General features: G+C 55.0%; 104 protein-coding genes, 5 tRNA genes, 1 other RNA gene and 1 pseudogene (2 of these 111 running past the window's edge). 60 read left to right on the top strand and 51 right to left on the bottom strand.

The window, feature by feature from the left end:
- The 4 genes in view from CAMM_RS01145 to CAMM_RS01160 are tightly spaced (at most 25 nt apart) and all read right to left on the bottom strand, a layout consistent with a single transcriptional unit that may run on beyond the window.
- Positions 1–1,101, bottom strand: the 5' portion of a protein-coding gene (locus CAMM_RS01145) for a ThiF family adenylyltransferase (protein WP_003849749.1). 12 nt of this gene lie to the left of the window's left edge; only the first 1,101 of its 1,113 coding nucleotides appear in the window; the start codon lies at positions 1,099–1,101; its stop codon lies off the left edge, out of view.
- The gene (locus CAMM_RS01150; protein ID WP_003849747.1) at positions 1,098–1,577 is read right to left on the bottom strand and encodes a molybdenum cofactor biosynthesis protein MoaE; all 480 of its coding nucleotides are present in this window, start codon (positions 1,575–1,577) and stop codon (positions 1,098–1,100) included. The genes CAMM_RS01145 and CAMM_RS01150 overlap by 4 nt, the downstream gene beginning before the upstream one ends.
- On the bottom strand, positions 1,567–2,046 hold the full coding sequence (locus tag CAMM_RS01155) for a MogA/MoaB family molybdenum cofactor biosynthesis protein (protein ID WP_040356391.1): 480 nt from the start codon (positions 2,044–2,046) through the stop codon (positions 1,567–1,569). Before CAMM_RS01155 ends, CAMM_RS01150 begins: the two co-directional genes overlap by 11 nt.
- A gap of 25 nt (positions 2,047–2,071) precedes the next feature.
- On the bottom strand, positions 2,072–3,259 hold the full coding sequence (locus tag CAMM_RS01160; RefSeq protein ID WP_003849743.1) for a molybdopterin molybdotransferase MoeA: 1,188 nt from the start codon (positions 3,257–3,259) through the stop codon (positions 2,072–2,074).
- Between the two features lie 23 nt (positions 3,260–3,282).
- Between CAMM_RS01160 and CAMM_RS01165 the strand changes: the two genes are divergently transcribed.
- A complete protein-coding gene (locus tag CAMM_RS01165; RefSeq protein ID WP_003849742.1) occupies positions 3,283–3,549 on the top strand; it encodes a MoaD/ThiS family protein in 267 nt (88 codons plus the stop codon).
- Between the two features lie 3 nt (positions 3,550–3,552).
- On the opposite strand, the gene CAMM_RS01170 is transcribed toward CAMM_RS01165, so the two are convergent.
- A complete protein-coding gene (locus tag CAMM_RS01170) occupies positions 3,553–3,954 on the bottom strand; it encodes a phage holin family protein (RefSeq protein ID WP_003849741.1) in 402 nt (133 codons plus the stop codon).
- A gap of 158 nt (positions 3,955–4,112) precedes the next feature.
- On the opposite strand from CAMM_RS01170, the gene CAMM_RS01175 reads away from it, so the two are divergent.
- Positions 4,113–4,201 (top strand) — tRNA-Ser (locus tag CAMM_RS01175).
- A 1,044-nt stretch (positions 4,202–5,245) separates the two neighbouring features.
- Here CAMM_RS01175 and CAMM_RS01180 read toward each other — a convergent pair.
- Positions 5,246–6,424, bottom strand: coding sequence for an IS256-like element ISCoam1 family transposase (locus CAMM_RS01180; protein ID WP_040355768.1), 1,179 nt, complete (start codon positions 6,422–6,424; stop codon positions 5,246–5,248).
- A 429-nt stretch (positions 6,425–6,853) separates the two neighbouring features.
- On the opposite strand from CAMM_RS01180, the gene CAMM_RS12820 reads away from it, so the two are divergent.
- Positions 6,854–7,003: a hypothetical protein gene (locus tag CAMM_RS12820; protein ID WP_003846008.1), complete on the top strand. Its 150-nt coding sequence runs from the start codon at positions 6,854–6,856 to the stop codon at positions 7,001–7,003.
- A 476-nt stretch (positions 7,004–7,479) separates the two neighbouring features.
- Here CAMM_RS12820 and CAMM_RS01185 read toward each other — a convergent pair whose 3' ends face one another.
- Positions 7,480–8,118, bottom strand: a complete 639-nt coding sequence (locus CAMM_RS01185; RefSeq protein ID WP_003846010.1) for an LppP/LprE family lipoprotein — start codon at positions 8,116–8,118, stop codon at positions 7,480–7,482.
- A gap of 287 nt (positions 8,119–8,405) precedes the next feature.
- Here CAMM_RS01185 and mgtE point away from each other — a divergent pair, with 287 nt between their 5' ends.
- The 4 genes from mgtE (at position 8,406) to CAMM_RS01205 (ending at position 13,197) form a co-directional block, all read left to right on the top strand.
- Complete coding sequence (mgtE, locus tag CAMM_RS01190) at positions 8,406–9,770, top strand: magnesium transporter (RefSeq protein WP_040354797.1); 1,365 nt, start codon at positions 8,406–8,408, stop codon at positions 9,768–9,770.
- A gap of 289 nt (positions 9,771–10,059) precedes the next feature.
- The gene (locus CAMM_RS01195; protein WP_003846012.1) at positions 10,060–11,643 is read left to right on the top strand and encodes an SLC13 family permease; all 1,584 of its coding nucleotides are present in this window, start codon (positions 10,060–10,062) and stop codon (positions 11,641–11,643) included.
- Positions 11,644–11,854: 211 nt separating this feature from the next.
- Positions 11,855–11,927, top strand: a tRNA-Arg gene (locus tag CAMM_RS01200).
- Positions 11,928–12,072: 145 nt separating this feature from the next.
- The gene (locus tag CAMM_RS01205) at positions 12,073–13,197 is read left to right on the top strand and encodes a YdcF family protein (protein WP_232051019.1); all 1,125 of its coding nucleotides are present in this window, start codon (positions 12,073–12,075) and stop codon (positions 13,195–13,197) included.
- A 2-nt stretch (positions 13,198–13,199) separates the two neighbouring features.
- Here the strand turns inward: CAMM_RS01205 and CAMM_RS01210 are convergent, their stop codons facing one another.
- The 3 genes from CAMM_RS01210 to pdxR all read right to left on the bottom strand — a co-directional run bounded on the left by CAMM_RS01210 (position 13,200) and on the right by pdxR (position 17,040).
- Complete coding sequence (locus CAMM_RS01210) at positions 13,200–14,471, bottom strand: DUF418 domain-containing protein (protein ID WP_003846016.1); 1,272 nt, start codon at positions 14,469–14,471, stop codon at positions 13,200–13,202.
- Positions 14,472–14,612: 141 nt separating this feature from the next.
- A complete protein-coding gene (locus CAMM_RS01215; RefSeq protein ID WP_003846017.1) occupies positions 14,613–15,533 on the bottom strand; it encodes a hypothetical protein in 921 nt (306 codons plus the stop codon).
- Between the two features lie 124 nt (positions 15,534–15,657).
- Positions 15,658–17,040, bottom strand: a complete 1,383-nt coding sequence (gene pdxR, locus CAMM_RS01220) for a MocR-like pyridoxine biosynthesis transcription factor PdxR (RefSeq protein ID WP_075761508.1) — start codon at positions 17,038–17,040, stop codon at positions 15,658–15,660.
- Between the two features lie 88 nt (positions 17,041–17,128).
- On the opposite strand from pdxR, the gene pdxS reads away from it, so the two are divergent.
- Positions 17,129–18,052, top strand: coding sequence for a pyridoxal 5'-phosphate synthase lyase subunit PdxS (pdxS, locus tag CAMM_RS01225; RefSeq protein WP_040354724.1), 924 nt, complete (start codon positions 17,129–17,131; stop codon positions 18,050–18,052).
- A 132-nt stretch (positions 18,053–18,184) separates the two neighbouring features.
- Here the strand turns inward: pdxS and CAMM_RS01230 are convergent, their stop codons facing one another.
- Entirely contained in the window at positions 18,185–19,201 is a 1,017-nt protein-coding gene (locus CAMM_RS01230) for a prephenate dehydrogenase (protein WP_040354730.1), read from the bottom strand.
- A gap of 38 nt (positions 19,202–19,239) precedes the next feature.
- Between CAMM_RS01230 and CAMM_RS01235 the strand changes: the two genes are divergently transcribed.
- The 4 genes from CAMM_RS01235 (at position 19,240) to CAMM_RS01250 (ending at position 20,732) form a co-directional block, all read left to right on the top strand.
- Complete coding sequence (locus CAMM_RS01235; RefSeq protein ID WP_003846026.1) at positions 19,240–19,734, top strand: tRNA adenosine deaminase-associated protein; 495 nt, start codon at positions 19,240–19,242, stop codon at positions 19,732–19,734.
- Between the two features lie 67 nt (positions 19,735–19,801).
- A complete protein-coding gene (locus tag CAMM_RS01240; protein WP_040354801.1) occupies positions 19,802–20,248 on the top strand; it encodes a nucleoside deaminase in 447 nt (148 codons plus the stop codon).
- Positions 20,249–20,300: 52 nt separating this feature from the next.
- A complete protein-coding gene (locus CAMM_RS01245) occupies positions 20,301–20,513 on the top strand; it encodes a CsbD family protein (RefSeq protein WP_003846029.1) in 213 nt (70 codons plus the stop codon).
- Positions 20,514–20,641: 128 nt separating this feature from the next.
- A tRNA-Ser gene (locus CAMM_RS01250) sits at positions 20,642–20,732 on the top strand.
- 118 nt (positions 20,733–20,850) lie between these two features.
- Here the strand turns inward: CAMM_RS01250 and CAMM_RS13210 are convergent.
- A pseudogene (locus CAMM_RS13210) lies at positions 20,851–20,937 on the bottom strand (IclR family transcriptional regulator); the annotation flags it as partial.
- A 242-nt stretch (positions 20,938–21,179) separates the two neighbouring features.
- On the opposite strand from CAMM_RS13210, the gene CAMM_RS01255 reads away from it, so the two are divergent.
- Together CAMM_RS01255 and tgt are read left to right on the top strand one after the other, a co-directional pair.
- The gene (locus tag CAMM_RS01255) at positions 21,180–23,714 is read left to right on the top strand and encodes an MMPL family transporter (protein WP_003846032.1); all 2,535 of its coding nucleotides are present in this window, start codon (positions 21,180–21,182) and stop codon (positions 23,712–23,714) included.
- A 22-nt stretch (positions 23,715–23,736) separates the two neighbouring features.
- Complete coding sequence (tgt, locus tag CAMM_RS01260) at positions 23,737–25,005, top strand: tRNA guanosine(34) transglycosylase Tgt (protein ID WP_003846034.1); 1,269 nt, start codon at positions 23,737–23,739, stop codon at positions 25,003–25,005.
- Positions 25,006–25,052: 47 nt separating this feature from the next.
- Here the strand turns inward: tgt and CAMM_RS01265 are convergent, their stop codons facing one another.
- Both CAMM_RS01265 and CAMM_RS01270 read right to left on the bottom strand, forming a co-directional pair.
- Positions 25,053–26,417 (bottom strand): dihydrolipoyl dehydrogenase family protein, encoded by a 1,365-nt coding sequence (locus CAMM_RS01265; RefSeq protein ID WP_050759808.1) that lies wholly within the window; start codon positions 26,415–26,417, stop codon positions 25,053–25,055.
- Between the two features lie 109 nt (positions 26,418–26,526).
- The gene (locus CAMM_RS01270) at positions 26,527–27,225 is read right to left on the bottom strand and encodes a queuosine precursor transporter (RefSeq protein WP_050759818.1); all 699 of its coding nucleotides are present in this window, start codon (positions 27,223–27,225) and stop codon (positions 26,527–26,529) included.
- A 39-nt stretch (positions 27,226–27,264) separates the two neighbouring features.
- Between CAMM_RS01270 and gluQRS the strand changes: the two genes are divergently transcribed.
- The 3 genes from gluQRS to CAMM_RS01285 are packed head-to-tail and all read left to right on the top strand — an operon-like array spanning position 27,265 to position 30,273.
- Positions 27,265–28,320 (top strand): tRNA glutamyl-Q(34) synthetase GluQRS, encoded by a 1,056-nt coding sequence (gluQRS, locus tag CAMM_RS01275; protein WP_077715784.1) that lies wholly within the window; start codon positions 27,265–27,267, stop codon positions 28,318–28,320.
- Positions 28,321–28,334: 14 nt separating this feature from the next.
- Positions 28,335–29,897 carry a cation:proton antiporter gene (locus CAMM_RS01280; RefSeq protein ID WP_003846041.1) on the top strand — a complete coding sequence of 521 codons (1,563 nt, stop codon included), beginning with the start codon at positions 28,335–28,337 and terminating at the stop codon, positions 29,895–29,897.
- Between the two features lie 28 nt (positions 29,898–29,925).
- Complete coding sequence (locus CAMM_RS01285; protein ID WP_003846043.1) at positions 29,926–30,273, top strand: hypothetical protein; 348 nt, start codon at positions 29,926–29,928, stop codon at positions 30,271–30,273.
- Between the two features lie 63 nt (positions 30,274–30,336).
- Here CAMM_RS01285 and ffs read toward each other — a convergent pair.
- An RNA gene (gene ffs / locus CAMM_RS01290) (signal recognition particle sRNA small type) lies at positions 30,337–30,432 on the bottom strand.
- A 217-nt stretch (positions 30,433–30,649) separates the two neighbouring features.
- Here ffs and CAMM_RS01295 point away from each other — a divergent pair.
- From CAMM_RS01295 to recR, 6 genes are all read left to right on the top strand, one after another.
- Positions 30,650–30,738: transfer RNA gene (locus tag CAMM_RS01295), tRNA-Ser, on the top strand.
- 219 nt (positions 30,739–30,957) lie between these two features.
- Entirely contained in the window at positions 30,958–32,229 is a 1,272-nt protein-coding gene (locus CAMM_RS01300; RefSeq protein WP_003846045.1) for an aspartate aminotransferase type Ic, read from the top strand.
- A 120-nt stretch (positions 32,230–32,349) separates the two neighbouring features.
- Positions 32,350–32,787, top strand: a complete 438-nt coding sequence (locus CAMM_RS01305) for a suppressor of fused domain protein (RefSeq protein WP_003846047.1) — start codon at positions 32,350–32,352, stop codon at positions 32,785–32,787.
- A gap of 30 nt (positions 32,788–32,817) precedes the next feature.
- Positions 32,818–35,781 carry a DNA polymerase III subunit gamma and tau gene (locus tag CAMM_RS01310; protein WP_040354736.1) on the top strand — a complete coding sequence of 988 codons (2,964 nt, stop codon included), beginning with the start codon at positions 32,818–32,820 and terminating at the stop codon, positions 35,779–35,781.
- 124 nt (positions 35,782–35,905) lie between these two features.
- Positions 35,906–36,250, top strand: a complete 345-nt coding sequence (locus tag CAMM_RS01315) for a YbaB/EbfC family nucleoid-associated protein (protein WP_040354740.1) — start codon at positions 35,906–35,908, stop codon at positions 36,248–36,250.
- Between the two features lie 134 nt (positions 36,251–36,384).
- The gene (gene recR, locus CAMM_RS01320) at positions 36,385–37,041 is read left to right on the top strand and encodes a recombination mediator RecR (RefSeq protein ID WP_003846050.1); all 657 of its coding nucleotides are present in this window, start codon (positions 36,385–36,387) and stop codon (positions 37,039–37,041) included.
- A gap of 3 nt (positions 37,042–37,044) precedes the next feature.
- On the opposite strand, the gene CAMM_RS01325 is transcribed toward recR, so the two are convergent.
- From CAMM_RS01325 to leuA, 5 genes are all read right to left on the bottom strand, one after another.
- The gene (locus CAMM_RS01325; RefSeq protein WP_003846052.1) at positions 37,045–38,928 is read right to left on the bottom strand and encodes an ABC transporter ATP-binding protein; all 1,884 of its coding nucleotides are present in this window, start codon (positions 38,926–38,928) and stop codon (positions 37,045–37,047) included.
- 48 nt (positions 38,929–38,976) lie between these two features.
- A complete protein-coding gene (locus tag CAMM_RS01330) occupies positions 38,977–39,735 on the bottom strand; it encodes a type 1 glutamine amidotransferase (RefSeq protein ID WP_003846053.1) in 759 nt (252 codons plus the stop codon).
- A complete protein-coding gene (locus CAMM_RS01335; RefSeq protein ID WP_003846055.1) occupies positions 39,736–41,013 on the bottom strand; it encodes a Mur ligase family protein in 1,278 nt (425 codons plus the stop codon).
- Between the two features lie 92 nt (positions 41,014–41,105).
- Positions 41,106–42,899, bottom strand: coding sequence for a DNA polymerase III subunit epsilon (locus CAMM_RS01340; protein ID WP_040354746.1), 1,794 nt, complete (start codon positions 42,897–42,899; stop codon positions 41,106–41,108).
- Positions 42,900–43,049: 150 nt separating this feature from the next.
- Positions 43,050–44,867 carry a 2-isopropylmalate synthase gene (gene leuA, locus CAMM_RS01345; protein ID WP_040354747.1) on the bottom strand — a complete coding sequence of 606 codons (1,818 nt, stop codon included), beginning with the start codon at positions 44,865–44,867 and terminating at the stop codon, positions 43,050–43,052.
- A 386-nt stretch (positions 44,868–45,253) separates the two neighbouring features.
- Between leuA and CAMM_RS01350 the strand changes: the two genes are divergently transcribed.
- The gene (locus tag CAMM_RS01350; protein WP_232051020.1) at positions 45,254–46,522 is read left to right on the top strand and encodes a glycosyltransferase family 87 protein; all 1,269 of its coding nucleotides are present in this window, start codon (positions 45,254–45,256) and stop codon (positions 46,520–46,522) included.
- Here CAMM_RS01350 and CAMM_RS01355 read toward each other — a convergent pair.
- Positions 46,519–47,415 (bottom strand): DMT family transporter, encoded by an 897-nt coding sequence (locus CAMM_RS01355; protein WP_003846062.1) that lies wholly within the window; start codon positions 47,413–47,415, stop codon positions 46,519–46,521. The two genes, CAMM_RS01350 and CAMM_RS01355, sit on opposite strands and share 4 nt — an antisense overlap.
- Positions 47,416–47,766: 351 nt before the next feature.
- Between CAMM_RS01355 and CAMM_RS01360 the strand changes: the two genes are divergently transcribed.
- Both CAMM_RS01360 and CAMM_RS01365 read left to right on the top strand, forming a co-directional pair.
- Complete coding sequence (locus CAMM_RS01360) at positions 47,767–49,032, top strand: aspartate kinase (protein WP_003846064.1); 1,266 nt, start codon at positions 47,767–47,769, stop codon at positions 49,030–49,032.
- 75 nt (positions 49,033–49,107) lie between these two features.
- Positions 49,108–50,139: an aspartate-semialdehyde dehydrogenase gene (locus CAMM_RS01365; protein ID WP_003846065.1), complete on the top strand. Its 1,032-nt coding sequence runs from the start codon at positions 49,108–49,110 to the stop codon at positions 50,137–50,139.
- Positions 50,140–50,229: 90 nt separating this feature from the next.
- On the opposite strand, the gene CAMM_RS01370 is transcribed toward CAMM_RS01365, so the two are convergent.
- Both CAMM_RS01370 and CAMM_RS01375 read right to left on the bottom strand, forming a co-directional pair.
- Positions 50,230–51,756: a YkvI family membrane protein gene (locus tag CAMM_RS01370; RefSeq protein ID WP_003846066.1), complete on the bottom strand. Its 1,527-nt coding sequence runs from the start codon at positions 51,754–51,756 to the stop codon at positions 50,230–50,232.
- A gap of 302 nt (positions 51,757–52,058) precedes the next feature.
- A complete protein-coding gene (locus CAMM_RS01375; RefSeq protein WP_040354749.1) occupies positions 52,059–52,604 on the bottom strand; it encodes an RNA polymerase sigma factor in 546 nt (181 codons plus the stop codon).
- Positions 52,605–52,841: 237 nt separating this feature from the next.
- Between CAMM_RS01375 and CAMM_RS01380 the strand changes: the two genes are divergently transcribed.
- Both CAMM_RS01380 and CAMM_RS01385 read left to right on the top strand, forming a co-directional pair.
- Complete coding sequence (locus tag CAMM_RS01380; protein WP_003846068.1) at positions 52,842–54,377, top strand: catalase; 1,536 nt, start codon at positions 52,842–52,844, stop codon at positions 54,375–54,377.
- 56 nt (positions 54,378–54,433) lie between these two features.
- Entirely contained in the window at positions 54,434–55,954 is a 1,521-nt protein-coding gene (locus CAMM_RS01385) for an MFS transporter (RefSeq protein ID WP_003846069.1), read from the top strand.
- Between the two features lie 30 nt (positions 55,955–55,984).
- Here CAMM_RS01385 and CAMM_RS01390 read toward each other — a convergent pair whose 3' ends face one another.
- Positions 55,985–56,263 (bottom strand): hypothetical protein, encoded by a 279-nt coding sequence (locus CAMM_RS01390; RefSeq protein ID WP_003846070.1) that lies wholly within the window; start codon positions 56,261–56,263, stop codon positions 55,985–55,987.
- A gap of 564 nt (positions 56,264–56,827) precedes the next feature.
- Between CAMM_RS01390 and CAMM_RS01395 the strand changes: the two genes are divergently transcribed.
- The gene (locus CAMM_RS01395) at positions 56,828–58,192 is read left to right on the top strand and encodes a CitMHS family transporter (protein WP_003846071.1); all 1,365 of its coding nucleotides are present in this window, start codon (positions 56,828–56,830) and stop codon (positions 58,190–58,192) included.
- Between the two features lie 5 nt (positions 58,193–58,197).
- Here the strand turns inward: CAMM_RS01395 and CAMM_RS01400 are convergent, their stop codons facing one another.
- The 5 genes from CAMM_RS01400 to CAMM_RS01420 are packed head-to-tail and all read right to left on the bottom strand — an operon-like array spanning position 58,198 to position 62,483.
- Positions 58,198–58,692 (bottom strand): flavin reductase family protein, encoded by a 495-nt coding sequence (locus tag CAMM_RS01400; RefSeq protein ID WP_040354752.1) that lies wholly within the window; start codon positions 58,690–58,692, stop codon positions 58,198–58,200.
- 27 nt (positions 58,693–58,719) lie between these two features.
- The gene (locus tag CAMM_RS01405; protein ID WP_003846073.1) at positions 58,720–59,661 is read right to left on the bottom strand and encodes an ABC transporter substrate-binding protein; all 942 of its coding nucleotides are present in this window, start codon (positions 59,659–59,661) and stop codon (positions 58,720–58,722) included.
- Positions 59,658–60,422, bottom strand: a complete 765-nt coding sequence (locus tag CAMM_RS01410) for an ABC transporter ATP-binding protein (protein WP_003846074.1) — start codon at positions 60,420–60,422, stop codon at positions 59,658–59,660. Before CAMM_RS01410 ends, CAMM_RS01405 begins: the two co-directional genes overlap by 4 nt.
- Before the next feature lie 15 nt (positions 60,423–60,437).
- Positions 60,438–61,259 carry an ABC transporter permease gene (locus CAMM_RS01415; RefSeq protein WP_003846075.1) on the bottom strand — a complete coding sequence of 274 codons (822 nt, stop codon included), beginning with the start codon at positions 61,257–61,259 and terminating at the stop codon, positions 60,438–60,440.
- A 39-nt stretch (positions 61,260–61,298) separates the two neighbouring features.
- Positions 61,299–62,483, bottom strand: coding sequence for an LLM class flavin-dependent oxidoreductase (locus tag CAMM_RS01420; RefSeq protein ID WP_003846076.1), 1,185 nt, complete (start codon positions 62,481–62,483; stop codon positions 61,299–61,301).
- Positions 62,484–62,697: 214 nt separating this feature from the next.
- Here CAMM_RS01420 and CAMM_RS01425 point away from each other — a divergent pair, with 214 nt between their 5' ends.
- Positions 62,698–63,873, top strand: a complete 1,176-nt coding sequence (locus CAMM_RS01425; protein ID WP_168939461.1) for an ROK family transcriptional regulator — start codon at positions 62,698–62,700, stop codon at positions 63,871–63,873.
- A 21-nt stretch (positions 63,874–63,894) separates the two neighbouring features.
- Here CAMM_RS01425 and CAMM_RS01430 read toward each other — a convergent pair.
- Together CAMM_RS01430 and CAMM_RS01435 are read right to left on the bottom strand one after the other, a co-directional pair.
- Positions 63,895–63,971, bottom strand: a tRNA-Pro gene (locus tag CAMM_RS01430).
- A 96-nt stretch (positions 63,972–64,067) separates the two neighbouring features.
- Positions 64,068–64,952: a metallophosphoesterase gene (locus CAMM_RS01435; protein WP_040354755.1), complete on the bottom strand. Its 885-nt coding sequence runs from the start codon at positions 64,950–64,952 to the stop codon at positions 64,068–64,070.
- Between the two features lie 44 nt (positions 64,953–64,996).
- On the opposite strand from CAMM_RS01435, the gene CAMM_RS01440 reads away from it, so the two are divergent.
- Complete coding sequence (locus CAMM_RS01440; protein WP_003846081.1) at positions 64,997–65,449, top strand: GatB/YqeY domain-containing protein; 453 nt, start codon at positions 64,997–64,999, stop codon at positions 65,447–65,449.
- A gap of 92 nt (positions 65,450–65,541) precedes the next feature.
- Here the strand turns inward: CAMM_RS01440 and CAMM_RS01445 are convergent, their stop codons facing one another.
- Entirely contained in the window at positions 65,542–67,011 is a 1,470-nt protein-coding gene (locus CAMM_RS01445; RefSeq protein WP_003846082.1) for a PAS domain-containing sensor histidine kinase, read from the bottom strand.
- A 167-nt stretch (positions 67,012–67,178) separates the two neighbouring features.
- On the opposite strand from CAMM_RS01445, the gene CAMM_RS01450 reads away from it, so the two are divergent.
- From CAMM_RS01450 to CAMM_RS01475, 6 genes are all read left to right on the top strand, one after another.
- On the top strand, positions 67,179–68,366 hold the full coding sequence (locus CAMM_RS01450; protein WP_050759814.1) for an acyl-CoA dehydrogenase family protein: 1,188 nt from the start codon (positions 67,179–67,181) through the stop codon (positions 68,364–68,366).
- Positions 68,367–68,400: 34 nt separating this feature from the next.
- A complete protein-coding gene (locus CAMM_RS01455) occupies positions 68,401–68,763 on the top strand; it encodes a hypothetical protein (RefSeq protein WP_003846084.1) in 363 nt (120 codons plus the stop codon).
- Positions 68,764–68,805: 42 nt separating this feature from the next.
- Positions 68,806–70,083: an aromatic ring-hydroxylating oxygenase subunit alpha gene (locus tag CAMM_RS01460; RefSeq protein ID WP_003846085.1), complete on the top strand. Its 1,278-nt coding sequence runs from the start codon at positions 68,806–68,808 to the stop codon at positions 70,081–70,083.
- Positions 70,076–70,573, top strand: a complete 498-nt coding sequence (locus CAMM_RS01465; RefSeq protein WP_003846086.1) for an aromatic-ring-hydroxylating dioxygenase subunit beta — start codon at positions 70,076–70,078, stop codon at positions 70,571–70,573. The genes CAMM_RS01460 and CAMM_RS01465 overlap by 8 nt, the downstream gene beginning before the upstream one ends.
- A 51-nt stretch (positions 70,574–70,624) precedes the next feature.
- Complete coding sequence (locus CAMM_RS01470) at positions 70,625–71,389, top strand: SDR family NAD(P)-dependent oxidoreductase (RefSeq protein ID WP_003846087.1); 765 nt, start codon at positions 70,625–70,627, stop codon at positions 71,387–71,389.
- Positions 71,390–71,456: 67 nt separating this feature from the next.
- Entirely contained in the window at positions 71,457–72,407 is a 951-nt protein-coding gene (locus CAMM_RS01475) for a PDR/VanB family oxidoreductase (RefSeq protein WP_003846088.1), read from the top strand.
- Between the two features lie 80 nt (positions 72,408–72,487).
- Here the strand turns inward: CAMM_RS01475 and CAMM_RS01480 are convergent, their stop codons facing one another.
- Complete coding sequence (locus CAMM_RS01480; protein ID WP_003846089.1) at positions 72,488–72,700, bottom strand: hypothetical protein; 213 nt, start codon at positions 72,698–72,700, stop codon at positions 72,488–72,490.
- Between the two features lie 515 nt (positions 72,701–73,215).
- Here CAMM_RS01480 and CAMM_RS01485 point away from each other — a divergent pair.
- Positions 73,216–73,890, top strand: coding sequence for a hypothetical protein (locus tag CAMM_RS01485; protein WP_003846091.1), 675 nt, complete (start codon positions 73,216–73,218; stop codon positions 73,888–73,890).
- A 618-nt stretch (positions 73,891–74,508) separates the two neighbouring features.
- On the opposite strand, the gene CAMM_RS01495 is transcribed toward CAMM_RS01485, so the two are convergent.
- Genes CAMM_RS01495 through CAMM_RS01505 form a run of 3 tightly spaced genes read right to left on the bottom strand, consistent with a single transcriptional unit; the run spans position 74,509 to position 76,774 of the window.
- Entirely contained in the window at positions 74,509–75,141 is a 633-nt protein-coding gene (locus CAMM_RS01495) for a response regulator transcription factor (RefSeq protein WP_003846092.1), read from the bottom strand.
- Between the two features lie 44 nt (positions 75,142–75,185).
- Complete coding sequence (locus CAMM_RS01500) at positions 75,186–75,464, bottom strand: hypothetical protein (RefSeq protein WP_040354765.1); 279 nt, start codon at positions 75,462–75,464, stop codon at positions 75,186–75,188.
- Positions 75,458–76,774, bottom strand: a complete 1,317-nt coding sequence (locus CAMM_RS01505; protein WP_040354827.1) for an amidase — start codon at positions 76,772–76,774, stop codon at positions 75,458–75,460. Before CAMM_RS01505 ends, CAMM_RS01500 begins: the two co-directional genes overlap by 7 nt.
- 201 nt (positions 76,775–76,975) lie before the next feature.
- On the opposite strand from CAMM_RS01505, the gene CAMM_RS01510 reads away from it, so the two are divergent.
- Genes CAMM_RS01510 through CAMM_RS01520 form a run of 3 tightly spaced genes read left to right on the top strand, consistent with a single transcriptional unit; the run spans position 76,976 to position 80,248 of the window.
- Positions 76,976–78,448, top strand: coding sequence for an MFS transporter (locus CAMM_RS01510; protein ID WP_040354768.1), 1,473 nt, complete (start codon positions 76,976–76,978; stop codon positions 78,446–78,448).
- 36 nt (positions 78,449–78,484) lie between these two features.
- Positions 78,485–79,675, top strand: a complete 1,191-nt coding sequence (locus CAMM_RS01515) for a flavin reductase family protein (RefSeq protein ID WP_040354772.1) — start codon at positions 78,485–78,487, stop codon at positions 79,673–79,675.
- A gap of 21 nt (positions 79,676–79,696) precedes the next feature.
- Positions 79,697–80,248 carry a nuclear transport factor 2 family protein gene (locus CAMM_RS01520; protein ID WP_003846097.1) on the top strand — a complete coding sequence of 184 codons (552 nt, stop codon included), beginning with the start codon at positions 79,697–79,699 and terminating at the stop codon, positions 80,246–80,248.
- Positions 80,249–80,336: 88 nt separating this feature from the next.
- Here the strand turns inward: CAMM_RS01520 and CAMM_RS01525 are convergent, their stop codons facing one another.
- The gene (locus tag CAMM_RS01525) at positions 80,337–82,769 is read right to left on the bottom strand and encodes a transglycosylase domain-containing protein (RefSeq protein ID WP_147581023.1); all 2,433 of its coding nucleotides are present in this window, start codon (positions 82,767–82,769) and stop codon (positions 80,337–80,339) included.
- 164 nt (positions 82,770–82,933) lie between these two features.
- Between CAMM_RS01525 and CAMM_RS01530 the strand changes: the two genes are divergently transcribed.
- The 4 genes from CAMM_RS01530 to CAMM_RS01545 all read left to right on the top strand — a co-directional run bounded on the left by CAMM_RS01530 (position 82,934) and on the right by CAMM_RS01545 (position 84,887).
- The gene (locus CAMM_RS01530; protein ID WP_040354775.1) at positions 82,934–83,260 is read left to right on the top strand and encodes a WhiB family transcriptional regulator; all 327 of its coding nucleotides are present in this window, start codon (positions 82,934–82,936) and stop codon (positions 83,258–83,260) included.
- Between the two features lie 163 nt (positions 83,261–83,423).
- Positions 83,424–83,579, top strand: coding sequence for a Sp36 family protein (locus tag CAMM_RS12830; RefSeq protein ID WP_003846100.1), 156 nt, complete (start codon positions 83,424–83,426; stop codon positions 83,577–83,579).
- 3 nt (positions 83,580–83,582) lie between these two features.
- Positions 83,583–84,041: a RidA family protein gene (locus CAMM_RS01540; protein ID WP_003846101.1), complete on the top strand. Its 459-nt coding sequence runs from the start codon at positions 83,583–83,585 to the stop codon at positions 84,039–84,041.
- A gap of 18 nt (positions 84,042–84,059) precedes the next feature.
- Entirely contained in the window at positions 84,060–84,887 is an 828-nt protein-coding gene (locus tag CAMM_RS01545; RefSeq protein ID WP_003846104.1) for an MBL fold metallo-hydrolase, read from the top strand.
- Positions 84,888–85,014: 127 nt separating this feature from the next.
- On the opposite strand, the gene glxR is transcribed toward CAMM_RS01545, so the two are convergent.
- Positions 85,015–85,698, bottom strand: a complete 684-nt coding sequence (gene glxR / locus CAMM_RS01550; RefSeq protein WP_040354777.1) for a CRP-like cAMP-activated global transcriptional regulator GlxR — start codon at positions 85,696–85,698, stop codon at positions 85,015–85,017.
- 315 nt (positions 85,699–86,013) lie between these two features.
- Between glxR and nth the strand changes: the two genes are divergently transcribed.
- From nth to CAMM_RS01570, 4 genes are read left to right on the top strand one after another with little or no spacing between them, the layout of a single operon-like run.
- Positions 86,014–86,670, top strand: a complete 657-nt coding sequence (gene nth, locus CAMM_RS01555; RefSeq protein WP_003846108.1) for an endonuclease III — start codon at positions 86,014–86,016, stop codon at positions 86,668–86,670.
- A gap of 43 nt (positions 86,671–86,713) precedes the next feature.
- Positions 86,714–87,346, top strand: a complete 633-nt coding sequence (locus tag CAMM_RS01560) for a TlpA family protein disulfide reductase (RefSeq protein WP_040354779.1) — start codon at positions 86,714–86,716, stop codon at positions 87,344–87,346.
- A 17-nt stretch (positions 87,347–87,363) separates the two neighbouring features.
- Positions 87,364–88,086, top strand: coding sequence for an NUDIX hydrolase (locus tag CAMM_RS01565; RefSeq protein WP_003846113.1), 723 nt, complete (start codon positions 87,364–87,366; stop codon positions 88,084–88,086).
- Between the two features lie 43 nt (positions 88,087–88,129).
- A complete protein-coding gene (locus CAMM_RS01570) occupies positions 88,130–89,323 on the top strand; it encodes a MarP family serine protease (RefSeq protein WP_003846115.1) in 1,194 nt (397 codons plus the stop codon).
- Between the two features lie 104 nt (positions 89,324–89,427).
- Here the strand turns inward: CAMM_RS01570 and CAMM_RS01575 are convergent, their stop codons facing one another.
- From CAMM_RS01575 to CAMM_RS01615, 8 genes are all read right to left on the bottom strand, one after another.
- Positions 89,428–91,134 (bottom strand): dipeptide ABC transporter ATP-binding protein, encoded by a 1,707-nt coding sequence (locus CAMM_RS01575; protein WP_003846116.1) that lies wholly within the window; start codon positions 91,132–91,134, stop codon positions 89,428–89,430.
- Positions 91,135–91,136: 2 nt separating this feature from the next.
- The gene (locus tag CAMM_RS01580; protein ID WP_003846118.1) at positions 91,137–92,135 is read right to left on the bottom strand and encodes an ABC transporter permease; all 999 of its coding nucleotides are present in this window, start codon (positions 92,133–92,135) and stop codon (positions 91,137–91,139) included.
- Positions 92,128–93,054, bottom strand: a complete 927-nt coding sequence (locus CAMM_RS01585; protein ID WP_003846119.1) for an ABC transporter permease — start codon at positions 93,052–93,054, stop codon at positions 92,128–92,130. Before CAMM_RS01585 ends, CAMM_RS01580 begins: the two co-directional genes overlap by 8 nt.
- Positions 93,055–93,486: 432 nt before the next feature.
- A complete protein-coding gene (locus CAMM_RS01590) occupies positions 93,487–95,097 on the bottom strand; it encodes a peptide ABC transporter substrate-binding protein (RefSeq protein ID WP_003846121.1) in 1,611 nt (536 codons plus the stop codon).
- A gap of 205 nt (positions 95,098–95,302) precedes the next feature.
- The gene (locus CAMM_RS01595) at positions 95,303–96,208 is read right to left on the bottom strand and encodes an alpha/beta fold hydrolase (protein ID WP_040354783.1); all 906 of its coding nucleotides are present in this window, start codon (positions 96,206–96,208) and stop codon (positions 95,303–95,305) included.
- A 119-nt stretch (positions 96,209–96,327) separates the two neighbouring features.
- Positions 96,328–96,834: a phage holin family protein gene (locus CAMM_RS01600; RefSeq protein ID WP_003846124.1), complete on the bottom strand. Its 507-nt coding sequence runs from the start codon at positions 96,832–96,834 to the stop codon at positions 96,328–96,330.
- A 262-nt stretch (positions 96,835–97,096) separates the two neighbouring features.
- Positions 97,097–98,302, bottom strand: coding sequence for an MFS transporter (locus CAMM_RS01605; RefSeq protein ID WP_003846125.1), 1,206 nt, complete (start codon positions 98,300–98,302; stop codon positions 97,097–97,099).
- Between the two features lie 840 nt (positions 98,303–99,142).
- On the bottom strand, positions 99,143–100,018 hold the full coding sequence (locus tag CAMM_RS01615) for an HAD family hydrolase (RefSeq protein WP_040354785.1): 876 nt from the start codon (positions 100,016–100,018) through the stop codon (positions 99,143–99,145).
- 267 nt (positions 100,019–100,285) lie between these two features.
- Here CAMM_RS01615 and ssd point away from each other — a divergent pair, with 267 nt between their 5' ends.
- Genes ssd through CAMM_RS01650 form a run of 7 tightly spaced genes read left to right on the top strand, consistent with a single transcriptional unit; the run spans position 100,286 to position 105,013 of the window.
- A complete protein-coding gene (gene ssd / locus CAMM_RS01620) occupies positions 100,286–101,329 on the top strand; it encodes a septum site-determining protein Ssd (RefSeq protein WP_003846130.1) in 1,044 nt (347 codons plus the stop codon).
- Positions 101,330–101,334: 5 nt separating this feature from the next.
- On the top strand, positions 101,335–102,612 hold the full coding sequence (locus CAMM_RS01625) for a TadA family conjugal transfer-associated ATPase (RefSeq protein ID WP_003846132.1): 1,278 nt from the start codon (positions 101,335–101,337) through the stop codon (positions 102,610–102,612).
- A complete protein-coding gene (locus CAMM_RS01630) occupies positions 102,609–103,403 on the top strand; it encodes a type II secretion system F family protein (protein ID WP_003846133.1) in 795 nt (264 codons plus the stop codon). Before CAMM_RS01625 ends, CAMM_RS01630 begins: the two co-directional genes overlap by 4 nt.
- Before the next feature lie 13 nt (positions 103,404–103,416).
- A complete protein-coding gene (locus tag CAMM_RS01635; RefSeq protein ID WP_003846135.1) occupies positions 103,417–104,043 on the top strand; it encodes a type II secretion system F family protein in 627 nt (208 codons plus the stop codon).
- 51 nt (positions 104,044–104,094) lie between these two features.
- Entirely contained in the window at positions 104,095–104,316 is a 222-nt protein-coding gene (locus CAMM_RS01640) for a DUF4244 domain-containing protein (RefSeq protein WP_003846137.1), read from the top strand.
- Positions 104,317–104,351: 35 nt separating this feature from the next.
- Positions 104,352–104,666, top strand: a complete 315-nt coding sequence (locus tag CAMM_RS01645) for a hypothetical protein (protein WP_003846138.1) — start codon at positions 104,352–104,354, stop codon at positions 104,664–104,666.
- Entirely contained in the window at positions 104,666–105,013 is a 348-nt protein-coding gene (locus CAMM_RS01650) for an Rv3654c family TadE-like protein (RefSeq protein WP_003846140.1), read from the top strand. Before CAMM_RS01645 ends, CAMM_RS01650 begins: the two co-directional genes overlap by 1 nt.
- A 321-nt stretch (positions 105,014–105,334) precedes the next feature.
- On the opposite strand, the gene CAMM_RS01655 is transcribed toward CAMM_RS01650, so the two are convergent.
- Positions 105,335–107,686: a DEAD/DEAH box helicase gene (locus CAMM_RS01655; protein ID WP_050759816.1), complete on the bottom strand. Its 2,352-nt coding sequence runs from the start codon at positions 107,684–107,686 to the stop codon at positions 105,335–105,337.
- A gap of 253 nt (positions 107,687–107,939) precedes the next feature.
- Between CAMM_RS01655 and cspE the strand changes: the two genes are divergently transcribed.
- Positions 107,940–108,143 carry a transcription antiterminator/RNA stability regulator CspE gene (cspE, locus tag CAMM_RS01660; RefSeq protein WP_003846145.1) on the top strand — a complete coding sequence of 68 codons (204 nt, stop codon included), beginning with the start codon at positions 107,940–107,942 and terminating at the stop codon, positions 108,141–108,143.
- Positions 108,144–108,262: 119 nt separating this feature from the next.
- Here cspE and CAMM_RS01665 read toward each other — a convergent pair whose 3' ends face one another.
- Together CAMM_RS01665 and CAMM_RS01670 are read right to left on the bottom strand one after the other, a co-directional pair.
- Positions 108,263–108,772, bottom strand: a complete 510-nt coding sequence (locus tag CAMM_RS01665; RefSeq protein WP_003846148.1) for an RES family NAD+ phosphorylase — start codon at positions 108,770–108,772, stop codon at positions 108,263–108,265.
- Positions 108,773–108,868: 96 nt separating this feature from the next.
- Positions 108,869–109,303, bottom strand: coding sequence for a PACE efflux transporter (locus CAMM_RS01670; protein WP_003846149.1), 435 nt, complete (start codon positions 109,301–109,303; stop codon positions 108,869–108,871).
- Positions 109,304–109,510: 207 nt separating this feature from the next.
- Here CAMM_RS01670 and CAMM_RS01675 point away from each other — a divergent pair, with 207 nt between their 5' ends.
- Entirely contained in the window at positions 109,511–109,942 is a 432-nt protein-coding gene (locus CAMM_RS01675; RefSeq protein WP_003846151.1) for a MepB family protein, read from the top strand.
- Positions 109,943–109,987: 45 nt separating this feature from the next.
- Here CAMM_RS01675 and CAMM_RS01680 read toward each other — a convergent pair whose 3' ends face one another.
- Positions 109,988–110,620 (bottom strand): DedA family protein, encoded by a 633-nt coding sequence (locus tag CAMM_RS01680; protein ID WP_040354790.1) that lies wholly within the window; start codon positions 110,618–110,620, stop codon positions 109,988–109,990.
- A 400-nt stretch (positions 110,621–111,020) separates the two neighbouring features.
- Here CAMM_RS01680 and topA point away from each other — a divergent pair, with 400 nt between their 5' ends.
- Positions 111,021–114,017, top strand: coding sequence for a type I DNA topoisomerase (topA, locus tag CAMM_RS01685; RefSeq protein WP_003846154.1), 2,997 nt, complete (start codon positions 111,021–111,023; stop codon positions 114,015–114,017).
- 49 nt (positions 114,018–114,066) lie between these two features.
- On the top strand, positions 114,067–115,029 hold the full coding sequence (locus tag CAMM_RS01690) for a hypothetical protein (RefSeq protein WP_003846156.1): 963 nt from the start codon (positions 114,067–114,069) through the stop codon (positions 115,027–115,029).
- Between the two features lie 34 nt (positions 115,030–115,063).
- Here the strand turns inward: CAMM_RS01690 and CAMM_RS01695 are convergent, their stop codons facing one another.
- A protein-coding gene (locus CAMM_RS01695; protein WP_147581024.1) for a DUF418 domain-containing protein crosses the window boundary here: on the bottom strand, positions 115,064–115,343 show its 3' end. 1,007 nt of this gene lie beyond the right edge of the window; the window shows 280 of its 1,287 coding nt (coding positions 1,008–1,287); the start codon falls outside the window, past its right edge — the gene reads right to left on this strand; its stop codon occupies positions 115,064–115,066.

Below are 115,343 nucleotides of genomic sequence, written 5' to 3' on the forward strand. Positions count from 1 at the left end.
CAGCCACGCATCAATGCCGCCACGCAGCGAGTAGATTCCTTCGGTGAACCCGCGCTGGTTTAATGCTTCGACCGCACGCGCCGAACGAATACCACCGGCGCAGTGCAGAACTACCGGGCGTGAGTGCTCTTGGGCCGGGGAAATCTCTTCGGGGGTTTCCCCGGCCATGATGCGTGAGAGCGGGAATTTTACAGTGCCGGGGATGGCGAACATTTCTACTTCATCCGGATTACGCACATCAATAACAAGAGCGTTTTCTGGTATCTCATCGACTTCGGCAACGGTGGGGACAGAGTCATCGGCAGCTGGCGGCTCTTCGAAAGCCTCGGCGCCCTGCGTTGGCCCGTGTTCGCGAACCTGTTGTACAACCTCGGGATTGCCAACGAGTGGAATGTACTCCCATATGCCTTCCAAGGCTGTGAAATACCCAATCTTGCCAATTAACGGGGTGCCTACGCCGGTGACGAGTTTCATGGCTTCGAGCGCCATAGCTGAACCGACCACACCCACGGTGGGGCCGAGCACGCCTGCTTGAGAGCACGACGGAACCGAACCAGGTGCCGGTGGGACAGGGAAGAGGTCTTCATAGATTGGGCCGTGATCGGCATAGAAAACAGTTAGCTGTGCATCGAATCCCAAAATGGATGCCCATACGTGCGGGATGCCCAGGACTGCGCAGGCCCATGACGCGTTATAGCGCGTGGCGAAGTTATCTGTGCCGTCTAAAACCACATTCGCGCCGCGTAAGTATTCAACGATGTTGTGTTCATCTAGGCGCTCTTCGACGACATCAATGGTGCTTTCCGGGTTCAGCGCCTGTAGCGTTTGACGTGCAGACTCTGCCTTATTCACGCCAATTTTCTCGGTGGAGTGAATGACTTGGCGGTGCAGGTTAGAGATATCGACGGTATCGGAATCGAAGATCGTGATTTTTCCAACGCCGGCGCCTGCCAAATACAACAGGGCAGGTGAACCGAGACCGCCGGCGCCGATGACGGCGACGTGGGCATCGCGAAGCTTATCTTGCGCTTCCCGCCCGAACCCGGCGAGCGATAACTGCCGGCGGTAGCGGGAGATTTCCTGCGGTGAAAACTCGGTCATTCTAATCCCACCCACTGGGTACCACCCGAGGACAATTCTTGTTCTTTCCAAATTGGAACTTCGGCCTTGACAGCATCGGCAAGCTGCGACGCCGCCTCAAATGCTTCGCGTCGGTGCGCGGCGGCGGCGATGACGGTAAAGGCTAAGTCACCGATATCCAGTGCTCCGGTGCGGTGTGCACACCACAGGCGAACGTGCGGGTGCTGCTTACTTATGCGTTCGGTGACCGCTTCAATTTCTTGCTGCGCCAACGGGTGAGAAGAATAGATTAATTTGCTCACGCCCTGGCCACCGTCATGATCACGGACCACGCCATCGAAGGTGACTACCGCGCCCATGGCATCGGTGATGACTTCCGCACGTGCTTTCTCCACGATATCTTCAATCGGTTCGGTCATCATCAGCGCTTGGATGACCTTGCCTGTTTGCGCATGGACATAATCCGGATCATGAGCTGGATCGTGATTAGTGGACATTATTTCCTTCCATCGTGTCGATGATGTGCCCCAAAATTCCTTCAAGCACCGCGCAACCATCTTTGACTCCACCAGTGGACCCAGGCAGCGTCATTACAAAAGTCTTATCTGTGACACCCGCGATACACCGCGACAGTGCTGCCGTGGGAACATTTTCTAAACCCTTATTCCAAAAGGCGACGGCGATTCCGGGCATTTCTGCACGAAGATGGCCTTTGACTGCTTCAACAGTGCGATCATCGGGAGTAATCCCCGTTCCACCTGAAGTTAATAAAACATCTGGAACATCACTTCCGGACAGTGCTTTATCCACCGCGGACTGGATATCAGCATCCGCGACAACTAGTGGCTCCGGGGTATCGAACCCCTGGCTGCGCAAAAACTCCACGGCAATGGGACCGGAGCGATCTTCGTATTCGCCCGTCGCAGCACGCGTTGATGCGACAATCACCATTCCGGTGCGTGACATAGGCTGTTACCTCTCAGTAGCAGGATTAGAGACGATAGATTTGTACAACACTGCCGGCTTCCAGCGCAGCACCTGCCGGGATGCGGATGAGATGCGTTGCTTCCACGGCTTGAGTGATCAAATGAGAGCCAGCTCCGCCGAGGATATGCGTCACCGTTGTGCCATCTGCTTGATATTCCACGCGGCCTCGGCGAAATTGTTCGCGACCAGCAATCCCCGTAACAGCAGCGCCCAACCTTGCCCAGGCATCTGGTGCAACATTCCCTAGTGCCGGCGCAACAAACAGCCGGAAGCTGACCAAGGTGGAGACCGGATTACCCGGCAAACAAATAACCGGCACGCCAGCAAATAACGCCATACCCTGCGGTCCACCTGGCTGCTGGTCAACATGGCCAAACCAAGCATGGGGATCCGCAGCTTCTAAAACCTGGCGCACGACTTCAAATTTGCCGGCACTAATACCACCAGAAGTCACCACAGCATCAGGTTCAAATTCCGCAACGGCAGCCGACAACGCCGACGCTAAAGCTTCCGGGTCATCATCAGTACGAATATGACCCACCACCTCAATGCCGGCGGCAGCTGCCAGCGCGCGCAACATCGGAGCGTTAGCATCCGGAATAGTGGCAGAGCTGGGATTAGTCTCAGTATTACTCGACTGGATTTCTGCACCACCGGTGCAGAGGAGGACGCGCGCCGGGCTGCGAACCTCTACCTCGGTGATAGATTGCCCCGCTAACGTAGCCACGGCTGCGGCACTAATGATTGTTCCGTCAGAAACAATGACACTGCCAGCGGCAACATCGGCTCCTTGTAAACGAATGAACTGATTCGGCTCGGTTGTGGGTACCTCAATGCGCTCACCAGGATTGAGAAACTCCGCCGGGGAAGTGTTCTCGATCGGAATGATGGCGGCGGCATCAGCGGGTACGGCAGCGCCCGTCATAATGGGTGCAGCCCGTCCATCTAATAAAGCTGGGGAATCTCCTGCGGCGATGGTGGCTGCGACAGTAAAGACACCACCATCTGCGTTCGGCACGGCGTAGCCGTCCATCTGGGAGTTATTAAACCGCGGGGAATCAAAGCGGGCGACGATATCCGATACCGTTACGTGCCCTAGGGATTGGTCAATCGGAATCTGCTGTGTTGTGCGTTGAACGTGATTGCCGATGAGCTGGCGAATCCGTTCCAGGTGAGATTCCGGGGAAGTCATAAATCCATTGTAGGATAAGAATCATGGTTGACGTGCACTTCTTCGCCGCGGCCCGGGACGCCGCAGGTTGTACCCACACCAACCTGGCAGGTACAGACGTCCCGGCAACGTTGGGCGATCTTTTACAGTTCCTATCCACCACTTTCACCGGCTCTACCGGCGCCGGAACCTCCATGGCGGATGTCCTTCAGCGCTGCTCTTTCCTCTTAGACGGCAAAACAGGAACGGCAGAGACACCACTTGCGGGTATCTCCCGCGTGGATGTACTCCCGCCTTTCGCCGGCGGATAAACCCTAAGCGCGGGCGCGCAGTGGGCTGGTGAAGAAATTAACGATTCCGGAGATGATCGCCAGCACAATCGCGCCCAGGATGGCGGGCCACAGCCCATCGATGTGAAAGCTCGAGTCCTGGAATCCCAGGAGGTTAAACAGCCATTCGGCAAGCATCAGCACAATTCCGTTGATGACAAGCGCAAACAATCCAAGCGTGATGCAGGTCAGCGGCAAGCCAACTACCCGTAGTACTGGTGCAACGACTGCGTTGACGATGACGAAGACGGCGGCCAGTACCAAGAAGGCCGTGAGTTCTTGGCCTGGTGCGGCGGTGAGATCAATGCCGGGGATAAATTCCACGACCACCCACAAACCGGCAGCAATGGCGATGACGTTGAGGACAAAATTCCACAGGGTGCTCATATAAGAAAAGTATAAGTGAGTTTTTACCTGAGAGCCGAAAGCCCCAAAACCCCAGTTGAGAAACCTGCTCCAAGAACAGTTCACGCTTTGTGCCACCTTATTTGGCCGATAAGGGAAGCGGAAGGTAAGCTAAAATTCGCCTGTTTATAGGCAATCTAGGAGACGTGCCAGAGCGGCCGAATGGGGCTCACTGCTAATGAGTTGCCCTTCCAACGGAGGGCCGGAGGTTCAAATCCTCTCGTCTCCGCATAGTTTGAAACCCCCTGTTAACGCAGGGGGTTTCACTTTTTCCACAGCTAGCTTGAATTCTTCGCGCCTAGCTTATTTGGGGTTGTTAGCTGTTATGCCTTTAGATGGCGCATCGCGAGCTAATGATTAAGTTAGTAGTTCTTCTTGGGCCTAGTAATGTGCTTAAACTAACCTGCGCTTTTACTAGGTCTTCAATCCGTGGCTATTACTATTCACCAAGAATTTAAGATTGGTCCTGAGAGGCGCTGTAGGGAGTGAAATGGCTCTATCGAAATGTCGCGAACATTGTTAGTTATATCTGTGGTTTTGCCGAGTAATTCACAAAACTGAATTTTCCGTAACGAACAAAGCTTGCATATCGATTGCGAGAACTCTAGTATGTGTTTATACGAAAAGTCACGTTGAATACTGATGGGCAGCTTGGGTTCAGATCTCGAAATTGCCTGTATAGTATTCACCGCCTTATTTGGGCTCAATTTTTGAAAACGTAGCCTTGCATGGGGTTTGCCCGAGAGGGCTCGTTGGTTAGCCCCATATTGGGGTGATTCGGCGTTTGGTGGAACGTCGGTCTTTTTTTCGAGCTCAGCATGTAGTTCCTAGTGAGACCAGATTTCTCGAGATTTTGCATAGATTTCATTCTGTGAATATTGCGCGATGATTCAGCCCGATCTTGCAACTGGGGCACAAGTTAGTGAATACTTCTAGGAAAGAGTTCGTAACGGGCGAGCTCACACTGACTGAAAGGAACAATTATGTTCTCTGATATCATCACCGCTCTGGGCACCGCTTTCTCCCAGGTTGTAAACCTCGTTTCCGGCGTCTTCGGTGGCGGCTTCGACGCAATCTCCGAGCTGTCCTCCGGCCTGTTCTAATAAGGCTGAATCTTAGCCCCGTCTTCCTGCTTTAAGGTTGGCTTAAAGGGGCGGATTTATAGGCAGTGTCCCCACACCCAAGGTGTGGGGACACTGCCTTTTTGCTTGGCTTAGACAAAGGCAGGGCCTAAGGGCTAAGGGAACAAAAACGTGTCTATCGGCGTGTCGGGTTAGGTGCCGATCCAGCCTTTTTGGATGCCGAGGTTGTGGCTGTATTCGGTTGAGATAGCGTTGTCGTAGAGGGCTGGTCTTCCTGTTTCTTGGTTGGCTTGGTTCTCGTTGTGGGTCGTGGCGTTTACCTTGGACAGTGCGTCACGGCCCCAATTGCATTCTTTGGCTATTTCTTGTGGGTCTTTCGGGCGATGTGTGCGCAGGTATAGCCACCAGTCGATGGTTTTGCGTTGTCGTTCACCGCTTCTTCCTCGGTGGAGTCTGGCGTGTTGTTTGAGTGGGGAGTTAAATCCGCCTTCCAGGCTGTTGGTGGTGCAGGCCCACTTAATATCGGGGTCAGCCGGATTCTGTGGTGGGTTGAGGTAGGTAAATAGCCATTGTTTACGGTCGAGGTTTTCGAGACTGTAATAGGCTTTACGCACTCGAAGGTGGGTAAATTCTCTTTTCCCGGTGATGATCGACAAGGTCTTTTCGTTGAGGTAGTCCTTGTATGTCACATAGAAGTTGTGCAGTTGTGCCGACCATTGAGCTGCTTGGTCCAGGTCGGTAATTCGGCTGAGTGTGCGTGCCAGGCGGTAGATGTCTTGTCCGGCGTTGGTGCGTGGTTGTGAGGTGACATAGCGGCGTACGACGCGTTGGGCGTGGACGAGGCAGCGTTGGATGCGTGTGCTGGGCCAGTCTTTTTTGATGGCGCTGTAGGCACCGCGTCCACCGTCTAAGCAAACCATCAGGGGTGCGGGGATCGGTTGGAGCAGCCTGAGGTAGTCATGGGTGTTTTCTTCTTTCGCCCAAACCCAGTTGACGATGTGGTTTTTCGTGGAGGCAATTAGTAGACAACCGGCAGAGAGGTGGGTTCCGTCGATAAATAGTTGGTCGAAGATGCGGTGGGGATCGACTGGGTCTGGGGTGGGGATGTACCAGAAGGTGCGAAACCGGGTGCTGAGGTAGCGGCGTGATATTCCCATGTCACAGGCGATGGTGTCCATGGATTGTTGGCCTGTGACATGGGTGATGAAGCGTTTAAAGTCCGCAGCGAGTCGCTTATCGCGGCGTTGTTTCGTGGTGCTAGCGCCGCAGGTTGTGGATTTACAGCGCCAGCGTTGTGTGCCTTTGGAGGTAAATCCATTGCGTTTCATCAGCTCATGGCAGACCGGGCATAGTGGATGGTTTTTCGTCATTCCACCAGCAGATAACGGCAGGTAACACAGGTTTGGTACTGATCCCGGTATTGACCGAGATTGAGCTGTTTATAACACTGAAAAGATTACATACCTACGCTTTATTAGAGACAACCTGGGGATATATCAGGATCCTGGACACACTTCTGTTCCCTTAGCCCGGGCCTAAGGGGGGAAGTAAGGGCAACGTAAATGAGGTGTGGTTTGCGCTTCACGGCGTAGCCGCTGGAAGTGCCAGGGATTTATTAAGTTTTGTCACCATAATTGATCTCGTTTTTGAAAAATAATCACGATAAATCTAGTGCAAGTGCAGTCAGGTGATGATGAAGTCGAATTTCTGCATTTTTGCTGACGACAGTAAGTGCTATAGTATGATGAATAGCTGAGCTCGCCGACTGGCTAGCTTAAATCACACGAAAGGATCTCATCATGATCGAGACACTTATTGACTCTCTTGCAACCGCATTCGGCCAGGTTGTTGACCTCGTTAGCAGCTTCTTCGTTGGTCCTGACGCAGAAGGCGGCGTTTTCGGTGCTTTCAGCGACCTGTCCTCCAAGCTCTTCACCGAGGGTGAGTAATAGTCCTGCTCTCCTGATCTAAGGGCAGCCCCACGGGGCTAGAGTTTTAAGCGACGCTGCCGCCATCTAGAAAGATGGCGGCAGCGTCGCTTTCTGCATATCCATAGTCGGGGAATTATAGCGGCTGTGGAAGCACTTTCTAAGACACCGGGAATGGAACGTAGAAAACCATGTGACGCTTGTGTTCGGACGTTGAAATTGCAGATTGGTTAGGCCACTGAAGTGCTTGCGTTTTAGAATCTTTGATGGGTGAATTAAAAAGTTAAATGTTCCATGCGTGGTTCGGTAGCATCATCCATGCCGAGTTATATCGATACAGGGGTTTCAAGGGCTCACGACGAAGCTATCGGCTAGATCTAATTTCGTGAGAAGAAACGGAACTCAAGTTGCCTGGGGAGCGGTGTAGGTTACGAATCTTACGGGTTCTCGAATGGAACTAGCTAACACCGGGCTAACTACTGCGACGGGCTGGGAAACTAAGATCCTTGGTTCGGGAATGTTCCCTCGGTGCCGAGTTGGTTGGTGGCTTCGTCCCAGAAGAAGGTGACGGTGGCGGTGTAGTTGGGGGATTCGGCGTTGGAGCCGCCGGCATCGTCAAGCGCTTCCCAGTCTTTGTAGGTGACTACGAGGGCGTTGCCTTTGTCTTCGATGTTCATCGCTTGTTGCGGGTAGGTGGAATCAATGCCGATGTACTCGCCGTGGTGGAAGAACAGGATCTGGGTGCCGAACTGAGAGTTACCTTGGGGCCGTTGGACTAACAGTGCGTAGCTTAAATCAGCGCAGGGGTCGTAATTGCTGTCGCCTTCGTAGACCCAGGCGGTGTTGGGAGCACTTGGTGGTTCCAACGTGGAGATGGGCGCGGTGATGGCGTCGCTGGAGGGGGAGATGCCGCAATCCGCGGGAGGTGGCGTGGTTGCAGGGGGTTCTGTGGTTGCTTCGCCGTCATTGCCGGGGGCGGGGGACTCGGTGGTCTGAGGGGGTTCGTCGGCCGGGGCGGTGACGGTAGAGGTGACGGTGGTTGGGTTGGCCTCTTGGGCGGAGTCCTCAGTGCCTGAGCATGATGTCAGGGCGAGTGAGGTTAAAGCTGCGGCTATGACGGGAAGTGCGCGGCGCATTGTGGGCGCTCCTTAGTGCGTGGGCAGTAGTAATTGATCGTACTGCGTCTTATCCCGTGTGTGAATAGGCGATTTTAGGATTGTTTCGGGCCAGCGTGCGATTTTAGTTTCGGATTGCTAGTTAAATTGCCCGTTATAGTGCGTATATGACTTTCGGCAATTAATTATCAGGCAGTCTAAGCTAGGTAGGGCTGAAGAAAAGTTTTCCACATCTCGTAAAAGTTGCGGGCGGCAATTGATGGCTGCCTGACGATGACGCAGGAATGATGTGGTCCATGGAGGTGCACATGAGCGATACGACTGAACAGTCTATGGATGTCTTAGATGATTGGCTGAAGACTGAAAAGGGCATCGACCCGAAAGATGCGCCTCGATTGCAAAAGCTGCTGGCGGAGACGCCGCTCCAAGAGGTCATCGCGCTCGTGGAGCGCCACAACGCGGTGCGCGCAGCCTTAGCATTGCGGCTTTTGCCGCGGCAGCGCTCCATTGAGGTCTTTGACGCGTTGGACTCCGCGCACCAGGCAGACCTCATTGACGAGCTGGGTAATGCGGAAGTCTTTGAATTCTTCGATGAACTAGACCCTGATGACCGAGTGTCACTGCTTGATGAGTTGCCCGCGGAAATTGCTGACCGATTGCTGCGTTCTTTGGATAAGGATGAGCGCGACGTCACGGGCGTGGTCCTGGGGTACCCGAAGGGAAGCATCGGTAGGCGAATGAGCCCGCAGGTGCCGCAGATTTACCCCGAGATGACTGTCGTCGAAGCCTTGGCGCGGGTCCGCGAGACTGCGGATGAGCTAGAAACCATCTACACCTTGCCGGTTACGCGCAAAGACCGCCGGTTAGTGGGAGTTATTTCTTTCCGCACCTTGTTCACTGCGCGCGGAAACCGATTGGTTGAAGACTTAATGAGCGACCCAGTCTTTGCCTATGCACACGATGACGCAGAAGAGACCGCCCGCTGGTTCATGCCGTTGGACTTTCTTGCTATGCCGATCGTGGATGAATCCCGTCGGCTCGTGGGAATTTTGATGTGGGATGACGCAGCGGACATCCTAGAGGAAGAAGACACTGAGGACTCGGCGCGCTCTGGCGGTACGGAAGCACTGCAGCAGCCTTATATGTCCACGCCGCTGTTGAAGTTAGTGCGCTCGCGCATCGTTTGGCTTCTAGTTCTTGCTGTCTCGGCACTGCTGACAGTAAAAGTATTGGATAGCTTTGAAGATACACTCGCCGCAGCCGTGGTGCTTTCGCTGTTTATCCCCTTGCTAACGGGTACTGGCGGCAACACTGGCAACCAGGCTGCAACTACCGTCACGCGTGCTTTAGCGCTCGGTGACGTTCGCTCCAAAGACTTCATTCAAGTGCTCTGGCGCGAGCTGCGCGTGGGCCTAGTTCTGGGCAGTATGCTCGGTGCCTTGGGCTTTATTCTGGCCACCTTTGTCTACGGCCTAGACATTGGCATCGTAATCGGACTGACCCTACTGTTGATCTGTACGATGTCAGCAACGGTTGGCGGACTGATGCCGATTTTGGCTAAGACTATCGGCGCCGACCCAGCAGTATTCTCTAATCCCTTTATCTCGACCTTCTGTGACGCAACGGGACTCATCATCTACTTCCTCATTGCAACCTCGGTGCTAGGTTTGTAAAGGTCTGTATTAGCAAAAACACTCAAATTCCCTAAATTACGTCGATGTAATTTACCTATACGATCGGGGGTGATTTGGGTGTATTTTTGATATCAAAATAGGCGAGAATTCCTTTCTTGTTAAGAAGTTTTGTAGGTTGTCCGTAGCACCCTTTCTGTGAATAGAGTCTCTTTCAGCCTTCAAGTTGGTGAGAATTTCGTTTATGCTCTGCACGATTTTCACCACATTGGCGCTTGGGGTCTTGGTTTATGGAAAGTAGCACCGAGATGAATTAGGAGCACACAATCTTATGTCGACCCCAGTAACGCACGAATCGACGCACGAAGCGGCAGGTGAAGAAGACAAGGGGCCCAAAGCGCAAGAATGGCGCCGTCAATTAACCGGGCTTTTCGTAGGCCTAATCCTGGCCGCATTGGTTTACCTATTCTTTCCTTCCAACTCAGTTGAAACTGTTATGGAATCAACTGGTGCTGATCCAGAAGGAGAGTACACTCACCAGTCCCTCCGCATCGTCGCCGCCACCACCGTGCTTATGGGCGCGTGGTGGATGACAGAGGCAATTCCGCTCGCAGCCACTGCCTTGCTGCCTATCGTCATCTTCCCGATCACTGGCGTCGCAGAATTTTCTTCCGTCGGCGGGCCTTATGCTTCATCCACGATTTTCCTATTCATGGGCGGTTTCTTACTGGCCCTTGGCCTACAGCGCTGGAACCTGCACCGTAGGTTGGCGCTGTATGTGGTGAAGGTTGTCGGTACTTCGCCAAAACGCCTCATTCTCGGCTTTATGATTGCCACTGGCTTTATGTCCATGTGGGTATCCAACACCGCAACCGCCGTGGTTATGTTGCCAATTGGCATTTCCGTGTTGCAGCTCACCGCTGAAACAGTCGGTGGAATGAAAAACCAAAAGAAGTTTGCTACGGCGCTCATGCTGGCTATTGCTTACTCCGCATCGATCGGCTCTCTAGGAACCTTGATTGGTACCCCGCCAAATGCCTTGCTTGCCGGGTACATGAAAGAATCCCACGGAATCACCATTGGCTTCGGCCAATGGATGCTGGTGGGGTTGCCCGTCGCCATTGTCTTTACCGTTATTGCATGGTTGGTTCTTATCACCGTGTTCAAACCAGAAATGGATCACATCCCCGGTGGCAAGGAACTCATCAACGATGAGGTTGAAAAGCTGGGCAAGTGGACCGGTCCGCAGATTCAAGTAGGCATCATCTTCCTGTTGGCGGCATTTACCTGGGTTGCAGTGCCATTGCTTATGGACACTATGGGTTGGGACTTCCCTTATGACGATGCCATCGTGGGTATGACTGCAGGCTTGTTAATGTTCATTCTTCCTGCGGACCGCAAGACTGGTGTGCGCCTGCTGGACTGGAAGACTGCAAATGAACTGCCGTGGGACGTCCTGCTGCTTTTCGGTGGTGGCTTATCACTATCCGCAATGTTTACCGCGTCAGGCTTGTCCCTATGGATCGGTGAGGTAGCTAAGGGGCTGGGAAGCCTCCCAATCTTCTTGCTCATGGGCGCGGTTGCAGCCTTGGTACTTGTCCTGACGGAGTTCACATCCAACACGGCAACCGCAGCGACCTTCCTGCCGATTATGGGAGGCGTTTCCGTTGGTATTGGTCTGACAGCAACCGGCGAAATTAACGTTCTGCTCCTGACTATCCCAGTGGCGCTGGCCGCAACGTGTGCCTTTATGATGCCGGTGGCCACCCCGCCAAACGCGATTGCCTTCGGCTCGGGTTATGTCACCATCGGCGAAATGATCAAGGGCGGCGTCTGGCTCAACCTTATTTCTCTGGTTCTGATTACCCTGGCCGCGTATTTTATCGCTGTGCCGGTATTCGGGTTGGTGTTCTAGCCGCGCTTCTTACTTAGTCCAGCTTTTCCACCTTCGATGGGCCAGTGCTTCAATTGATGCCCACCGAAAGGGAGAAAGCTGGACTTTTGTCATAGCGTATAAAACCGTCGATAAATGCTCGGTAACCAGCGGTTTTGTTAGTTTGAGAAAGTGTGAGTATAGTTAAGCAACGTTGCAGGGAACACCGCATAGGGGTTCACGGCAATGGAACGCGCCCGTAGCTCAACGGATAGAGCATCTGACTACGGATCAGAAGGTTGGAGGTTCGAATCCTTTCGGGCGCACAGTGGAAAATCCCGCTACCAGCAAGAATGAACTTGCATGGTAGCGGGATTTGTCGTTTCCTCCCTCGCAATCCGGGGCGGTACGGGAAAGCGGTAGCGTTTAGAAGTCAGCACACGGTCCGCGATCAGGAAGGCACTCACATAGATGGCTGCACAATCATCAACACTGGAATCTTTTCCTACCAGCGATATGCCCACCGATATCGCACCTGCGATTGTCATTGGCGTTAGTGCTGTCGGCGCGATCCTGCTTGTCGCCGGCATCTATATCCTCATTCGCGATGGCAGGCGTATTGCCACACCGATTTACATAACCATGGGCATCGGTCTGCTCGCTATTGGCATCGGAATGCTCTTTAGCAACTTCGGTGACCCGTTTCCGCTGCTAGTCATTCTCGTTGTTGCCGTGAGCATTTTCCTTTTGGGCAACGTATTAGGCTATCCAGCTTTAGTAATTTTCTTGCTCTATGCCGGGCTGACCATCCTGCGCAGAGAAAGCCGCTCTTTAGGTAATGCCTTAGCTCTACTCGCGGGCATCGGGCTATTGCTTCTGCCATCGATCTTGCAGCGGTTGGCACCGTCCGACACGATGCGCCTGGATGCGGCCTATATGGCCAAGTTTGCCCTTCACCTGTCGGTGGTTTTGATTGTTTTATACTTTGGCTTCATCTTCGCGGCGTTTATTGCTGCGTTCGTGCTGTATCGGTGGCGCCGCTACCGCACCGAGCCCGAGGCCGTTATTGTTTTGGGCTCCGGTCTAATCAATGGCGAAGTTCCACCACTTCTGGCTGCGCGCTTAGATAAAAGCTTGGAGGTTCAAAAGAAATTCTCCAATCACCCCGTCATCATCACCAGTGGTGGTCAGGGATCCGATGAGCCGCGGCCGGAAGGTGAAGCGATGCGGGATTATCTACTGTCCAAGGGAGTCGAGCCCGCACGCGTAGTTGCAGAAACCGAATCCCGGAACACGGAAGAAAACCTGCACTTTTCACGCAAGCTACTAACAGACCCATCTGACCAGGTCGTTGTTGCTACCAGTAGCTACCACGTATTTCGCGCGGCGTTGCTGACGAGGACATTAGGAATGCGTGCACACGTCGTTGGCGCACGCACCGCCTGGTACTACTTCCCGAGTGCATTACTGCGCGAATTTGTCGGCATCATCCGCGATAGGTTGTGGTTTACGGTCTTAAGCGTCGCGGTACTTATCGTCTTCGCGATTAGTTGCACCGCGGTTATCGTGCCCGCTGTGGTCTACGCTGCAGGGTAAACCTAGGCTTTCGCTGGAACTTTGTCCTCTTGGCGGGCAGGCCGTGGTCCCGAGGCCCGACGTGCAGCCGAGTACATGACAGCTTCCAAAGGTCCGCGACGGAAGAAGCGGAACCACACGGCAGCAAAGATCATGGGGATGACGATGAAGACGACAAGAAAGATCCACAGGGAATACTCGCCGCCGCCGATGAGTACCACGGCGAGGAATCCCACGATATGCGCGACGTAGTAAGTCAAAGCCATGCGTCCCAGATTGTTCACGGGAGCGAGCACAGGGGCAGCAACGCGCTCGAGAAGCGACAGCCCGGCCAGAAGAAGCAGTGCAAAGCCGATTCCGCCAATAATTTCCGTGATGGATCCGGAGTGGTGAGAAGCAAATAACAAGCTTTTCGGGTCATTGGTATTGGTGACACCAAAGTCGGCGTAGACGATAGCACCGTAGATATCCAGAAGCTTGTCATCGGAAGCATGAGCAAGCGCTGGATCGAACTCGCGGTAAGGAGCAACACGTCCGGAGATGACATCGGTGACGTTGGTCAGTACCCAACTGGTGCCATAGCCGACGATGGCCAGAATAAGACCTGCAGTAGCCGATAGTCGCGCGGTAAAAGTGCCGCTGATAATCAAACGGCCAATGACAATGCCGGCGAGCAAGAAGGGGATCCAGGTTAGGACGGGGTACATGCCATCGACAAGCAACTGGCGAATGGCCTGCCCCGTGCCCTCTAGGCTGGTGAAGCTAGCGATGCTGGGAACACCGCCGATAACTATTTCATCGCCGGTATTTGGCCACGTAGAGCGAATCCAAAACGATAGTACGGGGGCGACAAACGCCGTGACGGCGGTCAATCCCGCGACATAACGGGTGCGCAGGCGCAGCACCGGAATGGCCAGCAAGTAAAGCACGGAGTAGGTGGCCAAGATGATGATGGGGCCGACGCTGATAAGTGGCAACGTGATACCAAGTACGAAAAGGATGATTCCGCGCACGAAGAGATTACGGGAGGAATAGGCATTGGTATAGCCCAAGCGCTCGTGCTCTGTCACCGCGCCGCTGCGGGCAATCAAGGTAGTGGAAACGCCAGCGAGGACGGCAAAGACGATGGCGGAGCGACCGGAGACAAGGTTTAAGACGAAGTCTGGGAGCGGGATAAACGCCGCGATATGCGCCAGCAGCATGCCGATGATGGCCAAAGCACGCGCGGCATCGAGATAATCAATGCGAGGGCGGGGAGTGCGCACTGGGTGCGCCCCGGAGGTTGTAGTAGTCATATCAAGTATTTCACTCGACTACGCGCCGAATTGAAACAGCGTGGACGATACTCTTCCACGTAGAGCTGAGACTACCCACGTTCTATGCTCCAGGGCTTAAACCCAATAATTCGCCGCCCCAAAATGTCCGTTTTAGTCCTGCTAGCCCAGCATCTGCGCGCTGCAGTTTTCAGTCCAACCAGAGGTTCCGTCTGTGAAAAAGGTTGTTCCGGTCTGATGTTTGGATGGATCGCCACAATGCGAAATAGTTTTGTCTAACTCCGTGATTTCAGAAACGCTTGGTGCGCCAGTAAGGCCACGCACGGGTGGGGTAGCGGGTGTTTGTTCAACGGGTACCGCTTGTACAGGAGATTCCTGCACGAGTGTCTCCTGCGCTGGCGCCGCAGGCATTGCCGGTTGCTCCACAGCAGCATTTTGGGTTGGCTCCGGCGCAGATGGCGCACCGTTGGAGGTGGAAGTCTTATCGAGTTCCGTGGCTAGGTCGAATTCCCAGCGTGTATCAGAGCTAGTTTCTGTAAGGCGCAATGCTGTCGCATCCTCAGGCACGTCCATATAGTGTGTGCGTATTTCCGTGTCTCCAGTCTTCATCGGATTTCCCCATGGTTGCGCGTCTGTGTCGTAGCAAGAGGCAGAGGAACGAAGCGCAGTGTTCACTCCATCGCTGGTAAGCGCCGACCAATCTGCAGTTGCGGGGAAGTTGCCCGGGTTGAAGTATTCCTGGGTCGACTCTTTCGTTATGACCCGTACGGTTGCCTTGACCAAATACGTTTCCTCGGGTTGCTCCTCCATTAGAAACGCATCACACTCGTCGAGTTGCGTTAGTTCCTCGACCTCAAAATGAACTGAGCAGTCATCCTCATTTTCGCAGTCCATTCCATGCTGGACTCCGACCTTGCCTTCGATAGTTTCGCGCGTGTTTTGGGACGAGCTGGTGGATGTTGTTTCTTTCGTAGTGGCTTCAGCGGCGGGCGTCTCCGCTAGGGTGTCCGTTTGCGGTTGGGAACAACCGGCAAGAACCATCGTCAGCGCGATGACAACACCGGCGAAATATTTGGCTTTCATGTCAATCTTTCAGGGTAGGGAGGAAATAGGGGAAGTCATCGTCAAGCAATGACTGCCTTGATTAAAGCATCGGCGACCGACATATTTCCTGGTTATCGTTCTAATGCGTTCGAGCCATGTGGATCTATACCTGAATTGCGTCTGAGATTTCGGCCAAAGCCCAATCCAGGGTGTCATCGTCATGCGAGCCGAATCCGAAGACAATGCCGTTTTCTGCGCCGCTGCTGCCACCCCAGTACTGCGAGAGCGCGGTGACGGAGATGCCGCGCTCATTAAGTTCAGCAACGACGTCATCGGCGGGGCGTTGACAGATGACAACGGCGTGAAGGCCACCTTTGATGGGGCGTAGTTCGGCATCGTCAATATCGTCAAAAACGCGTTGCACGGTGGCGCGGCGGCGACGGTAAACCCGGCGTAAGCGTTGAGTGCGGCGTCGTAACGCACCGCTGTCTAGGAAGTTAGCGACAGCGGATTGGGTAATGGCGCTGACCGGTTGTCCCAGTACGCCGCGCAGTTCGGTCATCTCAGCCGCGAAGGCAGAAGGGGCGACCAAGTAGCCACAAGAAATATGGGGGCTAATGACAGAGGAGAAGGTGCCGAGCAAGATGGTGCGCTCCGCAGCAAGAGCGGTTAGCGGAGGCAGCGGCATACCGACGTAGCGCAGCTCGGAATCGAAGTCATCTTCAATCAACAAGGTATCGGTGTGTTCGGCCCAGTTCACCAGCTCGGTTCGACGAGCCGCAGGCAAAGAACCACCGTAGGGGTATTGATGGCTGGGAGTAATCAACACCGCATCAAGGTCAGTTGGGAGGTCGTCTACCACCAAGCCTTCGGCATCGGTCGGGAGATCGACAATATGATGGCCAAGCACTTGGGGAACCCGGCGCAAACTGGGATAGCCCGGAGATTCCACACCAATGCGCGCCGGGCCATCAAAGGTACGCAGCAGCAAAGTTAGCCCTTCACGCGCACCGGCAGTGACGATGATGCGTGAAGGATCGGTGATCAACCCGCGCATACGGCGTAGGTGCTCGGCGATTTCCACGCGCAAAGCAGGTAGTCCTTGCGCTGGACGATGCGCTGGGGGATTCGACGATGCCTCGCGCCACGATGCGCGCCACTCCGAGTTGATCAGCGTGGAAGTATCCGGAACACCGGGATCAAGGTTGAGGTGGAAAGGGTTAGCCGGCGCGTCTTCCCGTGGAATATCGGCAGTGTCCAACTCCTTGGGCTTGAGCAAATGCAAGCTCGGGTTGATCGTGGTGCCGGAGCCATGCGCGGTGACAATATAGCCTTCCGCCGCGAGCTGGTCATAGGCAGTGACCACGCTTCCGCGCGAGATTCCGAGCTGTTTAGCTAAGCCGCGGGTGCTGGGAATGTGATCGCCGGGGCTTAATATTCGCGTGGCGACGAGCTCTCGAATCTGTGTGGTTAGCTGCGTGGGAATCGGCAACGACTGCTCCGGGTCGAGGACCAGCGGCAATGTAGAAACAAGATCGGAGCGCATGAATTAATCTTGGCCTGAAAAGTGGTCTAATGCAATTGCCCTAATGTGGCTCTATTCATAAACCACTTTCCGGGGTTGGATGGTGTCCATGACCCAAACATTTGTTGAAGAAAACCAAGGCAATACTCCACCGAATGTGGCTGCAACTCGCGTCAACCGCGGCATTGCAGATTCTTTCAAAGGCGGCGTGATCATGGATGTGGTGACCCCAGAGCAGGCGCGCATTGCCGAAGCTTCTGGCGCTACCGCAGTGATGGCTTTGGAGCGTGTACCAGCTGATATTCGTGCCCAAGGTGGTGTGGCGCGTATGAGCGACCCAGACCTCATCGAGGGCATCGTCAATGCTGTTTCCATCCCCGTGATGGCCAAGGCTCGTATCGGACACTTCGTGGAAGCCCAGGTGCTCGAAGCACTCGGCGTGGACTTCATCGATGAATCTGAGGTGTTAAGCCCTGCGGATTACACCCACCACATCAACAAGTGGAAGTTCAAAGTGCCCTTTGTCTGTGGCGCCACCAACCTGGGTGAGGCATTGCGCCGTATCACCGAAGGTGCTGCCATGATTCGCTCCAAGGGCGAAGCCGGAACCGGTGACGTTTCGGAAGCCGTACGTCACCTGCGCACCATCCGCGGTGATATCAACCGTCTACGTTCTTTGGACGAAGATGAACTTTTCGTCGCCGCTAAAGAATTCCAGGCACCGTATGACTTGGTGCGCGAAGTGGCATCGACAGGCAAACTGCCCGTGACTACTTTCGTAGCAGGCGGAGTCTCCACGCCTGCCGATGCCGCACTCGTTCGCCAGATGGGCGCCGAAGGCGTCTTCGTCGGCTCCGGCATCTTCAAATCCGGCAACCCGGAAGCTCGCGCTGTTGCAATCGTTAAGGCAGCCACCAACTACGATGACCCATCGGTCATCGCTGAGGTGTCTCGCGGCCTGGGCGAAGCCATGGTCGGTATCAATGTTTCTGACGTGCCTGCGCCGCACCGCCTTGCGGAGCGCGGCTGGTAACCAATAGCCTTAAGACACACACCACGCCCTCTCGCGATGCAAATCGTGATGGTGTGGTTTTCTTTTTTCCAAGGCTACGCATCGGAAAGGCCAGCTTGAAGCCCTAGGTGCTGCAGCTAGTCAATGAGCTTTTTAAAAGACCTCGATGCGCCCACCTAGAGACTCGGCTTGTTTCAGGGTGGAGACCCAGCCGTAGGAGCCGGGCTGTAGGCGCAGGACGGGCCGGGAAGAAATCTTGACGGGGGAGACGGAGTTCTTGTGCGCGTTGGAGCGGGCATCCAGTCGGGTGCGGGCGCGGTAGCCGGCATCGGCGAGATAGGACATATCGGCGGGGTCGGCGGCGAGATTGTCGCGGGCATCGGCAAGCAGGATCAGTGCTTCATCCAAGGCTTCGACAAGGGCTGCGGAGTTGGTTTCACACATCTGGCGCACCAGGGTAGGAGAGGTGCCCGCGACGCGGGTGCCGTCTTTAAACGAGCTGGCAGCCAAGGACTGTGCCAAAATTCCGCCGTTATCGCCGACGACGGCAAGCGCTTCAGCGAGTACGTGCGGCAGGTGCGAGACGCGGGCAACGGCGGCGTCGTGGTTGGCCACGTGCACGGGGATAGCTTCCGCGCCAGCGAGCTGGATGAGCTTGGTGACATCGGTGAAAAGCTCAATCCAAAACTTGCCGGGATCGTCATTGTCCACGGCGTAGTCAAAAGCAATAGCCCAGGCAGCTTGTTTAAACAGACCGGTGTGAGAATGACTCCAACCGGAATCGGCCGTACCGGCCATAGGGTGGGAGCCCACATAGTGCGATTCCAGATCGCGTTCTTTGACCAGGCGAAGTACTTCCTTCTTGACGGAGACAACGTCGGTGAAACCGCAATTGGGAGCGTGCTGCATTATGGCATCTAAAATCTCGCCCACCGCGTGCATGGGCACGGCAATGACAATCAAGGCGTCATCGGCAGCCGCGCGCTGCAAGGTGGCAATTAGATCATCGGAGGCATCGAAGCCTTCTTTGATGGCGGCGCGCACCCCGGAGGTAGAGCGGTTGAAGCCATAAACAGTCTGGCCACGGGCCGCGACATCACGAAGGAGGGAACCACCGATTAAACCTAAACCGATGATGCAGGTAGGGCGAAACACATCTTTTGAACTCACAGTGACAATTCTGGCATACAACGACTAATCTCACGCATATGAGCGATGACGACTTTGACGGCTACTCATTTGCCATTACCGCCACGGTGGGCGATGGCGTATGGGATGTGCGCAGCTTTAATGATCCTTTTAAATCTCCGCAGGACGCTTTAAATGCGGTGCGCAGACTGCGCTCGGAAGGCGCAGCCTTTGCCCTTTTGTGCGTTGATGATGACTACTTTGTGGTAGTTCGCCCAGTTCCAGGCGGCGCACGGTGGTTTATCTCCGATGCCACCATGGCTGTCGATGATGACTTTGCCGCGGGCGTTTTAGAAGAGGCCGGCTGCGAAATCCCGGATATCGCGCCGGAGGATTTAGACGATGTCGATGGCTACGCCGATGGTGATTTTGAAATCTTTGCCGATTTCGGGGTCACGGAATATCAATTGGCCGCTTATGTGGACAATAATGAGGATTACCCCTCTGACATGCTGTTGCGCATCGCCGGCGAATTAGGCTTTGGAGATGAGCTCGAAGAAGAAATTAATTCCTAGCGTGACGGGAACTTCGCAGCAAGGTGGATTGCCGCAGGCACAGGGGCATCGACAAGCAATGGCGCGGATGCAGCGTGCCTTGGACGTTGCTGCGACCACCCCGGCAGGTGATGTGCCGGTCGGTGCGGTGATCTATGGCCCCGATGGCGCGGAATTGGCCACCGGCGTTAATCGGCGCGAGGCGTTAGCGGACCCGACCGCGCACGCCGAGGTGGAAGCTATCCGCGCTGCGGTGCGCGAATATGGCGATTCTTGGCGCTTGGAAGGCTGCGAATTGGTGGTCACTTTAGAACCGTGCGCCATGTGCGCGGGCGCTGCCCAGGCCGCGCGGGTTTCTTCGGTCGTCTTTGGGGCGTGGGAGCCGAAAACCGGGGCGTGTGGCTCGCTTGTCGATGTCTTGCGTGCCCCCGGTGCCCTGTTTGTTCCCGAGGTACGCGCCGGGGTTTTAGAAGCGGAATGCCAGGAAGTTCTACGCAAGTTCTTCGAAAATTTACGCAGCGCCGCGCGGGAATAGTGCGTATCATGGGAAGAGTAAAACAAACGCTTAACAATGAAGGAGGCTCATCATGAGCGATATGGAAAACAAGAAGGACGAATTCGTCGGCAAGGCAAAGGAAGCTTACGGCGAAGCAACTGGTGATGACAAGGCTGCCAACGAAGGCAAGGCCGATCAGGTTATCTCTGATGCGAAGGAAAAGGCTTCTGACGCAGCTGATGCCATCAAGGACAAGGCCAATGAGGTTATTGGCTCCTTCAAGAAGGACAAGAACGAAAATTAATTAACTTTTCGTGATTAAGCTTCCACCGCTCGCCGCTGCCGGCACCTGAGCCACCATTGATGATGGTGTGACGGGGTGTCGCGGCGGCGATTTGGTTTCTGGGATCTTGCTGCAGTAACCTTGTTCGCGGTGGCGTGTCCGAGCGGCCGAAGGTTCTCGCCTCGAAAGCGAGTGTTGGGTAACCCCCAACCGAGGGTTCAAATCCCTCCGCCACCGCCAAAAAATAATAAGTCCCAAGGGCATCGTTTGAATGAAAAGACAAGCGATAACCTTGGGACTTTTTGTGTTACTACCTTAGAGTTTGCGGTGGATACTTTTATAGCTGAGGTATGCGCTAAGGCCGCACGTTGTGCTCAAAAGCGCCCAAGACCGCAATGACTTTGGACGTCACGGTCCTGCCAGGTTCTCGGTTTCCACCAGCCATGGTGCATGCTCCTTTGCAAAAATTAGTCCGCGATAAAATCTAACCCTAGCCCGGTGCGTGCTGCCCGCGGTGAGGTTTTAATGAACCTTGCCTAGACACCACGAATCCTGCGGAGAAATAAAAAGAAGTGATTGACCGGCGCTGGGACTGGCAGATTTCACAGAGATCGATCCATGCCTAAACTAGAGGCTCAAGTCTTTTTAGGTTCTTTTCTGTTGTCTGGTTGAAGGTAGTTTGTAACTGTGGCTAAGTTTCTTTTCCGCGTAGGTCGCTGGTCGTACCTCAACAAGTGGAAAGTCATCATCGCGTGGGTCTTGTTGCTCGCCGGCGTCGGCGGTGCAGCAGCGGCGCTGATGAAGCCGATGACATCAGAGTTTTCAATTTCTGGCACCCCAGCGATTGAAGCAACCCAGCGCACCATGGAGCTATTTCCCGAAGGCGGAAACCCCGCGAATGCGGCCTCTGTGAACCTGGTGTTTAAAGCACCCGAGGGTGAAAAGCTCTCCGATCCGGCCAATGACGCAGCTATTGATGAAGTCATCTCCTATCTAGAAAACAACCTGGATATGGGCGATACCATGCGTTTTGGTAACCCTTTGGAAGTCTCTCCGGAGCTGGAACAGGGAGTCATTGACCAGTTCACCGATATGGGTCTTCCAGAAGAAGCCGCCCGCGAAGACGCGGAGAACCTATCGATGGTCAATGAGGACGAGACCATCGCGTATACCACCTTCAATTTTGACGCTGAAAGCCCTTATTCCGTAGAGCAATCCGATAAGGACATTGTCACCGAAGCCATGGACATCGGCCGCGATGCCGGCCTGCAAGTAGAAGCTGGCGGCGCGGGTTTTGGTGATGCGATTACGGTTAACACCACCTCAGAAATCATCGGTATTGCCGTTGCTTTCTTGGTCTTGATTTTTACCTTCGGCTCGTTGGTCTCTGCCGGTATGCCGCTGATTTCCGCAGTTATCGGTGTCGGCCTTGGCGCCCTGGGGTTGATGATTGCCACGCACTGGATTGAACTCAACAACATCACCCCAGTTCTGGCCGTGATGATTGGCCTGGCGGTGGGCATTGACTACGCGCTGTTTATTTTGTCGCGGTATCGCTCCGAACGCGATACCAAGGACGGCCCCGATGCCGCCGGCATGGCCGCTGGTACCGCGGGCTCTTCCGTGGTCTTTGCAGGTGCCACGGTCTTTATTGCCCTATTCGCGCTCGTGGTGGCCAATATTGGCTTCCTCACCGCGATGGGTCTCGCCGCAGCCGCAACGGTGGCAATCTCCGTCGTTGTCGCCCTGACCTTGATTCCTGCGTTGTTGGGCCTATTCGGGGATAAAGCCTTCGCCGGACGCATTCCTGGCGTTGCTGGCAATCGCCGCCGCGCCAAAAAGCACAAGCACACCAAGCAAGATGCCAAGTCGCAGCAGCTAGCACGAGAAGTCGGCGTGGCTGGTGAGCAGCCGACAGAGGAATTCCCTGCGCAAGCGAGCTCCGCACAAACAAGCTCCGCTGAGGCGAGTCCCGCGAAGGGCAAGTTCCGGATGACGCCCACCATGGGCAACCGTTGGGTGCGCTTGGTGCGCAAGATGCCCGGCGTGGTCATGGCATTCGTGGTCTTAAGCTTGGGCGCGATGTCCGCGCCCGTGCTGAATATGGAATTGTCCCTACCGGCAGATACCACCTCGAACCCAGATACCACCCAGCGTAAGGCAGCAGATCTGCTGTCCGAAGGTTTCTATCCAGGCGTCAATGGCCCCTTCTTGGTCATCGTCGATGCCGAAGATGTCAACGCTGAAGCGCCCGCGCTGCAACCGTTAATGAGCGCCCAGGGTGATGAATCCACTCCGACGGAACAGGCACAGCTGTCCTCATTTATGTACACCGCGGATGCGCTCAAGCGCGTTGGTGGAGTACGTCATGCCCAGATCGTGGGCTTGAGCGAGGATGGGCAAGCCGCACAAATCATGGTCTCCCCGCAGACATCACCTACTGATCCCGCAACTGTCGGCGTGGCCAGTGCACTGCGTGATGCCAATGCGCGCATCGAAGATGCCACGGGTGCGACACTCGGTCTGACCGGCTTGACCGCGGTGCAGCTGGATATCACCGAGCGCCTCGAAGAAGCCATGCCGCTGTATCTGGCCATCGTCGTGGGTCTTGCCATCTTGCTGTTGTTCTTGGTCTTCCGCTCACTGCTGGTACCCGTGGTGGCAGCACTAGGCTTTTTGCTCTCGGTTGGCAGTGCCTTTGGTCTAACCGTCTTGGTATGGCAGGAAGGCCTGTGGGACTTGGTTCCCGCACCAGGGCCACTGATTTCCTTTATGCCCATCTTCCTTATCGGCGTGACCTTTGGTCTGGCCATGGACTACCAGGTCTTTTTGGTCACGCGCATGCGCGAGCATTATTCGCACACGGGCGGAAAACCGTCGCCGGGCTCGCCGTATTCCGGCGTGGATGAATCCACCATTGTCGGCTTTACCCAAGGCGCGCGCGTGGTCACAGCCGCGGCAATTATTATGATTTCGGTCTTCGTGGCCTTTATCAACCAGCCTTTGCCGTTTATTCAAATCTTTGGCTTCGCACTCGCCGTCTCGGTCTTCTTCGATGCCTTCTTCATTCGCATGTCGCTGGTACCAGCGACCATGTTCTTGATGGGCAAGGCCACGTGGTGGATGCCGAAGTGGCTGGATAAGCTGCTGCCCTCGCTAGATATTGAAGGTACTGCTTTGGAAAAAGAGTGGGAAGAGAAGCACAAGGCGACCGTGGAATAGTCACAGATTAGACTGGTTGGCTATGAGCCACGAGCACTCTGATGATTTGTCCTTTGACGTGACAACCCGCCTGGGCGATGGCAGCCCCGGCAAGCATGGCCGCACCGGAGTTATCCATACTCCACACGGCGATATTCAAACCCCAGCCTTTATTCCGGTTGCCACCAAGGCAACCGTGAAGACACTGACCCCGGAGCAGATTAAAAGCACCGGCGCGCAGGCGATTTTGTCCAACGCCTACCACCTGTACCTGCAGCCCGGCCACGACATTGTCGATGAAGCCGGCGGCGTTGCAGCCTTTGAAAATTGGGATGGGCCTACTTATACCGACTCCGGTGGGTTCCAGGTGATGAGCCTGGGCGTGGGCTTTAAAAAGGTCCTCGCCATGGATGTGGCTAAGTTGACCGAGGGCGATATCCGCGCCGCCAAGAAAGAACGTCTGGCGCATGTCGATGAAGATGGCGTGGATTTCCGCTCTTTCATCGATGGTTCCAAGCATCGTTTTACCCCGGAGTTTTCCATGCAGATTCAGCATGGGCTCGGCGCAGACATCATGTTTGCTTTCGATGAATTGACCACGTTGGTTGATACCCGCCTGTACCAAGAAGCTTCTGTCGACCGCACGCACCGCTGGGCAAAGCGCTGCTTGGAAGAACATGAGCGTTTGACTAATGAACGCACCCATCGCCCGAAGCAATCGTTGTGGGGTGTGGTCCAGGGCGCGCAGTATGAAGATTTGCGCCGTCAGGCAACCCGCGGCCTCGTGCAGCTTTCCGATGAAGCAGAGGCCGAAGGAAAGCGCGGTTTCGGCGGCTTCGGCATCGGTGGTGCGCTGGAGAAAGAAAACCTGGGCACGATTGTGGGCTGGTGCAGCGATGAGCTGCCGGAAAACAAGCCACGCCACCTCCTAGGCATCTCCGAGCCCGATGACATGTTTACCGCGATTGAAGCCGGTGCCGATACCTTTGACTGCGTGGCTCCCACCCGTTTGGGACGCCGCGGTGGTGTGTACACCCTCGATGGCCGCATGAACCTGATGGGCGCGAAATTCAAGCGTGATTTCTCCGGCGTGGATGAAGAATTCGGCGGCTACGTTTCAGAGAATTACTCGCGTGCGTATATCCACCACCTGCTCAAGGCCAAAGAATTCCTCGCGGGTACTTTGTGCACGATCCACAACCTGCAGTTCATGATCAGCCTGGTTGATAACATCCGTAAATCCATCGACGGTGGCTACTACGAGGCCTACCGCGATGAATTTATGGGCCGTTACTACGCCAATAAAAAGTAGCCCCGCTACCTGCGTTATTGACGGTGCTGCATCGATGCAGCACCGTGTTAAGCCAGCAGCGCGTTAAAGACCTCGGTGCTGGAGGGGTGGGTGTAGATGGTATCGCCGATGACGCTGGCGGGGATCTTATTGCTCATCGCCACAGCAGCGAGGTTAATCAGCTCTTGGGAATCCACGCAGTACAAGGTCGCGCCTAAGATCTGATCGTCTTCGACATCAATGATGAACTTGGCTACGCCTTCAGGAGTGCCCACGATTTTTGGCCGCGGCATGATGGGAATATCCGCGATTTCCTTAAACCGTACTTCTGCCGTGTGCCCGCGGGAGGCGGCATTGGTCTTCGCATCTTCTTCACCCATGCCGATGGTTGACAGTGGGGGATTGGTAAAGGTCGTAGTAGGAATCAAACGGCCAGTGGTCACACGCGAGCCGTCGCTCCAGCGGTCGGATAAAATCACGCGGTGGTCGTCATAAGAGACGTAGGTAAATTGCGGACCACCGTTGACATCACCCGCGGCGTAGATACCTTCCACATTGGTGCGCAGGTGTTCATCAACGGCAATCGCACCGCGCGAGGTGGTATTAATACCGGCGGCTTCTAGTCCCAGGCCGTCCGTGGCAGGTTTGCGGCCAATAGCAAAGAGCACATTCGTGGCATCCATGCTGTGTTCGGTATCGCCATCGGAATAGCGCACGCTGACGCTGTTTGCGCCATCTTCTACACCGGTGACATCAGCATTGTTGATAATGGTGATGCCCTTGGCCTCAAGGTCTTTTTTGAGCGCTTGGGCGATGTCATCATCGAAAGCCGTGCCGAACTGCGCACCACGGTCCAAGATGGTGACCTTGGTGCCAAATTGCGCAAACATCGTGGCAAATTCCATGCCAATGGGGCCACCGCCAACAATGACCAAAGACTCTGGGGTTTCCTCCAAGTGCTGTGCGGAGGTGGAATCAATAACACGAGAAGAATCAATCCCCGGGATATCGGGAAGGATAGGTTCGGAGCCGGTATTGATAATGATGGTGGTCGCGGTAATAGTTAGTTCTTCTTGACCACCAGTAACCAGCACCGAATCCGTCCCGGTAAATTCTGCGTGGCCATCGACTACTATGACCCCGGCGTCGTCGGCAAGCTGCTTATTAACCTTATTTAAGGTGGCGATGAAGTTATCGCGGTGTTCTACCGAGTCGGGGTATTTCACGCCGCGTTCGGAATCCACCAGCATGGTTTTGGTGGGAATACATGCAATATTGATGCATGTGCCGCCGTACATCTTCGGCGATTGTTCTACCAAGATGACGCGGTCACCCTGCTCAGCGCGGTTCATGGCGATGGTTTTACCCGCTTTGCCAAAACCAATGACGAGAACGTCTGCTGTCGTTGAGGCCTGGTTATCTATTGTATTCATATCTATCCCTGCCTTTTCAAAAAAGAAGCGGCCAAGAAAGCCAAAAGGCTTGGTGAGCCAAAATATTCTTGCTACACCAAGCCTATACAAATTTCGAGCAGGTTTTATTTCATGCCGGAACGTAATCCTCGCGCTTTTTCACCCACGCGATGACACGGGTCGTTACCGGAAGCAGCACAATTTCAATCAGGGTCTTCCACACAAAACCCACGGCCACGTAGTTAAAGAACCCACCGATGGAATCCACGCCAATCACTGATGCCGCGATGGCGCAAAACAGTACCGTATCGCCCAATTCGCCCACCACGGTGGATGCGATCAAACGGGTTTTGAGCTTGCCCTCACCGGAACGCTTTTTCATGGCATTCATAATCCAGGCGTTGAGCAGCTGGCCTACGAGGTAGCCAGCCAGGGAGGCGAGAACAATCTGCGGTACGAGCCCCAAGGTGGCAGCGAAGGCTTCTTGGCCTTCATAAAAGCTTGCCGATGGCAGCCAGATCGCAATATAAAAACACACCACGGCCAAAATAGCCATGCAAAAGCCGATGTAGATAGCGCGCCGGGTGGATTTGAACCCGTAGCACTCAGCGAGCACGTCGCCGACGATATAGGCCAAGGGGAACAGGAAAAATGCGCCGTCCGTAATGAGCGGGCCTAGGGCAACGCCTTTGGTGGCGTTGATATTGGAAATTAAAAAGACGACGACAAACACCGTGACCAACCACGGATACAGGGTGGACTGTACCGGGATGAATCGGATGCTCTCGCCGCCATTGTCTGCGGTTGCGGTTGCCGATTTACTTGTCATGGAATACATCATCGCACCTGGAGCCGTAACCTAGAAATTATGCAATCTCCGCCACGAAGCAACGAACCCAGCGCAAGCAACGAGAAGCAGTCCGGTACGCAGCCGGGCAGGCACCGGAGCCAGCCACAGGGCACCTCGCAGAATGCACCGCAGAGCGCCTCGCAAGGCGCGGGACGGTATGCCCCAAGTCCTTCCGGAGACCTGCACTTTGGCAACCTGCGCACCGCCTTGTTGTCGTGGTTATATGCGCGCAGCACCGGGCGACAATTTTTCATGCGGGTAGAAGATATTGATCAGCAGCGCTCGTCGATGGATGCTGCCCAGCACCAGCTCGAAGATTTAGACCACCTCGGCCTGGAATGGGACGGCGAGGTCATCTACCAGCAAGATCGTTACAGCGCTTATGAGGAAGCGCTGGCGAGGTTGCCGCACTATGAGTGCTATTGCTCGCGCAAGGATATTCAGGAAGCATCGCGCGCTCCACATGCCATCCCCGGGCAGTATCCCGGTACATGTCGGAATTTAAGTGAAGAGGAAAGAAAAGCACAAAGAGCATTGCTTGTCGATGCCTCCCGTATCCCCGCTTTACGCCTGCGCTCCGAGGTGTCCAGCTTTACCGTCCATGATGAGCTGGCAGGTAACTACACTGGCGAGGTCGATGACATGATCTTGCGTCGCGGCGGCAATGCCAATCAAATGGGTCCACTGGGGCCTGATTGGGCCTATAACCTCGCGGTTGTCGTCGATGACGGCGAGCAGGGCATCGACCAAGTCGTACGCGGTGATGACCTGCTATCTTCTGCACCGCGGCAAGCGTATTTAGCGCAGTTATTAGGCTATGACATCCCGCAGTACGTGCATGTCCCGCTGGTGCTCAACCACGAGGGCAAGCGCTTGGCCAAGCGGGATGGCGCAGTGACCTTGCGCGAGATGCTCGAAGAATCCGACCTCGCATCAATAATTGGCCACCTAGCGCAGTCCTTGGGGTATGAGGGAATTGGCAACGCCGATGAATTATTAGAGGCCTTTGACCCGGTGGAGTTTGCACAACATGGCTCCGCGCATAAGCCTTTTACCTGGACTAACCTGCTCTAAGACTGGGATTCGACATGGATGTTTTGATGATCCTCACCGGGTTGCTCGCCGCCACCGTGGGCGCAGTAGCGCTGGGAAATAAGACTGGCCTGCCTTGGCCCGCACTGTTGACGTTACTGACCACCGCGGTGGTCTTTATTCCGGGATTTACCACGTTTACCGTGCCCTCGGAGTTGATTTTGCCTATCTTCCTCCCGCCGCTGCTGTGGGCTCTAGCCCGGCGCACATCGTGGGGCGTGATTCGCGAGCAGTGGCGCACCATCTTGCTGCTCTCTGTGGTCTTGGTGGTACTCACCACGGCCGGGGTCGGTGTTGCGGCCTATTTCTGGTTGCCTGGCATCGGTCTCGCGGGCGCTATTCTCATCGGCGCTGCCATCGCGCCGCCTGATCCCGTCGCGGTGGAAGCCGTGGCGGAGCCCGCCGGAATCCCGCACCGCATTACCACATCGCTGCAGACTGAAGGGCTTTTTAATGACGCCGCCTCGATTGTGTTATTTCACTTAGCGCTCTTTGCGATTACCGAAGGCGATGACCTTTCGGTGGCCGGCGGCGTGCTGAACTTTGTGTACTCATCAGTTGTGGCCGCCATTTTGGGCTTGGTGGTTGGCTGGGTCGCTGCCTGGTTTATGAAACACATCGATGACTCCACTGCACGCAATGCACTGACGTGGGTGATACCTTTCGGTACCTATATCACCGCTGAGTTTTTAGAGGCCTCCGGCGTTATTGCAGTGGTTATCGCTGCTATCGAGTTAAGCTCACGCGCGCCACTATTTGCCGAAGATCGTTCTTCAGGACGAAACTTCTGGGAAACCGCGGAGTTGTTATTTACCGGCGTCGCCTTTGGTCTCATTGGCATGTCGGTGCGCAATGCTATCGATGAAGTCGGCGCGGACCTGTGGCACTCCGTATTCGTCGGTGTTGGGCTATCAATAGTTGCCATCGTCATCCGCGGGGTGTGGATGTATATCGTCTGCCTGATCAATCAAAAGACCGGGCAGCGGCGAAGCGCACCGACTCGCTTGCAAGAAGTCCTGTTGATGACCTGGTCAGGAATGCGCGGGCTGGTTACCTTGGCGCTGATTTTGTCCATCCCCACTGGCGCTTTGGCCTACCACCATGAGCTTGCGGTTGTGGCCCTAACGGTGCTGCTTATCACCATGGTGATTCCGGGGCTGCTGCTGCCGTGGCTGATGAACCAACTGTCGCTGCAAACCCAATCCGAAGCCGCTGAGGACGCCATGCGCGCCGTGATCTCGGAACGCTCCCGCCAAGCAGCCATGCGCAGTTTGCGTGGCTACGCTGACACCCTCGATCCCGATATCGCAGCGGCCATTGATAACTGGTTTGAAGAAACCCTCGGCGCCGGTGACCTTTCTGCCGAAAACCGCAGCGTGCGTATGGAAAAGATCAAACGTGCTCGCAAGGAAGCCAGCAAAGCACGGGAAGTAGCACTACTGGCTTCACAACAAGAGCTCATACACATGCGCAATAACCGCGAATACAACCCCGTGCTCGTGGATGAAATCCTCGGTGAAGTGGATCGCGCACTGCTGACGGTGAAAGACCGGCAGTAATTAAGTACTTCTGGCTACACTGGCGGCCATGGATGGGCAGGGAATTTATGAATACGCCGAACTCGATAACAGCATGGACTATCTATACGAGTTCTTCGACAAGGACCTCAAAGACCGCCTCGATATTGAACGGCAATACATTCCCGAAGGATTAGAAGATCTGATCGGGGATAATTCTCTGCTCGACTACGTCTGGCTGTGGATTAAAGACACTGGTCCACGTGGTTTCCGCCAGTACCTCTTCGATGGCGGTTATGGAGAACCGGACGTAACCGAAGCCTTTTTGGCCAAGCGTCAGGAGTGGGGAATGAATACGCCACCGCACTTGGAGTGGCTCGCGCAAGATGAGTTCGATGAGCAATCGCTCAAGGTCTAAGTCGCGCTGCTGAGCTGTGCTTGCGTACGCTGCTGGGCCTAGAACTCAACGGGCCCGGAAAACTTAAAAGGGACCCCGCGCACCCGACAGAGCCTGCTGACCCTTGCTGCATTCCTGCCCTGGGGGAGTTCACAGGATGACGCCACGCGGAATCCTGTTCTAGAGCCTAGCGCTTTGTCGGCCGCAATATCAAATGCAGAAAAGTAGCGCGGGTTTCTAGGTATTGAGGCGAAATGCGGAGCGAGTTTATCGCCGCGAAGTAATCGAGAAGCAATTAATCAGCGGAGTGCAGAAGATGGTTTCAGTTATTTCGTGGAAAAGCGTGTTGACCAGCTGATTTTGTTTCAACTTACCTGTGCTGATAATGTTTCCCCTTGGAGGATTCGACTAGCGGCCTATGTCACACGCCTGGAACGCGTGCGGGGTTCACGCCCCTCGTGGGTTCAAATCCCACATCCTCCGCCAGAGAAAATCTCGGGTTACTGCACTTAGTGCGGGACCCGAGATTTTTGTTTGCCTGCTCTTTCTAGCTTCGCTTTTGAAGTCTTTCAGCCCCTCTTTAAGTTTCTTGGTAAGTGGCTGCCCGCAAATGCGGGGATGTGCGCCCAGCGGTCGTATTAATTGGCTACTATTGGACTCCACATAGGGCCTTATACAGAACCGAAAGGTAGGCGAGCACGTCTCATGTCGCTGCTTGAACTTGACTCTGATCAGCTCAAAGAATTAGCTGACCGCACGCGCACACAATATGAAGAGCTCAAGGCTAAAGGTCTCAAGCTGGATCTGACTCGCGGCAAGCCGTCCGCTGAACAGCTGGACATAGCCAATGAGCTGCTAGCCCTGCCCGGCGAAGACAACTACACCGATAAAAATGGCGCGGATCTGCGCAATTACGGCAATGGCGAAGGCATCGCCGATATCCGTGAGCTGTGGGGCGAGCTGCTCGGTATCAACCCAGCGCAATTGCTGGCTGCGGATTCCTCGTCGTTGAATATCCAATTCGACTTGATCTCTTGGTCTTGCGCATTTGGCAACAACGATTCGGAGCAGCCATGGTTTGCGGACGAAAAGCGCAAGTGGATCTGTCCGGTGCCGGGCTACGATCGCCACCACACCATCTCCGAGCAATTCGGCTTTGAAAACGTCACGGTCCCCATGCTGGATGATGGCCCAGATGTTGACGCCATTGCGGAACTGGTCAAAGACCCCTCCGTGAAGGGGATGTGGGCGGTTCCTACTTTCTCTAACCCGACTGGGGTGACGTTTAGCAAGGAAAGCATCGACAAGCTGGCGTCGATGGAAACTGCTGCGCCGGATTTCCGCATCATGTGGGATAACGCGTATGCCGTGCACACCTTGACTGATGAATTCCCGGAAATTGTTGATGTGTTGGACATCGCGGAAAAGGCCGGCAACCCGAACCGTTTCTGGGTACTGTCCTCGACCTCGAAGATCACCTTTGCTGGTGCTGGCGTGGCATTTTTTGCCTCCTCGAAAGAGAACCTGGATTGGTATTTGAGCATTGCCTCTGCCCGCGGCATTGGTCCTAATAAGCTCAACCAGCTGGCCCACGCGAAGTACTTCGGATCCGCCGAAGGAGTGCGCGCAATCATGCGCAAGCACTCCGGCATTTTGGCACCGAAGTTCAAAGCCGTGGAAAAGATCCTGGAAGAGCGCTTGGGTGAGTATGAAGTCGCGCGCTGGACGGAACCAGAAGGTGGCTACTTCATTTCCATGGACGTCATTGACGGCACGGCATCGCGCGTGTGGGAACTGGCAAAAGACGCCGGCATTGTGCTGACCAAGGCTGGTTCGGCATTTCCGGGCAATGATGACCCGAATGACCGCAACATTCGTCTGGCACCTTCTTTGCCACCACAAGAAGAAGTCGAAGAAGCCATGGATGGCGTGGCAACGTGTGTCCTGCTCGCTGCAATTGAGAAGTTGGGTGCCTAAATTAACCGCGAAGAAACTGCTGTTTGGCTCGATGACATCATCCCTGCTGACCTGGAATTTAAAAAGGTCGACGGCAGGCACTTAGGTCTTGCTGCGCTCGATGACGAGCAAAACCTTGCCGTGACCACACAGTTCGCCGATGTGGATACGGGCTTGGTCAAAGAAGGCTCGGATATGCCCGTGCGCTGTGAACTTATTGCGGTCGCGCGGGCACCGCAGGCCGCGGTTGCCGCGGCCGTAGTCGGGGTGGCGGCAAAGCTGGAGGAAGCCCAAGGTCAGATTCCTGCGCAGCCGGGTGTCTTAGTGCCGGATATTGATTCCGCACTGAACCAGGCGGCGGATATTACCGTGGCGCATGGCATGTTAATTGCACCGTATCTGTGGGGCGGACCGTCGCCGCAGGTGCAGGAAGAAGACCGTTTGACGCTGGGTCTGCAGCTGATCATGTTGACGCATGCTGAATATGCCTACGCTGTCGAAGAGGGCGTGGCAGCGATGCAGCAGGCAGTGGCTGAGTCCAACATTGACATCTTGGACTGGACTCGCGCAGATTCCTAGCCCCATGTCATAGAAGGTAGAATCACCACCGTGGCTTTATACCGGAAGTATCGTCCAGCAACTTTTGCTGAAGTCGTTGGGCAGGAACAAGTAACCCAACCGCTCTCAGCAGCACTCGATGCAGGGCGCATTAACCATGCGTACCTATTTTCCGGTCCGCGCGGCTGCGGTAAGACCTCATCCGCGCGCATTATGGCGCGTTCCCTCAACTGCGTGCAAGGGCCGACCTCGCACCCATGTGGTGAGTGCGCCAGCTGTATTTCCCTAGCCCCAGGTGGCCCTGGCAACCTGGATGTCACGGAGTTGGATGCGGCGTCGCACAACTCGGTAGAAGATATGCGTGAGCTGCGTGAGCGCGCGTATTACGCACCGGCGGATTCCCGCTACCGCATCTTTATTATCGATGAGGCCCACATGGTGACCAACCAGGGCTTTAACGCATTGCTCAAGATTGTGGAGGAGCCACCAGAGCACCTCATCTTCATTTTTGCGACCACGGAGCCAGACAAAGTCATTGGCACCATCCGCTCGCGTACGCACCACTACCCGTTCCGCCTGCTCACCCCGCCGGCGATGAAGGGGCTGTTGGAGCGCACCGTTGCGGCAGAGGGCTTGTACGTTGAAGACTCCGTGTACCCGATGGTCATTTCCGCTGGTGGCGGTTCACCGCGCGATACGCTGTCGATTTTGGATCAGCTCTTGGCGGGTTCCGGGCCTGATGGGCTGACCTACGCCATTGCGCGGCCATTGTTGGGTGTTACCGATGAAACCTTGTTGGATGACACCATCGCCGCGCTGGCCCAAGGCGATAAGGCAGCGTTGTTTAAACACGTCGATGCCGTGATTGAAGCCGGGCATGAACCGCGCCGTTTTGCGGTGGACTTGCTCGGCCGTCTGCGCGATTTGATGATCTTGCAAGCAGTTCCGGATGCCATTTCCGCAGGGCTTGTCGATGCCCCCGTTGACCGCGGCCAAACGCTGACCGAGCAGGCTCAGTTGTTCAATGGCGCCCAGCTGGCGCACTATGCCGCGACTGTCAATGAACAAATCGGCGCTTTACGCGGTGCGACATCGCCGCGTTTATTGCTCGAAATCCTTTGTGCGCATTTGGTGATGGAGCCAACCACGACTGATGTTGCTGCCGCTGATGCCCCAGCGACTGGTCCCGCGCCTAGCGTTTCCTCCTCAGCCGGAGCGAACACACATGGCCAATCCACTGGACAACCAGGCACCAGTGCCGCATCTGCGGGCAATGCTCCGTCTGGCATCGCCGCTGCCCAACAAGCAGCCGCTGCGATTGCCGCACGCCGCAACCAGCAGCGTGACCAAACACAGCAAGGTGCCCAGAGCCCGTCAGCTGCCCAGCCGCGTCCGGCGCAGGCCCCACAGCAACAGGCGCCAGCGCAGCCGCAGGCACCTGCACAACCGCAGGCTCCAAGCCAGTCAAGCTCGCCTGCTGCACCTCAGCAACCTGCAGAGCAGCCAACGCATACACAGCCTGCACAGCAGCAACCTGCAGAGCAGCAATCAGCTGCACAGCAAGTGCCAGCGCCACAGCCGCAGGCTGGTTCGCAGCAGGAAGATTCACGTCCTGAGACTTCGCAGCACGAGCAGTCTGTGCGCGACGATGCACCACAAACGGATGCTCAGCCAGCGCAACAGGAGCAGTCGCAGCAGCCAGCACCTGGGGAAGGGCCAGCGGAGGAGCCGGCGGATACTCCATCTGCAGAACCTACGGCACCTGCCGCAGAAGCCGAGTCGGTGCAGGAAGCACAGGCGTCGCAAAGCCCCGATCAATTGGTGGAGCAGCTGCGCAATAATTGGCAGCAGCTGCGCGCTAGCGTGTCCAAACGCAATAAGATTGCCGGCATCATGCTCACCGAAGCGCGCGTTTTGGGATTGCGCGATGACACCTTAGTGCTTGGTCACACCACAGGTGCGCTGGCAGAGCGGTTGAATGCGCCAGCAAATAACAAAGATATTGTCGCGGTGGTCTCCGAAGAAGCCGGACATCAGTTGGCGGTCAATTGCATCGTGGGCACGGATCCGGAAGCTGCCGGATTTAGTGGACAAAAACCAAAACCTCAGACCTGGAATCCTCGGGCTGCGCAGGCACCCCAGGCTGCCACGCGGGAGACTGGTGATGATGATCAGGAGTCAGAGAGTCCTAGGGACTACAACAATTCCGCTCCTTCCCAGCCAGCGGATAAGTCTGTAGAAAACCAGGATCGAAACAACCGTCCAGCACAAGAGCCATCCGGATGGGGAGCTCCGCGTGCTCTGGGTGGTGAAGGCGCTGCGCCACAAGCATCGTCGCCACAGCAATCGGGCTCGCAGTCCACGGGCTCGCAGCCCAGGGACGCACAGCCTTCGCCGACGCCACCTGCAGCGGCGCAACCTACGTCGGCACCACACGACAGTGCACCAAACCGCACGGCGCCCAACCAGGCGCAGGCGCAATCAGAAGCCCCTGCGCAGGCACCAGCGCAAGCGCAGCCGGCACAGGATGATTGGCGCGCACGTATTGCCCAAGCCAAGGCTCAGACTCAGCAGCGTGAAGAGGAGCTGCGCAACTCGGGCACTTTCAGTGACGGTCGGCCGCTGCCGCCGGACCCAGGCCCAGATTCCTACCCAGAGTATGAATCGGTGCCTCCAGAAGATGCGTATCCACCATCCCCATCTCAACCGGCTGCAACGCCGCAACAGGCACCGGCGCCGAATTCTGGACGCAACCAGGGCGGATTTGGCGGCGGTGGGCAGCAACAAGCACAGGCGCCAGCGCCATCACAGCAGCAGGGGGCACCTGCACAGCGCTCAGCTCCTCCTGCTGGAGGACAGCAGAGCGCAGGTGCGTCGTCTGCCGGGTATTCCCGCGAGGCGCAAGAAAACGAGATGATGGACGATGCTCGTGAGCAAGGCCAATTGGATCGGCGCAGTGCCACTGAAGTGGCCATGGAATTGTTGGAAAGAGAACTCGGAGCCCGCAAGCTGTAGCATGTGACACGGTGTGCGTTGGCTGTTAGTGATCACGGCCTACTTTTCCGGGACGATGGCGGTCAAGCCGGTACACTCAATCGTAGAAACGCTGTATAAAAAACGCACTTATGGAAGGCGCACTATGACTACTCCAGATAACTCCACCCCAGACATGAATGACATCTTGGCGCAGGCTGCACGCGTGCAGGCAGAGTTGCAAAAGGCACAGGAAGAAATCCTGGCTACCAAGGTGGAAGGTACCGCCGGCAACGGCCTAGTAACCGTGACCATGACCGGTGGTGCAGAGCTCGTTGATTTGAAGATTGATAAGTCAGTTGTCGATCCAGAAGACGTAGAAACCTTGCAGGACCTCGTCTTCGGCGCTTTCAAAGATGCGCACGAAAAGGCCGGCCAGCTGGCACAAGATAAGATTGGCCCACTGTCGCAGGGCATGAACGATGGCGGCATGTCGGGCATGTTCGGCTAAGCTGAACTAGTTTCCACTTCTATAGACCGCGTGCGTTTTACGATAGTGAAACGGATGCGGTCTATAGGTGTTTTACCGCCCACCGTGCATCATGGTGTGGCGTAGATGATTGTGATGAAGGGACGTTAATAAGCGTGTTTGAAGGCCCGTTGCAAGACCTCATTGATGAGTTGTCGCGACTTCCTGGCGTGGGTCCCAAAAGCGCGCAAAGAATCGCCTTCCACGTGTTGCACATGGATCCGGAAGATATTGACCGGCTCTCCAGTGCTTTAGTGGCAGTGCGCGATGGCGTGACATTTTGTCGAATCTGCTGCAATATCTCGCGTGAATCTGTCTGCCGTATCTGCGTTAATTCTCAACGTGATCGCGGCACCATCTGCGTGGTGGAAGAACCGAAAGATATCCAGGTCATTGAGCGGACCGGAGAATATCAAGGCCGCTACCACGTGCTCGGCGGTGCCTTGGATCCCTTGGCAAATATCGGGCCGAAGGATTTGAATATCTCCCAGCTGTTGCAGCGCATCGGCGGGGTACTACCCGATCGTGAGCTGGCGGATTCCACCAAGGAAAATCCGCAATACGATGAAACCCCGGATGTCACGGAAGTCATCTTGGCCACGGATCCCAATACCGAAGGTGAAGCGACAGCAGCATACTTGGTGCGTTTGCTGCGCGATTTCCCAGACTTGAAAATCACGCGCCTGGCCTCAGGCATGCCCTTGGGCGGCGACTTGGAATTCGTTGATGAGTTGACGCTCTCGCGTGCACTACAGGGCCGGTTGACGGTCTAAGGACTAGTTGGTCTGCTGGGAGTAAAGCTGTGCGTAGGCGCCGTCTTTATCGAGTAGTTCTGCGTGCGTGCCGGATTCGATGATCTGGCCGTGGTCAATAACAAAGATGCGGTCAGCGCCTTCAATCGTAGAAAGCCTGTGGGCAATCGCGATGGTGGTGCGCCCCTCCGCGGCCGTATCGAGGGCATGCTGCACGGCACGTTCATTGACGGTATCTAATGCACTCGTGGCTTCATCCAAAACCAATACCCGCGGGTTCTTTAACAGCACGCGCGCAATCGCAATGCGTTGTTTTTCGCCGCCGGATAGGCGGTACCCGCGCTCGCCCACGATTGTGTCGTAGCCGGTATCAAAATTCGTGATGGTCTCATGAATATTGGCCAAACGTGCCGCGTGCTCCAAGTCTTCTTGGCTGGCATCGGGCTTGCCATAGCGCAGGTTATCCGCGATGGACGCGTGGAAAAGATATGGCTCTTGGGTGACCACGCCGATGTGGTCCATAAGCTCTTCTTGTTTGAGTGTGCGCACATCATCACCGGCATAAGAAACGGTGCCGGAGGTGGCATCATAAAGCCGGGGGATGAGATTGCCAATGGTGGTCTTACCGGATCCGGAGGCTCCGACAAAGGCCACAAACTGCCCGGGCTCGATATCAAAGGAAACATCATCCAGCGTGGGCGGTGAATCAGGTGATGCATCGGAATAGCGGAAGCTGACGTGATCGAATGCAACGTGCCCAGCCTTACCGGGAGAATCGGATGGCGATGTGGCATCTGGGGCATCGACGATGCCGGGCTGCAAGTCGAGGTATTCAAAGATACGCGCAAATAACGCCGAGGAAGTTTGCAGATCCAAGGCCACGCGCATCAACCCCATCATGGGAAAGAGCAGGCGCGATTGCACGGTGGTAAAAGCCACGATGGTTCCGGCAGTAATGCCGGCTGCCCCAAACGCGAAAGCGCCATCACTTCCGGCCGTCAACAGCCATCCAGAAGCTAGGTAGACAATGGCAGGAACCGCAGACATAAACACTTGCACGACGCCGAAAAAGAGCTGGCCAGTCATTGCTTGGCGCACCTGCAAGGAGATCTGCCGGGCATTTTCATCAGCGTAGCGGGTAATTTCAGCACTTTGCCGCGAGTAAGTCTTGGCCAATAGCACACCAGAAACCGACAAGGTTTCTTGCGTAATCGCGGACATCTCCGATAGTGATTCTTGGGTTTGGCCTGCAATCCGGGCGCGGATTTGGCCCACGCGACGCTGCCCCCACACCAAAAGCGGCAGGACTATAAACGCAATGATGGTTAGCTGCCAGCTCAACAGCACCATGGCGATAAAGGCAGAGATGACCGTGACGGTATTGCCAATAACGCTGGAGATCGTATTCGACAGCACGCCCGCAACACCGCCGACGTCGTTGTTCAGCCGCGATTGGATGACACCAGTTTTGGTGCGGGTGAAAAATGCCAGCTCCATAGACTGCAGGTGAGAAAAGAGCCGAATGCGTAAATCGCCCATGACTCGATTGCCCACGCGTGCGGTGTAATAGGCCTGCACGATGGAAATCAGCTGGATGATGATAAGAATCCCCAGCATGGTGCCAACGAGTTTGAGCAGGACCGGCATATTCGGCCCGCCGGTGCCGGGGAAGAGCCCATCATCGAAGACGCGCTGGGTGAGCAATGGCGGAATAATTCCCAACCCTGCCGAGAGCAGCACCATGACGATGATGATGGAGATGTGCACCCGGTAGGGGCGAAAGAGCGCGGCGATGCGACCGCCAAGATCGTGAATTTTCGGCGCTTGACGGTTAATTTCTTTTTGGGCTTGATGATCAGCCTTGGACACGCGCGCGCCTCGCGGTCCACCACCTGAACGCATAGTCATGTCCCCGCCAAGATTACTCGCTTTTTACCGGGGACAACGGTGGCGAGGCTAGCTGCGCAAACGCTCCGCGCGCAGTTGTTCGATAGCGGGCAAATCCAACGGTTCCAAATCTTCTAGGGTTTGGCCGGTGGCTTTGGCTAGGAGCAGGTCCGCCAACTGGGGGTTACGCGCTAGGCATGGCCCGTGCATGTAGGTGGCAATGACGCTGCCTTGCACAGCTCCTTCGCCGTGGCGCTGGGTCTTGCCATCACGCAAGTCAAAGGTGGCTGCTTCATCTGAGTTACCAGTACCGCGGGTAACCGTGCCCAAAGGCTGAGCCGAACTACCCAAAATGGTAGCGCCCAAGTGGTTTTCAAACCCGGTCAGAGGCTCGGTCAGACCAGCGGTAAAACCAACGCCGGTAGGAATAGACGCGACTTCGCCGATGGCGCGCTCGGCTAAGGGCGAGGTGGTGGCATCGATAAGCCCTAAGCCATCGACTACTCGGCCCGATGCGCGAAAGGATTCCCCGAGAACTTGCAAGCCTGCGCAGACCGCGAAGATTGGCCGTCCTGCCTGTGCCGCACGGGTAAGTCCTGGGTACTGCAGCAGGCGGTCGGCTGCGAGAATCTGCGCGGTATCTTCGCCACCGCCCACGGTGTAGAGATCCATGGTTTCCGGGATAGGGTCACCTAAATTGATGGGGTGAAATTCAGCCTTCCAGCCGCGCAGACGGGCACGCTGACGAAGTACGAGTGCATTGCCGTCATCACCGTAGGTTCCTAAGACATCGGGGAGCACGAGACCAATATTGAGCTCAATAGACATTTAGGACTCCTTTTCTTGGCGCTCGAGGGCCTTTTTCAGATCACGGAAAGCGGTGTAATTAGCCAGAACTTCCACGCGCCCCGGTGGGCACGCATCGATTGCTTCGACAGGATCGGGGATAAGTTCGTGGGTGATATCGGCATAGACCAAGCGCACCGCGAGGTCGGTTCCACGCTCGCCGGCGGCCTTGACGGATAGGTCATCGAAGTCTTCAAATTTCACATCCCACAGCCAGGACATATCCACACCATCGGCGACTTGGCCATTGGTGGCGATAACCAGGCCATCGGCGCTGCGGTCAATCATCGATAAAGCCTCTTGCCAACCTGCTGGGTTCTTAGCCAACAGCAGGCGGATTTCATGCTCGCCGCGGTGAATGGTGGAGTAGCGTCCTGCCACATCAGCAACCTTTTCAGCAGCGACGGTGGCCTCATCCACATCGACAGCAAATCCCTCTACGGCAGCAGCGATAGCTTGGGCAGCATTGCCACGATTCGCGCGGCCCGGAAGAGCGAGGTTGAGTTCCTTGTCTCCAGCGGGGGAGAACACGCCCTTATCATCGACTGCCCAGGAAGGCTGTGGGCGGCGGAATTCGCGGCCATCGGCAAGCTTTTTGACCGAGTACCAATCATCTTCCGTACGCACGATATGCCCACCTGTGCGCGGGCAACTTACGGAATCACCCAACCAACCCGCACCGGCGGACACCCACACGACGTTCGGGGCATCATATGCCACCGACGACATGAGCACGTCATCGCAGTTGGCAATGACCAACATGTCCGGGTTAGCTTCCACTGCGCCACGGAGAGCGCGTTCAATCTTGTTGATTTCACCGACGCGATCGAGCTGATCTCGCGAGAGGTTAAGCAACACCAGCGCCTGGGTGTTTAGCGCATCCGCCACGTGGGGGACGTGCAGCTCATCGACTTCTAAGACGATGTGGCTGGCATCCTCGCCGGCCATGAGCGCGGAGACAATGCCGGCGTCCATATTATCGCCGCCATCATTGGTAGCTATGGAATACTTGCTGCGCATCGCCGCCGCGAGCATGCGCGTGGTGGTGGATTTACCGTTGGTGCCAGTCACAATCACTGCTGGGCGATCACCGGCTAATTGCGTCATAATCGACGGGTCGATGGCACGGGCTACAAGGCCACCAATCATTCCGCCGGCGCCGCGGCCAGTCGCACGGGAGGCAAACGTAGCAAGGTGTGCTGCAGTCACCGCGGTTTTAGCGCGTAACTTCTTGATCTGTCGCGGCAGTTGAAAACTCATGGTTCTAGGGTAGTCGGAATTAGCACCGCAACGTTATATTGCAACCCTCGCGCCGGGGCAGAAGAGGACACAAGATAGAAAAATCCTAAAAATTAGGACTGCTTCTTCTGCTCTCCCGCACCACGGTTGCCGTCTGCGCCGCGATTATCGTGTCCACGGGAACGGTTGCGGTTTCTTCCACCGCGCCCCCCGCGACGCCGCCGACGATTATTGTTTTTCGAGCCACCGCCTTGGTGATTACGGCCTTGACCAGAATCCTGACCGGAATTCGAACCAGACTGCGATTGCGGTGACTTCTCCTGCGCATCGTGTGACTGCGGACGCTGCTTATTGTCGCTGTGGGAGTGCTGCTGATTTCCGCCACCTTGGCCTTGGTTCTGTCCCTGGCTCTGGTTTTGGGCATTGGAATGTGCAGGGTTGGAAGAACCACTGCGACGGCGACGACGCCTGCGGTTATTGGATTTACCGCTGGAAGAATTAGCCGAGGAAGCACCACCTGCGCTCGAGCCGCGTCGGGCCGGGGCGCTGGAATGCGGGTTGCGCTTTTGCGGGCGCGGGGCAGTGGTAGGTCTTTCTTCCACCTCCGGCTTAGGTCCTGGTTCTGCAATGCGCTCCAAAGCGGCCAGGAAAGCCTCATCGCCCATGAGCGGGATGTCCTTGCGATCTGCATGCATGGCTTTGCCGACTAGGTCGGTGGTGACATTGCAGACGACCACGGAAGTCTCGCGAGAGAGCTTTTCCACATAGTTCATTTCTTGGCGCACTGCGGCCTCAATGATGATGTCCGGGTCGATGGCGATCTCGGGTGCGACCACAAATTCCATACCGCGTACGAGCTCACGACCCGGGACATAAGGACCAGGGTTGTGGTGCATGCGTGGAGCCTCCATGGCATCAACGCGAATGTGTGAGCGTTGCAGCCCGAATTTATCGGCGCGCAGTTCCGCCGGATCCAAGCACACCACCTCACCGCGTTGGGCTTGCAGCTTGTGCAGCTGCCACAACAAAGCGGTGTTCTCCCGTGCGGTTTCTTCCGCGGGTGTCTGGGCACGGTCTACCGTCGCCGTCGGCGGGGTAGCCGCAATGCCGGAGGCAATAGCTACCGCAGCCAAGCGCAGATCCGTAATTGGAAGTTCCTGGCGGCGCGCGGTGGCCAAAGTATCAATAATGCCCGTGGGGCGCGGGATATGCCCGACCTTGATCCGACGCGAGCGATTACGGCTATTGCGGTTGCGCGAGCGATTTTGACGCGCTGCCGCAGTCATTGCACGACGTGCTTCCGATACCAAAAATCCCCAGGTGACGGTGGCATCGTGAACAATGAGCGTGCGGTCATCAAGAATGCGATCGACACGCTTTAATGCCTTGCTAAATGGAATACCCGCGGCTACTTCTTCTTGGCTAAGACCGTGCTGGTGCTTTGGGCCTGGATCCGAATCCGGGCTAAAGACCATAAAGGTGGCCTCACCGATTTCGCCGGCCGCATTGTAAGTGACGGCATCGAAAGAAATCAGACGCGAGGTTGCCGGGTGAATACCGGATGAGCCCAAAGACACCGCGACGAAAGGAAACTTGGCGACGGCTTCACGACGCGCTAGTTCAGCTTCGCTGGGTTGGCGTTCCCGGCGGTGGTTGGGCCGTGGGCTTGGCTGTGTGCCATCGGTGGCAGCGCTGGCATCGGCAGTACTGTTTGCCTGTGCTGACGATGCACCTACCGAGGTAGCTGTGGGCTTCGGAGAAGTCTGCGCGGGTTTGGCAGCAGGCCAGGAACCTGGGATTGGCCGCGGTGATTCAGTGGAATCCGCAGCGTGGTTCGCGGCGGCAGCACGGCGTGACCTAGTAACCGCGGGGCGGCTAGGGCGCTTGTCATCATTCGTGCTAGTCATCGCAATTAGTGTAGTTCACCCCTAGAACATCATGGAGTTCGGCCACCCCATGACGGCCGAAAATTTCATGTTCTAGGGGTGCGGGCAGCGCCGCATCTGATGCGCTGCTGCCGTAGGCGGATAGTGCTATGAGCGATTGCTCGTGAGCTTTTAGCTCAGCGCGCGGTTGACCGCAGAAGTCATAGCGCTCAGGGATGCACGCGTGGTGGAACCGGCGATACCCACGCCCCACATCTTCATGCCGTTGACATCAGCGCCGATGTAGCAGGCAGCCTCAGCGTCATCACCAGCGGTACGCGCGTGCTGGCTGTACTCCAGAACCTCGAAGTCAATCTCCAGCTTTTCCAGAGCATTGGCATACGCCGCGATCGGGCCGTTGCCTTGTCCAAAGATCTGGGTTTCCTTGCCGTTGTAGATCACTGTGGCGTCAACCGTGGCATCTTCCTCGTCGCTGTCAGCGTTATCGATTTCGAAGGCCGTTACTTCCAGTGGGGTAGTGCGCTCCAGGTACTCCTGGTTGAAGATATCCCACATGTGCTTGGAGTTGACCTCGCCGCCTTCGGCATCGGTGATCTCTTGCACTACGTTGGAAAATTCTGGCTGCATGGCGCGTGGCATCTTGATGCCGTGGTCGGTCTTCATGATGTAGGCAACGCCACCCTTGCCGGACTGGGAGTTCACGCGAATGACTGCCTCGTAGTCCCGGCCAATATCCTTCGGGTCAATGGGCAGGTAAGGAACTTCCCAGGTGGTATCGCGCAGCTCTTCGTAGGTGACATCGGTATTGGTGGAACCAGGACGTACCGAATCTGCCAGTGCATCCATGCCCTTATTGATGGCATCTTGGTGCGAGCCGGAGAACGCGGTAAAGACCAAGTCACCGCCGTAGGGGTGGCGCTCAGGAACGCGCAGCTGGTTGCAGTATTCCACGGTGGAACGGATGGTGGAGATATCCGTGAAGTCAATTTGTGGATCCACGCCCTGGGTCAGCATATTCAGACCCAAGGTCACCAGGTCTACGTTGCCGGTGCGCTCACCGTTGCCGAACAGGCAGCCTTCGATGCGGTCCGCACCGGCCAGGTAGCCCAGCTCCGCTGCGGCAATGCCCTCGCCGCGGTCATTGTGTGGGTGCAGGGACAAGATGATGGAGTCACGCTTGGTGAAGTTGCGGTGCATCCACTCAATGGAATCCGCGTAGACATTCGGGGTAATCATCTCCACCGTGGACGGCAGGTTGATGATCATCGGAGCTTCTGGCGTAGCTTCCATGATGTCGACGACGGAGTTGCAGACATCGACGGCGAAATCCAGCTCGGTGCCGGTGAAAGATTCTGGGGAGTACTGCCAGCGCCAGTTGGTGTTGGGGTAGTCCTTGGACACCGTCTTAATCAGTTCCGCAGCATCCGTGGCCAGCTTCTTAATAGCAGCCTGGTCCTTGCGGAAGACGACGCGGCGCTGCAACTTCGACGTGGAGTTATAAAAGTGCACGATGACGTTCTTGGCGCCTTCGCACGCTTCGAAGGTTCGGCGAATCAGATGCTCACGTGCTTGTACCAGAACCTGGATGGTGACATCGTCTGGGATCAGATCCTGTTCGATGATCTCACGTACGAAATTGAAATCTGTCTGGGATGCAGACGGGAAGCCCACCTCAATTTCCTTGTATCCCATTTTCACCAGCAGCTCGAACATGCGGTGTTTGCGGGCAGGGGACATTGGGTCAATCAGGGCTTGGTTGCCATCGCGCAGGTCCACCGCGCACCACTGTGGTGCAACTTCAATCTTTTTATCCGGCCAGGTGCGATCCGGCAGGGTGATGTCTTCGACTTCCTCAGCGAACGTCAGGTAGCGATCCACGGGCATGGCAGAGCCGCGCTGTTTATTCCACGCGGGTTGGCCTTCACGACGAGGTCCGGAGGGAGTAGTGATTTCGCGAGGAGCGGAGATGAAAGAGTCTTTAGGAGACATGGGAGAGAAATTCCTTCTTTGTTATGCCAGATAGCAACGCCCGAAATGAGTACAAAGCTCAAAAATTAAGGGGGCTAAGTCTGTAAATTCCGTGTCGTACGACCGGCAGAACAAACTCCGCGACGGGGCGCCGGTCGTACTTGAAACGACTACTGGAACCCGCCGCGGCTAAGAAGGAGTTGCCGTGCACGGTAAGTCATGGCTGCAATGCTAGCGCATAATTCTGGCTTCGGCACGAGGAAAATAATGATTTACCCCCTCGGGCTATGCATTGGGTTCTCATGTTATGAGAAATGTGTTTCGTGTACTGGTTAAATCCCAAGACTTCGTCCCGGGCGGTGTGGGCGTGGATCTTGAGCAATGGGGGCACGCTACGATCACAGATTATGAGTCACAGGCCGAACTCCGCAGAGAATGCACGCGCAGATACTCCGACCGCGTCATCGAAACGCACGGTAGCGCAGACTCTCGGGCTGGAGAAATGGCCTGGCGCTGATTTGCCTGGCGCCGATAGGCGTGGCGAGGATGAAGGCAAGGGGGCATCGACAAGCACTGCGAATCCTGCTGTGGGGGCGTGGGTGCTTGCGCTGATCGTCGTCAGTGTGGGAACCATCCTGCGCTTGGGCATGCTCGCGCTATTAGCCGTGGTCAATGACGATAACGTGTGGGGGTTGTTAAATAAATGGGATGCGGCGCATTACGTCGGCATCGCTGCGGAAGGCTATTTTGCCGGCACCATTGGTGATGCCCCGGCCGAAGAAATCCGCTTGGCATTTTTCCCAGCCTTTCCCATGATCATGCGCGTGATTCACAACCTGACCGCGTTGGACTTTGCGCTAGCTGGCATCATCTTCAATTTCTTGGCCACAGTCTGCTTGGCGCGCGGGATTATGGCTTTGAGTGCGCGCTGGGGCTATGGCCTGAAGGGTCAATGTGCGGCGGCGATCGTGGTGACCACCGCGCCGATGGCGATTGTTTTTAATATGCCGTACACCGAGGCACTTTTTGGTGCCTTGGCGATTTGGGCGCTGGTGGCTTTAGTGGATAAACGCTGGTGGCTAGCGGGAGTTTTTATTTTTGCGCTGTCGTTTGTGCGCATTACTGCCATTGCTCTGGTCGCGGTGTTTGCCATTGCGGTCTTGCTACATGCATGGCGCTCATGGAAAGCCTGGGTGGCGCTGGTGATATCCCCTCTGCCACTGGTCGGCTATATCTGGTGGGCATCCGCGCAATTAGACGGCGTGGGTGGCTATTTCGGAACACAGGACAAGCACTGGAATTCCGGCTTTGATGCCGGGGTGGCCACGTTAAAGTGGGTTTTTCAAACCTTAACCTCCACCGAAAATGCCGGCTATTTGCTGACCACCCTGGTCATTATCGGCGTTCCCTTCGCGCTGGTTGTAGCCTGGCGCCGGGTGGATGTGGGCACCTGGCTATTTAGCCTGGCCTTGTCAGCCAATGTCATCTTGTCCGATGGGGTGATGCATTCGCGCCCACGGTTATTGCTGCCGGCGGCTGTCTTATTTATCCCCTGGGCACATGCTGCCCTGCGGCATCTTCCACGGTGGGTGGCCTGGACGTGCATTGGCTGCTGGGCACTTTTTGGCACCTGGTTTTCCGCCTATATGCTGGCGGTCTTTCCCTGGGCTATCTAGCCACGGGATTTCTGCCCGCGGGAATCGCGCGGGGCAGTGGTCTGCGTAATCCGCGGCAGGGTGCTCATGGGCTTTTGCGATAACACGATGGTGGCAATAACCATGCAGGCGACGGCGAGGATCATAACCGTCCAGCCGAGGATGCTGTCGACCATAAATTGTTCTTTGAGCACGGCGTAGCCCAGGGTAAAAGCGATGAGGGGTTCGATGATTTTCATCGCGGGCAGTGAGTGTTTCAGCGGTCCGGCGTGGAAAGAATATTGCTGCAAGACAGTCCCGGCACCGGCAGCGAGGATCAGGACATATAGCGGCCAAGAGACAAGCAGTTCGCTGATGCCGGATTCTTTGAAGATATCCACCACTGCTTTGGATAATACCGCGACAAACCCGTATAAAATCCCGCAGACTACGCCCAATAACAATGCGCGCTGGGAGCGAATGCGCCGGGCGATAAAGCTCAAGAGCCCCATGGCAGCAAGGCCGAGGGCAAAAGCCGGTAGCCAACGCTCCAACGGCGGGGAGGTAATACCACCGGTCGGGCGGCCAAAGACCAAAATCACGCCCACAGATACCGTGAGCAGGCCGCACCACAACAGCTCTTCGGAGGACATGCGCCGGCCTTGGTACCAGGTGGCCAAGGGCAAGGTCAGCATCAAAGACAGCACCAAGATGGGCTGGACAATTAATAAGGTGCCAAAACCCAGCGCAATAAGTTGCAGGCCATAGGCCACCACGGCGCTGGCGGTGCCAATCCACCACAAGGGGCTGCGCATGGCGGTGCGCATGACAGAGCGCTGCGCGTTTTCGGCAATTCTTTGCCGCACGACGGTGCCCCACGCAATCACGAGTGCAGATGCCAGGGCAAATGCGATTGCTACGAGGTTAGAAAGCACGGTACATACCGTAGTGAAAAACCCGCCGAGGTGGAAATGGGAGATCGCGTTGGCACAGCAGGACGTTTGAGCAGTGCTTGTCGATGCCCCGACCCTGTTTCAATCACTGGAACTTCTGTCTCAAAATAGTGGGTCTGGGCTATGGCAAAAGGGGTCGAACCTGTACCATAGGGATTTGACTACTCAGTGATAGAAATTAAGTAGTTCTTCGATGTCAGTGCGTAAATTTCAGTCCCGGCCGGAAATTTTTGCGGTTGTGGAATGAAAACAAATCCGTGGTGGGCAGAAGAACTAACGTAAAATTTCCACTGTCAAACTTTTTAAGGACTAGGCGAAAGGCGGCTATACGACGTGGCCCTCATCGTTCAAAAGTACGGAGGCTCCTCTTTGGAGACCGCCGAACGTATTCGCGCAGTGGCGGAGCGAATTGTGGCAACGAAAAAAGCGGGCAACGACGTGGTTGTTGTGTGCTCCGCGATGGGCGATACAACAGATGAGTTGCTGGACCTAGCAGCACAGGTTAACCCGGTTCCCCCACAGCGTGAGATGGATATGCTGCTGACCGCTGGCGAGCGCATTTCTAATGCACTCGTGGCCATGGCGGTGGAGTCTTTGGGTGCAACCGCGCAGTCTTTTACCGGTTCTCAGGCTGGTGTTTTGACCACGGAGCGCCACGGTAATGCTCGTATTGTTGATGTCACCCCAGGTCGTTTGCAAGAGGCTCTAGATAAGGGCCGCATTTGTATCGTCGCCGGTTTCCAAGGTGTCAACAAAGACACCCGCGATGTCACCACCTTGGGCCGCGGTGGCTCGGATACCACCGCCGTTGCGCTTGCCGCCGCGCTCAATGCTGATGTGTGTGAGATTTATTCGGACGTGGACGGGGTTTACACCGCCGATCCGCGCATCGTTCCGAATGCACGCAAGCTTGACAAGCTGTCTTTTGAAGAGATGCTGGAGCTAGCCGCCGTTGGTTCCAAAATTTTGGTTCTGCGCAGCGTGGAGTACGCGCGTGCGTTTAATGTCCCACTTCGAGTTCGTTCATCGTATAGCAGCGATACCGGCACGTTGATTGCCGGTTCAATGGAGGAAATTCCCATGGAAGAAGCAGTACTAACTGGTGTAGCAACCGATAAGACGGAAGCAAAGGTCACCGTCTTGGGCATTCCTGATAAGCCCGGTGAGGCCGCAAAGGTCTTTCGCGCCGTCGCGGATGCTGAGATCAACATCGATATGGTCTTGCAAAACGTCTCTTCTTTGGAAGACGGCAAGACTGATATCACCTTTACGTGCCCACGCACCGATGGTCCGCGTGCGATGGAGATCTTGTCCAAGATGAAAGAAGAATTCTCCTGGGGCAATGTGCTCTACGATGACCAGGTAGGCAAGGTCTCTCTCGTCGGTGCTGGCATGAAGTCGCACCCCGGCGTGACCGCTGATTTCACCGAGGCACTGCGCGATGTCAACGTCAACATTGAGCTGATTTCCACCTCCGAAATCCGTATTTCCGTTCTCGTGCGTGAAGCTGACTTGGACCGTTCCGCGCGTGCACTGCATGAGACCTTCCAGCTCGGCGGCGACGAAGAAGCTACCGTCTACGCCGGCACCGGCCGCTAGAACGCGCAGCTACACTGCAGACTTAGTAGCCGCTAGAAAAATTTAGAATCTTAAATAAGACAGGGTTGATTAATCATGACCACTTTGGCAGTCGTTGGTGCTACCGGACAGGTTGGCCAAGTAATGCGCGATCTCTTAGAAGAGCGCAATTTCCCAGCTGACAAGGTACGCTTTTTCGCCTCCCCACGCTCCGCAGGCACGGAACTAGAATTCCGCGGGGACAAGATTGTTGTTGAAGACCTCTCTCAGATTACGGAAGAGTCCGTCGCCGACGTTGATATTGCATTGTTCTCCGCAGGTGGTTCTACCTCCAAGCAGTGGGCGCCAGTCTTTGCTGCAGCGGGTGCAACCGTGGTGGATAACTCTTCTGCCTACCGCAAGGACGCCGAGGTCCCACTGGTAGTGGCTGAAGTGAACCCACACGCGGCGAAGAACCCTACCAAGGGCATTATTGCCAATCCGAACTGCACCACCATGGCTGCGATGCCAGTGCTTAAGGTGCTGTCCAGCCTCGCTGGTCTCAACCGCTTGCACGTATCTTCCTACCAGGCAGTATCCGGCTCCGGTTTGGCTGGTGTGGAGGCGTTGACCAAGCAGGTTGCGCAGATCGGTGAGCACAACATTGATTTGGTCCGCTCCGGTGCTGCATTAGAGGTCGAGGATACCGAGCCTTATGTCGCTCCTATTGCCTATAACGCGCTGCCATTAGCTGGCAACCTGGTCGATGACGGCTCGGGTGAGACCGATGAAGAGCAAAAGCTGCGCAATGAGTCCCGCAAGATTCTGGAACTTCCAGAGCTGCGCGTTGCTGGTACCTGCGTGCGCGTGCCGGTATTTTCCGGTCACACCATGACCATCCACGCGGAATTTGATTCGGCTATTACCCCTGAGCAAGCTAGCGAAGCCCTCAGCAACGCTGCTGGCGTCAAGGTTGTTGACGTGCCGACTCCATTGGATGCCACCGGCATTGATGAAGTTCTCGTCGGTCGCATCCGCCAGGACCAGTCTGCTGATGACAACAAGGGTCTTGTTCTTGTTGTTGCCGGCGATAACCTGCGCAAGGGTGCAGCGCTGAACACCGTGCAGATTGCTGAGCTGCTGGTCTAAAACACCGCTACATAAGAAATCCACCTCCCTGCGCCCGGTCGGGCTAAGCAGGGAGGTGGATTTTCTTCTCAGCGACAGCTGCTCTCTGGTCTATTTGACCGTCAGATTATCCGTGCCATCGAAGTCGAGATCAGGATCGGTGGACGACGCAGGAGACGCATTGGATACACCGCCTGATTCTTCAGCCGGCTTATCTGCGGCCGCGATATCGCTTGCGTTGGCATCGCCCGCGATTGCATCGCCAGCATGCGCATCGTTAGCCGCAGCAGCGCCAGCTTCAGCTACGTCGTCATCTGCTTCTGGTACTTGCGGTTTTGTGTGCTGGACGTAGGTGACCGACGGAGCGGGGTCTTCGCGGTCGAAGTCATCCAGCTCTGCGTCTGCTTCGAGTTCATCTAAGACTTCATCGGAGACAACTTCCACGAATTCCGGGGTGTCCATATTGGATGCATCGGCTAGCGCCGCGAGCTCGCGCTCATTTTTCTTGGTAAAGCGCTTGCGCGGATCCAATCGACGAGAAATCAGTTTGCGAGCGCGCAGGCGGCGGTCTGTTTCGGTCTTGACCTGTCCGCGGTTTTTAATCCACGCGAACGACATCACGAAGATCATCAAGATGCCGATGTAGCCCAAGATGGGATAGACATTGGACACCAGTGCCTGGAATCCAACGAAGGACAAGACAAAGCCGATGCCACAGGCAATGACATATACGGTGTAAAACAGCTGTGGCTTATCGCGGGTAAGGCGCTTGGCCATCGCGTAGAACATGCCCACCGCAGTATTGAAGATCATGCCGTAGATGGCAAAGGTCATCACGTAGCCCAACGCAGGGTTAATTCCGTTGATTAGAGCCAGGACGGGAAGGTCGGTGCCGTTAACTTCAGGTGCGACGAAGAATAGGGAAGTAACCAACAGCGCCAAAAGCAGCAGCGTGGTCAGTCCGCCCAGCACACCGCCGAGGCCGACGGCGCGGTTATCTAAGATATTGCCGCCGATGACAATGGCCATCGAGACCGCACACATGATGTTCAAACCGGTGTAGTTCATCGCGGACAGCCACCAGTTGGGCAGTGGACCGTCAACATTGTTGACGGCGTAGTCATGCGCGGCGGACATATCTAAGTCAGTGGTCAACAGCGTGTAGCCGGTAACACCGACGATCAAAACAATGATGAACGGCGTGATGGTGCCAATGACCGTCGTGACTTTATCCACGTCCAAAAGACCGGTGGCAAGCACGAGCACTAACATGAGCAAGGCGCCGACCCACAGTGGCAGGCCGTCGAATTGCTGCGCCAAGTTGGAACCTGCGCCCGCGAACATGACGAAACCAATGCTAAACAGCGTAACGAGGGTGCCGATATCCAAAATCTTGGAGGTAATTGGACCAGAAACCCGGTCATAGACCGCGGTGTGTTCATTGGCTTGGAAATAAGAACCAAGCTGCAATACGGCGATACCGGTGATGGTGGTCAGCGCGGCAGCGACTAAAACGCCCCACAGACCCATCTCACCGAAAGAAACAAAATACTGCATTGCTTCCTGACCGGAAGCAAAACCGGCGCCCACGAGGACACCAACAAACGCCATGGAAATACCCAATGCGCGTTTAATCATAGGAAGACAACTCCAAATCGATTAATTTATCTCACGCCAAACGCCAAAAACGCGCAGCACACAGGGCTGCTTTTGACGTTTCGCGGTCGGCTTGTAGCCGGCAATTGTGCAATGCGAAAAATAACGCGCTTCCGGGTAAGAAGCGGTACAAGAGTCTCAATTTACAAGGCTTGGGTGATGTGTGTCATTAAAGAAACTAATGAAAAACACAGATTCGGCGAGGAGCTTTGAAGAAACAGCCAGCTAGATATGAAGAAACGGCGAAGTGTCAATGTTTCGTAACGATTGACGTTTCAGCTCAATCAGGCACCCTCAATGAGGTCTTTGCGCGCGCGGGAGACGCGGGAGCGAATGGTGCCGACACGAACGCCGGAGATTTTTGCGGCTTCTTCATAGGTGTATCCCAGCACCTGAGTGAGGATGAGTGCTTCACGGCGGTCTTCGGGTAAGGCATCAATCAAGGCGCGGGCATCAATCCATTCGGCCCAGGCGGTGGAGTTTTCCGGAGAGGCAGAATCTGCTGTTGCCTCTTCATATTCGGTAGCGGACTTGCGTGGCCGGGCCATGTCATGCCGGATGTTATCTACCCACACGCGCCGGGCTAAAGATAGCAGCCAGGTACGTGCAGAAGAGCGTGCCGCGAAGCGCGGGAGTGCGCTGATCACCCGCAAATAGGTTTCTTGGGTCAGATCGTCGGCGATTTCAGGGCCACCGAGGTGGACTAAAAGCCTCCAGACATCGTCTTGGGTGGCGCGGATGAATTCCGTGAGCGCTTTGCGATCACCGCGGCCGGCTTGGAGAGCCAGCTCGGTAACTCGCGCATCATCGCGCCCATGTTTGGAATTCACCCATCTCAATCTACCAGCCGTATTGGGGGTCATTCTTATGGTGGTATTTCCGTTAAAAGTCGCCGAGATGATGCAGATCATCCATGCTTATCTGGGGTGATATGGAGAACTTCTCAATCGACTGCGCCAATATTGGGTAAAACGTATAAATCTCTAATTATTGTTTGCCGAAGTTTATAAACGTGCGTAGAATCGTAGTCACCCATTGACAACCAATCTGACTGCATAGGAGCATCTATGTCTGCTGCTGATGAAGTACTGAAAAAGGGCGAGCGCGTCGCTGGACAGGGCAATTCCACCCGTCCATCCGGCCAGCCTGTCCCTTCTGAAAACACCTCGATCACTGCTGGTCCACAGGGACCAACCGTCCTCGACGATATCCACCTGATCGAAAAGCTGGCCCACTTCAACCGTGAGCGTGTGCCAGAGCGCACCCCTCACGCAAAGGGACACGGTGCATTCGGTGAACTGCACATTACGGAAGACGTTTCCGAGTTCACCAAGGCAAAGCTGTTCCAGAAGGACACCGTCACCCCAATGATGGTTCGTTTCTCCACGGTTGCTGGTGAGCAGGGCTCCCCAGATACCTGGCGTGACGTTCACGGTTTCGCACTGCGCTTCTACACCGAAGATGGCAACTACGACATCGTGGGTAACAACACCCCAACCTTCTTCCTGCGTGATGGCATTAAGTTCCCAGACTTCATCCACTCCCAGAAGCGTCTTGGCCGCAACGGCCTGCGTAACTCCGATATGCAGTGGGATTTCTGGACTCGTTCCCCAGAGTCCGCACACCAGGTGACCTACCTGATGGGCGACCGCGGTACCCCTAAGACCTCCCGTCACCAGGACGGCTTCGGCTCCCACACCTTCCAGTGGGTCAACGAAGAGGGCAAGCCAGTCTGGATCAAGTACCACTTCAAGACCCGTCAGGGCTGGGAGACCTTCACCGATGCTGAGGCAGCGGAGATGGCTGGTAAGAATGCGGACTACCACCGCGAAGATCTGTACAACGCGATTGAGCAGGGCGACTACCCAATCTGGGACGTTAAGGTCCAGATCATGCCTTTCGAGGATGCAGAAAACTACCGCTGGAACCCATTCGATCTGACCAAGACCTGGTCCCAGAAGGATTACCCACTGCACGACGTGGGCTACTTCGTTCTGAACCGCAACCCACGCAACTTCTTTGCACAGATTGAGCAGGTTGCACTGGATCCATCCAACTTGGTTCCAGGCGTTGGCCTGTCCCCAGACCGTATGCTGCAGGCACGTGCTTTCGCATACGCTGACCAGCAGCGCTACCGCATCGGTGCGAACTACAAGCAGCTGCCAGTGAACCAGCCGCTGAACGCAGACAAGGTCAACACCTATGAGCACGAGGGTTCCATGTCCTTCCTGTTCAACAACGAGGATGACCCTGTTTACTCCCCGAACCGTTACTCCAAGGGCGCTGGCTTCTTGGATGATGGCGAGACCTCTGCGCAGCCTAATGGCCAGGCAGCGGATCTTTACGTCAACCCAGATCCACACGGCACTGACTTGGTTCGTGCACCTTACGTCAAGCACCAGGATGATGATGACTTCATCCAGCCTGGCATCTTGTACCGCGAGGTCATGAATGATGACGAGAAGGAGCGTTTGGCTGACAACATCACCAACGCAATGGCTGGCATCTCCGAGCAGGTTGAGGAACAGGTCTACGAGTACTGGACCAACGTTGATGAAAACCTCGGCGCTCGCGTTCGTGAGCTGTTTGCTTCCAAGAAGTAGCAGCACCCTCGGTGCGCCTTGACCACTAAGGCGCTGGTGGTCGATAAGTTTTCGATATGACTTCTCGTACCATCCGCGCTTTATGGTCTTTGCTTTTGACCGTGCCCATTATTGTGGGCGCGGTCTTCGCGTTTTCCTCGTCTTGGGAACCATCCCAGGCGTGGTCGAGCGGCGATGACACCACCGGCGCGCCTGCCGATCAAGTATCAGCGGAAGATATCGTCAACGCCCGCCGGGCTGCGGGCGAGGCACAATCCCAAGCCGGCTTTTTAGTCTCTGGCGCCGAGCAGCTTGCCGATGGCACCACCGAGCTTCGTGAAGGCGCCGATGAATTAGGCCCTGGTGTTGATCAATTAGTCGAAGGCGCGCAAGCGCTGACTAATGGCATGACCGAGCTGCAAGCAGGTACGGGTCAGCTTGGCGATGGCGCCACGGAGCTTGCCAACGCCGTCGATGCCGCAGTCGGCCAAGTCGTGGGCTTAGGGGCTATGCAAGGACAGCTGGTTAAAGCAGTCGAGTCCGCAGAAGACGACCTCAAGGGCGTTAAGGGCAAGGAAGCCAAAGAAATTCGCAGCGCCATTGCCGATATCAAAAGCCAGTTAGAAGGCTTCGACGTGGACGCCGAAGTCACCGACCCGCTTAATGAACTGCAGCAAGGCTCCCGCGAGCTGTCCAATCAATTGGATGTACCGGGCTACGCCTATCACGATGGCATCTACTCGGCGACCGAAGGCAGCAAGCAATTGCTCGCTGGCTTACAAGAATTGCAGTCCGGCACTGGTGCCCTGACTGGCGGGTCGCAAGAGCTTGCCGATGGTGCTGACCGCGTCAAGTCCATGGCCGATCTTAATAAGACAAAAGCCGATGCCGTTCAACGCGCCTTGCCAGCCGTGCAGGCTCCAGCTGCAGGATCGGGCACTGGAGAAGTTGACCCAGAGCTTGCAGCTGCCGAAGAAGACACCACCGGTGCATTAAGCCCCGTGGTGGCCATGTTGTTGGCAGCACTTGTCATGTTAGGCGGCGCGGCACTGGGCTGGCTGGGCATCAACCGTATTGGCCGGCCAGTTATTACCTTGGTAGTCGGCACACTTGGTCTGGTTGTTGCAGGCACGATGTTGCTGTGGATTCTGGCTAGCTCTATTACCCCGCTGGGCGTATTCATTGGCGCGGGTCTGATGGCCTTGGCTTCACTTGCGTCCACTGTGATCACCCGCGCGGTGTTGGGACGGATGAGCACGACACCGGGGATTATCACCACGGCTATCGCGGGCATCGTGCAACTTGGGATCGTCGGCTACGTATGGAAGACCGCAACCACCGGTGAAATCGGCACCGTGTGGCAAGTTCTGGCGAACTTGACGCCATTGAACTGGGCAACCACCGGGCTCATCTCCGCCGGCAATGACGGCAGCACCACCATGCTGTGGACCTCAGCAGTGGTACTCGCAGCCATCGTCATCCTCGGATTTATTGTCGTAGGGCTTAATCACCGGCCACAGCAACAATTTGCGGATTCGCTTGACGATGACGCCGCCGATGACTCCGATTACGAAGAATCAGCAGTCTCAACGGCTTAATTCGCTGACGAGTTAAGCCAGAAGTGTGCATTACGGAGCTTTAATGTGCTCTGGTTCTTCGTAGAACTCTTCCGGGATAGGCATCTGTTTAGGCTCTTGCGCGCGGAACTGCTTTAACACTGGGCGCCAGTTTTTAGGGTTGGTGTCATACTGTTCAATCTCGCCCGTTTCGCGGTTGACCAGTGTCGGGCCAATGGAATTATCCGGGCGGCTGGCGCTAAAGAGCCAATGCGTCTCCGTCTCTGCCGCGCCTGCCAGCGGTCCGCGGTGGTGAAAGACTTTTTCTACAGCTTCATCAAAGGTAATCATCGCCTTCCACCATAGTATGTGTGTGATGCGGCCTTGACTGGAACTGTGGATAAGCGTCGAAATGTTTGCAATTAAATAATAGGTTCCTGTGAACGGTGCTATAGGTTGGACTTGAGATTTTTTGAGGTGCTACTGTGGGCAGTGCTCACGTAGTCCGCTTAGGGGGCGGACTGACGGTTTCTCCAATCCGTTGTGAGTGATAGGGAATAGGGCGGCGCCGCAGCTGTAGGGATGCGGCGCCGTTTCCCTGTTTTATCCGTGAAGCACCTGGTGCAAAACGTGACGTGTAAGCAACATTACAGTCGGGGGAGATCGGGCTAGATAAAAATCTCGGGGGTCGTGCTGGCGCTTGTGCGTCTGGCGGAACGCCGCAAAGTCTTGCGCAGCATATTCGCAAAATATGTGAAGATCACTAGTTTGTTTCCTATTTGTCAAATATTGCCGGGATGTGATGTGGCAAGCCCGGTATTGTGACCTTATGCACCGCTTTTGCATTTCATTTCTGCGCACACAATGCGTAAGTTGACGCTGTGATAGTGCCAACAGTGTGAATGGAAATGTAGTATGCAAACTCCCTTGGGTCTGACCATCATGGGTCTGCTCATTATTGGCGTCACCGTCGGAATCTTGATCCGTGGTAAAACCAACCCGATTATCCCCATGACGCTTGTCCCTGCAGTCGGCGTCTTCCTATTGGGATATGGGTTTGAAGACCTCGCGGATTTCTATGAAAGCGGCCTTGGGTCCGTGATGAGCGTCGTGGTGATGTTCATCTTTGCGATTATCTTCTTCGGTATTTTGCAAGATATTGGGCTATTTACCCCGGTGATTAAAGCACTCATTGTCGCTACCCGCGGCAATGTCATGCTCGTAACGCTCGGTACCGCAGCCATCGGTATTGTCGCTCACTTGGATGGTTCGGGCTCGACGACCTTCTTGCTGACCATTCCCGCGCTCTTGCCGCTGTATAAGGCCATGAATATGTCGCGCTATGTGCTGCTGACAATCGTGGCTATGGCCGCCTCCGTCATGAACATGGTTCCGTGGGCAGGTCCTTTGGGCCGCGCCGGCACAGTCATTGCACAAGACCCTAATGATATTTGGAAGCACCTGATTCCCATTCAGGCGGTTGCAGCGGTTCTAGTCTTCAGTATTGCGTTGATTTTGGGCTGGTCGGAAAAGCGTCGCATCGCAAAGCTGCATGCAGCCGGTGAATTCCAGGGCAGCAGTGAAGTCGATGTGGCAGCCCTGGCTGCGGATTTCCAAAAGGCTCAAGAAAAAGAGCAAGAAGAAGGCGCCTACCACTTCCGCAAGGGCCGCGCGATTACCTTCGTCAACATCGTGCTGGCACTCGCCGTCCTAGTCAGCTTGCTGTCTGGCTTGTTGCCGCCGGCACCTGCCTTCCTGATCGCCACCACTATTGCGCTGGTGGTTAACTTCAAAACTGCGGGCGACCAGTCCGAGGCGCTCAAGCGCCACGCACCAAACGCGCTGTCTATGGCTGGTGTCATCTTGGCTGCCGCCATGTTCCTGGGCGTTCTTAATGAGTCAGGAATGCTGGAAGAAATCGCGCTCATGCTGGTCTCCGTTTTGCCAGCGGCCGTTGGTCCGTACCTGCACCTGATCGTCGGTCTGCTCGGTGTTCCACTCGACCTGCTGACATCTACGGATGCTTATTACTTCTCGGTCCTGCCGATTGTTCAAGAAACCGTGGTCTCCTACGACGTCACCGGCTTGGGCGCAGCCTCCGCGCTGATTATCGGCAACGTGATTGGTACCTTTGTCTCCCCATTCTCGCCAGCACTGTGGCTGGCGCTGGGACTTGCGGGCGCGCAGATGGGTAAGTACCTCAAGCTGGCGTTCCCCATCGCGTGGATTTTATCCATCGCGATGGTGCTCGTGGCATTCTTCACCGGAATGCTCGTCTAAAAGCCTCACACCTTGTGTGGTCCCACTTGGTGAGGTTGGAACTGGGAATTGTGAAAGACCAGCGGTATTTGTTCCGCGTGGCTGGTGGCATCGAGGACTTCCAAGACAGCGAGGGTGTGGTCGCCGGTGGTAATTTCCTCGACTAGGCGGGTGGTAAAGGTGGCGGTGGCGCCATCGAGAAGCACTGCGGTGTCATTACTTGACCACGACACCCCATCGAAGCGCTTGTCTGCTGGACCAGCGAGCTGGCGGATGATGCCCGCGTGTTCGGCGGCGAGTGCAGAAATCCCAATGGAACCCGCTTGGCGCAGGCGCGGCCACGTCGTCGAGGTGTCCTGGATGGAAACACCGACGAGCGGAGGATCCAGGCTCAGCCCGATGAAAGAGGCGACGATCATGGAGGTCGGTTTGCCATCGACAAGCCCTGCGACCGCCGTAATTGGGGTGGGAGCCTGCGCGTGAATTGGGCGAAGTGCAACAGGTGAAAAAGTAGTAGGCATGATCTTTCCTTCGTTTGAGGTGGGATTTTAATCTTCGAAGGGGACATCGACTTGGTCTGCGAAGTCGAAGCTTTCTGGTAGAACACCCGCGCGTTCAAAGGCGCCGATGAGGTCATTTTGGGAATCAATGACTGTTTGATCCAGCGCGATGGGAAGCCGCGTGCTGCGCGCATTAATCTCCGCGGCCGCTTTCTCAGTGCCGGTTTCTTCCGCGAAAATCTTCGCCCATTCCTCCGGATTATCCTTCGTCCACTGATACGCGCGGTCGATGCGCCCTAGGAGGTCATCGATAGCTTCGGCGCGAGGGTCATCGGCAAGCGCTTTATCGCTAGCGACACCAAAGCCATAGCCATTGGAGACTCCTTCGGCGGTAATCAACGGCACGGCCCCGCCGACCTCCGCGATGGCGGTATACGGATCCCACACCGCCCAGGCATCAACCTGGCCGGACTCGAAAGCACTCTTGGAATCTGAAGGCTGCAAGAAATTAATATCCAGATCCCCTGGATCTACCCCGGCCTTTTCTAACTGCAAGGTGAGGTGACCATGCGCGCTGGAACCGCGCGCCACCGCCACACTTTTTCCTTTCAGATCCGCAACGGATTTAATGTCTGAACCCTGCGGAATGAGGATGGCATCGCCTTTCGCCTCGTTGCTATACGCCGAGATGACCTTGGTATCTGTTAGCCCGCCAACAATCGGTGGCGTATTACCCGTAATGGCGAAATCAATTTGTCCCGCATTCAGCGCTTCAATCTGTGGCGGACCAGAAGTAAACGTGGACCACGTGATGTCATAGGGGAGATCATCCAGCTCACCTGCGGCGGTGAGAATTTTCTCCGTGCCGGCGATCTGGTCGCCGACTTGCAGCGTGATATCTTGTGCCCCGGCTGGAGAGCATGCCACCAATGATGTGGCCACAAGACTTGCGATAGCGGTGATAGATAGTGGTTTTAGAATCTTGTTCATGAGGTGACCTTCAAAAGACGGAGGAGTTGGGCGGTATAGCGGGCAAATTGTGGGTTGTTGCGCTCGCGCGGCTTGGGAAGTTCAATGGTGATTTCATGGGAGATATGTCCGTCTTCCAGCAAAATCACACGATCGGCCAACGCGACTGCTTCGGCAACATCGTGGGTGACGAGCAAAACCCCGAAGTTTCGTGAAGCGGCTGTGTCCAACAGCAGTTGCTGGGCCGTAATGCGGGTCAGTGCATCGAGGGCACCAAAGGGCTCATCTAGGAGCAGGAGTTCCGGGTTGCTAATCAGCGCCCGGGCCAAAGACACCCGCTGTGACTGGCCGCCACTGAGCGTTTCTGGCCAGGAGGATTCAAACTCTTCCAAGCCGACTTCCTTTAATAGTGCGGAAGCGTGCTCGCGGGCTTGCTGGCCGGAGATATCTGACCTGTTGAGCCCTGCCGCGACGTTGTCTATGACTGATAGCCATGGAAATAGCCGGGGTTCCTGGAAAGCTACAGCCGGATAGCCTGCGACCTTCACCGAGCCCGAATGATCCGGGATGAGCCCAGCTAGAACCTTCAATATCGTGGATTTTCCAGAACCCGAACGGCCAATCAGTGCCACGACTTCACCACGCTGGATAGACAGGTTGATGTTGGTGAGGACCTCGCGGTGGCCAAAGGATTTACCTAATCCCTGCACATGGGCAGCAGCGGTGGTAGAGGCGGATGTTGATTCGGGGGTGTCGATATGTTGCTGTAATTGAGTGGTCATGGTGAATTCCCTTTCTCAGTGGACGCGGTAGCGAAAGACATGCTGTTCCCACCGGCGAATCAGTGCGTCAGTGAGTAGACCGAGGGTGGCGTAGATGATGAGACCGAAGATGACGACGTCGGTGCGGTAGAAGTCGCGCGCGTTGTTGATCATGAACCCAAGGCCCTGACTAGCGTTGACTTGTTCGGCGACGATTAACGTCAACCAGGCAGAAGCAGATGCCTGGCGCAGACCGACGAATAGTGCCGGTGCAGCGCCGGGGACGATGACTTTGCGGACACGCTGGCTAAAGCTAAATCCCAATACCCGGGCGGTTTCAAGAAGCTTCGGGTCTGCCTGCCGAAACCCAGAGGCGGTGTTGAGATACAGCGGGAAGAGCACGCCCAGTGCAATGAGCAATACCTTGGGCAGCTCGCCGATGCCGAACCAGATGATAAACAGCGGGACAAGACCTAAGTGGGGAAGTGCACGAAGTGCTTGGAGAAGCGGGTCGAGCGCGGCGTCGAAAAGTGACGACATTCCGACGAGCAATCCCAGTCCGATGCCCGCGACCACGCCGATGAGGAAACCTGTAATCACGCGCTGGCCGGAGGTAGCAAGGGCGATGGCGAGCGTGCCGTCTGTTAAGACTTCCCAGCCAGCAGTGATAATCGCGGTAGGCGCGGGAAGGATCCTTTCCGGAAGCAATCCCACAACGCTTAGCAGTTGCCACAGCAACACCGCGATGATGGGAGAGATTATGCGTCCGGAGATTCTCGGAGCTTTGAAGGATTTGGAGTATTTCTGAACTGGGGGAACAGTGGGCGATTGGGGGAGAGTATTGGTTGTCAGTGTCATTGGAATTCCATTCGAAGAATGCGCGGGCGGCTGTACCCACTACTGGGCGGAAACTGCGTGCGGGATAAATGGTGTGCAGTCAGCATGAGAAGTAGCGGCTGGGCGAGTGTGGATTTTGACGTCAATACCACGTGCTAGCAGGTGGGGGACGACTCCTTCGCCAAAGTGGAAGGCTTCTTCCAGGTCGGGGTAGCCAGAGAAAATAAAGTGTGAAAGGCCCAGGTTGGAGTATTCGATGATGCGGTCTGCAACCTCGGCATAAGAGCCGACCAAAGCAGTGCCGGCACCACCGCGGATAAGGCCCACGCCAGCCCAGAGGTTGGGGTAGATTTCCAAGTCACGCGCGGTGGTGTCATGCGTAAAACCGGTACCGCGACCGTGAAGAGCAGACATCCGGCGTTGTCCCTCCGACTGGGAAGACGCAAGGCCTGCTTGGGCGGCGTCTACTTTTTCTGGAGTGATGCCATCGAGAAGCTTTCCTGCCACTGCCCAAGCTTCAGCAGAGGTATCGCGTGCGATGACATGGAACCGAATGCCATGTTCCGGGCTACGGGAGTACTCGCTGGCCAAGGTGTTGATCCAGTTGAGCTTTTCGGCGACGGCTGTGGGCGGCTCGCCCCAGGTCAGGTAAGTATCGGCAAAGCGCGCGGCAACATCGCCGGCCGGTTGCGACGAACCACCAAAGTAGATCGGCGGGATAACCTCCGGCGGGTTGTTCAGCACCGCATTGTCGACCTGCAAGTGCTTGCCATGGTGGGTGACGTTCTCACCGCGCCACAGCTTGCCGATGATGTCGAGAAACTCCGCGCAACGCTCATAACGCTGCGCCTTATCCAAAGAGTCACCATATGTACGCTGCTCACGGTCTTCACCGCCGGTGACGACGTTGATGAGCAAACGGCCTTCGGAGTGACGCTGGAAGGTGGCGGCCATCTGCGCGGACAAGGTCGGGGAGACCAGTCCGGGACGCAAAGCAACCAGGAACTTCAAACGCTCCGTGGAGTCAATCAAAGCGGCATCGGTAAGCCAGGCATCTTCACACCATGCGCCGGTGGGAGTGAGGACGGATTCAAAGCCGTTGGTCTCGGCTGCGAGAGCCAATTGTTTGAGATAGCGAAGATCGAGCGTGCGGGATCCGGAGTGAATGGCTGAACCGTGGCCGCCGCCAACGATGCCTCGTGAATCTCCGGATGTGGGAAGGAACCAGTGAAATGTCAATGTCATGGCAAGAAGATAAACAGACTATGCAGTCTGTTGGCTACGATTTAATCCATCGTGAATTGAACTCCTTGTGTGGAAAATTTGGGCATTTGACGTGTTATATTCACGCCAATTAGACAGATCGGTATATATGTTGAGAAGCATATATAATGAAAAACAGCTGAAGTATGAAAGGTTAAGCCGAAATTCATAGACAGATATGTCTATTATTTTAGCTATGACAGTCGTCCAGAAAGCCTCAGTGAGCAATTCGGCGTGCCTTTTGCCCTCCGGTTCGCTGCATTTTCAGCTTCCGGCTAATTCACCTGCCCGAGTTCTGCATCAAGTGCGCACACTGAAATCACCGACCCGCGGCATGTTGCGTAAGACCCTGGGAATGTCTCAGCCCAGCGTGACGCGGCATGTACGCGCGCTGATTGATGCCGGCCTTGTCGAAGAACGCGAAGTCACTCACGATGGTGAACGCGTTGGACGCCCGCACGCCACTTTGGGTCTTGATGGCCGCCACATGGTGACATGGGGGATTCACGTGGGCGTTCGTACCACCGTGCTGACCATCAACGACGGTGCAGGCCGCCTGATCCGTGAACACGAACTCAATATCCCCGTGGCACTTACACCAATGGCCGAGGTGCTTGACCATATTGCACATCACTTACGTGAGATGGGCGAAGGTCTGCCGGCGCCGGTTAGCGTGGGGGCAGCGGTGTCAGCGCATATTGACCGCAACGGCATCGTTACCTCCCCCGAGTACAACTGGGACGAGGTAGATATTGCCGCTGAGCTAAGTTACCGCCTGGGCCACCCCGTCCATGTGGGGTCTGGTGCTGCCGCGATGGCTGCACAAGAACTGCTTAGCGCCCCGCTCAACGGTGAGGATCCCGGATCGACGCTGTATTTCTATGCCCGTGAAGTGGTGAACCACGCCTGGATAGTCAACGGGGCGGTGCATCGTCCGCATTCCGGCTCTACCACCACTGCATTTCATGATCTAGCCCGCGGCACGGGTCTTGAACATGAAGAAGTACATCCGCTAAGCGGTTTGGCTACTGTTGCCGCAGCACGGCAGGCCGGGATTAAAGCGCACTCGTACCGCGATCTCGTGCACGTTTCCAAGACTAATCCGGCCGCGCGACGATTTATCGATGCCCGCAACGAGCTCTTAGTTGATGCCCTTACCCTGGTGCTCGACATCGTGGATCCAGCGGCGCTGGTCTTAGCTGGTGAAGCATTTGTTATCGACAGAGTAGGGCTACGCAACATCGTGTCTCAGGTACGTGCGCGCCGGGCAACCAGCCAGTTGCGCATCAGCTTGGCTGGGCCTGCAGTGACCCGCGATGCGGCTCGCCTCACTGGTGTGTACCCACTCTGGGCGGATCCCCTGCTCACCTAAGTGCTGTGAGCTTAGAAAAATTGGTCGGGATAACAGGATTTGAACCTGCGACCTCGTCGTCCCGAACGACGCGCGCTACCAACCTGCGCCATATCCCGGAAAGCACAATGCACTGTGCTGCCTATCAACTATAACGCCGCACCCGGGGCGACCCCCAAATCACCGGCCACGAATTTGGGGGTGCAACGGTGTGCTTATTGCGACGTTTCGGTAATGCGCAGCAGCGTTGCCGATGGTCGGCAAAAGATACGCACGGGCGCAAACTTCGAGGTGCCCAGGCCATTCGACACGTGCATTTTCATGGGGCCGAAATCATGGAGTCCCTGCACGCGCTTGCGGTCGATACCAGAATTGGTCACTAAAGCTTTCGAGCCAGGCAAGCAGATCTGCCCGCCGTGGGTATGGCCGGACAGTGATAGCTGGTAGCCATCGTCAGCAAATTGCTCCAGCACGCGTGGTTCCGGGCTATGTAATAGTGCAATCGCTAAATCCGAATCCGGATTCGGGGCACCGGCAATATCGGCATAGTCATCCAGGTCATGGTGCGGGTCGTCGACACCAGCAACGGCAAGACGCACGTTTCCAACTTGGAATTCATGGCTTGCTTGGGTGGCATTGCGCCAACCATGTTCCATAAAGGCAGCCCGCATGCCGCGCCAGGGCAGATCCACATACGATGGCTCGCGCTTTGTACCAAACAGATACTTGAAAGGGTTCACCGGACGCGGGGCCCAATAATCATTGGTGCCGAAGACAAAAAGACCGGGACGCTTTAACAGTGGGCCCAGGGCGCGCAGCACATCGGGCACAGCGGCGACATCAGAGAGATTATCGCCGGTGTTAATGACCAGATCCGGTTCAAGTTCATCAAGTGCTGAAACCCACTCAATCTTTTTTTCTTGACCTGGAATCATGTGCAGGTCGGAGACGTGGAGAATCTTAAAATCCTTCTCACCGCGCAAAGTGCCTGGTTTGAGAAGTGGCACTGTTACTTCCTTGAGCTCGAATTTGGTCAATTCGGAGTAGCCCCACGCCAAGGTGGCAAGGCCCGCGAGAGCTGGAGTTAGGAGTATTGGCACTATTTTCTTCACGCAACCAGCCTACAGGGGTAAATTAGGAAACTATGAGTCAGTTAAAAGAAACGATCCGTGCCGACCTGAAGACCTCCATGAAGGCAAAAGAAAAAGAGCGCATTGGAGCAATCCGTGCACTTCTCGCCGCCATCCAGGCAGAAGAAACCACTGGTGCTCGCCATGAAATCACCGATGAAGACGTGCTGAAAGTCATCGCGCGCGAGATTAAAAAGCGCCGCGAATCTGCTCAGATGTACGCCGATAATGGCCGTCCGGAGCTGGCAGAAGCTGAGCTGTCGGAGGTGCCTTATTTCGAGGCCTACCAGCCAGCACAGCTTGATGATGCCGAGGTGGACAAGCTTGTCGATGATTCCATCGCCGAAGTCGGCGCCGATTCCATGGCGCAGATGGGCCAAGTCATGAAAATTGCCTCCGAAAAGGCAGCCGGTGCCGTTGACGGCAAGCGCCTTTCTGATGCCGTTAAAGCCAAGCTCAGCAAGTAGCCCCTAGTTTTAAGAGTAAGACTCTTCGGGTGAGGGTCGGATGCACTGCGCATCCGACCCATTTCTGTATCTAGCAGGTTGTGCGCACGGGGTTAATCCGACTTTAGCGGCAACGTGAGTGTGGCGATCGTGCCTTGCGGTTCATTCGGGGTGAACTGAATCGTGCCGCCATGGCGCTGTGCAATTTGTTCCGAGATAATAAGACCAATGCCTGAGCCATCTTCTTTGCTGCTAAAAGCCCCTAAAGCTAAACGATCGGCTGGGTGCTCTTTCATACCGCGTCCTTGATCTGCGATCGAAAGCGATGCTAAACCGCCGTCGTCCCGGAGGGTGACGTGGAGTTCTTTATTGTTGTCTGAGTCTTTGATTTCATCGATGGCGTTCATGCAGAGATTGATAATGACCTGACCGATAAGTACCTGCTCCCCTTCGAGAAGAAGTGGCTGGTTTCCCAGCTCTACTTTGACAGGTACGTCGAATTCTGTGGCTCGCAGCCGAACAAAGTATAGAGATTCCTTTACTGCGTCGAGCAGGTTAAAAGTTGCGGTGGTTGATTCAATGCGCCGCACGTAGCGCTTTGCTGAAGAGACAATCTCGGAGGCACGGTTGAGTTGTTTTTCGATCATCTCAATGCCGTAGCTCAATGTATCTGCTTCAACATGGGGGTCATTAATGCGTGTCTTCACGCCGCTTAAAAAGTTCAGTGACGCCGCCAGCGGTTGTCCCAGATCATGGGCGAGAAGTAATGCCATGTCACCCATCGCATTATACCTGCTGAGGTACTCTAACTGGGTTCTTTGAGCTGCAACGTGTTCTTCTGCTTCGATGCGGTCGGTGATATCTCGTACCATCAGCACGCTTAGATTCGTGTCGTCAATTTCCACGTTTTCTAAATACCCTGCGAGCCACCGGGAGGAATTATCGGCATTTTTGACTTTGATGCGGCAGTTAATCTTCTTATTGGGATCCGTGTCTTTTTGTTGAAAGTCCAACTCCGCTGACTCAGGGGACATCTTCCCAAGCTCAAGGACATGGATTCCGACTATGTCTTCTGAGGTTTTGCCGAATAGACCGGCGGCCAAAGGCGAAGCGCGCACCACGCGATCTGCATCGTCAAGCACCAAAATGCCAGACGATGTATGGGAAATGATGCGCTCTAACGACACCGTTGCCCAGTCGATGGGCTCTTCAGCGCCGATCTCATGGTCAGTCGGACGCAGCTCGACCATAATTACCTTTTGGCCATCGAGCCGGACAACCGTGGCTGTGGCATCGGTGAGAAACTCCGTGCCATCCGACGCCAAGTACTTCCACTGCCTGCTGCTCGAGCCAAAAAGTGCTGCAGAATGCAGCCACGCGACCCCGTCTTCTCTGTGGTACCGCTCGTTTTGGGAGCTCATATGGTGAGCCTTGAGTGAGCGTAATTCTGCGAGGTCGTATTTGAAAAGCTCGCACGCGGTTTGATTAGCCCACAAAATGCGCAGGGAATTAACTTCGTGCAGCAATACTCCCGTCGGGGATTGCTGAATCATCGACCGAAAGTCTTCATCAACAGGTTCCATAAAGTCAATGGTAGTTATTTCAAACGTGCTGGTGAATGAGGGGTTATCCGGTCGAGGGTAAAGAAACCTTTAGCGTTATACCGGTTTTCTCCTATTTTCATCGTGTGAACCGCGCCATAGTGTTTGGGGCATAGCAATACACACCGCAAGATTGATTGGAGTTGACTGTGGTTACAACAGTTGTGGATAGCGAAATCACATTAGGTGATGTCGAGGCTGCGCCTGAAGGTGCACCCCGCGAAGCTGCATTTCAGCATGCTTTAGAAGTATTGAAAGAACGCCGAGATGAGTTCGGGGAACAAGGCTTTGTTCCCCGGGACTTCATGGCACTACTCAAGAAAGCTGGAATGTTCCGGGTTTCTGTTCCCCAAGAATTTGGCGGCGATCCAATGCCACCAGCGCAGTTCCTCAAGATGGTCGAGCAGGTATCTGAAGTAGATCCCGCAACTGGTTGGGTTGCCAGCTTCGGCTCGGCAAGCGGTTACTTCGCCTCGCTGCCGATTGAAAGCCAGCGCGCGTTGTACAGTAAGAGCAAAGACATCGTGTTTGCAGCCGGCATGTTTCCCATGTTCGAAGCCGAAAAGGTAGATGGTGGCTATCTGGTCACCGGCGAATGGCAATTTGCCAGCGGTTGCAAGGGCGCTGACCTTTTGGGCATGGGTCTCAAGGGTGGTCCAGAAACAGAAGGTAAGCCGCTGACCGCGCTTGTTGATCGCAATGCAGTCGAGATTATCGACAACTGGGATGTTGCCGGAATGCGGGCCACCGGCTCTCACAATGTCCACGCCGATCGCGTATTTGTTCCAGAGGAACTGACTTTTGTCCGCGGAGGTCAGCCATCCATTGATGAACCTATTACCCGCTATCCTGGCTTAGCTTATGCAGCTCAGGTGCTGTCTGCTGTCACTTTAGGTGCAGCCCGTGGAGCTTTGGATTTCGTGATTGAAAAAGGTGCAGCAAGCACTTCCATTAATGGCGGACCCGCCAAGGGCAACCGTCCTGCGTACAAGACTGGTGTAGCTAAAGCCGAAGCACAACTGCGCTCCGCCCGTGCTTTCTTTTATGAAGCTACGGAAGAAGTGTGGGCAAAGGCCGAGGCCAATGAAGAAATTACAGACCACGATAAGGCATTGCTGCGTCTGTCTGCGACCCATGCTGCGCATGAAAGCAGAGAAGTAATTCTGTCCGCTTTCAACATTGCGGGTACCGGCGCGATCTTTAAATCCCATCCTCTGCAGCGCTTCCTCCAGGACGGAATCGTTCCTGCGCAACACGCCATGCTGCAAGAGCACACCTATGAGGCATCTGGTGCTCTCTTACTCAATCTTGACGCTGGGCTACCTAGCTTTCCTTGATTTCTGACTTGACTCGCTAAGGAGAAAAACTCATATGGCTACAGAAGCGCTACGTACTTTATTTTGCGTTGGGAACAACCAAAACTTCTTTGACTTACCCAAATCTGACATCGGTCCCGTATGGGAGGCAACCCAGGAATTCTTAGGCAGCCTCCGCGACCTCGACGGTGTGGACGTCATCGGAACGATGGATGATGACGCCCACATGGTGGGCCCCTCCGATAGCTACCCATGGACCTTCTACATCCTGGCTGATGTTCGAGACCAAGAAACAGTCAAGGAAGCCTGCAACCTGCTGCGCACCATCATGGTTGGCGAATTTGCACTGTGGAAGTACTTCAAAATTGAAGCTCGAATGGGCCGCGAACTCGTCATCCGAGATGACGTTGAACTTTAATTCCGAACTTCATTGACCCCTACTGATTCTAAGGAGAATCCCATGACTAGTTTCCGCGATGTTCAGGACAATTACGGCGATCTAGTGGCAAAAGACCGTGTTGCCGGTCAACTTTATACCGACCCGGAGATCTTCCAGGAAGAGATGGAAAAGATCTTCTATAAAACCTGGGTGTGGGTAGCGCACGAAAGTGAAATCCCAGAGTCTGGTTCTTTTAAGACCACTCAGGTGGGAGACCAGCCGGTGATCGTCAACCGGGACCGCAAGGGAAATTTCAACACTCTGCTTAACCGTTGCCGCCACCGTGGTGCGACCGTCTGTGATCAGACCAAGGGCAAGGCAAATGGTTTTACCTGTCCTTATCACAACTGGTCTTACACTCTGGATGGTCGTCTTCGTGGTATCCCTTACCCAGATGGCTACGAAGGTGTTGTAGATAAAAAGGATTTCCCGTTGCAGAAATTGCGTACGGAGTCCTACATGGGCATGATCTTTGCCACGTTTAACCAGGATGCACCACCTTTGGAAGAGCACCTGGGAGACTCCAAGATTTGGATGGAGCGTTTCTTTAAGCAGCTCAACGGTTTCCCAACCAAGGTTATTGGTATTCATAAATTCCGGTTCAAGGGTAACTGGAAGATTCAGATGGAAAATACCACTGATGGTTATCACTTCCCGATGGTTCACAAGTCCTGGATGGCATCGGTAGACGCAGAAACGGCCAACATGATGTCTTTCATGGATGACCCAAAGGCAGAAACCCACGCATTGGGCAACGGCCACAGCGTCAGCATCATGGCAGCAGAACATGCTGATCTAGACATCGATGATGGTACAGAAGAGGTTCAACCTCGATTCCAGCACATCGTGGACCAACTAGAAGCAGAGGGAGAATCACCAGAGCGTATTCGTCGCTTTATGCGTTCGATGCACGGCTGTGGATTTAACCTGAACTTCTTCCCCAACGTTGCAATGTCCTCCTCTTTCTTCCGAGTCCTGATTCCGATTTCGGTTGATGAAACAGAGATCTGGCACATGGCTTTAGGCATGGATGGCGGTCCGGAAAGCGTCAACCAAGAGCGTTTGCGTATCCACGAGCACTTCCAGGGACCATTCGGATTTGGCAGCCCAGACGATGCTGAAGGCTGGGACCGCGTGCAGATCGGCGCTGGCGGTAACCCCAATATGCCAATCATGATTAACCGCGGCATGGGCCGTGAGTATGAAAGCGATGAGAACTGGCCAACCTCCCACGTCACCGATGAAACCGGCATGCGTGAGTCTTACTACATGTGGAAGAAGATGATGAGCGATGACTAATGCGAATTTCCAAGATCAACGAGTGCTGCGCGCAATTGAGCTAGTGTGGCGCGAAGCCGCGCTTCTCGATGCAAAAGACTACCCGACCTGGGAAGAGCTCTTTACTGATGACGGCATTTATGTTGTTCCCATCGACCCAGACACCACGGATTACGCAACGTCGTTGAACATGATCTATGACGACAAGCGGATGCGCCACATGCGTGTGGAAAGAATGATCCAGGGATACGCCCCCTCCGCAGTAGCTGCTGCACGCACGGCGCGCACTGTTTCCAGCTTTGTTGTCAAGGAAGTCTCAGACACGGAAGTAACTCTTCGGTCTGCCCAGATTCTCTCAGCTTATAAGCGCAATGAGTTCCAGACTATTGGCGCAGAACTGACGCACACCATCGCGCTGGGAGATACCCCAGAATCCGATCAGATTAAGGAAAAGGTTGCTCGGCTCATCAATAGTGAATTCGCAGTCAATGCCGCGGGTTTCTTGATTTAGAGTCAGTGCACACTTGAGCCCGGTCATTCTCGGGCGATCTACAGAAGGGGTATGAATATGACGGATCCAGAACCGTATGAAGAAGTTGCAGTGGTCACCGGTGCCGCCGGTGGAATGGGGCAGTTTATTGTTCGGCACCTGCACGAGTCGGGTCGCAAGGTTTATCTCGCGGATATAGATATGGACAAAGCCCAGGCGCTCGCAGAAGATTTATCACCCGATGCCAGCACCGCTCGCGCAATTTACTTAGATGTCTCATCACGAGAATCTTTTGTCGCTGCATTAAAAGAGATTTCTTCTGAGTGGGCTACTCCGTCGGTATTGGTCAATAACGCTGCGGTGACAAAGGCAGCTGATCTGATGACCCTCGGTGAGGATGATTTCAACAAAGTTCTCACGACGAACGTGGACAGCATCTTCTTCGGTTGCCAAGTGTTTGGCGGTGCCATGGCTGAGCAAGGCTACGGCCGGATCATCAACATGGCGTCTTTAGCTGGGCAAAACGGCGGGACAGCCACGGGCGGGCATTATGCGGCATCCAAAGGCGCGATTATGACAACCACAAAAATCTTCGCCCGAGAGTTAGCTGCTCAAGGGGTAACAGTGAACTCCATTTCGCCAGGTCCACATGACCTTCCCGTAGTTCATCAGACCGTCCCGCCCGAGAAAATGAAGGGGATCCTCGCAGGGATCCCGGTACAGAAACTCGGTAATCCCGCCTTCATCGCAAAGACGGTGACGTTGCTTGCCGATAAGGACGCGAGCTTTGTCACGGGTGCCTGTTGGGATATCAACGGTGGGCTCTACCTTCGGTAGCCCGCAGCACCCTCAAGGGCACAAATATCTTCAATTTCCTATACACCTTTGAAAGGGGAGCGCATCAATGTCACTCATCGATGTCGTAGTCTCGGATATCACCCAAGAGACTCCAACTATCAAGTCGTTTCACCTAGCTAAACCGGACGGTACCTCGATTGGGCACTACACCCCTGGAGCACACATTGATGTTGTGGGACCGACCTCCTTGACCAGGCAGTACTCGCTGTGCGGCAGGCCAGACGGTGATGACGCTTATCTGTTTGCCGTTAAGCGGGAACAGAACGGACGGGGTGGGTCTGATGCGCTCCATGACCTTAAAGTCGGAGATACCTTGAAGATTTCAGCTCCACGAAATCTTCTCAAGATGGATGAAAGTGCGAAGCACCATGTCCTTGTTGCTGGCGGCATTGGAATTACTCCGATGCTGAGCTTGGCAAGGTACATGGACGTCCGTGATATCAGCTTTGAGCTGCACTATTTTGCTCGCAGTGAAGAAGAGGCAGCATTTCTACCATTGCTGACGGAACGGATGGAAGACAAGCTCTTTGCGCATCTTGGTGTGCCGCGTGATGTACAGACACAGTGCTTAGAGAGCATGGTTGATCACGCTCCCGAGGGCACGCACGTTTATGTATGCGGTCCAGCACCTTTTATGGATGAGGTTCGCTCCATTGCGGGACGCAAGCTTGCTGAAGAAGCTATCCACTTTGAAAACTTCCAACCGGCAGAGACTGATGAAAATCAAGTTAACACCGAATTTGAGGTGGAACTCGATGGTGAGACTTACGAGGTCCCGGCGGATCGCAGCATCGTCGAAGTGCTTAATGAAGCCGGGTGCGACATTGATACTTCTTGTGAGGAAGGCATATGCGGCACGTGCATCATGGAAGTACTCAGCGGGGTTCCAGAACATCGCGACAGCGTCTTGACCAAGTCCGAGCGTGAAGCGGGAGAAACCATGGCGATTTGTGTGTCGCGAACCAAAGATCCCAAGTTAGTGCTGGATTACTTCTAAGACAGCCTAGAAGGAGGAGTACTCAGTCCAACTTTCGGGGAGCAATTCAACCTGCCGCTAGCCTGTCTACTTTTCAGAGGTCACGCCACCTCGTCTTGTTTGATTGCATCGGCGACTTCTTCGGTCAAATCTGGGGCGTACTCCTGAAGACCAATTTGAGTAGAAGTGACCAAAGCTGCTGCATGGATCTCACCGTAACTTAAATGGCCAGTATCGAACGGGGCGAGGAGATTGCGCGCACGACTTTGGATGTTCATCGCGCAGTCTTGCTGACTGTCAGCAAACCGCTTCATGCCATTTGCCCTAATCCAAGCATAAGACAACGCTAGGAAGATGCTCGAATAAACAACTCAGAAACCAGAATCAGCTAAGTCTGGCAGTCTCTTATTAAGGCCCAGAAAATCAGAGTGAAATTCTGATTTTCTGGGCCTGCTTCCTTATGCCACTTTTTGAGTCAAATTTTTTTGATAACGAAATTATGCATTCTACGCACTCCATAAAAGAGGAGTGCCGCGAAAAATACCCCAATTAGATCAGAACCGCGTTCTCCATGTTCAATCTTAAAGCGCAGAAGAGGAACGAAAGTACCCACCTGTTTAAGGTCAATCATTGGCCGCCAACAATTGCCTGTTTAACACCTAATTTTCGATATTTTGCCTGAAAGGAGGGCTCTTTTTGTAAAAGGATGAAAAGTAGAAGTAATGCATCATCTTGTGATCTGAACGAATAAGTTTCCCGAGCGTGAATTGGGGAAATATAATGCCAATATCCGTACCGATCGGGTGTCCACTGCTTACGTGGTAACCGCATGTCCGATAGAAGCTTGGCAGGCGTGTTACTGCTTAGTGGGGCTAGTGTTCGAGACTTAAGAAAGAGAATTGCTTTGACTTTTAGAACTAAGCTCGCCACTACTATCACGTTAGCTTTTGTGCTTGCTCCAGTACCAGTCGCTACATCAGCGGAAATTTTGCATAACGAGGCCCAACACTTCGCTAATGCAGGAACGGAAAATGATGTGCTCGGTGAAAGAATTGATATGGCACAAGAGGAACAACAAGCACTCCTCGTAATCAATGAAGCTGACGAGAGCGGATATTCCGCTGAAGTGGTAAACGGTAACGTTCACAAAACTGCAGATGCAGTATTCGTAGAAAGCCCGACCGGCGAAAAGGAAGCTCTGCCTACTTCAAAGACGCTCACTACCGGAGATGTAGTCAACATCGATTACTCGGTCGAAGGAAATCAACTTACTGCAAAGTACTCAATGGATGTTGACCCGGCTTTGGTCGGCACTACTCTCATCCGTCCATACTCTGCTGCTGGGTGTGCGGGAGCCGTTCTTCTAGGGGGCGCAGCGACTGCAGCGTCTGTAATTGGGGTTATTTCTGCACCGGTTACAGGACCCATTGGCCCTACGATGGCCGCTGTTACCATGGCAACAGCATCTGGTTCTATCATTACAGCAGCTGACCAGTGCGGATAGACATAAGCAAAATGAAAAGCAAAGGAACAAGAATGAGCCTTGGGCGCAGAATGCTAATCATCGCTTTGAGCACTAACATAGCAATACTCTGTCTTGTGAGTGCAGTTCTACAGCTAGTTCTACCGAATGATGTACCACAGTGGCTTATACTGGGAAATATTGTTGTGTTCTTGGCTTGCGTTTACTACACATACAGAGCAGTAACTGTATGGCCAGATAATGAGAAGCCAGTCGCAACTAAGTAACCGCCAAAGTTCGTACACAACGTTTATGACTGGAATATGCGGGCAATCTCATTAAACGTATCTCCGCTGCGAAAACTAGAAGGTGCCTTCAGCACTATTTTTCGGTTTGGGACTACTCTCTTGCTGTCTCGGATGCTGGATAACGCGTATTGGCAGGAGCAAGGGCTTCGCTTAATTGTTACAACATAGCAAGATTTCAGTGCTCGTACTCGTGCGCTGGTCTAAAGGGACCGCCGTAGGCGATGAACCGCACGTGCGGTGGTGTGAGTAGGCTGCCGAGCAAACGGCCGGCCTACTCGGTTTTGTTTATCAAAGTAAGGACTTCCCTTGGTTACACGTGGTAATCAAGGGAAGTCTTTGGGCTTATTCCGGATTAGGGGAAAGGAACATCGAATCTTAAGATGTCTCTGGCTAGAGTCCCTATGCTGTCTGCGTCAGTTTTCATTTTGATGCGTGTGCGGTGAACGTCGACAGTTTTGACACTCATTCCAAGGCGCCGTCCGATATTTTGGCTGGGGAGTCCTTCGACTACCAACGCCAAGACTTCTAATTCTCGTGGTGTCAAGAGAGCTAGCTTCTCGGACAATTGACGAGATTTGAGATAGTTGTCGAATCGGACAGAAGCGCCTTCAATTCCAAACTGAACGGCATCAATGAGACGTTGCGGGTTGTAGGGCTTCTCTAGAAAATCTTGAGCTCCAGCTTTCATGGTAGAAACTGACATATTGATATCACCGTGTGCTGAGACGAAGATGATTGCCACATGGGGTGCTATCCGGTTCAACTGCTCTTGCAGTCGTGGTCCACTCATGCGTGGCATGCGCACATCAAGAATGATGCATGCTGGTCGTTGGCGGTCGAACTCCGTGAGGAATTCATCTGCATTGTGACAGATCGTTGAGTCAATGCCGGCGCTATCGAGAAGCCACGACACAGATTCGCAAAGCTCTGCGTCATCATCAACGATGTACACCTGCGTTGAGCGGCTGTCTTTTGCCGTATCCATAGCATTTGGAGCACTAGTGCTCGGTGGATAAAAAGTCGTCATTATTAGTCCCAGGCGGCATCGGCAGTCCAGTAGTTCATACCAACCGCGCTGACTTGATGCTTCCATTCGGTAGTACGACGTAGTTCTGGTTCTTCGCGCCGGACTGATTCATCTGCGGCTTCCGGACCGTCAGCTTCCACGGTCCAGTGAACCCAGTTCACTTCCCGGTCTAGTTCGTCGTGGACAAACAGGTCTACGTGATGCCATCCATAATTGAACGTATCTTCGTAGCACGTGAGAAACATACGGTGGTGGTTTACGGGACGAGGTTTGATTACCATGTCAGATCCTTCAATTCTGGGTAGGAGATTTCTTCAGATAGTGAATGCATTTTGCGCAGCACCCGCTCAAGACGTCGTCCAAGATTGAGCAACGACTTTTCCGAGCCTGGAAGCCCAATGAGTTGGATACCAAGCGGCAAGCCGGTCGTGGTTTTGGCTCCTGGGACAACCACTACGGGGAGCCCGAGCAGTTGCCAGGGACGGCTGAGATCGGGCGAGCCCGTTCCTGTGGTGAAATCCGGCGCGGGGCCAGATGCCGCTGGTCCGACGATGACGCCATTTTTGCCTAGAAGCCGCTCGAGGGAGGACTTGGAGCTCCTCGTTCGAGTCAGTGCCTCTTGGTAGCTGCGCTGCTCGATGGCCTGCCCGTTGATCAGCAAATCCTGAAGCTGCGGGCTCAACGCGTCTTTGTGCTTCGCAAGTGTGTCGGCCATTGTTTGTGCAGCTTCAAAACCCATGATGGTGCGATGATCGTCAGTGAGGGTTTGTATATGGTCTGACCAGCGGAGGGGTTTGGAACTAAGACCTAAAATGTCTAACAGGCGCGGAAGTTCGTTCAATAACCCGTGCAGTTGTGGCGCCAGAGGTAATATATCTGCGCCATCGCACAGGTGGATTTCTATTTCTTCCTGCGCTGGTTCCGGATCGACATCGGCTCCGATAAACGCGGAGTAGACCGTGTCGAGGTCCGTGGTGGAGCGGGTCAGAAAGCCAATGGAATCAAGAGTCGGGCTTAGCCCGTGGACTCCTTTCAGGGACGTGGAGCCAGGCGCCAAGACCATCCCCGCGGCCCCGCAATAGGAGGCGGGCCGGGTGAGGGAACCAGCGGTTTGTGTACCGAGCGCCACTTGAATGGTATTCGCTCCAACTGCTGCGGCTGAACCACTAGATGAGCCTCCTGGGGAGGCTTTATGTAACCACGGGTTTCTTGTGGGGCCAGGGGCGAAGTAGCCAAACTCAGTAGTGACTGTCTTTCCTTGAATCACAGCGCCGAGCGCGCGTAGTCGCTCCACGCAATCTGCATCCTGTTGGGCTGGATCTGTGGGAGTGATCGGCGAGCCACAGCGTGTGGGCAAGCCTGCGACATCGATGATGTCTTTCACTCCGACGGATATCCCCTCCAGTGGTCTGGGAGGCGCGTGTGTTTCTATGCCGGCCAGCACAGGAAGCTGCACCCAAGCTTGGAGTTTTTTCTCATAGCGGTTGATCTCGGTGCGAACAGCTGCTGCAAGCTGCGCACTCGAGATAATGCCAGTTTCGATGGCGCCTAACTGCTCGCTAATCAAGCTGTTTCGAAAAGTAGAAGTCAAAATCAAGCCTCCTTGGGTCGATGAAAAGGCCGTTAAAAGCGACGAGCACTATAAGCTTTACTTGACGTTAGTTCAGTCACATCGTTACTGGTAGGTTCTGCTTGTAAAGGTTTCCCTACTACCTTTGTAAGTCGTGTCACATTTAGTGTGATGTCAATCCGAAATCATAATCTGACCGCAAGGTTGGAGATAGGACTTGACATGACAGTTACGAAATCTTCAAAGGTGGCGCGTCACGCTTCTGATACCGCGAGACAGCAAAACAAGAAGCACCGACCTACTTCTCGCGCTTGGCTGATCGTTGCCTTGTTGGTGATTTTTCAGATCATTGCATTTGCCGACAAGGCAGTGCTTGGGCTCGTCGGCCCCTATGCAATGGCAGATCTGGGGTTGAATGCCACGCAATTTGGCTTCATCGGCAGTGCGTTCTTCTTCCTTTACGCCATTGTTTCGGTTGTGACCGGAATCCTGGCATCCAAAATTTCCGTGCATTGGATTCTCTTTACTCTGGGCGTTGTCTGGGCAGTGATGCAGTTCCCGATGCTTCTTGGCGGCGGTGCTGCGGTACTGCTGGCTACCCGCATCATCCTTGGCGGTGCGGAAGGGCCAGCCACTGCGATGTCGTTGACCTCGGCGCATACCTGGTTCCACCCGTCGCGTCGCGCGCTTCCGTCCAACCTTGTTGCCATCGGTTCCACAATGGGACCCGTATTCGCTGCTCCTTTTATTGCGTGGGTCATCGGAATGTGGGGTTGGCGCTGGGCCTTCGGTGCGTTAGGAATCATCGGCTTGGTCTGGATTGTCTCCTGGTTGGTATTAGGCGGCGATGGACCATATCGACAGGGCAGCGGGGATAAAAGCGCAACGGATGCAACAGATGCAACGGATGCTAATTCCGCCGAAGGTTCTGCCGTTGTCGAAGAAGCTGCGGCAGAAGAAGAAACAGAAACCGATAAGGTCGACGACCAAAAGCCCGTTAATATCTGGCGTGCTCTATTTAGCGTGGCATTCTTTGCAGCGTTGTTCGGCGCAATTTCAAACTTCTGGGTACAAGGCTTCCTCACCACGTGGTTGCCTCAATATTTGGGAACCGTCTTAGGCTTCTCACTCGCAGAAGTTGGCGTGTACACCACATTCCCATGGGTCTTGGGAGCACTAGTGCTTTTGATTATGGGTGCTCTTGGGCAGCGCTGGATGAGTCGCGGAGCTAATGCGCACGTAGCAATTGCGGTGCCATTTGGTTTATCCACCGCTATTGCCGGACTGGCATTCCTGTTGATTCCAAGTTCATCTGGTGTCCTCGGCGTTATCTTGCTGAGCATCGCCGGAGGCTGCAGCCTGGTCTTCCCGATGACTGCCTCGGCGATTGGCTATGCCGTGGGACCAAAGCAGCGACCAATCATGATGGCAACCCTGGGCGGCTTTGGTGCCTTCGGCGCAATTGTCTCCCCAGTCCTAGTCGGCTGGTTGATGACTGCAGCGGGATACGTCGCTCCCGAAAACGGTGCCGCTCCTTCCGGAGAGATGGTTGCGGCCATGACAAGCGGTGTCAATACCGCATTCATCATCACTGGAGTTCTGCTGGTCACCGCAGGTGCTGCCGCGGCAATCTTCCTTCGTCCCGAAAGGTTGGGACGAAAGCTTCAATCTCAGTACGTCCCTAAGGCGTCGTAGCTTCACACTCACCGCATTCTTGCGAAAGGAAATATCATGACTTCCACAGTTCCAAACACTTTTGATCCAAAGGTCTTCCGCGAAGTAATGGGCAATTACCCCACCGGAGTGGCCATCGTTACCGGCCGAACCGACGACGGAGAGCTCCTAGCATTGGTCGTGGGAACCTTCGCTTCCGTGTCTTTGGACCCACCGCTGGTGTCTTTCATGCCCATGAAGAGCTCACGTACCTTCCAGAAGCTACGTAATTGCAAGTCTTTGTGCATCAGCATTTTGGGCGGCGAACAACAGTCTGAAATGTTGGCTGTCGCCCAACGCTGGGAAAATAAGCTAGACGGGATTGATTGGTACCCTTCCCCCTCGGGTGATCCAATTCTGCGCAATGCAATTGCCTGGGTGGATACGACTATTGCCGAGGTAGTAGAGGCCGGCGACCACTGGATCGTGTTGTGCTCCGTTACCGACCTGCAAATTACTAACACGGTTCCACCACTGCTTTTCTTCCAAGGTGGTTATGGAAACTTCGCTGGCCTGGATTCCGGTTCACGCATGAGCAATGAAATCTTGCCCGCGATTCACGCAGCCCACAGTCAAAGTGAGCAATTGCGGAACCTAGCAGAATCGATTGGCTGCGAAGTCGCTGTCTACGTAGCTGTTAGCGATGATGAGCTGGCCACCGTATTTTCTGCACTATCCGCAGATGCCACTCGCGAAGGTGGATTGGCTAGCCGGGTTCCTTTGGTTCCTCCGATTGGAGATAGCTACCTCTTCGATAAACCTGTGGAGCTGCAAGAGAAGTGGATCGGAAAATTGCGCAAGCCTTCCGATGAAATTCGGGAACTCCACCAGCGCCGTTTGAAGTACATGCGCGATCATGGCTACCTGTTGAATTTTCTTCCTGAGAAAGATTCCAACGCATATGACCAAATGAATCGAGCAACTCGAGAGTACAAAAAGGCCGTGCTCACACCGCTCGAAGAGCGCAGCATCCGAGAAACGATCGGATCCACCCCAGTCGACTATGAGCCTCGGGATATCGTCGCCGGTGAGACCTACCATGTCGGTTCCGCTGTCTTCCCAGTTCGAGATCCCTTGGGCAAATACACCATGACCCTTCGCTTGTCTCAGCTCCCATGTGGCGTGAGTGGGGCAACCATTCAAGATTGGGTAAAGCGCGCACGCACTGTTATCGACGCCATCGAAAGCTCCGAAGAAACCGCTGAATAAGCACAGGAAGAAGGTAAGCCAATGACTGAAAGTCAGTTAGCTGAGCTAGCGCGCCGGGTTGATGTATTGGAAGCAGAGGCAAATATTCGTCGCATTCAAGCGCAGTATATGTTCTTGTGCGATACACCCTGCCCAGTATTTCCACCTATCGATGATGCCGAACGTATCGAGCGCATTGTGGATTTGTACACAGAAGACGCAGTATGGGAAGGCGTTGGGGAATACTATGATGGCCAATTTGGCCGAGCCGAAGGCAAGGATGAAATTCGTGCGCACTTCAACCGCTTTTGGGCCGTAGATCAGGAGCCGAAACTTCTGTTAAATGCGCACTATCTCACCTCAGAACAAATCAATGTGGACGGTGATGAAGCCACTGGTCTGTGGATTCATATGCAGCCGTGGTTGTTCTCAGATGGGACCGCGCTGCTTCGTTCCAGTCGTTTGAACAATGCTTTTCGACGCAGCGATGGAGAGTGGAAGATTACCCGAACTCGTACAGAAAACGTTTTTGTGGCGCCTTTACCCAAGAATTTTGCTGAGGCATTTCCCAGCAGTTCAGTTCTATTGAAATAACAGTAAGAAGGCGGGGCCAGATCAGAATCTGATCTGGCCCCGCCTTTGTGCGTAGCTTTTAGCTACGCCGAGAGATTACAGCTGCCTACTAGTTGAGACCAAAGGTCCGGCGTAGCTCATCGGTGAAATTATCAATATCTTCTTGGGAGATGAGCGGCGGTGGGTTGCTATTACCATTGCCACGACTATTGCCGCCGCCATTATTGCCGGAAGTATTACCACCATCACCGGAGCTGTCGCCGCCGGAATCGTTAGAGGATGGTGCGGTAAAGCCCGAACCGTCGGAGATCTGCAACGTGATCTCGGCGCCATCGGCAAGCCCATCGCTACCGGTCAGGGCACGAACTACGGTGCCGGATGCCTGGGCGTCAGGGACGGAGATAACACGTACCTTGTACCCTTCGCTTTCCAAGCTTTGACGCGCAGCGCTTTCAGTGCGCCCGCGCAGGGACTCTAAAAGACCTGAGGACTTGCCGCGGTCATAAGCGCGGTCGTAGCTCGGGATAGTGCCCTGCGTGGCGGATTCAAGCTGCGTGGCCATACCGAAGAAAGTGCGCGCAGGCTCGGTGCCGCCGAAGAGCGTACCGCTGCCACACTGGCGCACTGGGTTGGTGCACAGCGGGGAAGTGTTGGTGCCGTCATTGTAGATATACGGAGCTGCGGCCAGACCAGAGTTGAAGCCTAAGAATGCCGCGGACTGGTTGGATTCCGTCGTACCGGTCTTAGCGGCAATTTCGCCATTCCAGCCCATTTGGTTGGCGGCGTCCTCCGCGGTACCAATCTTGGCATCCTCGGTCATAGCATTAGCCAGTGCATCGGCTGCGCCACCGTTCATCACACGCTCACACGGAGTGGACTCAACGTAGACTTCGTTACCGTTGCGGTCTGTGATCTTGTCAATCGGATCAGGTTCACACCAGGTGCCATGCGATGCCAAAGTGGCACCAACATTGGACAACTCCAGCGGGTTTACCGCAGTAGGGCCGAGAGTAAAAGAGCCCATGGGAGCTTCTTTGGCGTAGTCCGCCAGGGAGTACTCCTCGTTGAAGCTGCCCTCATCGGTGTAGCTGCGCAGACCCAGCTTCACAGCCATATCCACGGTTGCTTCAATGCCCACCTGTTCTTCCAATTGGATAAACGTAGTGTTCGGAGAATGCGCCAGAGCTTCTTCAAAAGTCATGCGCGGCTTATAGGTGCCTGCGTTTTCCACGCAGTAGCGATTGGCAGGACAGTTGTCTGCGCCGCCGTAACCTAAGCCTTCGGCGTCATACCGAGTGGGAACATCGAGCATATTCTTAATGCCATAGCCAGCTTCAACTGCCGCAGCAGCGGTAAAGACCTTGAAGACAGAGCCAGCGCCGTTGCCGACCATAGAATACGGCTGAGGCAGCAACGTTTCATTTTGATCCAGGTCCAACCCATAGGTGCGCGAAGAGACCATCGCGAGCACGTCACGGTCAGTTTCCGAAGGACGCACCACGTTCATGACCGACGCAACGCCGGCGGCATCAGAGGACGTCTGAGCATTGACAGATTCCTTGGCCCGGTCTTGTACGACTGGGTTTAACGTGGTGTCGATGGTGTAGCCACCGCGCGATAGCTCTTCGGTGCTGATGCCGCGCTCATCGAGATACTGGAGAACATAATCACAGAAGAAACCGCGATCGCCGGCGCCGATGCAGCCATTGGGCAGGTTGTTCGGGCTATCGAGCACGCCTAGGGAATCAGTATTGGCTTCATCTGCTTCAGCCTGAGAGATATAGCCATTAGCGACCATAGATTGCAGCACGGTAGCGCGGCGCTTGAGTACTTCTTCTGTATTGGTATACGGGTTTAAGTACTCAGAGGACTGCACCATGCCGGCCAACATTGCTGATTGTGGCAAAGTTAGCTCATTAGCTCCGACGCCGAAGTAGGTACGAGCAGCAGCTTCGATGCCATAAGCATGGTTACCGAAGGGGACGAGGTTGAGGTAGTTCGCCAGAATCTCGTCTTTGGTCAAGGTTCGGTCAATCTCTGCGGCCATGCGCATTTCCCGCAGCTTACGCGGAATCGACTGCTCCGTCGCAGCCTGGCGTTCTTCGTCCGTTTCGGCATCGACCAGCAAGAGATAGTTCTTTACGTACTGCTGGTTTAGCGTGGACGCGCCCTGGGAGACATCCCCAGCTAATAGGTTGGTCGCTAGCGCGCGGAAATTGCCTTGAATGTCCACGCCTTCATGCTCGTAGAAGCGATGATCTTCAATGGAGACGATCGCGTCTTTCATATTCTGCGAGATCTGGTCGGGCTCGACCGGATGACGGCGCTGGTTAAACAGGTAAGCCATGTTATTGCCCTGGGAATCACGGACCGTGGTTACCCCCGGGATATTGCCCGCTTCCAGCGCCTCGATGTCTGATTTCATAGCGCCGGATGCCTTGGCGACCGCAACGCTGGACAAGCTCGCTGCGGGAGCGAGCGCCACGGCGATGAGTAGGCCAATGACAAGGGTGACCAAAGAGATTCTTCCTAGAGCTTTCACCCCCAATACCCTACAAGGTCTGTGCTCGGGACGAAACAAATTAACTCCCCCCCCTAAAGCGTGACGTGTTAGACAGCTTGCGAATGCTGTGAATACACTTACTACCAGAGCGTGAATACGCTTACGTTAAAAGATGTGTGTGGCTAAGCGGAAGGAGCGCCAAGATGACCGTGAGCTTGAATACGTCAACTCAGGCCGGAACCTACAATGCAACCCCGGAACGTGGGGAGTGGGTGACGCAAGCTAAGTGTCGAAATGGTGACCCTGATGCACTTTTTGTGCGCGGTGCAGAGCAGCGTAAGGCTGCCGTCATTTGTCGTCACTGTCCGGTAGTTAATGAATGTCGAGCAGATGCATTAGATAACCGAGTGGAATTCGGAGTCTGGGGTGGGCTGACAGAGCGGCAACGCCGTGCGCTATTGCGCAAGAACCCGCACATCACCAGCTGGGCTGAGCATCTTGCCGAAGGCGGGGAATTGGACGGGATTTAAACTTTCCGCTTCTTATTCCTTATATATCTGCTTTTATCTCCATAGTATTGCGCACTATTTCGCGAATTGATTCCACTGCTTGATTTGGGCAGTGGAATTTTTTGCTTCCCCCGCTTTGCGCCCACTTGACGCGTGCTGGGGCAGATTTGTTTAAGATGGGGCCATGAAGAAATGGGAATATGCAACCGCTCCAGTCCTTACTCACGCCACCAAGCAGATCCTTGACTCGTGGGGTGAAGACGGCTGGGAGCTCGTAACCATCACGCCAGGTATGAATCCAGAAAACGTCGTTGCTTACTTCAAGCGAGAGGTGCAGTAAAGCATGTCATTTAAGGCTCGTCTCGAAGAGCTCGGCTACACCTTGCCGGCCGTGGCTAAGCCATTGGCATCGTATGTTCCAGCAACCGTAGTGGGAAACCAGGTCTGGACTTCCGGCCAGTTGCCACTGGTTGACGGTGCACTACCTGCCTCCGGCAAAGTTGGCGCTGAGGTTTCCGCTGACAAGGCACAAGAGCTGGCGCGTACCAGCATCCTCAATGGCCTAGCAGCTATCGATGCCGAGGTGGGCCTGGATAACGTCACGCGCGTTATCAAGGTTGTCGGCTTTGTCTCTTCTGCCCCAGATTTCACGGGTCAGCCAGCAGTTATCAACGGTGCTTCGGATTTCATCGGCGAGGTATTCGGTGATGCTGGTGCTCACGCTCGCTCCGCAGTGGGCGTTGCGGTGCTGCCTAATGATGCCCCGGTGGAAGTAGAACTCATCGTGGAATTCGCAAAGTAATAGGCTAGGCTGACAAATATGGAGCATCCTGCATACAGTCAACTGCGTCCTGTCACGCAGCACGCCGGTGTAGTGTTGTGTGATAACCCCAGCTACACAGCGCTTGAAGGTACAAATACTTGGATCATCAAAGGCGATGAGGATGGTGCCGCGATCGTTGTCGATCCAGGCCCAGATGATGAAGGTCACCTCAACGTAGTTATCACGCAATCAGGTGGTGACGTAGCGCTAATCTTGCTCACGCACCGCCATGATGACCATGCGGCTGGAGCACTTCGTTTGCGTCAGTTAACGGGTGCCCCAATTCGGTCCTTTGACCCTAGTTACTGCAGCAAGGATGCCGAGGCTTTGACCGACGGAGAAATCATTTCTCTTGATGGCATTAGCCCCACTGTGGAAGTAGCTCACACCCCAGGGCACACCAGTGACTCGGTGAGCTTTTTTGTGTGGGCTAGCCAGCCGCACGAATCGGAGCTGGAAGGCATCGTCAGCGGCGATACTATCGCAGGACGTCACACCACCTTGCTCTCTGAGACCGACGGTGACCTCGAAGACTACTTAGAATCTTTGGACATGTTGGAAAAGCGCGGCAAGAATGTGCCATTGTTGCCCGGCCACGGACCGGATCTTCCTGATGTCTCCGAGGTGGCGCGCAAGTACATTGAGCGCCGTCACTTCCGCTTGGAACAGATTCGGGGATTGTGGGCCAAGTACGGCAAAGACGTTGACCTGCAAGTCATGATCAATGAAATGTACGACGATGTGGACCCAGTTCTGCGCCATGCTGCGGAGCAGTCCACGCGTGCTGCGTTGAAATATTTAAACGCACACCCGGAAAAGGTTTAATAACCGAGAGTTACCGAAAGCCGTAGCTAGCAAAAAGACCCAGTGATAATCACTGGGTCTTTTCTTATCGGACTGAAGTGCGTGCCAGCCCGATAACAGGCGCTAAAGAGTTTTCGGAAGCAGGTTTCTAGCGAGCACGCTTTGCCAAGTGCTCGGTATCCACGATGACTACGGACTTGCCTTCGAGGCGAATCCAGCCACGGTGAGCAAAGGTAGCCAATGCCTTGTTGACGGTCTCACGCGAAGCGCCTACGAGCTGCGCGATCTCTTCCTGGGTCAGGTCGTGGTTAACGCGCAGCGAGCCGCCTTCTTGGACACCGAAGCGGTTAGCCAGCTGCAACAACGTCTTGGCGACACGGCCAGGAACGTCGGTGAAAATGAGGTCTGCCAACGAAGCGTTGGTGCGACGCAGGCGACGTGCCAGAACACGTAAGAGTTGCTGGGCAATGGCAGGGTGGTCCGCGACCCATTGCTTGAGCATCTCGGAGTTCATGGTTGCTGCCTGAACCTCGGTGACACACACTGCCGAGGAGGTACGTGGGCCTGGGTCGAAGATGGACAACTCACCGAACATATCGGATGGGCCCATGATGGTCAGCAGGTTCTCACGGCCATCGGGAGCGTGGCGAGCCAGCTTAATCTTGCCGGCGGTGATGATGTACAGGCGGTCGCCTGGCTCACCTTCTTCGAAGATGGTGGTGCCGCGTGGGAAACGCACGGTTTCCATCTGCTCAATCAAGTTATTGACAGCTACCGGGTCGACACCCTGGAAAATACCAGCGCGCGATAGAATTTCCTGTACGCCTTCCACGTGCGTCTCCTTTACTCTTAACGCCTCAAAATCTATAACACTCCACATCCTACAGTGGAATTAGTCACTTTAGTGCAATTCCCCCCAACTAATCACGAAACTCCCGCTTAGGGAATTGTTGGGGTAGGGGATGTAGTGCTTAGCTATCAAGCACTTTTGTTTCGAGTTTTTCCATCAGGATGGCAAACAGTGCTAACCCGACGGGAACGAGGACTACTAAAACAATCATGTCTTAAGTTTAACTAATGAGGAATCGATTAAGTTCCCAAATCTCGATTTCTATCTAAATAGTTTAGCGGTCTAAGGAGATTTGTCATGGTCAATGCCCACCGTGCGGAATATATCAACGAGGTTTTAACGCAGACTTATCCCGATGCCCATTGCGAACTAGATTTTACTAACGCGCTGGAGCTGACCGTCGCCACCGTGTTGTCGGCGCAGACGACGGATGTGCGCGTTAATCAGGTAACACCTGATTTATTTAAGGCTTATCCTCGCGCGATTGATTACGCCCAAGCTGATGTCACAGACATTGAAGACATCATCCGTCCGCTGGGCCTTGCGCCGTCGAAGGCCAAGCGTTTAGTGGGATTGGGACAAAAATTAGTTGGCGATTTCGACGGTGAGGTGCCAACGAGCATCGCAGATTTAACCTCACTTCCGGGCGTGGGCCGAAAGACGGCGCTGGTCGTGCGCGGTAATGCATTCGGGCTGCCGGGCTTGGCGGTTGATACCCACGTCAAACGTGTTGCCTCGCGTTTAGGTCTGGCGCAAGGCGCGACTGAACTCAAGGTGGAAAAAGAATTGTGCGAGCAACTCCCAGAAGCAGAGTGGACGATGTTTTCTCACCGGCTCATTTTTCACGGGCGCCGTTGTTGCACCGCGAAGAAACCTGACTGTGCCGGTTGTCCGCTGCGGGATGTGTGTCCATTTCCAACGGCAGATTTTCCGGTAGCAAATGATGCTAGTTAGACTCAAAGAAGGATTTCCGGCACTGAGCTAAAAGAGGTACGTGGTGAAAAAGAGCGTTGTCCTTTCCATTGTGGGCGCGGTGGTGTTAACCATCGGTGTCATCATGGCGGCAATGTCCATTCTCAACACGGACTCTGCGGATTTAAACGCCGACGATCCGGCAGCGATGGAAACGTCCCAGGAGGACGTTTCCTCAGAGTTTCAGGCGCCGGAAAATGGGGATGAGGGGGCATCGACAAGCGATGTGCCACAACGCCCTGACTGCCCGCCAGGCCCTGTCGCTGGCGTTGACTTACCGTGCCTCGGCGGGGAAGAAGCTGGCGATGAAGCAACGGATGAAGGAATCTCCCTGGTCAATATTTGGGCCTGGTGGTGTGAACCATGCCGTGAGGAATTGCCCTACTTAGAAGAAATCTCCCAAAGCCACCCTGAGTGGAATGTGGTTGGCGTGCACGCTGATGCCAACGCGGGCAATGGCGCAGCTTTCCTTAATGACCTGGGCGTGGATATGCCCAGCTACCAAGATGAGTCCAACCTTTTTGCAGGAACCTTAGGTCTGCCTGGGGTTATTCCCATTACCTTGCTGGTGGTGGATGGCGAAGTGCAAGAACAGTTTATCCAACCGTTTAAGTCCGCAGAGGAGATAGAGACTTCCGTCACGGAAGCGCTGGCTTAAGTGGCTAGGATGGGGCCATGGCAGAAAAGTTCCCCGTTGCGGATTCTCCCGGCATAAATACCACGCTGATGCCTGAGAATGCACCGGAATGGTTGCGTTCGGCATTGCATGTCACTGGTGAGGACGTGGTGGAAACCATCGGCAAGCGAGCGCAGCAAGACGTGTTGCCCTCGCCGAAATCTGCGGCTGTGTTGATGCTTTTGGGTGGCGAAAGCCTCGAAGACGCGACGGTATTGCTCACGCACCGCTCGCCGCACTTGCGCTCGCACTCTGGGCAAATTGCTTTTCCCGGCGGCAAAATTGACCCGACTGATGTCAACCTCGTCGACGCTGCTTTGCGCGAGGCGTGGGAAGAAACTGGCCTGGATCGCACCTCTGTTACACCGCTGGCGCACTGGGGTGAAACCTTCGTGCCGGTGCGCCGCAACCGTATTAATGCGGTGCTTGCGCACTGGCACACCGCCTGCCCGGTGGGTGTGGTCAACCCTGAAGAAGCCGATGATGTTTTTGTCCTCCCCGTTGAACAACTACTGGATCCTGCCAACCGGTTGTCGTTGGCGTGGGATCAATGGACCACGCCGGCGTTTCGGATCAATGGCTACATCATCTGGGGTTTTACCGCGGCGGCACTGACGACTTTATTTAATCAAACCGGCTGGACACGCGAATGGGATCAAACAACCCACTGGGATTTGCATGAGACCATCGCGGGCTCGCGAAATAATGAGCGGAGAGTCTAGTAAAGTTCTGTAGGTTACGCAGTAAACGCTCAAGGGAGAAGTTGTGGATCCAGCGTGGATAGTTGATGGCCTCATCGTGGTGGCCGTCCTTGTAGCGATGGGTACCGGCTGGCGCCAGGGCGGATTTGCGTCCTTTTTAGCAGGCATCGGAATTTTTGCCGGCCTGGTTGTGGGCCTGGGTGTAGCACCCATGGTGCTCAAAATTACTGACCAGGTGGGCATTAGGTTTTTACTCGCCATCGGCATGCTGATCTTGCTCATTGGCTTAGGCCAGCTGCTGGGATCGGCCTTAGGCCATGCCATTCGTGACCGGATGAAGACCAAGTCTGCGCAGCGCATAGATTCTTCCATCGGTGCGGTCTTGATGGCGCTATTTTCCATCGTGCTCATCTGGCTGATAGCTACTCCCATGGCCGCGGGGTTAAATAATGAGGTGGGCAAGGGCTTACGCGAGTCCGCCATTTTGCGCGAGGTCAACCGCGTGATGCCCGCAGAACTTTCGCAAGTACCGCGCAGCATTGCGGGAATGCTCAATGAGTCCGGGCTGCCACCGGTGATGATGCCGTGGGAAGATGGCTCTTCTGTTGACGTGGAAGAACCGAATATTGAAGTCGCGAACCAAGATATGGTCCAGCAGGTGCGGCCTTCGGTAGTGCACGTGATTGCGGATGCTGATGGTTGCCGACGCCGCATGATGGGCTCTGGGTTTGTCACCGCGGACAACTATGTGGTGACCAACGCGCACGTGGTCGCCGGTACGCAGACCGCCTATGTGGATACGGTCTTAGGCATTAAAGAAGCCCGCGTGGTCTACTACAACCCCGATGTGGATATCGCGGTGCTCAAGGCAGAAGACTTAGGGCTGGAGCCATTGCCGTGGGCTGATACCCAGGCTGGCACCGGTGATGATGCCGTGGTGATGGGCTTTCCACATTCCGGGCCCTTTTCTGCCACTCCGGCACGCGTACGCGAGCGCGTCAATATTGCAGGTCCCGATATTTACTCCAATGACCGCGTCGAACGTGAATCTTATATCCTGCGCGGCACCGTGGTGCAGGGCAATTCCGGCGGCCCGTTAATCTCCCCGGATGGCCAAGTGCTGGGGCTTATCTTCGGCGCTTCGGTCGATGACACCGATACCGGCTACGCGATTACCGCCGAGGAAGTCCGCTCCCACATTGGGGATGTCACCCAATACCAAGACTCCGTCAACACCCAAGAATGCGTGGCGCAATAGGCGCACTCGGCGCGCACGAGACGCCAGATCGGCACAACAGAAGCCCGCACCTGGAGGCTAGATGCCTTCGGAAGGTGCGGGCTTGTGTGCGATACGGGGCGAGATTAGGACTCGTGTAAGCCGAGGTTTTCGCCGGTACCGATTTCGATGTGCATGCCGGGAACCGAGGTGATGAGGTTTTTCGTGTAGTCCTTGGAAGGATTATCGAAGATGTCATCGGTGCTGCCTTGCTCAACCACAGCACCCTTTTGCATGACCACGACATCATCTGCGGTTTGGCGAACCACAGCCAAGTCGTGGGTGATGAAAAGATAGGACAGGTTCAGATCCTTTTGCAGATCCGCCATCAGCTGAATGATCTGGTTTTGCACGAGAACGTCCAATGCGGACACGGCCTCATCCAAGACAATGACATCAGGGTTGAGGGCGAGCGCGCGGGCGATGGCAATGCGCTGGCGCTGACCACCGGATAGTTCATCTGGGTAGCGGCGCATGGCCGAACGGGGCATCGCGACCATGTCCAAAAGCTCGGCGACACGGGCTTCCCGGGCCTTGCGGTCACCGACTTTGTGCAGGCGCAGGGGCTCTTCGATGCACTTGAAGATGGAATAGAGCGGATCCAGCGAGCCATACGGGTTTTGGAAGACCACTTGCATTTTGCGGCGCAGTTCAAACAGCTGCTTGTTGTTGAGCGTTGAGGTATCTTGCCCCTCATAGGCAATGGTGCCGGAGGTGGGCTCCAGGAGGTTTAAGACCATATTCGCCACGGTGGATTTACCCGAACCGGATTCACCCACCAACGCCAAGGTTGAACCGCGGCGTAAGTCGAAGGAGACATTATCGACGGCCTTGAACTGTTGCTTCTTTCCACGGGAGTCACGGACGTTGAATTCCTTGGTCAAATCCCGCACCGAAATTACGGCTTCTTCCGAGCGTTCTTCGGAAGCGCCAGCAATGAGTTCCGAGGTCTCCAGCCCTGCCTCACGCGCTGCTCGAATACGCGATGATGCCAGCGACGGAGCGGCGGTCACAAGGCGCTTGGTGTAGGCATGCTGCGGGTTTTGCAGGATCTGGCGCGATGGGCCAGATTCCACAATGCGGCCGCGGTGCATCACAATGAGGTGCTCCGCACGCTCAGCAGCTAGACCCAAGTCGTGGGTAATAAATAGCACCGCGTTGCCTAGGTCTTTGGTCAAGGTTTCTAAGTGGTCCAGAATTTGTTTCTGAACGGTGACATCCAGCGCGGAGGTCGGCTCATCGGCAATGAGCAATTTCGGGCGCGCAGCCAAACCAATGCCGATGAGTGCACGCTGGCGCATACCGCCGGAGAATTCATGCGGGTATTGTTTTGCGCGTGCCGCGGCATCGGGAAGCCCTGCTTCTTCGAGGAGCTGTGCCACGCGCTCTTTGCGCTGTGAACCCTCGACCACGTGATTAGCCTTGAGAGATTCTTCTACCTGGGTGCCAATGCGCCACACCGGGTTGAGGTTGGACATCGGGTCCTGCGGCACGAGACCAATATGTGAGCCACGAATGCGCTCATAGTCTTTGTTGCTAAAGCCAGTGAGGTCTTCACCTTCGAAGATGATCTGTCCTTCGGTGACTTTGCCGTTGCCAGGAAGCAGACCCAGAATCGACATGGCGGTGGTGGATTTACCGGAGCCGGATTCACCCACGATAGCCACGGACTGGCCGGGGTAGATGGTCATGTCGACGCCACGGACTGCTTCGACGATGCCGGTCGAGGAGGAAAAGGCGATCTTGACGCCCTTCATCTCCAACAATGGCTGTTCAGCGTTGTGTTCAGTCATGGTTATCGCTTCCTTGCCTTGGGATCGAGCGCGTCGCGGACAACGTCGCCCATCATGATAAAGCTCAATACGGTCAGAGCCAGAGCGCCAGCGGGGTAGAACAAGACCAATGGCTGTTGACGCAGTGATGCTTGAGCCTGGGAGATATCTCCACCCCAGGAGACGATGGTTGGTGGCAGACCAATGCCCAGGAAGGACAACGTTGCCTCAGCCACGATGAACGTACCCAGTGCCACGGTGGCGTAGGAGATAATCGGTGCGGCCGCATTGGGCAGCACGTGGCTAAAGAGGATGCGCCAGCGCGAGGCACCGATGGAGCGTGCCGCCTGAACGAATTCCTCGTTCTTGATGGACATCACGGCACCGCGGGTAATACGCGCAATGCTGACCCAGCCGAAAAGTCCCAGGACTAAGACCACGGTGACAATCGTGCGGTATTCCTTGAACATCTGCATCACCACAATTGCTGCAAGCACCAGTGGGATGGCAAAGAAGATGTCAGTAATACGCGACAAGATGGTATCTACCCAGCCGCCGAAGAAACCAGCGATGGAACCAATGAGAGCACCGACAACGGTGACCAAAGCGGTGGTGAGAACACCCACGAGAACAGAGGCGCGGGCGCCGTAGATAACGCGGGAGTAGATGTCACAGCCTTGGCGGTCGAAGCCAAAGATATGCCCAGCTTCCGAAGGATTCAAAGACCGACCCAAATCACATGCGCGTGGGTCAACGGAGGTAAAAAGCGACGGGAAAATAGCCAGCAGGAGGGCAATCAAAATCATGACGGATGCGACCCAAAACAGTGGGCGCTTGCGCAGGTAGCGCCATGCTTCTGTCCACTGTGAGGAGGGTGCGGATTCATCCTTGACGGCATCTACTGCGCCGAGTCCGGTTTCATCTGTTTCCGCGATGAAGTGACCTTGGCCAGGGCGGCCATGGGTTACCAAGATTTCTTCGCCCAGTTCTTGGGGGTCTGTATTGCGATCGATATTAGGCATAGCGAATCCTTGGGTCGAGTACCGCGTAGAGAAGGTCAACCAGCAGGTTGGCGATGATATAGATAACTACGAGGACGGTGGTAAAGGACACGATGGTGGTGGGCTCACCGCGCAAAATAGCTTGGTAGAGCGTGCCACCGACGCCGTTGATGCCGAAGATGCCTTCTGTCACGATGGCACCGGTCATCAAAGAACCGAGGTCGGCGCCGATGAAGGTGGCAACGGGAATCAACGAGTTGCGCAGCACGTGGCGGGTCATAACGCTGCCACCGGACATGCCCTTGGCGCGGGCAGTACGTACGTAGTCGGCCCGCATATTTTCACTGACTGATTGTCGCGTCAGTCGGATGATGTACGCACACGAGAGTGCGCCCAGCACAATGGCCGGCATGAGCAGTGATTGGAAAGATTCATCTCTACCGACGGTCACCGGTAGTAAATCCCAGCGAATGCCGACGATGTACTGGAAGACAAAGCCGGTAACGAAGGAAGGAACTGCAATAACCAGCAGGGAGACGACCAATACGGTGGAGTCGAAGAATCCGCCGCGGCGAATACCAGAAAATACACCGAAGGCAATGCCAAAGATGGTCTCAAAGATAATGGCCATGAAAGCCAGTTTGAGTGTTACTGGGAAGACATTTCGCATGACCTCAGTAACAGGCACTCCGGAGAAGGTCGTGCCAAAGTCGAGGGTCAAAATTCCCTTGACGTAGAGTAAGTACTGAACGATAAACGGTTTGTCCAGGTTGTATTCTGCCTCAATGCGTGCCCGCGCGGCGTCAGTCAAGCCGCGGTCACCACCTAGTGCCTCTACCGGATCACCAGGCATGAGGAAGACAAGTGCGTAGATGAGCAAGGTTGCTCCGAAGAACACCGGAATCATCTGGAGCACTCGTCGCCCAATGTAGCGCAACATATATGTGTCCTTTACAAAATTGTGGTTCTAACTACCGATTCCGCAACGTTTCTAAGTCACCAAGTCGAGTTGTTGTGACCTATCTTAAGTCCACGCCCGTCTTAGTGATAATCGGCACAACCCCCAGTTAGGTACCGATTTTCTATCCGAAACTAGTTTAATGGGTGTCGCGTCCTACAGTGTGGCAAGTGAAAATTAATAAGCTGGGCTAATTCTCCACGCGAGCACACCATGTCCCATAACGCGGGAAAATGCCCGTGAGGTTTTATGGATTCGGATACCCCAAATAGAGGGCAATCCTTAGCTCTTAAGTCAGGGAAAGACTCGTGCTGGGCAGGAGTGGACATAGCTAAGCCCTCGCTATCCGATGCGGGCGGAGCGAGGGCTTAGGTCTACAACATGTCCCAAGTAGGCCGCAAGACTAGTGGCGGGTTAGTTCTTGGTGATGTCGGTGTACATAGGGACAGAGTCCCAGCCGAAGACGACGTTGTCGACATTTTCGGAGTAGCCAGCGGTTACGTTTGCGTACCACAGTGGGATTGCTGGGAGGTCTTCAAGCAAGATCGACTGGGCTTCCTTGAAGATTTCTGCTGCTTCCTCAGGGGAGCCGGCCGCGTCAGCCTCACGGATCTTCGCATCGAATTCTTCGTTGGAGTAGTCGCCATCATTGGAACCAGCGCCGGTGCCGTACAAGGCGGCGAGGAAGTTGCCCATGCCTGGGTAGTCAGCCTGCCAGCCGGTGCGGAATGCGGAGTCAATGGTGCGGTTGGTTACTTCATCGCGCAGGGACTTGAAGTCTGGGTATGGGTCGCCGACAGCTTCAATCTCCAAGGTGTTTTTGATGGAGTTGGCTGCTGCATCAACCCAGGCCTGGTGACCGCCGTCAGAGTTGTAGGCAATGGCAAACTCAGGGGAAGACCACTCATTCATTTCATCAGCCTGTGCCCAAAGCTCCTTGGCCTTTTCCGGATCGTATTCCAGAACCTCATTGCCCGGAACGTCCTCGGAGTAGCCAGCTACAACCGGAGAGGTGAAGTCATGGGCTGGGGTGCGGGTGCCTTCGAAGATGGTCTCGGTGATTTCTTCACGGTCGATGGCGTGTGAGAGAGCTTGACGGCGCAGTACGCCTTCTTCTCCACCGAAGTGTTCAAGGTTTTCACCGATGGTAAACGACTGGAAGACTGCAGACGGCTGGTTGACCGCGCGATCGCCCAAGTCAGACTCGTAGACCGAGAATGCAGAGTCAGGGATCTGGTCCAGGACATCGAGGTTGCCTGAGAGCAGGTCAGCATATGCTGCGTCCTGTGATGGGTAGAAGACGATATCGAGGCCGTCATTTTGTGCAGCATTATCGCCGGGGTAGTCAGGGTTAGGGACAAGCAATGCGTTGGAGTTGTGGTTCCACTCTTCCAACATGTACGGGCCGTTGCCAATGGGATTTTCGCCGAAGGCGTCCATGTCGTCGAACGCAGATTCAGGAAGTGGAGCGAAGGCAGAATAGCCAAGGCGCTGTGGGAAGTCCGCGGTAGGGGCGTTCATGGTGACCTTGAAAGTCTTGTCATCAATAACCTCAAGGCCCTCGAGCTCGTCAACGCCTTCCTCTGCATAACCCTTAACTGGTTCGAAGAAGTAGGCGCCCAGCTGTGCGTTTGCTACAGCGTAGTTCCAAGCATCAACGAAGGAATTGGCGGTGACGTCACTGCCGTCAGTGAACTTCCAGTCCTTCAACTTGATGGTGAACTCGGTATTATCGTCATTCGCCTCAATGGATTCCGCAACTTCGTTGTAGGTTTCGCCCTCGGCGTCATATCCCACGAGGCCGGAGAAGAGGGAGTCAACAATTTTGCCGCCACCAACTTCGTTGGTGTTGGCAGGAACGAGTGGGTTTTGTGGCTCAGTGCCGTTGACCAGGATGTAGTTGTCACCTCCGGAGGACCCGCCGTCGGAGGACGCAGAGTCGTCGGATGATGAATCGGAGCACGCCACGAGGGCAAGCGAGGTTGAGGCTGCAGCAAGCAGCGCGATCGTCTTCTTGATCGTCATGAGGGGTGACCTCCCGTTGAGATGAAAAAACCATGAGCCAAACCTGTGATGGGGCTTGGGGCAAATCTACCTTGTGAACGGGAACACAGACAAGAAAAACGAGATCTGCCCAGCTTGAATAGTATGAGTCTCACTGTATGAAACTGGAAACTACCTGCGAGGACAGTGAATTATTTTGCAAAAAATGTATTGTGTCGCACCCCGTTTAAGGGGTGAGACGTAGCCAACTAAAAATCGCGTCCACAAATCCTGTGGGATTTTCCATGTGCGGCATATTCTTCGCTTTCCGGATCATTGTTTCCTCAAAGCCGGATGCAGTACGTGCTCGGGCGCGACGGATTACAGGAAGCCAGAGCCGTTGGCCTGAATGCAGAAACAGCACGGGAGATTCAACGCGGCGTTCTAGCCAGCGCAGCGGCACGCCAGAGGTCAGCAGTCTGTGGTTGTATACGGTGCCGCGCTGCACGTTGCCAATTTGCGAGGCGGCATGCCGAAGACGTAGAAATTCTTCATAAATTAAGGCATTGTTTTTGCGGAACTTTGAGGAGGTATTGTTGTCCAGCTCTGCCTTGTAAAATTTCTGCGGGACGGTGCGCACGGGTAAGCGACACCAGATGGAGCTGACCAGAAGGTACATAAAATCCCACGGCCGTGCGGCAATGCTGCGCCGAAAGTCGACGGGGAATGCACCAGAAATGCTCACGACACCGCTCACGCGCTCTGGCTTATCGATGGCCACAGACCACGCCAAGGAGGCCCCTGTGTCATTGCCGGCCACGATGGCTGTGTCGTAGCCCAGCCCTTGGATAACACCGGAGATATCACCGGTGAGTGTGCGGATGTCTTGGCCGCCGCCTGCCGGTGGCTTATCCGACATACCAAAGCCGCGTAGATCTACTGCTGCGACGCGGAAACCTTTGTTGGCTAGTGGTGCGATGACATCTCGGAATTCAAACCAGCCACCAAAAGAACCGTGGATTAAAACGATTAATGGGTTGCCTTTTTCGCCTGCGGTCACCACGTGCAGTCGGATGCCGTGGGTGTGGACGAATTCATGCTCAAAGTCGCCTTTGAGTTCAACCACGGAAGGAGACAGAGGCTGGGAAGACAAATAGGGTCCTTAACGGTTGTAAGTGGCGGCTTCTCAGCCGCCGCGCGAGTAGTCGCAAAAAATCCGCCCGCAGCAAAGAAAAGGTGCGACGGGCGGATAGGACAGGCAGGGAGCAGTATTTAGGTGTACAGACCCTTATTGCGCTTTTCTACAGCGTCTTTGGCCTTGCCTGGTTTAAGGTGCTTGAGTTCCCCGACAGACTGAATAGTCTTTTCAGGTTTCTTGACCTTCTTAATCTGGCTAAAGCCAACTGCCGCCAGTAGACCTGCGATCACCAGCATGATCAAAAAGACGATCAGGTACGCGGCCCAGCGGTCGAACCACAAGTGGGTGAGCAGTTCCGCGAGGAAGAAGAAAAAGAAGAAAGAGCTGTATAAAGCGATGGTGCCTGCGGCGCCGAAAAGGCCAGCACCGATGCCGCCCTTCTTTGCGGACGCAGCCAGCTCAGTCTTAGCCAGCTCAATTTCCGAGCGAACCAGCGTGGAAATCTGCTCAGTCGCGTTCGAAACTAGCGTTCCGATAGAAGTCTCACCCGGCTTGCTGGTGTCAACATCCGATAGCGGAATGGAGTTGACCTTTGGGCCGAAGCTCTCGGTGCCATCGGTGTAGAGTCCGTCTTTGCTCACGGTAGAAAACCTTCCTCAAAAGGGTGCGCAGTGTCGTTTCATTAATCTTTAATAACCACAGTAGATCAAAAAAGTTCACTGTGACATACATTCCCATCCTAATAGATTTGCCGCAGGTCGCTCTGTTCGGCATGGTAATTTGCTAAAAAGACCCCCGTGGCGGCTTAGAAGAAGTCGCTAGTGCAGCGGAGATGGCAAAACCGTAGCGTGAATCTGTCCTTGGTATATGCGGCTATAACTAAGTCCTTCCCACTATTTTGTTTTAGATAGAGAGGATCTCGAATGCTCTGATTCGTGGTGTTGACCATGTTCCCACACCGACGATTGAAAGCACGGCGCCAAAAATTATGAATGCATGTGCAGGGCCGATCCAATCCGCGACTGCTCCAAAAAGGAAATTGGCAATTGGAGCTACGCCGAATGAGGCGAGCGTTAAAAGGGACATTACCCTACCGGTATAAGCCTTATCGGCAGCGACGAGAAACAAGGTGATCAATAGGGTGGCACATACTCCGCTAGAGGCGCCCGCAATGGCTAAGCCCGCGTAAATTAGTACAATCTGCGAAAAGATGCCGACGCTGGCGAAGCCGAACCCCATTATCACGATACTGCTGGTGACCAAGGTTCCAATTCTTCCCTTAGGCTGTTTGATGAGCATAAGCAGTGCTGTAAAAATCGCGCCTATACCGAAGGCGGAAAGTGCAAAACTAGTTTGAGCGCTGCTCCAATTTTGATCCGTTCCGAAAATTGCTAAACCTGAAATTGTGAGCCCAGACACGATTAATTCGCCTACGGTAATGAGGATAAGCGCAGGGCACAGAACTGAATCGCTTATCGCATACCTGATTCCGTCTCGGATTCCGCCATTGTCGGATGGTTCTCCTTCACTGCATCCTTGGCCGCTCAGTTCTTTAACAAATTGGAGCAAGAGGAAGGAGCTCAAAAACAGGAATGCGCATATGAGCAGAGGCTGGGATAGCCCCTGCGTTCCAAGAATGAGTCCACCAAGTGGAGGTCCGATCGCAGCTGCAATCCTCTGTACTACAGAACGTGCACTTTGTGCACGAGGCAGCGCCTTGGCGGAAACGATGCGGGGCGGCATTGCACCAACGGCCGGGAGGAAGAATGCGTCGATAAAACCAAATGTCAAGGATAGGGCATAAAGTACCCAAATATTGATTCCAAATAGCGCGATGAACAGTGCGAATGTGCCGGCTATGATGAATCTGAAAAAATCCGAATAGAGTGCAGCTCGGCGGGCGCCAATTCGGTCAGTAACTGCACCTCCGAAGAGAATGAATGTGGCACGAAGAAGCGCACCAACTGTTACGACCAAACTTGCTTGCAAAGGAGAGTTTGCGATCTGCGCGGCGGACCATGCCAATACAAAGTAGAAGATATGGTCGCCAATGAGTCCCAGACCAAAGCCTGAGATCCATAACGAGAAATTGACTCTAGTCTCTGCCATTAGTCTTGCCAGCATCCTCAATTGGGTGGAGCGCTATGTGCAAATCCTCCATTCCATGAATGTCGCCGGCATCGCAGATTTTCGGAATGCCGACGTACGCTATTCCGACGATATGGGCCCCTTTTGTAGCTAATAGTCCAAAGTGGATCCATTTGAGTGCAGATTTATTTGTCTGGTGTGAAGTCCCTGTAGCTTCAAATGCGGAAGGATGGGACCGCTGAGTCTTGCGGAGTGCCATGTCGACTTGATGTCCCATACATTTCCTAAGTTGCTTTCGGTTTTCGCGCAGATGATCAGTCACTTTAGGTTAATGTTGTGATTTGCACAATAGGAAAATATTCAGGTAAACGGACATGTAGGAGTGGGTTTCTCTCGGGGCTTTGCGTTCACGCCGCAAAAATTGTTTCCGGACATATCTGTCGGTATTCCCGGAAAATCATAAAACGAAGCCACGCTCGGGTGATGCGCCAGTGCGTAGAGCAATCTCTTCACGGTGGATACCCTAGCGGGATTAAGTAATTGCCCGGTATGTTTGTGGAACATATCTGCATGTGAGAATATGCTTGCCGCGCTTACTGGAATTTTACAGGGTGTGTTTGCTCGCTCAATATAGTTCTGGCCGGTATGTTTCTTGCTAGTTCTTGTGGCTGTCGCACGAATTCAGTCACCTCCCCAGTCGAAGTGGCGAAGACGTGCTAATTCGATGGGCGAATTCAGCTTTCCGCATCGTGTTTATTATGAGCCTTTACACCTGGATGGCAGGTTCCTTGATGTGGCATCTTGCAGTGGAGGCGTGCTGGATTGGTTAGCCACAAAGAGGTTGGACGACAAAGAACGGCACTAGCCAGCTAGCGGCGTGTGAAGCCACGTGAGAAAATCTGAGTTTTTCGTAGTCTTGCGCGGCTCGATTGTTGGGCGCTGAAACAACCAGATGCCGGCTACCACCAAAGCCGCGACACCAGCAACAACGGAGGCGCCAATGCCTACTTCTTTTGCGCCTGGCATGGTAAACAGCGGAACTGGGTCGCGGAAGGTGCGAATATCCCACCCGTTTTCCAGTGCAGTCTTCTTCATGACGCGGTCGGGGTTTACGGCGACGGGGTTTCCTACTAATTCCAGCATCGGAATATCGGTGGCGGAATCCGAGTAGGCAAAACTCTCGGCCAAGTTGATGTTTTCCGTGCGGCCAATTTCGGCCACGGCGTCAGCCTTGGCGTGGCCTTTGAGGTAATTGACTACCCCGCCGGTGAAATGGCCATCGACGGTTTCTAGTTCGGTGGCTACAACGTGTTCAACGCCTAGTTCTTCGGCGATCAGTCGTACCAACGTTGCCTCGGAAGCAGAGATAATGACTACTTCGTGACCGGCAGCTTGGTGGAATTGAATGAGCTCGCGAGCCTCGTGGTAAATCGCCGGGGTAACTACGGTGTGCATCGTCTCGCGAGCAATATTTTCTACTTCTTCCACGGACCAGCCGGTCACCATGGCGGCGAGTTGATCGCGGGTGGCATCCATTTGCTCGGAAGTCTGCCCGGCCATCATGTAGCTAGCCTTGGCCAAAGTCATCTGGAGCGCATCGGTGGGAGTAATAAGCCCGTTGTTCATGAACTCCTTGCCAAAGGCAAAAGCAGAAGAGGTAGCAATGATTGTCTTATCCAGGTCGAAGAAGGCACCAATGCGGGCGCCCTTCGCTGGTAAATAATCTTGTGAGCTCATGTCGTGCTTCCGTAAATTCATGTAACCGTTGTGCTGAGGTATGGGTTAAGCATAACAATTGAGTAAATTGTTAACTGCTGTGACTATTGTGGCACTCGGGTGGGTTGTTGTCTATAGGAAGAATCGTAGAACTTCTTCGTGGTGTTACTGAGTTATCCACAGCTAGAAAGGTGATGCGTCATTTAAACTACGCTCAAGTAGGTAGTTATCCACAGGCTAGATGATTGCCTCTAGTGCGCACTATGGTCTGCAAGACATAGTGAAGTCATGACGCAACACACGGAATTTATTCTCATAGCCTGCACAGACCCAGTGCTTGTGCCAGAGGCAGCGCACGCAGCCGCAGCAACAAGGCGCGAAGTTATTCATGTCACCGACCCGCGCGACTTGAGCAGGTATGCACCCGATGCCACCGCAGTGATTGTGGACTCTTCAACGGCCGCGCACATTGCTGCGACCGCACGGCAGTCTCGTATTTACTATGTGGCGCCGGAGCCGGGACCCATTGATTATGAAGCGGCACTGCGCTCCCGCGCGGAGCAAGCATTTATTCTGCCAGCAGAGTCTACGCAGCTGCTGCAGGCACTAGCGCGAGATACCGAGCACAAGCAAAAACATGCAGCGTTACGCATCGGAGTTGTCGGGGCGAGCGGGGGAGTTGGGGCATCAACGCTGGCGGCAGCCATCGCACGGTGCGCTAGTGCGCAGCACGGTACAGCATTGCTTATCGATGCTATCTCGTACTCCGGTGGCCTTGATTTATTGATGGGGCTGGAATCAGCGCCTGGTGCCCGCTGGCCTGATGTTTCTTTAGGGACAGGGGTCATTGATGCACACGATCTAATATCTGCCCTGCCTAATACTCCGGATGGAATCACGGTGTTATCAGCCGCGCGAAGTACCGTAGAGACTCCCTTTCGCCTAGAACCTGACGCTGTGGAGCGGATGGTGACGGCAGCGGGGCAGGGCTTTGACGTCATTGTGGTGGACGCACCCGCTACCGGAATTCCACATACTTTAGATCTAGCGGTCGTGGTGTGTGCCGCGGAAGTTCGATCGTCGGCCGCGGCGACAGAAATCTGCGCGGAATTAAAATCACGTGGTGCTTCCTTTACCGTGGCGCTACGCCACCGCGGCTGGTCCGGGTTAAGCGCACGGGATATTGAAAAAATCACTGGCGGTGATGTCGCTGCGGAGATTCCTCATTTAAAGGCACTGACCAAAACCACTGAGGTAGCCGGGCTGCCGGTGTCATTGCCTAAGAAACTTGCCGCACCAGCACGCACGTTGCTATCGGCGGCGGGGTGGTGAGGTCCATGGACAATACACAAGCATTAGTGGCTTCTTTGCAAAGCTCACTCGCAGAAGATCCGGCACTTGCGAAAAATCCTGCAGCACTCGCACGACGCATCCGCGATGAAGCAGGTGTCATCAGTGACGTGGAAGTCTTAGAGATTCTCCGTCGCCTGCGCAATGACACCTCTGGGATGGGTTTATTGGAGCAGGTCTTATCTCGTCCTGGTGTGACAGATGTTGTTGTCAACGGCCCCAATGATGTCTTTATTGATCAGGGCAATGGGTTATATCGAGTCGCTATTACTTTTGACTCGGATGCGGAAGTCCGCAGGCTCGCAACGCGGTTGGCAATTAGCTGTGGCCAGCGCTTAGATGACGCCCAACCTTTCGCCGATGCCCGCATAAACCGTGATGATGGCACGAGCCTGCGCATTCACGCACTCTTGGCGCCACCGAGTGAGACGGGGACTTGTATCAGCATCCGAGTGCTGCGCCAATCCAACACCACCTTGGATGATCTGGTAGCTAATAACACCATTACCAGTGCTATCGCCGAGACGTTGCGTGCACTTATCAAAGCCCGGCTGTCTTTTCTGGTTATCGGCGGCACCGGTTCCGGCAAAACTACGCTGCTATCAGCATTGTTATCTGAGGTATCGGAATCTGAACGCCTAGTCATTATTGAAGACACCGCGGAGCTCCATCCGAATCATCCGCATTCTGTCACTCTGGTTACGCGCCGGGCCAATGCCGAAGGAACCGGGGAGATCACCATGGCGCAGCTGTTGCGCCAGTCGCTAAGAATGAGACCGGACCGTATTGTCGTCGGAGAAATCCGCGGCGCCGAAGTAGTAGACCTCCTCGCTGCCTTAAACACCGGCCACGACGGCGGCGCAGGCACCTTGCACGCCAATTCACTACATGAAGTACCAGCTCGCATGGAAGCACTGGCAGCACTAGGAGGACTTGACCGCACCGGGTTGCATTCGCAATTAGCCGCAGCAGTCGATGTCGTTCTGACAATGTCGCGTGAGCCGCAAGGCCGACGACTACGAGAAATCGGAATATTGACTGACAACCCCGTAAAAGCTGAAATTATCTGGTCACTAGCCCATGGAGAACACACCAGGTACCAGGAATTTCTCGACAAACTCTCACAACGATTACCCGCCCCAGTTGCGTCAGCTACGAACACGCAAGATTCCTCTGCAGACGCAGGACGTGAGCAAGGATTACACATTCCCGCAGGGTTTCAGGGAGATATCACTAGCTTGTCGATGCCGGAGGCAGCATCATGACCCCTGCAACATACGCACTTATTCTGGTCGCAATACATGCATTCCTTCCCACGGTAAAAAGCACTGCGCGCGTGGAGACCACCCGGAAATCTCGGCAGTCACTGCCAGCGTGGATGATTCTCGGTGCCGTATTTCTCGTGGTATTCCTCTTTATTGCAGTAGGGCGACTGACCGTAATTGTCGCTGGTGTCATTGTTACCGGAACCATTGTTTACAGCCTGACGCAGATGCACGACAAGCGAGTGAATCTGCGAGCAGAAGATGCCATTGCCCAGCTTCTCGGAACTATGACCGCGGACTTGCGCGCCGGAGCCACTTTCCCGGCAGCCCTTAAACGCGGGGCAGATGAGCTTGCCGTGAGTGCAACGGTTTCGATGGACATCAAAGCAGCGATTGCTACGGCCGCGGTCATCGCTCATCGCGGTGGCAGTATCTCTACGGTCTTATCCACTTCACACCCACAGCTGACAAACCTTGGTGCTTTGTGCTCCTTAAATGAAAAACACGGGATCCCCTTATCCAATGTTTTTGAACAAGCCCATAACCAGATTGAATCCCGAAAACGCCACCGGGCAGCAACCAAAGCTAGTCTTCAAGGCCCGCAAGCTACCGCTATCGTGCTTACGCTGCTGCCACTAGCAGGAATTTTCATGGGAACCATCATGGGCGCAAACCCTGCGGGCTTTCTCTTCGGCGGGGGACTGGGCGGCTTGCTGCTCGTAGTCGGGGTGGCTCTAGCCTGCGCGGGGTTTATCTGGTCACGCATGCTCATCACAAACGCAGCTAGTTAATAAAGGACATGACATGAATTTCAGCGCTTTTGCCCTTATCCTCCTCGCTATCAACTGTTGGATTCCCGCCTCTGCCAGCAATGCTGCGCGAAGGATCAGCACAATATTAAATTGCAAGACCCCGCGCGCCGGGCCAGAGGAAACTGCAGAAAATCCCAGTGCTGTGTTTTCGGTGAAGAAATTGCTGCCGAAGCAATCAGTCTCGGTAGATCCCCTGGTCATTGCCGGTGATATTGAGCTATTCGTCGCCTGCGTGCGCGCCGGGTTATCTATTCAACAAGCCACGAGTGCAGTATCCGTCGTGGCGGAAGAACCAACCGTGACGTACTGGAAGCAAGTGAACTCCTTGCTCGCGTTGGGCGTTGAGCCCGAAAGAGCCTGGGTTCATATGCAACCTGTTCCGGGATTACAAGAACTAGCACGTCTTGTCATGATGTCTGAGCATTCTGGAGCGGCAATCGCTTCCGGGTGTCAGAGACTGGTGGATACCCTGCGTGCAGATGCCACCAGCAGCGCCATTGCCAAAGCAGAACGAGCGGGAGTGTTTATCTCCCTGCCACTCGCACTGTGTTTCCTACCCGCATTTATCATCCTCGGCTTGGTGCCCGTCGTTATCAGCTTGGGCGCTCAGCTTCTTTAAATTTCGACCAACCTTTCATCACAAAACTCATCTTCTAGACAAGGAAAAATCATGAACGCTTACAACAACCCCGCACGTCAGGCTCTGGCTTTGGTAGTTAAAAAGGCCGCCGCAGTAAACAATGACAAGGGCATGAGCACCGTGGAGTACGCGATGGGCTCGCTCGCCGCCGCAGCGTTAGCAGCCGTGCTTTACCTGGTGATTAATGGCGGCGCTGTCGTTGACGCCATTGAAGGAATTATCACCGATGCGCTATCGAATACTCCGGGATAGCGCGCACCGAACGAGTAGGAAATAGGGAGTAGAAAATGAAGAAGCTGGTGTTCAATGACCGCGGTTCAGTCACGATTGAAGCTGCTTTATCTTTAGCGGTATTGATGATTGTGGCGGCAGCTATCGTGGGAGCAATTGCCACCATGGCCGCCTATATTTCAGCCGTCGATATTGCCGGCGCAGCAGCACGTGCTCATGCCATCGGCGTTGAATACCAGCCTCCTCGTTCCGATATTGCACTAAATATTAGTGAATCCGCCGGTCTTATTACCGTGACGGCGAAGGTGCCCGGGGTCATCGGACAGATGAGTGCTGATGCCGTCTTCCCCGCCGAAGTAGGTGGGCAGTAATGCGAGGGCACGACACATCCCGCAGGCGCGGGGCAATTCTTGATGACTCCGGCTATGCCACTATCGCCTCATCGGGCATCATCATTGCGGCTGTCTCCCTGCTCTTGGTCGTAGCGGCAGTAGTCTCACGCGTCGTTGCGCTGCATGAAGCCCAAGTAGCCGCCGATATGGCCGCTATCTCGGGAGCCTTTGCTCACGCCCGGGGTGAGGATGGGTGCGCTGTAGCCTCCCACCTCGCCACCGCCAACGGTGCGCACTTGGCAACCTGCCACGTCATCGATAGCGACGTTCAAGTTGCCGTGAGCGTTCGCATGCGAACGTCAAGTGCGCAAGCAGGCCCGGTTTAGCGGAGGCGTCCTTCGCACCTTGCAACGCAGATTCAATCAGGTTGCTGCGCTCTAGTGCAGATCCGCTATCGACTGCCTCGGACCATTGCTTTTGGGTTCCCACGGCTGCGAAATTCGAGTTCAGCAAAGCCATCATTGTGGTGTGTACTGACTGGGCATCGACACTGCTAGCAGCGTTAGATAAGTTAAGTGTTTAAACGCGAGCCAGCACGAGCGCACCCAGGCAGATGAGCTGATGATGGTTGTCTCCGGTTATGGGCGAAAGTCCTTAAACACCACCGTGGAATTGATGGCGAAGCACTACGGAATGTCCGGCGCCAATTAAGAACCAGATCCGGCTGTCAGCGTGACCAAAGCACCCAGCAATTTCAAAGCCCCTGCTTTATCGAGTGGTTGATTGCCATTGCCGCACTTGGGCGATTGTACACACGAGGGGCAGCCGGATTCACACGGGCACGAGCGTACTGCTTCAAAAGTGGCGCTAATCCACTCGGGGAAGCGCTTGAACCCTTCTTCCGCGAAGCCAGCGCCGCCGGAGTGACCGTCATAGACAAACACGGTGGGCATCTGGGTGTCCTGGTGCAAGGCAGTAGACACGCCACCAATATCCCAGCGGTCGCAGGTAGCAATCAACGGCAATAGCCCAATGGCGGCATGCTCCGCCGCATGCAGCGCGCCGGGAATATCAGCGGCGCGAATCCCCATGGCCTCCAGCGCCAAAGGGTCGACCGTATACGCCACCGCGCGAGTGTGCAGGCGCTGCTCGGGAAGATCCAGCGGGATGAGATCCGAGGTAGTGCCATCGGCAAGCTTGCGAAAATAGCCTACTACTTGGTCGGTCACCTCAACATCGATAAGCGCTGCCCACACCCCGCCGCCATAATCGACCAGATCATCCTCCTTCGCGGCACTCATAATCGCGATATCGGTGGTGGAATTTGGCTGGGTGGAATACTCCGGCTCCCCGGGGGCGGCAAAGGCTATGCCTTCCTCGATGTCTAAATCTTCAATGACAAAGCTTTCACCCTGGTGCAGATACACCGCGCCGGGGTGCACCTGGGAGTGTGCACGCGCGGCATCGACGGTGCCTAATAGGCGGCCATCGCTGGTATCCATAATGAGTACGTTATTGCCAGCCCCGCCGCGCAGGCTGACCTGCGAGTGCGCTGTTTCCGGACGCAGATCGCCATCGAGTTGTGGCACGGCAAACCATCCCTGCGGGCGGCGGCGCACTAAGCCTTGCTGGGCTAGGGCTTCAATGACCTGTTCGGCGCGGTAAAAGCGCACCTCGGCATCTGTTAAAGGCTGCTCGATGCAGGCACAATAAATATGGCCGTAGAGAATATACGGATTCTCCGGATTAAACACGCTAGCTTCCACCGGCCGGCCCAACAGCGCGTCGGGGTTGTGCACCAAGTAGGTATCCATTGGTTCATCGCGCGCGACCAACACCACCAATGAGCCTTGCCCGCGGCGTCCGGCGCGGCCAGCCTGCTGCCAAAAACTTGCCACCGTTCCGGGAAAACCCGCGGTGACCACGGCATCTAGCCCGCCGACATCAATGCCTAGCTCCAAAGCAGAGGTAGTGGCAACGCCGAGCAACTCACCGCTATCGAGCGCGTTTTCCAGCTTGCGGCGGTCTTCCGCCAAATAACCCGCGCGGTAGGAAGCAATGCGCTGGGCAAAATCTGGCCGGGCTAGCGCGCCAGATAGTTCTGCCTGGCAGCGCAGCGCGACTTGCTCTGCCGAACGCCGCGAGCGTACAAAGGTCAACGTCCGCGCACCTTCGGCCACAATGGCCGCCATCATCTCCGCTGCTTCCGTCGTTGCCGCGCGACGCACAGGGGCACCGTTATCGCCTTCCGCACCCTCGATAAACCCGGGCTCCCACAACGCAATGGTGCGCTCACCCGTCGGCGCGCCGTCCTGGGTGACTTCTAAAAATCCCACGCGGCTGGTCAAACGTTTCATATGCTCTGCCGGATCATTCATGGTGGCAGAGGCGCCAATGATCGTCGGATGCGCGCCATAACGTGCACATATTCGAAGTAGTCGTCGCACTACTAGTGCAACGTGCGCACCAAATACTCCGCGGTAGGAATGGCATTCATCAATGACAATAAACTGCAGATGCCGTAAAAACCGCGTCCACCGTTCATGCGCGGCCAAAATGGACATGTGCACCATATCGGGGTTGGAAAAGACAAAACGCGCATGATCGCGAATCCCCGCCCGTGCCTCCGACGGGGTATCACCGTCATAAGGAGAGGGGATAACGGAAGCAAGCTTGTCGATGCCCCTAGTCAGCTCCATAATGGCCAACAACTGATCGGAACCCAGCGCTTTGGTCGGTGTTAAATATAGCGCGCACGCTGTGGGAGCTTCGGCCAGCCGGGTCAAGATGGGCAGTTGATAACCCAGTGATTTACCTGATGATGTGCCGGTGGCAACGACGACGTCCTGGGACGCGAACGCGGCGTCGGCAACTTCCCGCTGGTGCGAATACAACTGTGTGATGTCGCGCTCAGCAAATTTTTGCACCAGCTCCGGCAGTGCCCACTCAGGCCACGGGGCAAATTGCGCCTTTGTGGCCGGTTGGGAGACCGAATGGGTCAATGTCGAGGTAGAAAACCGGGGACTTAAGCCGGCGAGTAGTTCTTCACCAAAACTCAAAATCTACCCCCTTTTTAGGTAAGAGTGAAAAAGAATTCTCTTAAAGACTATCGCCAAGGGGTGCAGTCGTGTCACACTGTGGGTGGTCGCAGTTTCTTGGCGCAAGATTTAACACCACTTTGGTGCTCGCAAAAAGAGTTATAGCAAGATTTTATCGCGTGCACCCGGGGGACCGGGAGTTCGAAAAAGTTTGTTTGACCCGGCGTTGATAATTCTTCAACGACGAACCCCCTATTTTTTAAGGATATTTATCATGGCACAGGGAACCGTAAAATGGTTTAACGCTGAAAAGGGCTTCGGCTTCATCGCTCCAGAGGATGGCTCCGCAGACGTTTTCGTTCACTACTCCGAGATCCAGGGCAACGGCTTCCGTACCCTCGAAGAAAACCAGCAGGTTTCTTTTGAAATCGGTGAGGGCCAGAAGGGCCCACAGGCAACCAACGTTAACGCTCTCTAAGCATTAACCTGCCTTTATCCTCCACATACTTTTTAAGGGTGTGATGGCTGGATAATAAATTAAGGACTCCTTCGGGAGTCCTTTTTTCATGTCTACCCTCGCCGCTTTCTGGCTCCACGCTAATGTTTAGCTGGGTTCGTGGTTCCTCGCAGTCGGACGGTAGGAGCATCAGCCTCGTTCCAATGGAACAGAACCAAATGCCAAAGACCCAGGCTCTTTCGTGAAGGGTCGATTAAACCATGCGCGCCGGCCTCGATGAGACGGTCGCGCACTCTCCACGAGGATGGTGTTCCTCCCACAGCGGCAATGTCTTGCCAGGGAGCAATTGCGTCTGCAAGTTTAACTCCGATGGCCTCAAGCGCATGTGGATCGCGCAGGTCGATGATGTCAGGTGCATCGACATCAAGCTCGATGACCTCCAGCGCCTCAGCCCGAGCATCTTTGTGGGCAATCATCGCGGCTTCGACACCTTCGGCAGAAGAACTCAAGTAGAGGGTTGGTTCTTCGGCCCGTGAGTATCGTCCGTTCGAACGTGAACCTGCGATTGCAAACTCACGGAAGTTCGGATCAATGGCGCGATAAAACGTACCGCGAACTGTGGGGGCGAAGATTGGTTCTATGCCGGTCATGCCGCAGAGCTTATCACCGGACTGCGACCGGAAATCTCGCAATTTTCAAGCGATCGACGTAGTCAATCAGCGTTTGGCATCGCCGCGTTTAAGGCTTTATTTCGGCTCTTCAGTGGTGACGATTCCGGTGTATGGCGGCCAGATTTTGTCGAAGACCCACATGAATACGAACGTGTAGATGAGGAAGAAGACCAGCAGTCCAGCTTCAAGGACGAGAGCCTCGAGCAGGGATACTTTGAGGATCCAGGCGACTACGGGCACGAGGAAGACCAGCAGGCCGCCCTCAAAGCCAATGGAGTGAACAATGCGTCGCTTTACGGTACGAGTCTTGGATTCTTGACGCCGCTCCCAAGCTTCAAAGAGGGAAGTCCAGATGAAGTTCCAGATGACAGCTACGGTGGATGAGGCAATGGCTACGGCGCCGGATTGACCGCCGCCGAATCCGAGGACGGACAATCCCACAGTAACCGCCACAATTGCCACCAGCTCGTAGACGATGACGTAGATTATGCGGCGAGTTGTAGCTGACAAGGATTCCTCCAGAAAAGTTGAAATAAAGCGCGAGCTTAGAGCTTAGGTTTGATTTGGCCAGAAAGCATCTTTTACAACACGCACAGCCTAGCCCCGAACCGACAGACAACGAAGAAAATGGTCGAGGTTCAGTGCTGTTTATGTGGCCCACATACGATAGTTGAAGCACGGGGAACCGGGCGAGGATGGGCTTGTACTATCTAGAACATGCAATTTCAGATGTTCGAGGATTATGTGCGTCAGCACGGACTAAACGCGGACGTGGTTCCTAAGTCTCAAACCAGTGATTATGAATCAGGTGTTGTGACGATGGAAGGTGCCAATTGGCATATTCGAACCGCGCGAAATACCCCAACCAAACCAGGCGCATTTGTTGCGTTTTGGCGCCGAGATAAAAGCGGTGAAACTGCACCCTTTAATGCTGACGAAGTTGCAGCAGGATTAATGGTTTTCGTAGCATCGAACCAGCAGCGTGGGGTATTTCGATTTACTGCCGAACACTTGGAAGAGCTGGGTGTTACGAGGGGAAAGCATGCCGGGAAGCGCGGGTTTCGAGTGTATCCGGCATGGAGTACTGATTTGAATCCGCAAGCAGCGGCAACGCAGCGTGCTCAAATGGCAGCATTTAGCCAGTTTTAAGTACTTTCATTGCTGAGCAAACTGCTGTTTCGCCTCGAGTGGTAATTAATTGTGGGCTTCGGCGTAGCCGCGGCGAACATCAAGGGCGTCCATGAATTTGTTCTGTGCGCGCTGGACAACAAAGCCTAAGACGGTGGCTAATACTACGGACATGATCATCGCGATTAGCGGGCTGCCGGAGAAGACCACGCCGCCGAGGTAACCAATGGCCAACGCTTGTGCGGCCCAGAGCATGACCCCGATGGTGTCAAAGAGGAAAAACATCGGCCACGGAAAACGTACCGAGCCCAGCAAAATTGTCAGTAGGAGGCGGGCGGAGGGAATAAAGCGGGCGATGATGATGGCAGCACCGGCGTTGCGGCGCATATTGCGCTTGACCCACACCAGGGCGGTATAGGTCTTGGAGCCGCGGCGAATGCGGTTGATATAGGGCATAAGCCGGGTGCCCAGTAGGAAGCAGAGGTTGTCACCGACCACCGCGCACATCACGGCCACGATAAACATCAGCCCAATGTGTGGCTCACCGCGCGCACCTGACCAAGCACCGACTAGGTTCAGCGGGATTTCTGAGGGCAGGACAGGAAAGAAGCTGTCGCCGAAAATCATGGCGCCGACAACTGGGTAAACCCAAGCGGTGGACATGAGGGATTCAATCCACATCATGAGGGTGTCAACCACTGTTGAATACTCCCTTTCTGACGGTTATGAATCCGCCCCGTATATCAATTGGAAAACCAGCTTAAACGCCGACCTACACAGATTCTAGTGCCAAAAAGACAAAGTTCTACTGGGGAGTAACCAGTTCAACATCCGGCAGTGTAAGTGGCAGTTCAAAGCTAGCGAATTGGTAGCAAATAAAGGTGGTTATGAGCAATTATTGATCGAGTCGACGAGCGCGGCGGAATTTGTTGGCTTTTGTATCGTGTGATGAAGTAGTGGTAGAAACATCTGAGACAGCCCTATTAAATACAGTATCCAAGTGACAACAGTGCCCAAGATGTCTTGGTGGTTTATCTCGCTGTGTATTGTAGGGGCAATTAGACATTAGGTTCGAATCATCGAAGGAGATGAGGTCGACGTGGCGGAGCCATCAGGCAAGACATTAGTCATCGTGGAGTCAGGTACGAAGGCGAAGAAGATTCAGCCGTACCTAGGTGACAAATACATCGTTGAGGCCTCAGTAGGGCATATTCGCGATTTGCCTCGTGGTGCCGCTGACGTTCCGGCGAAGTTTAAAAAGGAGTCCTGGGCACGCCTTGGTGTCAACCCAGAAGATGACTTCACGCCGTTGTATGTCATTAGCCCGGATAAGAAAAAGAAGGTCGCTGACCTTAAAGCCAAGCTCAAAGAGTGCGACCAACTTTATCTGGCAACAGACCCGGACCGCGAAGGTGAAGCCATTGCGTGGCACTTGCTTGAGGTCTTAAAGCCCAAGGTGCCAGTTCGCCGCATGGTCTTTAATGAGATTACTAAGTCTGCCATTTTGGAAGCTGCGGAAAATACCCGTGAGCTTGATGAAGACTTGATTGATGCGCAGGAAACCCGCCGCATTCTGGACCGTTTGTACGGCTATGAAGTCTCCCCAGTGCTGTGGAAGAAAGTCATGCCACGGTTGTCTGCTGGTCGTGTGCAGTCGGTGGCGACTCGCGTCATCGTCGAGCGTGAGCGCGAGCGCATGGCCTTCGTCTCCGCAGAATACTGGGATCTGTCTGCAGATCTTGCCGCGAAAAACGCGGACGCCGCTAACCCCGGGCAGTTTAAAGCACGTCTGAGCAGCGTTGATGGTCAGCGAGTTGCTCAAGGTCGTGACTTTGGTGATGACGGCAAGCTCACCACCAATGAAGTAGTGGTCTTAGACCAACAGCGCGCCCAAGGCTTGGCTGATGGCCTCGATAGCGCTGATATGCACGTGGCATCGGTGGAGCATAAGCCTTATACCCGTAAGCCTTATGCGCCGTTTATGACCTCGACGCTGCAGCAGGAAGCAGGTCGGCGCCTGCACTTTACGTCCGAGCGCACCATGCGCATCGCGCAGCGCTTGTACGAAAACGGCCACATTACCTATATGCGTACCGACTCCACCTCGCTGTCGCAGCAAGGGCTAACCGCCGCGCGCGATGCCGCCGTGTCGAACTTCGGTAAGGAATACGCTGCCTCGAGTGCACGTCGTTATGACCGCAAGGTCAAAAACTCGCAGGAAGCCCACGAAGCTATTCGTCCTGCCGGCGAGACTTTCGCGACCCCAGGTCAGCTTTCTGGCCAGCTGGATGCTGAAGAGTTCAAGCTCTATGAGCTGATTTGGAAGCGCACCGTGGCATCGCAGATGGAAGATGCCAAGGGCCAATCGATGAAGGTCACGGTAGCCGGCCAGGCTTCCTCAGGTGAGAATGTGGAATTCTCCGCCACCGGCCGGACCATTACCTTCCCCGGTTTCTTAAAAGCCTATGAAGACCAGGGCGCGGCGAAAAACGATGATGAAAACCGTCTGCCACAGTTGGCAGAAGGCGATGATCTCAACGTTGCCGAAGTAACGGTCGATGGTCACGCGACCAACCCGCCAGCGCGTTATACCGAGGCCAGCTTGGTTAAAAAGATGGAAGACTTAGGCATTGGCCGTCCTTCTACCTATGCCTCGATCATCAAGACCATTCAGGATCGCGGCTACGTGCTCTCCCGCGGCAATGCTTTGGTGCCCAGCTGGGTAGCATTCGCGGTCGTTGGCTTGCTGGAGTCGCACTTTACGGAGCTGGTGGACTTTGATTTCACCTCTTCGATGGAAGATGAGCTGGATGCTATTGCCTCGGGCAATGAAGACCGCACCCGCTGGCTCAATGGTTTCTATTTCGGTGATGCCGATAAGGGCGATGACTCCTCGGATGTCAAAGCCGCATCCATTGCGCGTCACGGTGGGCTTAAATCGCTTGTCGATGTCAACCTGGAAAACATCGATGCCCGCAAGGTCAACTCGATTCGTCTCTATACCGATTCCGAAGGCCGCGATGTCTTTGTGCGCGTAGGACGCTACGGGCCTTATATCGAGCGCCAGGTCGGCGTTAATGCCGAGGGCGAGCCGGAATATCAGCGCGCGAACTTGTCGGAGACGACTACTCCGGATGAGCTCAATGAACAATTGGCAGAAAAGCTCTTTGCTACCCCACAGGGTGGCCGTGAGCTGGGTGAAAACCCTGCCAATGGCCGCACCGTAGTTGCCAAGGAAGGCCGCTTTGGCCCCTATGTCACGGAAGTAGTCCGCGATGATGAGCGTGCGAAGGCCGAAGCAGAAGCCGAAGATGTCGTTGCCGAAGAACGTGCTGCCGAAGATAAGCAGCGCAAGGAAGACGGCATGCGCGCGAAGAATTGGGAGACCAAGACTGCGGCGAAGCAAAAAGAAAAGCGTATTAACGAATACGTGGATCAAAAGCTCAAGCCGGGCACCGCGTCGCTGTTTAGCTCCATGGAGCCTTCCCAGGTCACCTTGGACGACGCCTTGAAGCTGTTGTCTTTGCCGCGTGAAGTAGGCGTGGATCCTTCAGATGATGAGATGATCACGGCGCAAAATGGCCGCTATGGTCCTTATCTGAAAAAGGGTACGGACTCGCGTTCTTTGGCTAATGAAGAACAAATCTTCTCCATTACCTTGGACGAGGCCCGCCGCATTTATGCCGAGCCCAAGCGACGTGGCCGTCAGGCTGCGCAACCGCCACTGAAGCAGCTGGGCGATAATGACGTCTCCGGCAAGCCGATGTCTGTCAAGGACGGACGCTTTGGGCCGTATGTCACCGATGGCACCACCAATGCCTCGTTGCGCAAGGGCGATTCACCGGAGAAGCTCACTGATCAGCGCGCCAATGAGCTGCTCTCCGAGCGTCGCGCCAAGCAAGCTGCCGATGGTGGTACCGCGAAGAAGACGACTAAGAAATCGACGGCTAAGAAGACCACGGCGAAGAAGTCCACCGCCAAGAAGACCGCTGCTAAGAAATCCACGGCGAAGAAGTCGACTGCCAAGAAGACCGCAGCTAAGAAGCCGTCGCCTGGAACGAAGAACGTGGTCAAGGCAGGATCTCGCCGGAAATAAAACGGCGGTAGGCTGGGCAGGGTTAGCACACGCACGAAAGGACTAACCCATGCCACAGCTGCCGCTTACTGAAACCCTGGATAAGGCTTTACAAGAATCCATCCCTGATTTCGCCCAGCTTCACAGCGATGATGAATTCTCGGTGCGCACGATTGAAGGGTTGCAAGCGTTGGTGGCATCGCTTCTTCCGCTTGCTCGTGAACAAGAGCGCCTAGCCGCAGGGATGCTTAACGATGCCAGCTTCTTTAGCCGCCTGCTGCCCTTTCTGCCGGCAGTACACCGGTTGGCAGAGCCAGCAATCTTATTGCTGTTGGCAGGCAACGCCATCGCCCGCGCCGGTGAGATTACCCCGGGCCATTACGTTTCTTTAGAAGACTACGCTCAGCAAACCCGGGAGCCAGGCTCTATCGATGCACCAACGGCGCAGCCACAAACGCTGGAATCTAGCTCGCTATGGCAAACCACCGGCGGACTAGTCGCTGGCGCGCTCGCACGCGTTGCCAAAAATTCGGCAGAAAAATCTCATAATCTGCGCACTCCATCGCGCTGGGGTGTGCGTGCCGTCGTGATGTCTAATCTGGGATACTCCGCCGCGGCCCTTGGTGCCGGAGCGCGCCCACAAGGCAAGACCATTGGCGTTTATGCAGGCGTGTGGGCTGCCGGTGTGGCTACCGCGCTGGTTGCTGCGAAACGCAAGAAAGTCTCCCAGCAGATGGTGCCAGCCGTGGTCTTCGGTGGGGCATCGTCCGCGCTGACAGCAGCGCTGGTCTCTGATGAATCCGTCTTTCGCTCCGGTTCTATCGCCGCGCGTGGGGCAAGCCACGGCGCTAACTTTCTTTTTGCCGGAGAATCCCTCACCTTTGCTCGCGCGCTGTTGGAAGAAGGCATCGAATCCAAGCCACATAAGCGCCACGTGTTAAAGCGCGGCCTGTACAACGTGCTGGGCGGGGTGGAAACCACCACCTCATTTATTGGACATCTGCTGCTCGCGGATGGACTCAACCGTCGGTAACTAGCGCCGCCAGTCGGCGCCGTTGGCGGTGCCGTTAACTGGCGCTGGTGGCTGGCGCTTTGAGCCCTGGCTGCATCGTCGGGCCATACGACAAGCGGCGATGCGCCTTTTCGAAAGGCCCTTGTATCCCGGTAATTTCTAATATCCACGCAAGAAGCAGGGATGCTGCCCAGACCGCGCATGCCAAAATAAATTGCGCGCTGACACTGGCTGGCGCAAAGCCAAACGCTACCGGATAGCAAATCAGGAAAAACGCCACGGACTGAATGAGGTAACCGCTCATCGAACGCTTGCCCAAAGCCATGGGCACTTTC

It is taken from the genome of Corynebacterium ammoniagenes DSM 20306 (genome assembly GCF_001941425.1).
Lineage (GTDB): Bacteria > Actinomycetota > Actinomycetes > Mycobacteriales > Mycobacteriaceae > Corynebacterium > Corynebacterium ammoniagenes.

Excerpts from the sequence above, each read along its gene's own strand:
- CAMM_RS01150 (WP_003849747.1), bottom strand. The coding sequence starts at position 1,577 with ATGTCCACTAATCACGATCCAGCTCATGATCCGGATTATGTCCATGCG.
- CAMM_RS01155 (WP_040356391.1), bottom strand. The coding sequence starts at position 2,046 with ATGTCACGCACCGGAATGGTGATTGTCGCATCAACGCGTGCTGCGACG.
- CAMM_RS01160 (WP_003849743.1), bottom strand. The coding sequence starts at position 3,259 with ATGACTTCCCCGGAATCTCACCTGGAACGGATTCGCCAGCTCATCGGC.
- CAMM_RS01165 (WP_003849742.1), top strand. The coding sequence starts at position 3,283 with ATGGTTGACGTGCACTTCTTCGCCGCGGCCCGGGACGCCGCAGGTTGT.
- CAMM_RS01170 (WP_003849741.1), bottom strand. The coding sequence starts at position 3,954 with ATGAGCACCCTGTGGAATTTTGTCCTCAACGTCATCGCCATTGCTGCC.
- CAMM_RS01180 (WP_040355768.1), bottom strand. The coding sequence starts at position 6,424 with ATGACGAAAAACCATCCACTATGCCCGGTCTGCCATGAGCTGATGAAA.
- CAMM_RS12820 (WP_003846008.1), top strand. The coding sequence starts at position 6,854 with ATGATCGAGACACTTATTGACTCTCTTGCAACCGCATTCGGCCAGGTT.
- CAMM_RS01185 (WP_003846010.1), bottom strand. The coding sequence starts at position 8,118 with ATGCGCCGCGCACTTCCCGTCATAGCCGCAGCTTTAACCTCACTCGCC.
- mgtE (WP_040354797.1), top strand. The coding sequence starts at position 8,406 with ATGAGCGATACGACTGAACAGTCTATGGATGTCTTAGATGATTGGCTG.
- CAMM_RS01195 (WP_003846012.1), top strand. The coding sequence starts at position 10,060 with ATGTCGACCCCAGTAACGCACGAATCGACGCACGAAGCGGCAGGTGAA.
- CAMM_RS01205 (WP_232051019.1), top strand. The coding sequence starts at position 12,073 with ATGGCTGCACAATCATCAACACTGGAATCTTTTCCTACCAGCGATATG.
- CAMM_RS01210 (WP_003846016.1), bottom strand. The coding sequence starts at position 14,471 with ATGACTACTACAACCTCCGGGGCGCACCCAGTGCGCACTCCCCGCCCT.
- CAMM_RS01215 (WP_003846017.1), bottom strand. The coding sequence starts at position 15,533 with ATGAAAGCCAAATATTTCGCCGGTGTTGTCATCGCGCTGACGATGGTT.
- pdxR (WP_075761508.1), bottom strand. The coding sequence starts at position 17,040 with ATGCGCTCCGATCTTGTTTCTACATTGCCGCTGGTCCTCGACCCGGAG.
- pdxS (WP_040354724.1), top strand. The coding sequence starts at position 17,129 with ATGACCCAAACATTTGTTGAAGAAAACCAAGGCAATACTCCACCGAAT.
- CAMM_RS01235 (WP_003846026.1), top strand. The coding sequence starts at position 19,240 with ATGAGCGATGACGACTTTGACGGCTACTCATTTGCCATTACCGCCACG.
- CAMM_RS01240 (WP_040354801.1), top strand. The coding sequence starts at position 19,802 with ATGCAGCGTGCCTTGGACGTTGCTGCGACCACCCCGGCAGGTGATGTG.
- CAMM_RS01245 (WP_003846029.1), top strand. The coding sequence starts at position 20,301 with ATGAGCGATATGGAAAACAAGAAGGACGAATTCGTCGGCAAGGCAAAG.
- tgt (WP_003846034.1), top strand. The coding sequence starts at position 23,737 with ATGAGCCACGAGCACTCTGATGATTTGTCCTTTGACGTGACAACCCGC.
- CAMM_RS01265 (WP_050759808.1), bottom strand. The coding sequence starts at position 26,417 with ATGAATACAATAGATAACCAGGCCTCAACGACAGCAGACGTTCTCGTC.
- CAMM_RS01270 (WP_050759818.1), bottom strand. The coding sequence starts at position 27,225 with ATGACAAGTAAATCGGCAACCGCAACCGCAGACAATGGCGGCGAGAGC.
- gluQRS (WP_077715784.1), top strand. The coding sequence starts at position 27,265 with ATGCAATCTCCGCCACGAAGCAACGAACCCAGCGCAAGCAACGAGAAG.
- CAMM_RS01280 (WP_003846041.1), top strand. The coding sequence starts at position 28,335 with ATGGATGTTTTGATGATCCTCACCGGGTTGCTCGCCGCCACCGTGGGC.
- CAMM_RS01285 (WP_003846043.1), top strand. The coding sequence starts at position 29,926 with ATGGATGGGCAGGGAATTTATGAATACGCCGAACTCGATAACAGCATG.
- CAMM_RS01300 (WP_003846045.1), top strand. The coding sequence starts at position 30,958 with ATGTCGCTGCTTGAACTTGACTCTGATCAGCTCAAAGAATTAGCTGAC.
- CAMM_RS01315 (WP_040354740.1), top strand. The coding sequence starts at position 35,906 with ATGACTACTCCAGATAACTCCACCCCAGACATGAATGACATCTTGGCG.
- CAMM_RS01325 (WP_003846052.1), bottom strand. The coding sequence starts at position 38,928 with ATGACTATGCGTTCAGGTGGTGGACCGCGAGGCGCGCGCGTGTCCAAG.
- CAMM_RS01330 (WP_003846053.1), bottom strand. The coding sequence starts at position 39,735 with ATGTCTATTGAGCTCAATATTGGTCTCGTGCTCCCCGATGTCTTAGGA.
- CAMM_RS01335 (WP_003846055.1), bottom strand. The coding sequence starts at position 41,013 with ATGAGTTTTCAACTGCCGCGACAGATCAAGAAGTTACGCGCTAAAACC.
- CAMM_RS01340 (WP_040354746.1), bottom strand. The coding sequence starts at position 42,899 with ATGACTAGCACGAATGATGACAAGCGCCCTAGCCGCCCCGCGGTTACT.
- leuA (WP_040354747.1), bottom strand. The coding sequence starts at position 44,867 with ATGTCTCCTAAAGACTCTTTCATCTCCGCTCCTCGCGAAATCACTACT.
- CAMM_RS01350 (WP_232051020.1), top strand. The coding sequence starts at position 45,254 with ATGAGTCACAGGCCGAACTCCGCAGAGAATGCACGCGCAGATACTCCG.
- CAMM_RS01365 (WP_003846065.1), top strand. The coding sequence starts at position 49,108 with ATGACCACTTTGGCAGTCGTTGGTGCTACCGGACAGGTTGGCCAAGTA.
- CAMM_RS01370 (WP_003846066.1), bottom strand. The coding sequence starts at position 51,756 with ATGATTAAACGCGCATTGGGTATTTCCATGGCGTTTGTTGGTGTCCTC.
- CAMM_RS01380 (WP_003846068.1), top strand. The coding sequence starts at position 52,842 with ATGTCTGCTGCTGATGAAGTACTGAAAAAGGGCGAGCGCGTCGCTGGA.
- CAMM_RS01385 (WP_003846069.1), top strand. The coding sequence starts at position 54,434 with ATGACTTCTCGTACCATCCGCGCTTTATGGTCTTTGCTTTTGACCGTG.
- CAMM_RS01390 (WP_003846070.1), bottom strand. The coding sequence starts at position 56,263 with ATGATTACCTTTGATGAAGCTGTAGAAAAAGTCTTTCACCACCGCGGA.
- CAMM_RS01395 (WP_003846071.1), top strand. The coding sequence starts at position 56,828 with ATGCAAACTCCCTTGGGTCTGACCATCATGGGTCTGCTCATTATTGGC.
- CAMM_RS01400 (WP_040354752.1), bottom strand. The coding sequence starts at position 58,692 with ATGCCTACTACTTTTTCACCTGTTGCACTTCGCCCAATTCACGCGCAG.
- CAMM_RS01405 (WP_003846073.1), bottom strand. The coding sequence starts at position 59,661 with ATGAACAAGATTCTAAAACCACTATCTATCACCGCTATCGCAAGTCTT.
- CAMM_RS01410 (WP_003846074.1), bottom strand. The coding sequence starts at position 60,422 with ATGACCACTCAATTACAGCAACATATCGACACCCCCGAATCAACATCC.
- CAMM_RS01415 (WP_003846075.1), bottom strand. The coding sequence starts at position 61,259 with ATGACACTGACAACCAATACTCTCCCCCAATCGCCCACTGTTCCCCCA.
- CAMM_RS01420 (WP_003846076.1), bottom strand. The coding sequence starts at position 62,483 with ATGACATTGACATTTCACTGGTTCCTTCCCACATCCGGAGATTCACGA.
- CAMM_RS01425 (WP_168939461.1), top strand. The coding sequence starts at position 62,698 with ATGACAGTCGTCCAGAAAGCCTCAGTGAGCAATTCGGCGTGCCTTTTG.
- CAMM_RS01440 (WP_003846081.1), top strand. The coding sequence starts at position 64,997 with ATGAGTCAGTTAAAAGAAACGATCCGTGCCGACCTGAAGACCTCCATG.
- CAMM_RS01445 (WP_003846082.1), bottom strand. The coding sequence starts at position 67,011 with ATGGAACCTGTTGATGAAGACTTTCGGTCGATGATTCAGCAATCCCCG.
- CAMM_RS01455 (WP_003846084.1), top strand. The coding sequence starts at position 68,401 with ATGGCTACAGAAGCGCTACGTACTTTATTTTGCGTTGGGAACAACCAA.
- CAMM_RS01460 (WP_003846085.1), top strand. The coding sequence starts at position 68,806 with ATGACTAGTTTCCGCGATGTTCAGGACAATTACGGCGATCTAGTGGCA.
- CAMM_RS01465 (WP_003846086.1), top strand. The coding sequence starts at position 70,076 with ATGACTAATGCGAATTTCCAAGATCAACGAGTGCTGCGCGCAATTGAG.
- CAMM_RS01470 (WP_003846087.1), top strand. The coding sequence starts at position 70,625 with ATGAATATGACGGATCCAGAACCGTATGAAGAAGTTGCAGTGGTCACC.
- CAMM_RS01475 (WP_003846088.1), top strand. The coding sequence starts at position 71,457 with ATGTCACTCATCGATGTCGTAGTCTCGGATATCACCCAAGAGACTCCA.
- CAMM_RS01480 (WP_003846089.1), bottom strand. The coding sequence starts at position 72,700 with ATGAAGCGGTTTGCTGACAGTCAGCAAGACTGCGCGATGAACATCCAA.
- CAMM_RS01485 (WP_003846091.1), top strand. The coding sequence starts at position 73,216 with ATGTCCGATAGAAGCTTGGCAGGCGTGTTACTGCTTAGTGGGGCTAGT.
- CAMM_RS01495 (WP_003846092.1), bottom strand. The coding sequence starts at position 75,141 with ATGGATACGGCAAAAGACAGCCGCTCAACGCAGGTGTACATCGTTGAT.
- CAMM_RS01500 (WP_040354765.1), bottom strand. The coding sequence starts at position 75,464 with ATGGTAATCAAACCTCGTCCCGTAAACCACCACCGTATGTTTCTCACG.
- CAMM_RS01510 (WP_040354768.1), top strand. The coding sequence starts at position 76,976 with ATGACAGTTACGAAATCTTCAAAGGTGGCGCGTCACGCTTCTGATACC.
- CAMM_RS01515 (WP_040354772.1), top strand. The coding sequence starts at position 78,485 with ATGACTTCCACAGTTCCAAACACTTTTGATCCAAAGGTCTTCCGCGAA.
- CAMM_RS01520 (WP_003846097.1), top strand. The coding sequence starts at position 79,697 with ATGACTGAAAGTCAGTTAGCTGAGCTAGCGCGCCGGGTTGATGTATTG.
- CAMM_RS01530 (WP_040354775.1), top strand. The coding sequence starts at position 82,934 with ATGACCGTGAGCTTGAATACGTCAACTCAGGCCGGAACCTACAATGCA.
- CAMM_RS12830 (WP_003846100.1), top strand. The coding sequence starts at position 83,424 with ATGAAGAAATGGGAATATGCAACCGCTCCAGTCCTTACTCACGCCACC.
- CAMM_RS01540 (WP_003846101.1), top strand. The coding sequence starts at position 83,583 with ATGTCATTTAAGGCTCGTCTCGAAGAGCTCGGCTACACCTTGCCGGCC.
- CAMM_RS01545 (WP_003846104.1), top strand. The coding sequence starts at position 84,060 with ATGGAGCATCCTGCATACAGTCAACTGCGTCCTGTCACGCAGCACGCC.
- nth (WP_003846108.1), top strand. The coding sequence starts at position 86,014 with ATGGTCAATGCCCACCGTGCGGAATATATCAACGAGGTTTTAACGCAG.
- CAMM_RS01565 (WP_003846113.1), top strand. The coding sequence starts at position 87,364 with ATGGCAGAAAAGTTCCCCGTTGCGGATTCTCCCGGCATAAATACCACG.
- CAMM_RS01575 (WP_003846116.1), bottom strand. The coding sequence starts at position 91,134 with ATGACTGAACACAACGCTGAACAGCCATTGTTGGAGATGAAGGGCGTC.
- CAMM_RS01580 (WP_003846118.1), bottom strand. The coding sequence starts at position 92,135 with ATGCCTAATATCGATCGCAATACAGACCCCCAAGAACTGGGCGAAGAA.
- CAMM_RS01585 (WP_003846119.1), bottom strand. The coding sequence starts at position 93,054 with ATGTTGCGCTACATTGGGCGACGAGTGCTCCAGATGATTCCGGTGTTC.
- CAMM_RS01590 (WP_003846121.1), bottom strand. The coding sequence starts at position 95,097 with ATGACGATCAAGAAGACGATCGCGCTGCTTGCTGCAGCCTCAACCTCG.
- CAMM_RS01605 (WP_003846125.1), bottom strand. The coding sequence starts at position 98,302 with ATGGCAGAGACTAGAGTCAATTTCTCGTTATGGATCTCAGGCTTTGGT.
- CAMM_RS01615 (WP_040354785.1), bottom strand. The coding sequence starts at position 100,018 with ATGAGCTCACAAGATTATTTACCAGCGAAGGGCGCCCGCATTGGTGCC.
- ssd (WP_003846130.1), top strand. The coding sequence starts at position 100,286 with ATGACGCAACACACGGAATTTATTCTCATAGCCTGCACAGACCCAGTG.
- CAMM_RS01625 (WP_003846132.1), top strand. The coding sequence starts at position 101,335 with ATGGACAATACACAAGCATTAGTGGCTTCTTTGCAAAGCTCACTCGCA.
- CAMM_RS01630 (WP_003846133.1), top strand. The coding sequence starts at position 102,609 with ATGACCCCTGCAACATACGCACTTATTCTGGTCGCAATACATGCATTC.
- CAMM_RS01635 (WP_003846135.1), top strand. The coding sequence starts at position 103,417 with ATGAATTTCAGCGCTTTTGCCCTTATCCTCCTCGCTATCAACTGTTGG.
- CAMM_RS01640 (WP_003846137.1), top strand. The coding sequence starts at position 104,095 with ATGAACGCTTACAACAACCCCGCACGTCAGGCTCTGGCTTTGGTAGTT.
- CAMM_RS01645 (WP_003846138.1), top strand. The coding sequence starts at position 104,352 with ATGAAGAAGCTGGTGTTCAATGACCGCGGTTCAGTCACGATTGAAGCT.
- CAMM_RS01650 (WP_003846140.1), top strand. The coding sequence starts at position 104,666 with ATGCGAGGGCACGACACATCCCGCAGGCGCGGGGCAATTCTTGATGAC.
- cspE (WP_003846145.1), top strand. The coding sequence starts at position 107,940 with ATGGCACAGGGAACCGTAAAATGGTTTAACGCTGAAAAGGGCTTCGGC.
- CAMM_RS01665 (WP_003846148.1), bottom strand. The coding sequence starts at position 108,772 with ATGACCGGCATAGAACCAATCTTCGCCCCCACAGTTCGCGGTACGTTT.
- CAMM_RS01675 (WP_003846151.1), top strand. The coding sequence starts at position 109,511 with ATGCAATTTCAGATGTTCGAGGATTATGTGCGTCAGCACGGACTAAAC.
- CAMM_RS01690 (WP_003846156.1), top strand. The coding sequence starts at position 114,067 with ATGCCACAGCTGCCGCTTACTGAAACCCTGGATAAGGCTTTACAAGAA.